Here is a 113,146-nt window from a genome sequence, read left to right as displayed (position 1 = left end):
GTCCTGGGTGCGGCAGGGCACGGACGCCTGGTTCATCCAACGGGAGCTGGTCAGCCCGGAACAATACGCCGAAACCTGGCTGCGGGACGCCTCCGAGTCCCGGGACCGGCAGCATTACCGGGACGCTTACGCCGCCTACCTCGCCGATTTCGGCTCCCGGGATGTGGCCGGCATTGGCTTCGGCATGGTCTGGCTGCGCCGCCCCGCAGACGGAAAACCTGCCGCCATCAGCCGCTTCGAGGAAATCACCTACCCCATCGAGCAGCCAATCGGCCCCCACCTGGGTGCCGCCGTCGAACGCAGCGACTGGCTCGCCGCCCACGACCTTGGCGGCACGCACCTGCTCGTGGCGGACGACGTCACCGAGGAGCGCCACCAGCGCCCAGGCGCAGAACATCCTGGCGTAATCCTGCTCCGGCAGGGTGCCGGGCTGCGGCGGACCAACCTGATGAGTACCGAGCTGGCCGGCTTTGTGTCCGCGTGCGACGGCGACCTCACCGCCGGGCAGATCGCCGGGGCTTTGGAGGCCCTCCTGGGCGGCGGCGAGGGCTTCGACGCCGGGACCTTCCAGGGTGCACTGCTCGCCGACGTGGCCAACCTGGTCCGGGACGGCTTCCTGGTCCCGGCTGGAAATCCGGCCCTGGAATAAGCCCCCTCAAGCCCTCATCGGAGCCCCGTCTTTTCCACAGGAATGCGCACGATTGCCCAAAATATGGTGAACTAGGCGGACATGGGCTCATCTGCCCCAGCAACCTTTTTCTGTAGGAGCACCGTGCCAAGCAAGGCCAAAACCGGCAAGAAACTCGTGATTGTGGAGTCTCCGGCCAAGAGCAAGACCATCGCCAAGTACCTCGGCGAGGGCTTCATCGTTGAGGCCTCCATCGGTCACATCCGCGACCTGCCGCAGCCCTCGGAGCTCCCCGCCGAGCTGAAGAAAACCTCCGTGGGCAAGTTCGCCGTCGACATCGATCACGACTTCAAGCCCTACTACGTGGTGTCTCCGGACAAAAAGAAAAAGGTGACCGAGCTCAAGGCCGCGCTCAAGGACGCCGACGAACTCTATCTCGCAACCGATGGGGACCGCGAAGGCGAAGCCATCGCGTGGCACCTGCTTGAGGTGCTCAAGCCCAAGGTCCCCGTATACCGGATGACGTTCGGCGAAATCACCAAGGAAGCCATCCAGCGCGCCATGGGCAACCTGCGCGATGTTGACCAGGACCTGGTGGACGCCCAGGAAACCCGCCGCGTGCTGGACCGGCTCTACGGCTACGAAATCTCCCCAGTGCTGTGGCGCAAGGTGGCCCGCGGACTCTCCGCCGGCCGGGTGCAGTCGGTAGTGACCCGCATGGTGGTGGACCGCGAACGCGAACGCATGGCCTTCAAGGCCGCGTCCTACTGGGACCTGACCGGACAGTTCGGCGCCGAATCGGGCTCCTTCAAGGCCAAGCTTGCCGCCGTGGACGGCGCCAAGGTGGCCACAGGCCGCGACTTCAACGATAACGGCGAGCTGACCTCACGGAACGTGGCCCACCTCAACGAGGAACTGGCCACGTCCTTGGCTGCCGGACTGCAGAATGCCGACTTCCGGGTCCGCTCGGTGGACACCAAGCCGTACACGCGCCGCCCGGCGGCGCCGTTCACTACCTCAACGCTCCAGCAGGAGGCCGGCCGCAAGCTGCGCTTCTCCTCCAAGAGCACCATGCAGATCGCCCAGCGGCTGTATGAAAACGGCTACATCACCTATATGCGTACGGACTCGTCGGCGTTGAGCGATGAGGCCATCACGGCAGCCCGCCGCCAGGCCTCTGAACTGTACGGCCCCGAATACATTCCGCAGTCACCTCGCGTGTACTCCAACAAGGCCGCCAACGCCCAGGAAGCCCACGAGGCCATCCGCCCCGCCGGTGACTCCTTCCGCACCCCCGCCCAGGTCGCCAAGCAGCTCTCCGGCGACGAATTCCGGCTGTACGAACTCATCTGGAAGCGCACGGTCGCCTCGCAGATGGGCGACGCCAAGGGCTCGACGGCCACCATCCGCCTGGGCGCAGTGTCCAGCGACGGGCGGGACGCCGAGTTCTCCGCCTCCGGCACTGTGATCACGTTCCCCGGCTTCCTCGCAGCGTACGAGGAAGGCAAGGACGAGACCCGCGGCGACGACGACTCCGACGAAGCGCGCCGCCTGCCCAACGTTGCCAAGGACGACTCGCTCACGGCTTCCGACATCCAGGCCGTGGGCCACGAGACCTCCCCGCCACCGCGCTACACGGAGGCCTCGCTGACAGCGGAGCTGGAGAAGAAGGGCATCGGCCGTCCGTCCACCTACGCCTCCACCATCTCAACCATCCAGGACCGCGGCTACGTCCGGAAGCAGGGCTCGGCCCTGGTGCCCAGCTGGATCGCTTTCTCCGTGATCCGGCTCCTGGAACAGCACTTCTCCGATTACGTGGACTATGAGTTCACCGCCGACATGGAAGGCGACCTGGACAAGATCGCCAACGGCCAGGAAGCCGGCGCCTCCTGGCTGCGGCACTTCTACTTCGGCGAGGATTCCGATCCGGGCCTGCTGAGCATCGTCAATAACCTGGGCGAAATCGATGCCCGCGAAATCAACTCCATCCCCATCACCGACGAGATCACCCTCCGGGTGGGCAAGTTCGGCCCTTACCTGGAAAGCTCTGCCGCCGTGGTGGACCCGAAAACGGGCGAGATCGTCGAGTCGGCGCGTGCCAACGTCCCCGAGGACCTGGCCCCGGACGAACTGACTGCTGCAAAGGCCATCGAACTGATGGAGACGGCGGCGCCCGAGGAACGCGTCCTCGGCGCGGATCCGCACACCGGACATACCGTGGTGGCCAAGAATGGCCGCTACGGTGCCTACGTCACAGAGATCATCCCGGAAATGACCGACGAGGAACTGGCCAACCAGCCGGTGGAGTACTACAAGAACGGCAAGCCCAAGCCGCCGAAAAAGCCGGTGAAGGCCAAGCCGCGCACGGGTTCGCTCTTTAAGTCCATGACCGTTGAATCCGTGACCCTGGAGGAAGCGCTCCAGCTCATGAGCCTGCCCCGGGCCCTGGGGGAGGACGCCGAAGGCAACCTCATCACGGTGCAGAACGGCCGGTTCGGCCCGTACCTGAAGAAGGGGACGGACTCACGCTCCATCGGCTCCGAAGAGGAGATCTTCACGATCACCCTGGAGCAGGCACTGGAGATCTACTCGCAGCCCAAGCAGCGCGGCGCCCGCGCCGCCGTGCCCCCGCTGGCCGAGTTCGGCCCCGACCCGGTGTCCGAGAAGAACATCGTGGTGAAGGAAGGCCGGTTTGGCCCCTACATCACGGACGGCATCACGAACATCACGGTGCCCCGTGCCACCTCCCTCGAGGAACTCACGCGGGAACAGGCGGTGGAACTGCTCGCCGAGAAGCGTGCCAAGGGACCGGTCAAGCGGACCACCACCCGCAAGGCGCCGGCCAAGAAAAAGGCCACGGCCAAGAAGTAACCACGTGGCCGGCGCGTTTGCGCCGGCCACAGTATCGTGATCGGCTAGGGGAATGACTGAACAGCCCGCGCACACGGACCTCCAGCCGCTCAACGACCTCGAGGAGAAGCTCGCCACCGGTGGCCAGCCGGATGCAGACCCTGTGGACGTCATCCTGTCGTTCCTCAACAGCGAGGTCTACATCATCAGCTCGGACACGGTGGAGGGCGTGGACTCCCAGGTGGAGCCCCTGGTTCTTGCCAATGCCGACGGCGACCCCGTCCTGGCGGTCTTCTCGCACCCCAGCAGGGTGGACCAGCAGTACCTGGAAGCCGCTCCCAACGTCCTGGGCACGCAGGGCGCCGCCATCATCGCCAACATCGGCGATGAGCTGGGCATGGTGATCAACCCGGGCGCGGCCTACGGTTTCGAGATCAACCCCGAGGGTGTTGCCAACATCAGGCGCGACTTCAAGCGCGCTGACGAGCAATAATGTCCCCATGCGTCTAGGCGTCCTCGATATCGGGTCCAACACTGTCCACCTGCTCCTGGTGGATGCCCACCCGGGCGCGCAGCCGGTCCCGTTCGCTTCCCATAAGCGGCCGCTGTCCCTGGTCCAATACCTTGAGCCGGACGGCAGCATCAGCGACCAGGGCCAGCAGGAGCTCACGGACTTCGTGCTGGAAGCCTGGGAATTCGCTGCCCGGCACAAGGCCGAGGACCTCCTGGCTTTCTGTACCTCCGCGATCCGGGAGGCCGCCAACGGCCCCGCCGTCCTGGCCAGGGTCAAGCACGAGACCACGGTGACCCTGCAGGAACTGAGCGGCAGCGAAGAGGCGTCCATGACGTTCTTCGCGGTCAGGCGCTGGCATGGGTGGGGCGCCGGGCCCATCCTGAACCTGGACATCGGCGGCGGTTCCTTCGAAATGGCGTTCGGCCAGGACGAACTTCCCGAGGTGGCGACATCCGTGCCGCTGGGTGCCAGCCGGCTCACCCGGGACTGGCTTCCCGAGGACCCGCCGACCGCGAAGAGCGTCAAGGATCTGCGGCGCTACATCCGGGCCACGCTCAAGCCTGCCGTCCGCGAATTTGACGGCCTGGGCCGGGCAAACGTGGTGGCCGGCACCTCCAAGACTTTCCGGTCCCTGGCCAGGATCGCGGGTGCTGCGCCCAGTGCCGAGGGTCCTTACGTCAAGAGGGAACTGCACGCCTCGGACCTGGGAATCTGGACGCAGCGGATCTCGGCGATGAGTTCGGAAGACCGCCTGCACCTTCCCGGAGTATCCGAGGCCAGGGCCCGCCAGGTCCTTGCGGGCGCTTTGGTGGCCGAGGCCGCCCTGGAGATGTTCAAGTTCAAGAAGCTCCGCATCTGCCCGTGGGCGCTGCGTGAAGGGCTGATCCTGCGGCGCCTTGACCAACTGGTCTTCGACGGACCCTTGGAGCCGGCACCCCACGTGGCAGGCTCCCGACCCGTGGAAGCAACTGTCTAGCCCTTTGACGAAGGGGTGCCAGTGAACCGGCCGTTAAATGCGGAAGCACCGGGGCCGGCTACAGGAAAATGGGGGAAAACCTGTTGCCGTGCCACCGGTGCCCTGGCAGGCATCCCCATGCCTGCCGCATCACTCGCACCCTCAATGAGGTAATAACTACGTTAGGACCCCAAGTTGTGTGCTGCCTGCGCTGAGGATGGGAGTTGCCTGTGAATGCCTGTGGACTGTAATGATGGAGGCATGAGCAACCGAATCGCATTCCTTGGCTGTGGATCCATGAACGAAGCCATACTTGGCGGCCTGCTGGAGGCAGGGAAGGACCCGGGGGATGTGGTGGCCACCGTCCGCCGCGCGGAGCGCGCCTCGGAACTCGCCCAGCGCTACCAAGGGATCACCGCCATTGCCGGTGAGGAAGAACCCGACAACAACAGGCAGGCCGCCAAGGGGTCTGCGGTGGTCATCCTCGGCGTCAAGCCGGTGGGCATCGCGGACCTGGCGAGGGAAATCAGCCCCGCGCTGTCACCGGAAACCGTGGTGGTGAGTGTGGCCGCGGCCGTGTCCATCGCCCAGCTGGAGGCCGCACTCCCCGCGGGGCAGCCGGTGATCCGGACCATGCCCAACACGCCCGCCAAGCTGGGCCGCGGCGTCGTGTCCGTCTCGCCCGGCACGCACTGCAGCCCCGAACAGCTCCAAATGGTCAAAGACCTCCTGCAGGGTGCCGGAACTGTCGTGGAAGTCCCCGAAGAGCAGGTGGACGCGCTCTCGGCCATCAGCGGCTCCGGTCCCGCCTACGCCTTCTACCTGGCCGAGGCCATGGCCTCCGCAGGCGAGGAACTGGGCCTGGACCGCGAGCTTTCCCTCCTGCTGGCCCGCGAAACCGTGGCCGGTGCCGGCCTCATGCTGGCCGAACCCGGCGCCGACCCTGCAGCCCTGCGCAAGGCCGTTACGAGCCCCAACGGCACCACTGAACGCGCCATCGCCACGTTTGACGAACAGGGCATCCCGGCCATCATCGCCGCCGGCGCACGCGCGGCAGCTGACCGGGCCGCCGAAATCACCAGGCAGCTTGGGTAGCGGCGGTTGGGCCGGTCGAAATCCGGTTTCGACAGGCCCAACCACCGTGGGACTTTAAGGCCGGGCGGCGAACCGCTCCAGCAGGTCCACGTGGCCGGAAACGATCAGCATGTCCCGCGAAGACACCTTGGTCTCGGGCCGGGCGTACGTGAAGTCTTCACCAGGGGACTTCACCCCCACAATGGTCACCCCGTACTTGGAGCGGACCTTTGACTCGTCCAAGGTGAAGCCCACGGTTTCGCGTGGCGGGTACATCTTCACGATGGCGAAGTCGTCGTCGAACTCGATGAAGTCCAGCATCCGGCCGGACACCAGGTGTGCGGCGCGGACGCCGGCGTCGGCCTCGGGGTAGATGACGTGGTTGGCGCCGATCCGGGTCAGGATCTTGCCATGTGACGGGGTGATCGCCTTGACCCAGAGATGCTCGATGCCCAGGTCGACGAGGTTGACCGTGATCAGCACCGAGGACTCGATGGAGGTTCCCACGCCCACGACGGCGGAGCTGAACTCCTGGGCGCCCAGTTGGCGGAGTGCATCAATGTTGGTGGCGTCGGCCTCCACCACGTGGGTCAGGAGGGGCGCCCATTTCTGCACCAGGTTCCGGTCCCGTTCGATGGCGAGCACTTCCCGGCCCTGCTTGACCAGCTGCTCCGCGGTGGATGATCCAAAGCGGCCCAGCCCGATCACCAGGACCGGAGCGTTGTGGGCGGGGCGCCGGGGGGCGTCTGTGGAACTAGCCAATGATCGGCCTCTCTTCGGGGTAGTGGTACAGCTGGCTGCGCTGGCGCAGGGCCAGTGCCGCGGCGAGGGTTACGGTGCCCACGCGGCCGGCGAACATGAGGGCCGTGAGGACGTAGACTCCCTCGGGCGGCACCTCGGCGCTGAGCCCGGTGCTCAGGCCAACGGTGGCGAAGGCCGAAATCGTCTCGAACAGCACCCGGTCCAGTGTTGCGCCGCTGAACTGCAGGAGCAGGAAGGCGGAGACGGAAACCAGGGTGGCGCCGGCAACGATCACGGAGATGGCCACCCGCATGGTGCCTTGCGGAATGGTCCGGCCGTACACCTTCACGTCGGCATCGCCGCGGGCCTCGGCAACGATGGCCAGGAACATCACGGCGATGGTGGTCACCTTGATGCCGCCCGCCGTCGACGCCGACCCGCCGCCGGCGAACATCAGCGCGTCGGTCAGCAGCTTGGTGGTGGATTCCATGTGGTTCTGGTCCACCAGGTTGAACCCGCCTGAACGCGTCATGACCGAGGCAAACAGGGAGTGGGTGATCTTATCACCGAGGCCCATCGGCCCGATGGTCCGGGCGTTGTCCCACTCCATCAGGGCCCACAGGAACGTGCCCGCGGCGAGCAGGATAAGTGAGACCTGGATGGTGAGCTTGGTGTGGAGGTTCCATTTCTTCCAGTTCAGCCCGTTCTGCTGCAGCACCATCACCACGGGAAAGCCCAGGCTGCCCAGGAAGACGCCCACCATCAGGGGGATGAGGATCCACAGGTCCGTTTCGTAGGGCACGATGCCGTCCGAATGGGGGGTGAAGCCGGCGTTGTTGAACGATGAAATGGCGTAGAAGATGCCGTGCCAGACAGACTGCCAGAACGGCTCGCCCAAAGTAAGGAAGCGCGGGATCAATGCCAGCGCCAGGATGCCTTCGATCACCACTGAAGTGGTGATGACGATCCGCAGCAGGGTGCCCACTTCGCCCAGGCGGCCTGCGTTGTTCATGGATTCCGCGGCGATGATCTTCCCGCGCACGCCCAGCCGCTTGCTCACCATGAGGGCGAGCAGCGAGGCGAGGGTCAAGGTGCCCAAGCCGCCTATGAAGATGCCCACCAGGATTACCAGCTGGCCGAAGAAGGACCAGTGGGCCGCCGTCGATACCACCGTGAGTCCCGTGACGCAGACCGCCGAGACCGCCGTAAACAACGCCTGGTGGATGGGGGTGGGGGTTCCGTCGGCGGCAGAGACCGGCAGGGTGAGCAGGAAAGTAAAAAGTGTGCAGACGGCGGCGAACGCAGTCAGTGCCAGCCGCGCGGGGGAAGTATTGGCAATGTCGTCAATGAAGTCGCGCAGCCGGGTGAAGATCCAGAGGCCCTCCCGGTCCTGCGCCGGGGGGTGCCAGGGGGCCGGCGTCCGGGGCCTCGACTGGCTTTGCGTCATGTGTGGCTTTTCCTCGGTTGAAACGGCTTCCTTCAGTAGTAAACCACTAAAGCCGGCGTCATGGCCGGGCCGGCGGCGGCGCAGGCTCGGGTAGCCTGTGATTGATGACATACTTGCCCGGACTCCGCCAGCCCGCGCCGCCAACGATGGTGGTGTGGAGTCCTGACATGACAGCCTACAACTTCGGCCCCGGCCACCCCATGGCACCGGAGCGCATGGACCTTACCGCGCGCCTCTCACGCAGCCTCGGGCTCTTCGACCTGGACCACGTTGACCTGGCAGCTCCGGAGGTGGCATCCGACGCAGAGCTGGAGTCCGTCCACTCGGCCGACTATGTGGCAGCAGTCCGCCGGGTCAGCGCGGACCCCACCCGCCCCGACGAATCACGAGGGCTGGGAACCGAGGATGATCCCGCGTTCGCCGGCATGCACGAGGCCGCAGCCCGCCTGGCCGGCGGCTCGCTGCTGGCAGCCCAGCGCCTGCTGGAAGGATCGGCCGTGCATGCTGTGAACTTCGGCGGCGGTATGCACCACGCGGCCCGGGAGCGCGCCAGCGGATTCTGCATCTACAACGACGCCGCCCTTGCCGTGCAAAAGCTGCTTGACGGCGGCGTGGAAAAGGTGGCCTACATCGACGTCGACGCCCACCACGGGGACGGTACCCAGAACATCTTCTGGGACGATCCGCGGGTCCTCACGATCTCGCTGCATGAGACGGGGCTGACCCTCTTCCCCGGGACCGGCTTCGCCAACGAAACCGGCGGTGCGGCGGCCGAGGGGACGGCCGTGAACGTCGCCCTGCCGGCCGGTACCTCAGACGCCGGCTGGCTCCGCGCCTTCTACGCCGTGGTGCCCCAGCTTGTGGGGGCCTTCGAACCGGGGGTGATCGTCAGCCAGCACGGATGCGATTCGCACCGCAACGACCCCCTCACGCACCTCAACCTCAGCGTGGACGGGCAGCGCGAGGCGGCCAGCGCCGTCGGTAATCTGGCCGAGCGCTATTGCGGCAGCCGCTGGATCGCCACCGGCGGCGGAGGCTACAACGTGCTGGACGTAGTGCCGCGGACCTGGAGCCACCTGGTGGCCATCGCTGCGGGACGTCCCGTGCCGCTGCGGACTCCCGTGCCGGGGGATTGGCGGCAATACGTGATGGAGAAGTTCGGCAGGGAGGCGCCCACCCTCATGGGGGACGACGTGGAGCTCTGGTGGCGGTCCTGGGAGGTGGGTTTCGACCCCAACGACGCCGTGGACCGCACCGTCATGGCCACCCGCAAGGCAGTGTTCCCGCTGCACGGGCTGGACCCCTGGTTCGACTAGTCCGGCCGAAACCGTGTGCCGCCGAAATAGTTGATGCCTTTAGACGTATATGTCGCTAGGGTGGGAGGCATGGTGACAGACGACGTATTTGCCGTCATAGCGGAATCCACCCGGCGGGACATCCTGGTGGCGCTTCGGGCAGGCGACAAAGCCGTGGGGGAACTGGTGGAGGAACTGGCGGCGAGCCAGCCCACCATTTCCAAGCACCTGAAAGTCCTCCGTGAAGCACAGCTGGTCAGCATGCGCGCGCAGGGACAGAAGCGCTACTACGCCCTGAACCGTGGCCCTTTGGAGGGCATCGCCAGCTGGCTGGAGACGTTCGACGTCGGCAGCGGCGGCAGCGCCGCAGCCTCGCCGGACGGGCCGGTCCGGGTGGCCGCCGACCAGCCGGTCCCGGCCCACCTGCAGGAAAGCATCGCCGCGGCGGCCGCCCCGCCGCCGCAGGCCCCCCGGGCCGCCGGGCCTTCGCAGCCGGCCCGGGAGGACACTCCTGCGCCCGTCCTGGTGAGGGAAGGCGCGGAGCTGAGCCCCGCCGTCGTCATTCCCGGCGGTACGGCCGCCCCGTTGAGCGACGACACCGTGCCGCAGCAAATCGGACGGACCGTTGGCCGCGCCGCCACCAAGGCAGCCGACCTGCTGGCCAACCTCCCAAACCTGCCGAAATTCGGGCGCAAAAAGTAGGACCTACCGGGGCAGCAGCCGCACGTGGTCCGGGGTGAGCTCGGAAATCCGGCTGACACCCAGCAGCGCCATGGTGCGGGCCATATCCTTCTCAAGGATCTGCAGGGTCCTGTCCACGCCCGCGCGTCCGCCTGCCATCAGCCCGTAGAGGTAGGCGCGGCCAATCAGCGTGAAGTCGGCGCCCAGTGCCAGCGCAGCCACGATGTCCGCGCCGCTCATGATGCCGGTGTCCAGCATGATGGCGGCGTCACTGTTGTCAGCGGTGAAGGCCTGCCTGACCTCCGGGAGCAGGTGGAACGGGATGGGGGCCCGGTCCAGCTGGCGGCCGCCGTGGTTGGACAGGACCACGCCGTCGGCGCCGTGGTCCACCACCTTGCGGGCGTCCTCGACGGTCTGGATGCCCTTGACCACCAGCTTGCCCTTCCAGGTTTCGCGCAGCCAGTCCAGGTCCCCGAACGTGAGGGTGGGATCAAACATGGAGTTGATCAGGTCGGCCACGGTGCCGGTGTAGCGGGACAGCGAGGCGAAGGTCAGGGGCTCGTGGGTGAGGAAGTTGAACCACCAGGCGGGCCGGTAGGAGGCGTCCAGCACGGTTTTGAGGGTCAGCGCCGGCGGGATGGTCATGCCGTTCCGGACGTCGCGGAGGCGGGCACCCGCCACGGCGGTGTCCACGGTGACCATGAGGGTGTCGTTGCCGGCTTTGGCGGCGCGCTCAATGAGTTCCAGCGAGCGGTCCCGGTCTGTCCACAGGTACAGCTGGAACCAGTTCCTGCCGTTCGGGGCGGCCTGGGCCACATCCTCGATGGAGGCGGTGCCCATGGTGGACAGGGTGTAGGGGATGCCTGCGGCTTCGGCGGCCTGCGATCCGGCGTACTCGCCCTCGGACTGCATCATCCGGGTGAAGCCGGTGGGGGCGATGCCGACGGGGAGCCGGGACGGCTTGCCCAGGATCTCAGTGCTGAGGTCGATGCTGGAGACGTTCCGCAGGATGCCGGGCCGGAACTCGATGTCCAGGAATGCCTGGCGGGCGCGGCGGAGGGTGATCTCCTCTTCCGCGGCCCCGTCCGTGTAGTCAAAGGGTGCCTTGGGGGTGCGGCGTTTGGCGATGTCGCGGAGCTCCCAGATGGTGCTGGCCCGCTGCAGCCGGGCAGCCCTGCTGAACTCCGGCTTCTTGAACTGCATCAGGGGCGCCAGGTCCGAGTACGTGGGGACGCGCCGCTTCAGGGCGGCAGGCAGGGCGGACGACGACGAAGCCCTGGCGGGTGCCGGCGCTGCAGGAATGTCCGTGGCATCCGGCGCCGGGGTGGCTTCCGGATTATTGGGCTGGATGGTGTGGGTCATGGCTCCTCCTATGGTCCAACCACACTCTAGGGCATGTGGTCCAACCACATCAAGTACCATTGGCCTATGCGCACCCACCAGTTGGTCCTGCACTGGATCGAGGACAGGCTCTCAGCCGGCGACCTGGCGGTCGGCGGCAGGCTCCCGGCGGAGCGCACCTTGGCCGAACAGCTCCAGGTCTCCCGGACTTCGGTACGTGAAGCCATCCGGATCCTCGAAGCCATGGGCGTAGTGCGGTCCGGTGTCGGTTCCGGTCCGGACGCCGGGACGGTCGTGATCTCTGATCCTGCCGCCGCCCTTGGCTCGGCCCTTCGGCTCCATGTGGCCACCCAGCACCTGCCGGTGGCAGACATCGTGGAAACCCGGGTCCTCCTGGAGTCATGGGCTGCCGCCCAGGCACGCCGGGATGCGCCGGAGCTGGAAGAGGCGGCCACGCTCCTGGCGGCGATGGATGCGCCCGGAGGCCTGTCCGTGGATGATTTCCTGGCCCTTGATGTCCGGTTCCATTTGGCCCTGGCCCACGCGGCCGGCAATGCGGTGGTCAGCGCCATGATGGGATCGCTGCGCGAATCCATCCAGGGGTACGCGGCCCGACTGACCGGAAACCTGCCGGACTGGAACGCCACAGCCTCGCGCCTGCGCACCGAGCACCATGCCATCCTCGCCGCGGTCAAGGAGGGCGATGGGAGCCGGGCAGCCCAGCTGGTGGCCGACCATATCGAGGGGTTCTACAAAGAGGCCGGGCTGGGCGCGGGATAATCCTGGGCGCAGCGTAATGAAAGGCTTAGCCGTGGACCGTGCTGCGGGGCGCCTTGGCGGGGCCCGTGCTGGCCCGGACTTCGAGCCGCGGCTGGTAGTGGCCGCCGGGGGTGCCGGTTGCCTCGTTGCGGATCAACGCCCGGAGCTGCTGCCAGGCCTGCTCTCCCAGTTCGGTGATGGGGACCGCGCCGGTGGTGAGGGCCGGCGTCGTATACCTGGCAAAGGGAATGTCATCGAAGCCCGTTACCGAGATGTCGCCGGGGACGTCCAGCCCACGTTCGTGGAGGCCGCTCATCAGGCCCATGGCCACCAGGTCGTTGAAGGCAAGGATTCCGGTGGCCCCGCTTGCCAGGACGGCATCCACTGCCCCATGGCCGGTGTCGAAGTCCGAGCCACCGTCCAGCATGGTCACCTCCACCTCGGGGTGGGCGGCCTTGAACGTTTCCAGGCCCTGGAGGCGCATCTCATTGGAGGCGCTGCGGGGCGGCCCCGCAAGGAAGGCCAGGCGGGTGTGGCCCAGCTCCACAAGGTGCCCCGCGATGTCCTGGACGCCCTGGCCGTAGTCCACCACCAGGCTGGGCACGTTCGGCGTGGAGGTAGTGCGGTTGATCAGCACCAGCGGGTGCAGCGAGGGTGCGATATCCTCCAGCTCCGCATCGGTCATGCGTGGAGCGCACAGGACCAGTCCGTCACAGCGCCTGCGCGCCTCGCCTGCGAGGATGGACTCCTCGCTGGACACTTCGAATGAATCCGCGATAAGCACGCGGTAACCGTCCTGGGCGGCTGCCCGGCTTAGGCCGCGGAGGATCGCCTGGAAGGTGGGGTTGGCCAGGTCCGGCACCACAATCCCTATGGTGTCCGTCTTGCCGAGGGCCAGGCTCCGGCCCACGGGATTGGGCTGGTATTTCAGTTCGGCGGCGGCTGCACGGACCCTGGCGGCAATGTCCGGGTCCACGGTGAAGTTGCCGTTCATGACACGCGAGACCGTGGCATGGGAAACCCCCGCCTTGGCTGCGACATCAGCGATGCCGATCCGGCCGCTTGCCGATTTCCTGGCCATGGGAACCCTTCGTTCGCGCCATCCGCCGGGGCTGCCGCGACCAGTTGGTGTCCGGGCGGCCGGCCGCGATGGCAACCTGCTTTGAATGACAGCATATACGGGGGCAGGAAAGCGATTTCTATGCTTTTCCCCGCCATGTTCCCCGCCCGGCGGCCGGGGATCCGAGCCGACTGGGAAGAAAGCGCTTTCAACCAGTACCGGAAATGGTTGACGGATGCCTCGCCGGGTTGGTACAACTTTTATAGAGAACTGAGAAAACGCTTTCTCGCCTGGCTTTCCAATCGGGGCAGCAGAGTGCCGCCGCTGATCCACAGGCGCCGTTCCTACGGCCGTAAATGAGCTTTCGAAAGGGACCCCATGGTCAACACAGCCGAGACGACGTCGGCCGCAGCTGCCGCGCAGGCCACTGCCAAGGACGGCGGGAAGACCCGCATCGCCCTGATCGGCACGGGCGGCCGTTCCGAGATGTACATCCGTGCCATCTACGGCAAGCACGCGGACACCGCCGAACTGGTGGCCTTCTCGGACGTGAACCCGGGTCGCGTGGAGTTCTACCAGAAGCTCATCCAGCAACTGGGCGCGCCGGGACCGGTGGCGTCCTTTGATCCCGCGGACCTGACAGCGTTCATCCAGGCCAACGGCATCGGCCGGATCATCGTCACCACGCCCGATTACACCCACGCCGACTACATCGTGGAGGGGCTCCGGGCCGGTGCAGACGTCGTCGTCGAAAAGCCCTTGACCATTGACGCCGAAAGCTGCCGCCGCATTGTCGAGGCCGTCCACGAGACCGGACGGAACGTGGTGGTCACCTTCAACTACCGCTACTCGCCGCGCAACAGCGCGCTCAAGGAAATCATCCAGAGCGGCGTGATCGGCAAGGTCACCTCGGTTGACTTCAGCTGGGTCCTGGATACCGTCCACGGCGCGGACTACTTCCGGCGGTGGCACCGGGATAAGAAGAACTCCGGTGGCCTGCTCATCCACAAGGCGTCCCACCACTTCGACCTCGTCAACTGGTGGATCGACGACGTCCCGGAGCGGGTCTTCGCCTCCGGCGGCCTGAAGTTCTATGGCGACAAGAACGCCGCCGAACGCGGGCTGGGCCCCCGTCCCGAGCGCGGAACGCCCGACGCCGATGCCCCCGCCGGCGCGAAGGACCCATTCACTCTGGACCTGAGGGAGGACGAGCGGCTCAAGGCGCTCTTCCTGGACAACGAACACTACGACGGCTACCGCCGCGACCAGGATGTCTTCACCGCGGGCATCACCATTGAGGACAACCTGGCGCTGGTGGTGGAGTACCAGGGCGGGCCGCGCCTGAGCTATTCGCTGAACGCGCACAGCCCGTGGGAGGGCTACCGGGTAGCGGTCAACGGCACCGAGGGCCGGGCCGAGCTTGAAGTGGTGGAACGGGCCGCCGTCCTGCACAGCGCCGACCGGAAAACCGTCGTGGACCCTTCCGCAACCCCGGTGGAGGAAGAGAACGCCGTCCGCCGCAACGGTGAGCGGCTGGTGGTCCAGCGCCACTGGGAGGCCGCGTACGAGGTGCCGATCGTCAATGGTGAAGGCGGCCACGGCGGCGGTGACGAACTCCTGCTCTCAGACCTCTTCAACGGCCCGGGCGAGGACCCGCTGGGCCGTCCCTCCGGATACCTGGACGGGCTGCGCTCGGTGTCCGTGGGTATTGCCGGCAACCGGTCGCTCGAAACCTCGCTCCCCATCCGCGTGGAGGACCTGGACCTCGGCGTCGACCTCCGCCGCGGCAAGTAAGGAACAACCATGAGCAGGATATTCGTTACCGGCGGCTCCGGCCGCCTGGGCCGCAGCGTCGTCGCGGGGCTTGCCCAGGCGGGCCACGAGGTGGTCTCCGTGGACCGTGACGCCGTGCCCGCCGGCCAGCTGCCGCCCGGCGTCGTGCAGGAAACCGCGGACCTCCTGGCGCCGGGGGAGGCGCTGCGCCTCCTCCGGGAGTCAAGGCCCGACGCCGTCATCCACCTTGCAGCGATCGCCGTCCCCTTCAGCGCGCCGGAGGACGTCATCTTTGGGACCAACACCAGGCTCGCCTTCGCCGTGATCAGCGCGGCCACCGAGCTGGGCGTCCCCAAAATCATCACCGCCAGCAGCCCCACCGTGCTCGGTTACGGCTCGCCCGCGGACTGGCTTCCGCCGTCGTTCCCGCTCGATGAGCGGACGCCGCCGAAGCCTTGGAACGCCTATGCGCTGTCCAAGCTCATCGCCGAACAGACAGTGCAGATGTTCGCCGCCGCCCAGGGGGAGCGGATCCGGTACGCGGCATTCCGCCCATGCTTCGTGATCTCACCGGAGGAATGGGAGGGGGCGCCCACCCAGCAGGGCCACACCCTGGCTGAACGCCTGGCCGATCCCGCCCTTTCGGCGCCGGCCCTGTTCAACTACGTGGACGCCCGGGATGTGGCGGACTTCCTTGACCTGCTGCTCCGGAAAATGACGGACATTCCCAACGGCGAAACCTTCTTCGTCGGAGCTGCGGACGCCCTGGCAACCGCGCCGCTGGCGGAGCTCATGCCCCGGTTCCTGCCCGGCAGCGAAGACATCAGCGCGGGCTTGACCGGGACCAGCCCCGCCTTCTCCATCGCCAAGGCAGAGGAACTCCTGGGCTGGCAGCCGCGGCGCAGCTGGCGCACCGAACTCACGTCCCGACCCACCCTCAACGACGAGGCTTCCGCGCTGGTTACTGCCGGCGGCGGGAGCAAGGAGACACCATGAAATTCGACGGCGTACTGTTCTTTCCCGTCACCCCGTTCACGGCCGAAGGCGCCGTTGACGTGGAACTGCTCAAGGAGCACGTCGCTTCCCGGCTGCCCTTCGGGCCCGGCGGCGTCTTTCCAGCCTGCGGCACCGGCGAATTCCACGCCCTCAGCATCGACGAGGTCCGCACCGTGGTGGCGGCCGCCGTCGAGGTTGTGGCCGGGAAGGTCCCGGTGGTGGCCGGGGCCGGTGGACCGCTGGGCCACGCCCTCGCCGCCGCCCGCGCCGCGGAGGAAGCCGGCGCCGACGCCCTGCTGGTGCTGCCGCCCTACCTGGTGACCGGCCCCACCGACGGCCTGGTGGCCTACATCGAGGCTGTCGCCGGTGCCAGCAGCCTGCCGGTCATTGTCTACCACCGCGGGAACGCCAAGTTCACCGCTGCGTCCATGGCGAAGCTGGCCGCGAACCCCAAGGTCATTGGCTTCAAGGACGGGCTGGGAGATGTTGGCCTGGCCCAGGAAATCGTGACTGCTGTCAAGGCAACGGGCCGGACGGACTTCGCGTTCTTCAACGGACTCCTCACGGCTGAACTGACCCAGGGCGCCTACCGCGGCCTGGGCATCCCGCTGTACTCCTCCGCGGCGTTCGCCATGGCCCCGGAAATTGCGAAGGCCTACTACGATGCCTATGAGTCCGGGGATGAGGACCGCCGCAACGCCCTGCTCGAAGGGTTCTATGCACCCCTGGTGCGCCTGCGCGACCAGACTCCGGGGTTCGGGGTGTCGCTGGTCAAGGCCGGGCTGCGGCTGGGTGGACTGCCGGTCGGGTCGGTACGCCCGCCGCTGGTGGATCCCACGGAGGACCAACTACTGGAGCTTAAGGCCATCCTCGCCAAGGGCTACGAGCTGGCCGGGCATTGATGAGCGCCCCGGCGGCCGCGGCCACGCGCAGCACCCCACGCATCACAGGCCTGTCCACCCGGCTCCTGACCGTCCCACTCCGCCGGCACTGGGGTGCGGAGGCGCCGGAGAACCACGTGATCGTCACGGAGCTTCACACGGACGACGGCGGTGCGGGGCACGGTTTCTCCTGGACGCCAACCATCGGACCGCAGGCGGTCAAGGCGCTGCTGGACTATGACATCGCGCCCTTTGTCAGCGGCCTGCCGGCGAACCCCGAAGCTGTCTGGGACACCCTGTGGAAACGACTGCATGAAGCGGGCGGCGGAGGGTTAACCACCATTGCGATGGCCGGGGTGGACCTTGCCCTGTGGGACCTGCAGGCACGCCGCGCGGGGACGTCCGTCACCGGCCTCCTGGGCCAGCGGCAGGAGTCAGCCGAGGTCTACGGCTCCGGCGTGAACCTGCACTACACCCTGGAGGAGCTGGTGGCGCAGACCGAACGCTGGGTTGCGGCCGGCCACCAGGCAGTGAAGATCAAGGTAGGCAAACCGAACCTCCGCGAGGACCGCGAACGCGTGGCAGCAGTGCGGTCAGTCCTGGGGCCGGACCGCAGGCTCATGATCGACGCCAACCAGCGCTGGGACCTGCCCACCACCCTGCGCGCTCTGGAGGTCCTGGCCGAATTCGGGCTGGACTGGCTGGAGGAACCCCTCCGCGCGGACGATCTGTGGGCCTACCGAAGGCTGCGCAAGCATTCACCGGTGCCCATCGCCCTCGGCGAAAATCTGCACACCATCTACCGGTTCCGCGACTTCATCGAGGCGGAGGCGGTGGACATCATCCAGCCCAACATCATCCGGGTTGGCGGCATTACCCCGTTCCGGCGGATCGTGGAGCTCGCCCGTACCCACAGCATCAAGGTCATGCCGCACCTGCTGCCGGAACTCTCCGGCCAGCTGGCGCTGACGCTGGCGGAGCCCACCCTGGTGGAGGACGTCGAGGAGGCGTCGTTCGAACAGCTGGGGATCCTGGACGCGCCGGCGCCCGTGCGGTTCAGTAACAGCCGGGTGACCCTCACGGACCAGCCCGGACTGGGGTTCCGCTTCCGGGACGCTTTGTAGCCAAGAATTCCAAAAGAACAGGTACCTCACGTGACAACAGCAACACTTTCCCTGTCCGAACTCACCGCTGCCGCCACGGCGGCAGCCAGGATCTCCGCGGCCGCATCTGATGCAGAGCGTGCGGGATGGCTTAACGCGGTGGCCGACGCGCTGGATGCCAACGCCGCCGAACTGGTGGAGATCGCCGATGCCGAGACCAGCCTGGGCGTCCCACGCCTGACGGGGGAGGTTGCGCGCACCACCGGCCAGCTGCGGCTGTTCGCGGGCGTCATCACCGAGGGCTCCTACCTCGAAGCGATCATCGACCACGCGGACCCCTCAGCCGCCCCGCCCAAGCCCGACCTGCGCCGCATCCTCCGGCCCATCGGCCCCGTCGCGGTGTTCTCGGCCTCGAATTTTCCCTTTGCCTTCTCCGTGGCCGGGGGCGACACCGCCTCGGCGCTCGCCGTCGGCTGTTCCGTGATCGTCAAGGCGCACTCGGGCCACCTCCGCCTTTCGGAACGGACCGCCGCCATCGTCGCGGAGGCCCTGCGCGGGGCGGGTGCACCGGAAGGCCTGTTCGCCCTGGTCAGCGGCCGCGAGGTGGGCACGGCACTGGTGCAGGATCCCGCCATCAAGGCCGTGGGCTTCACCGGGTCCATTCCCGGCGGCCGTGCCCTGTTCGACCTCGCCACCTCCCGTCCGGACCCCATCCCGTTCTATGGGGAGCTGGGCAGCCTGAACCCCGTGGTCATCACGGCGGCCGCGCTGCGGGAGCGCTCCGTGGAACTCGCCGCGGGGCTGGCAGGATCCTTCACCCTTGGTGCCGGCCAGTTCTGCACCAAGCCAGGCCTGGTGTTCATCCCCGCCGGAACGTCCTTCGCGGCAGGCGTGGCGGAGGCCAGCAAGGACAAGGCCGCCCATGCCATGCTGACCAGGCGCATTGCGGAGGCGTACCCGGACGGGCTGCGCAGCTTTGCCTCCGTGGACGGGGTGGACGTGGTGGGCGGCACCGTAGACCAGGACGCAGCCGCCAACGGTGCGGCCCCGGTGGTGTTCGCCACCACCGCCGCCAAGGTGCTGGACAATCCGGGACAATTGCTCGAAGAGTGCTTCGGCCCCACCACCATCCTCATCGAGTACGCGGACCAGGACGAGCTGTCCGCAGTGCTGGCCACGGTCCCGGGAAGCCTGACGGCCACGCTCCACGCCCAGCCCGGCGAGGACATTGCCGGCTTGGTGGAGCAGCTGTCCGGGCTCGCAGGACGTGTACTGTTCGACGGTTGGCCCACGGGTGTCGCCGTCAACTGGGCCCAGCAGCACGGCGGTCCGTACCCGGCCACCACGTCGCTCTTCACCTCGGTGGGCGCGACGGCGGTCCGCAGGTTCCAGCGCCCCGTGGCCTACCAGGACGCCCCGGAACCCGTCCTGCACCCGGCATTGCATGACGGCAACCCGCTGCACATCCCGCGCCGCGTGGACGGTGAGCTGGTGCTTACGTAACACGCTCTCTCACCGGATACGGGACGAGTACAAATCCTCCCGCAGACCGCCATGACTGAGCGCGCGTTGTAGGGGTGCGAGGCTCCTGGCGACGCGCAAATTTTCCTCCGACGCGCAGATTCCCGGACGCGCCCAAGTATGGGGTGCGTCAGGGTACGCGCGGGTCGACAGTGAATTTGCGCGTCGAGACCTTTGTTACAGCTGCAGCGTCACCGGCCGGTCCAGCCCGTTCACGGTGGCCACCGGCCAGCGGGGGTCCACGGTAAGGACCTGCAGTCCGGACGCCGTGAGCTGCACCGTATCCTCGATCTTGACGCCGGGACCCGACGGGTTCCAGGTGAACGCCTGGTTCAGGACCACCGTGTCCGTCGCGGCGGACGTCGCCCGGGGGTCCCGGCCCGCGTAACCGGCAGCGCCGCCCTGATGGTGCTGCTCCCATTGGTCCGCCCCGAAACCATGGCGGACGTAGGCGGCCTGGATACCGGCGAAGATCCTGTCCAGCCGTGCGCCGGGAACCGTGGCGCCGAAAATTTCTGCCTCAACTGCCGCGATGCGGGCCTCGGCGTCGCGCTCTTCCGGGGTGCCGTCGTCGAACCTGATCCAGCGGGTGATGTTGGCAATGAGGCCGTCGCGGCGGGCGCAGGCCACCGCCATGGCACGCCTGCCGAGAGGGGAATGCGTTGCCAGCGGGTGGCGGAAGGTGCTGCGGGAGCTGCCGTTGCAGAGGAGTACCAGGGGCTCCGCGCCGGCCGCCACCACGCGCCCGGCAAGCGCTGAAGCGAGTTCGAATTCCGTGGTGTCCGGCCGGGCGGCGGACAGGACGTCCGTCATGATGCCTGCCAGCTCCGCGCCCAGATGGGAGTAGCGGGCGCTCTCCGCGGGGAGGAGCTGCTGCCGGGCGGCGCGCAGTTGTACGGCAGCGTCCGCCTCCGCCAGCGGTGGAGCGGTGGAACTGCCGACGGCGGCCGCAGCCTGGTGCAGGTCCCCGTACCAGGGGACGGTGTGCAGGTTGACACCGGCTGGCAGCTCTTCGGCAGCAATCCGGGCAGCTTCGTTGTTGAACGTCACCAGATGGTCGCCATCGCGGTCCACCAGGAGGGCGGCGATGGGATCTCCGGCCAGGCTGATGTGCACCCGGCTGCCGTCCAGGTACCAGGAGAGGGCCGTGTTCGTGGTCAGGAGCAAGGAGTCGCGGCCCGCGGCATCCAGGATGTCCAGCACCCGGCGCCGCTTGATGGCGCGGTCTGCCGGCGCGCCTGGAGCCACACGCGGCTCCCGCCGGAGAGCGGCAGTGGTTGTTGTTTGGCTCATGACGGGTCTCCCTGCTGGTGGATCAATGTTTCGACGTCGGGCGTGGCCAGGATTCCGTCGGCCACAAAAACGGTGATGCTGCGCCGCACTGGGCTGCCTGGCCGGGCAATCACAGGTGAGTCCCAGGCCAGGGACTGCCCCACGCCGGGGTAGCCGTCCACCCGCACGAACCACGGGTCCGCAGCATCGTTGGGGGCGACGAACACCAAGGTGGCCGGGCCGCCGTCGAACGTTCCCGCCCAGGCGATCCAGCGCGTGACGCTGCCGTGCGTTGCCGGCTCGCCGCTTCCTGCCGGCGTCCAGACCGTGGCGCCTTCGCATGCGGGCAGGCGCCAGAAGAACCCGCCGTATCCGCCCCCGAACCGGCCGTTGGATCCCGGGCTGCCAAGGCTGACAGGCTTGTTTCCGGCGGGGGAGAGGGCGAAGTCCAGGGACAGGCGCCAGATGGCGGGCGCGACGCCGGACCACGCCCAGGTGCGTTCCTCCAGGAGGATGGGTGCGCCGTCCGGGCCGTTCCAGCTCAAGGTCTCCTGCAGCCGTCCGGGCCGGCCATCGCGCGCATCATGCTGCCCGGCGGTGGTGCCGGTGACCGTGATGCTGCCGTGGTCCGGGCGCCAGACGTATTGGCCGGCTTCGCGGGTGTAGGTGCGTCCGCCCCAGAAGTTCACGCCGTCCACATCCTGCAGGGCCACCCCGGCGCCCAGATGCCACACATGGTCCAGTGGCTGGTGGTCCGTGACCACGGTGCCGCCCAGGGTGCGGACCGGGTGCAGATAGGGGCGCGGGGACGAGACTGCACGGACATGGCTGCCGTCCTGGTACTCGGCTACGAGCCTGCCGTCCACGCTCAGCGTGTGGACTGGCGGAAGGTGGCGGGCCCAGGGGACGCCCAGTTCGGCGAAGGTAGCCTGCGCCTTGACGGCCCGCTGGATCAGGTCCGCTATGCCGCGAACCACGGGGTGGGCGTCGTCTCCCTCGCCTTCCCAGGCCAGGTGTTCGGCGCCTATCGGGGCCGGGTCCGGTGAAGTGCGGATGGCCTCCAGCACGGTGGTGAACGCACCGGTATCCTCCAACCCACACAGCAGCGGCACGCCGGTGGCGCGGGAGGCGAGCAGGTTCTCCAGCAGGTCGGTCCGGCCGTACGACTCCCGGCGCTCGCCGTCCGGGGTAGTGATGACCACCTCGTCTTTCGTGTAGGAAAGGGTAATGTCGCCCAGCGTTCCGTGCACGGTGACGGTGGGGTCCAGCTGATCCGGCGCGCAGAGCGTCAGGGCGCACAACAGCGTGGTTCCCGGCGCGGTGCGGACCCGGATGATGGAGGTGTCATCGCTTTCGGTGTCATTGGCCCGGTACAGGTCAGTTTCCACGGAGGCGACGTCGGCAGCAGTGTGCGCCCCGGCCAGATGCAGCCCGGTTGCAACGGCGTGGGCCAGCGCATTGGTTGCCACGCCATCCACCACGTCCGTGCCGTCCAGGTTGCGTTTTCCGGCCCAGCGCGACCGCTTGAAGTATGCCTTGGTCCGCAGCCACTGGCCGCTGGCGCTGATGCCCAAGACCGTACCGATGTTCCCTGCCTCCACCATCTCCCTGATGGCCGGCAAGGCGTGGGACCCCAGGCTCTGGAAGCCCACCTGGACCAGGCGGCCATTGCCGTTCGCGGCAGCAACGACCTGCTCGAACTGGGCCAGCGACGCCACCGGCGGCTTTTCGACGTAGACGTCCATTCCGGCTTCCAGCGCCGCGGCCGCCAGCGGGGCATGCGTCTGGATCGGGGTGGCAATAATGACGACGTCGGCGCCCGGCCGGGCGGCCAGCAGCGCGGCGAAATCGGGGAACACGGCGACCGACCCGGCGAGGGTGCCGGGGTGCGGCGGATTGGGATCGGCAACAGCTACCAGTTCCAGTGCGCCGTTTTTTTCAAGCCGGGCCAGGTTGGCGAGGTGATGTTCGCCGAAGCCATGTACGCCCACAAGTGCCACCCGCGGGACGGAGGCAGCAGCGCCCTGTTGGTGCGTCGGGTCCGCGGCGGTGGAATGCTGTGTGGTCATCGGGGTCCTTGGGGAGAGGTGGGAAGGGGTTGCGGGGCCAAGGCTTGCGTCAGGAAATGGAGGGCTTCGTCCTGCATGGCAGCAGTGAATACGTGGCCTCCGGGCCAAAAGCTGCCCGTGTACCTGCCGGTGCCGGCATGCATTGATTCCAGCAGTTGGTGTGCCCGGCGCATGCCGTCCTCGGGAAAGAGTTCATCGGCAAGGGCGTACTGCACCAGGAACCGGGCCGCCGCCGACCTGCCGCTAAGCTCCGGCCAGTCGCCCAGTTTCCACAGGCCGGGAGTCTGAAGCAGCCACGAGTGTGCGTCCAGGTAGGCGGGGAAGAGGGATTCGAAGGTGGTCATCATGCATGCCACCACGGAGGCCCGGATCCGGGGGCTCAGGGCAGCCAGGGTGAGCGAGCGGCCCCCTCCGCCGGAGAATCCGATGCAGCCCAGCCGGTCCTGGTCCACGCCGGGCCGGGCGGCCAGGACTTCCAGGGCGGCGAGGTCGTCATGTGCCACCATGCCTGCCAGGCTGGTGCCCAGCAGCCCTGCCGCTTTGGCAATCGTGTCCTCGTGGAAGCCCGCGGCCGCGTTGTATTCGTCCGCGGCGGAAGGAGCGACGCCGTCCTCCCGCCATTGCGCGTGCTGCGCCGCCGCTGCCGCTGCAGTGCGCCATGGAGCTGAGGAGAGGTCGAAGCGGCGGCTGCCCCAGGCGAAGGTGTCATGGGCCAGGACAACAAAGCCCCTTCGGGCGGTGTCAGTAGCCAGGGCGCGGCCGTCGTAGTGCCCGGCACGGGCGGATGCGGCTGACGGATGGTTATCGGGAAGCTCCACCAGCCGGTCCGCGCCGCCGAACTTGTTGCCGCCGTGGCAGTGCAGTGCCAGGACGCCCGGCAGGGGACCTGGGTGCCCGGCAGGCCGCACCAGCCAGCCAGTGGTGCGGGGCCCAAAGCCCAACTGCCAGCTGAGCTGGGAGGTGGTGGCGCCGTCGTGCGTGTGTTCCCACTGCACCGTCACATCCGGCGGTGCCACCGGACCCGGTACACCCAGGGCGTCCGATAGTTCCTGCGCCGCCGCTGCCGACGCCCGGTGCCCGGGTTTGCTGCGCACGTAGGCCGGCCAGTCCTCGTAGCCGGCGATGGCACTGGGCCTTGGTGTTGGGCTCATTGGGGCCGGCTCCTTCCTTGGAATGCGTATTCATGGACCGTGACGCCGGCTGTCTTACGGGAGGCATGACCACCAAGAAAACGGTTTCTCTCAACCTAACAAAGGGTTTTTGGCGCGTCAACAAGCGGTACCTCCTGGCCGCGTGGCGCCCTGGGGGTCCAGGCTGAACGCGCTTAGTGACAAGGGCTCCGTCGCCTCAAGTCTTTCAACGCCCCAGTATCTTGTTCTACAAGTTATAAGCTTGTATTATTAGTTGTGGAAAGCGCTTTCACGCTTCGCCTTCCTTAGTTCAGCCCCCATCCCCGACAGATCAACGATGATCGGAGTACACAGTGCCACGTTCACCCCGCCCCGCGGCGCCTGCACATCAGCCCTCAAGGGCTCCCGCACCAGGCGCGCCCCGCCGTCCCGGGAAGGGCCGGGTCCGATGGGCGATAGCGGTTGCTGCTGCGACGGCTGCCGTCCTGGCCCTCAGCGCCTGCGGCGGAGGAGCAGCACCGAAAAGCGCGGACGGCAAAGTGGAACTTCGCTTCACTTGGTGGGGAGGTGACAAACGGGCGCAGTTGACCCAGGCGGCCATCGCAGCGTTCGAGGCCGAAAATCCCAACATCACGGTCAAGCCGGAGTTCGGTGACTGGAGTGGCTACTGGGACAAACTCGCCACCCAGACGGCGGCCAACGATGCTCCCGACGTCATCCAGATGGACGAAAAGTACATTACCGAATACTCGAGCCGAGGCGCGCTCCTTGACCTCTCCAAGTACGGCATCGACACCTCAAAGCTTGACGAGGCGGCGCTGAATGCAGGCAGGAGCGATAAGGGATTGACCGGTATTTCCGCCGGCATCAACGCGGCCACCATCCTGGCCAACCCCGCGGTCTTCCAGGCAGCCGGCGTACCACTGCCGAACGACTCCACGTGGACCTGGGAGGATTTTGGGCGCATCGCGGCCGACATTACTGCCAAGTCCCCGAAAGGTACGTACGGTTCGGCCGCCTACGGAACCGACGAGGCCTCCCTGGGTGTGTGGCTTCGACAGAACGGAAAGTCGCTCTACACCTCTGAAGGCAAGCTGGGCTTCGAACCGGCCGACATCGCCGGCTGGTGGGCATTCCTGAAGCAGTTGAGCCAAAACAAGGCCGTACCGCCTGCTGCCGAAGTGGTGGAGGCTGATGCCGCGCCGCTGGACCAGAGCGGCCTGGCAACCGGAAAGAACGCGATGGCCTTCTGGTGGTCCAACCAGGCTCCGGCGCTGGAAAAGGCCTCCGGCGGCGACCTGAAGATCCTGCGCTTCCCCTCCAAAGCCGGTGCCGCCGATGAGGCGAAGCTTTGGTACAAGGCCTCGCAGTTCTGGTCCGCCTCCTCACGCACCAAACACCCGCAGGAAGCGGCAAAGTTCATCGATTTCCTCACCAACAATGTGAAGGCCGGCGAGGCACTCCTGGCGGACCGCGGCGTTTATCCTAACTCGGATGTCCGTGCAGCCATCGCGCCCAAGCTGACTCCGGCCGATACCAAGGTGGTCAAGTTCATCGACGAGATCAAGGATGAACTGGGAGAGGCTCCGGCCCCGCCGCCCAAGGGTGCAGGTGCCATCCAGGAGATCATCAAGCGGTACACCTCAGAGGTCCTCTTTGAACGCTTGTCCACGGACGAAGCCGGCAAGAAGGCCACTGACGAAATGAAAACAGCCATCCGCAGCTAGGCCACTGGGAACATATTCAAACCCGGTTCTGCCCCGGGGGACCAACGGTTCCTCCGGGGCAGAGCTGTCCAATGGCGGAGCTGTTGAGGAAGGTCCTGCTGACTGACGATGGTTCCCTACGGGACGCTGCTCTCCCTGGGCCGTAACCGCTGCCGACCCTCCGCCGGTCCGTGGGCGCGGGGTGCAGACACCCTTCCCAGCACGTGGCCAGCGGGGCTCTTCAAATGCTGGCCAGGATCCAGTCCGTGCTCACCCCGAAGCGGCAGGAAATCATTGACCTCCCGCTGCGGCACGTCGGCGGACGGCAGGCTGGCGGTTAGAAGTGCGCTCCCGGGGAGTGGTGGGGCGGTGGAGTGGTAGGTGTGGCCGGTGGGGGTGGTGGTTGCGACGATATGCCGCTGTCCCTGGATGGTTTGGGCCGTCCAGCCGGGGGTTTCCTTGGTGTGGTTGCAGGCTTCGCACAAACCCTGGCCATTATTCACGCTGGTGGGTCCACCGGTGTGCCAGGCGGTGATGTGGTCGTGGTGCCTGATCGGGGCGTCGCAGTACGGGGTGCGGCAGGTGTCGTCACGGACCTGAAGAAACCGTTTCAACCCGGCCGGGAAGAGCCGGGCTGTGGAGTCCATCGCCACGAGCTCGCCGCTGCCCGGAACGGTGTAAAGCCGCCGGACCCAGAGGTCGAGTTCTTCCATACCCGACGGCCCGGCCAGTGGGTTGGCCGCGGCTGGTCCGCCGGCGAGGGCGATGGCCCGAGCCGGTTCTGCCGGGATGGTGCCGTAGCCGGGGAGCCGTGCTGGTTCTGCGTCGGCCCGGAGGAGGGTGCGGTCGGTCATGACGAGCTGGATCTGGACCCCGGTGATGCCGCCGGGGGTGCCGGTGAGGCGTTCGATGAGGGTGTCGGCCATGACCTGGCCACGGGACCGGTCATCCCCGGCCGCCCGGGCGGTGTCCGCGTCCCGGACCAGGGCGGCGTAGGCGGCCACGCCCTGGGCGACCGGGAGCAGCGCGGTCAGGTAGGTCATGGTGTCCGGGGCCGGACGCAGGCTCACGGCCCGCTCGCTCACGGCCCGGGCGGCGCGTTTGGCGACGGAGGCCGGGTCCCGCCGGTACGCCGCGGCGCGGACGGCGGCGATGATCGCCTTGTCTCCCGCACCGCCCAGGGCGCCGGTATCGGCGGCGAGTTCCTCATCCACCCCGGCCCGGTCCCCGGGCGTGAGGCAGATGGTTTCCTTCACGATCAGGGTGGTCCGCCACTCATTGAGCAGCCCGGCCCGGAACGCGGCGAACGTGTGCGGCATCCCGGTTAACGCCTTGGCCAGGCCCAGCAGCCGGGAACCCCGGGCCGGGGACTCCCGCCTTGCCAAGGCGATCTGCGCCGCGACCCCGGCACCCTGCCCGGCGGCCGGGACCCCGGCGTCGGCCTGTTCCCGCCGCTGGGACAGATCAAAAGCCACAGCGGCCTCAGCCTGCCGGGCACCGGCAAAGCACTTCAACTCCTCCAGCCCGCGAATCTGGTCAACCAAGCCCGCACCATCAGCAGCCAGGGGAACACGGGCCAACAGGTTAAGCACATCAGCGATGGAAGGCACTTGAGGCTTGGCCTCCAGTGCTTTTGCTCCCACTTCAACCGCCTCCATAAGCAGAGTCTTCCAGCACCCTCTGACAATTCCGACGGCCTCTACGTCCTATGTGGAAAAGGCGGCTTCTCACCCCCTGCAGCTCCGCGCCGCAGTGCTACCGCGACCGCGGATAGGTGATTCATGTGCCCCCGGTACCATTCCCCACTATTCCCGCAGTCATCGAACATCCTGTGGCCGGCGGGCAGAGGCTGGGTCATGGCGACGGAAATGGACTTCGACTCCACAGTGGTGGCGGGCGCCCGGCAACTCGTATCTGCACTAGTGCAGGACCCTTTGAGCAAAGCGATACCCCGTGGCAGCGAGTTCAATAACTGTTGGTAGCGGCGTTGCTGGCCCTCCGCACGCACACAGGACTGCCAATAGCGTGAGGGTCAGTGATGAGATCCCCATTTTTCCGGCTATACGCCCCACCCCGGTCCCCAAGCAGGCCCACAGAATATGCCTTGGGACACGCGATTACTGCCATAGCTGATGGACGACGCTCGGTATGAAGCCCAAAATGCTGATCAATGCCAGAGTGGCAATGCAGTACCCAACGGCGAGAGCAGCGATTGCCAGCCCTTTTCCCCGCTCATCTTTGAGTTGGATCTGATTGAGGGCGACGTGCCCGGCGCCCACTGCAAAGACAGCAAGAACCGCGACTCCAAAAACCCAGAAACCTGATGCAGCTACGACAGCAAACACAATCGATGCAACAGCCAGTTTGTTCAGTCGATGCGTTGCCGTGTGAGTCGCGTATGCAGGTCTACTCATTTGGTCCCCCAACCTAGTTGTGAGAGTGAGTCTAGCTCTGGGCCGTCGTCCCCGGGGCTCCTGGGTCACCTCAGGAGGTTTTGACGCTTCCCGTATGGCAACCGCCTATCTAACCCTCGGCCACCACTACGACACCCCCGGCCGGAACCGTGCCGCCAAAAGACTCACCCGTCAGCAGGTCGGTGCCGGTGGCAGAAACCGAAGCAGCCGAGCGCGTGTGGTTGATGGCAAACAGGAAGCTCCGCCCGTCCTCGGAAACCCGGCGGACAAGCTCCACTCCAGGATCGGCGTCGGCAACAGGGGAAACCCCGGATTCGGCGAGCAGTTTGTCCAGGAGGGCATCAATGCCATCGGGATCGGGGAAGGTAGCCAGGTACCAGGCCGCCCCGAAACCCACGGGCCGCCGGGTGACGGCGGGAACGCCGTCCAGCGGATACCCGGTAAAGGCCTGTATCGCCTCCGCGCCGGCCAGATGCACATGCTCGCTCCACACCGACGAGACGGTCCCGTCGCTGAGTTTCAGCTGGGACCCGGCCAGCAGCGGGTGGAATTCCTCCACGCGCACGCCCAGGAGACCGCGGAACGCGCCCGGATAGCCTCCCAGCCGCACGTGGTCCTGCATGTCCACAATTCCGCTGAAGTAACTCACCAACACCGTGGCCCCGGCAGAGGCGGCCGCGGCGATGTTGGCGGCGGAGTCATCGGACACGGCGTACAGCGTGCACACGAGCACCAGGCCATACCCCTCCAGCGACGCGGACGGGTGCACCAGGTCCACGGTAATTCCGCGGAGGAACAGGGCGCGGTGGAACGCCCGCAACAGGTCCAAATACTTCACATCGATACTGGGCTTGGAATCAATCTCGCTGGCCCACCAGGACTCGTAGTCAAAGACGATGGCGGCCCGGGATTGAACCCGCGAACCACGCACAGGTTCCAGGCGTTTCAGCGCTGCGCCCAGTTCCACCACCTCGCGCCACACCCGCGTGTCCCGCCCTCCGTGCGGCACCATCGCGGAATGGAACTTTTCCGAGCCGGCAAAGCTCTGGCGCCACTGGAAGAACATCACGGCGTCCGCCCCGCGCGCCACGTGCGCCAGGGAATTCCGCAGCATCTCGCCGGGCATCTTGGGCTGGTTGCGCGGCTGCCAGTTCACGGCCGACGTCGAATGTTCCATCAGGATCCATGGGTCACCGCCCGCAATGCCGCGGGTAAGGTCCGCGCTGAACGCGAGTTCCACCTGCCGTTCGGGGTCGGCGGCCACCAGGTAGTGGTCGTTGGCGATGACATCCAGTTCCTTGGCCCAGTCGAAATAGTCCATGGACTTGGTGGCGCTTGAGGCCATCAGGTTGGTGGTGCAGGGGACGTCCGGCGTCACTTCGCGCAGTACCGCCACGAGCTGCCGGTAGTAGTCCACCAGGGACCAGGAGTTGAACCGCTGAAAGTCCAGTTGCTGCCCCGGGTTGAGCGTGGACGGGGCGACGGACGGCGGCAGGATTTCGTCAAAGGAACCGTAGTTCTGGGACCAGAACGCCGTGCCCCAGGAGGCGTTGAGCGCATCAACGGTCCCGTACCGGCGCTCCAGCCAGGCGCGGAAAGCGGTGGCGTCCTCATCCCCGTAGAACTCGGAGATGTGGCAGCCGAGTTCGTTGTCCACGTGCCACAGGGCCAGGGCCGGGTGGTCCTGGTATCGTTCGGCGATCACGCGGGTAATTCCGGTGGCATAGCGGCGGTACACGGCCGACGACGGCGTGTAGTGCCGCCGCGAGCCCGGCCCCAGCACGGTCCCGTCAGCCGTGACCGGCAGGATTTCCGGATGCTTGCGGACCAGCCAGGCCGGGGGAGCGGCGGTGGCGGTGGCCAGCGCCACCTTCACCCCGATGCCCGCGAGGTTGTCCATGACCTCGTCCAGCCAGCCAAAGTCGTACTGTCCCTCGGCCGGTTCCAGCAGGGCCCAGGAAAAGATGCCGACGCTGAGGAGATTCACCCCCGCTTCCTGCATCAGTTCCAGATCCTCCGCGCGCACGCTGCGGGGCCACTGTTCCGGGTTGTAGTCGCCGCCGAAGGCGAGGCCCTGCACCTTGCTCCAGACTGGGGACGGACCGCTGGGTTCCTGCATTCTTGGGGCTCCTCTTGTGTTCATCTGCCTGCTTCACTCCGGTGCGAAGGTCCACGTTCCAGTGTGGACCCGGAAATCCCTGGTGGCCCCGGCGGGGCCTGCTGCATCTTCCGGAAAAGACCTGGCGGCTGCACCGTCCGGCGTCGGGCCTTTGACCCCGTAAAGGCCCGACGGCAACCTGACTGTTGCCAGCACTCCCGGCGGAATGATGCACTCAACCTCCACCAATGGACCGTGCCGCCGCCAGCTGACGTCCGCCCAGCCGTTGCCCGTGGGCACGCGGCCGCGGGCGTGGTCCAGCCGGCACAACGGCGGCTCAATCAGGAGTTCGCCGGGCACCACGTTCTGTACGCCCAGCAGGTGTTCGAAGATCTCCTTGACTATCGATGCGGACCAGGCGTGCGACTGGCTGTAGTCGGTGCCGTCCACCAGGTCCCAGGCCTCCCAGGTGAAGGTGGCGCCGCGTTCCAGGAGCCGGGCCCAGCCGGGCTGGCCGCTGTTGGTGAGCAGGTCCAGAACCGCGTCGGTCATGCCTTGGCCAAGCAGGGCGCGGACCAGGCGGTGCACGGTCATGGGTCCCTGCCGCATCCCCATGACAGCGATCCGGACGGCATCCTCCTGGGCGTCGGCCGGGTCGGTGATGCCCAGGGACAGCGGGAAGGAGGTGGCGTGCTGGGACGCGTGGGGGCTGGGGGTTCCGTCCCCGTGGAGGCCGTCGATCATTACCCCGTCCACCCGCAGGCGTGACCGGATGGCCCTGGCCAGGGTCCGGGCCGACGCCGCATAGCGGGCTGCTGCATCCTCGTCACCAACGGTGCCGCAGAGCCGGGCCGTTGACATCAGCGCCGAGTACGCCTGGGCGTTGACGGTGGTTTTAGCCGCACACTCCATGTCGTACCCAAACCGGCCAGGCGCGGGCCAGTCAACGATGCCGTGCAGGTACGGGCCGGAGCCGCCGCCCAGCCTGGTGACCAGTCCCGCCGTCGGGCCCTCCTCGGGAATGTGCCGCAGCGCGTAGTCCGCCGTATCGCACAGGTGCGGCAGCAGCTCGCGGATGAGCGTGAGGTCTCCGGTGCGGCGGTGGTACTCCTCGGCCCACTCGGGGACCATCAGGGAGAAATCAGGAATGTCGCGCTTGCCGTCCCCGTTGGGGTAGACGGCGTTGTAGCGTCCCTTGTCCTCCCCGTCGGTCCAATAACGGAGCGCAGACCAGCTGAACTCCCGCAGCGCCTGCGCCGTGTAGGCGTGCTCGCCGAACAGGGCCATGGTGGCATAGGAGATGTTCGCGGCGTCGGCCAGGAACTGGCCTTTTTCCCGGGTCGGGGTGTCCACGAACTGCTCCTGCACCCCGTACAGCGCCGAATCCCGCAGCAGCCGGAAGACGGCGTCCAGGGTGGGATCCGAGCTGGAGAAGCTGCCCTGGCCGGGGTGGCGTCCGCGGACCACCACCGCACCGACCCTGGACACCTCAGCAGGATCAACGCCGGGTAGCTCCAGGTAACGGAAACCCAGGTGCACGGTGGCACGGAACTGCTGGGGCCCTGCCGCCTGGGTATAGGGGAAGGACATGTCCGTGTTTTGGCTGGCCGTCTTTCCGGCATCCACCCGCCCGTCCGGGCGGAGCACGTAGCCGGCCCGGAGCATCACGGTGCGCCCGGGGACGCCGTCCAGGAAATCGATCTCAGGCCGCCCGGGCAGGACCTGGCCGAAGTCTGCAACCAGGGTGCCATCGCCGGCCGTCAGGAATTCGCGCGGGGCAACGAACTCTTCAGCCAGGGAGGTGCGGCGCGGGTGGAGGCGGGGAAAGTCCGACGACGGGTGGCGGCCGCAAAGGATGGCGGCGGGCAGGTCTTCGGCAGGGCTAAGGGACGCCGCGGCCTCTCCGTCCAGGTGTTCAACGGGGTCGCCCTCGTCGTTCCGGTAGCCCGACTGGCGGTATGGCGCCTCCCCTGCCGACCAGCCGGGACCCGAACCGAACACCTCGCGGCGCCCGTCCGTGTACTGCACGCTGAGCCGGGCCAGGAGGCCCGGAACTCCTGCGGCCCTGCCCTGGCCCGGGCCGTACCAGTGCAGCAGGGCTGTCAACGGAACCGGCTCCCCCTGCGGTTGTGCGGCCAGCACGCCGGTGACGTCCTCAGCATCGTAGTAGCCTTCCCCGGGGTAGCCGAACGACGTCACGCTGAGGCTGTGGACCCCGGCGATGGAAACTTGTGCGTGGTGGTTGGCGGCCACGTACAGGCGCGCCCGGCTGACCTTGCCGGTGAGCTCAACCGCGGCGCGGAACAACGTCCATTCGTCGGGCTGGCGGAAGGCCGTGGTCCGGGTCCAGGCGGCCAGGATGCCGCTCCCGGCGTCCGTGCCGCCGTCGAACCTTTGATCCATCAGGGGCGAGCCCGCGGCGACAACCCGCAGCGACGCGTACTCAGCCTGGCTGCGCGGGCCCTGGTGCAGGGCCAGCCGCCCCACTGGCCCGGCCGGCTCCTGGACCGCCATCAGCTCGGCGCCATTCAGGGACACCGTGATCCGGTTTCCGTCGTCCGCCACGGCCAGCTCCAGCCAGCCCGCGTCCGGCGCGGGCGGGATGCTGGCATCCGCACTTGCCAGTACCGTGGTGGGCGGCGTGGCCGCCGCGGGAATCTCCCACGCAGGGGCCCGCCGCAGCACCACGCTGCCTGCCTGGTCCAGTTCGAGGAGCAGGCCGGTCCCAGGTCCGCCACTCCGGAGGATCATGCCCACCCGGCCCATCACGGGCCGCAGCCGGGCTTCCAGCCGGAAGCTGCGCACCGGCGGGCAGGGGAGGGGCAGGAACGGCGATCCCGCCACGCGGAGCGCGCCGTCCAGAATCCCGAGTGGTGCCCGACCGCCGGGAGTGCGGCGTATCCATTCTGCCTGCCAGGAGCTGTCATCCAGGCCTGTGCTGAACTCCCTGGCAGCCGACCATTCGCCGGCGGCTCCGGTGGCGTCGCGGACCCGGACGCGCCAGGCATAATCAGCATCGGTTTCCAGCCCGGGGCCGGTGTAGGGGATGTGCCGGTGCTTGTTGTCCGCAACCCAGCCGGAGCTCCAGGCGTGGGCTCCGGCGCCGTCTTCCAGCGTTATCTCATAGCCGGTCTGCCAGGCCTGTGCGGGGTCGTGGTTCCCGGCCTGGGCCAAGTCCCAGCCGAAGGTAGGGCGGCCGGAGGCCGTCAGGCACTCTTCGAGGCCGTCCGTCAGGAGGTGGACGGCCAGGAGTTGCCCGGAACTGGACCCGTCCGTGCCGGGTGGAATGGAGGCAGCCTGCCGGTCCTGCGTGGTTTCCTGGTTCATGGGGCTGCGTTCATGGGGCTTGAGGGAACCGTGAAGGCCACAGGAGCCGAGTGCGCCCAGGGAAGTCCGAGTTCGCTGAAGGTGGCGTGCTGCCGGCCGGCCTGTTCAATGGCCGCCTCGATACCCGGTACCACTGCATGGGCGGTGTCGCCTTCGCCTTCCCACCGGACGTGTTCCGCGGCGATCGGCGCGGGCGCCGGTGCGGTACGGATGGCTTCCAGGACCAGCATGAAGGCGCCGCTGTCCAGAAGAGGACTGATCAACGGCGTGCCGTTCCTGCGGTGGGCCAGGAGGTTTTCAGTGAGGTCGTCCCGGCCGAATGTCTCCTCCGTGGTGCCGGCTTCCGTCGAAACGGTGAGGCGGTCTTCGGTGTAATGGAACACCGCTGTTCCTGACGTTCCCTGGAGGGTCACGCAGGGCTCAACAGACGTGGCGGCGCAGAGCGTCAGGGCACAGGTGATGGGCAGGCCCGCGGTGGTGCGGATCCTGATGACCGATGTGTCGTCGGATTCGATGCCGTTGGCGCGGTATAGCTCGGTTTCCACGGAGGCGAGATCGGAGGTGGTGCGTGCCCCGGCGATCCGGAGGGCTGTTGCGACGGCGTGCGCCAGCGGGTTGGTTGCCACGCCGTCCACCACATCCACGCCGTCGAGGGTGCGTTTCCCGGCCCAGCGTGACCGCTTGTAATAGGCCTTGTCCCGGACCCAGCGGCCGGTCGCGGAGATGCCCTGGAGCGTGCCGATGGTGCCTGCCGCGAGGAGGTCCCCGATCGCTGCCAAGGCGTGCGAACCAAGGCTTTGGAACCCGATCTGCACGCTGCGTCCCGACGTCGATGCCGCCTCTGCCAGGCGGGTGAAGTCAGCCAGGGACGCTACGGGTGGCTTCTCCAGGTAGAGGTCTGCGTGGGTGGCCAGCGCTGCCAGGCCCAGCGGTGCATGGGTCTGGATGGGAGTGGCCACAATGATGGCATCCAGCTCCGCGGTATGGGCCAGGAGTTCGGGCAATCCCGGAAAGACCATGGACGACGCCGGCAGGGACCCCGGTGCCGGCGGGGTGGGATCTGCTGCGGCAACGAGTTCGACGGCGCCTGCCGTGGTGAGCCGTTCAAGGTTCAGCAGGTGCTGGGTACCGAAGCCGTGCACCCCAACCAGCGCCACGCGCGCGGGCGCATTTCCCTGTTGGGGCCGGCCGGTATTGCGATCCGCAGGTTCCCGGTTGAGTGTTGTCGGAAGTGCCGCGCCGGCAGGCGTTGCCATGGTTCTCCGTTCGGCCCAGCAGGGCAATCAGATTGGGGCGCCGCCTGCTGCGGCTGGCGCGGATGCAAAGGGTGGCCCGCCGGGACGGGCAGTGGGCAGGCAAAGGCCGGTGGTGCGTGGTGGGACACGCACCCCGGCGGGTGGTTATTTGATGCCGGTGGTGGCGATGCCTTTGACGAGGAATTTTTGGCCGACGAGGAAGGCGATGAAGACGGGCAGTAGGGAGACGATGGACATGGCGAACATGGATCCCCAGTCGGTGCTGGATTGGGCGTCGACGAAGCTGCGGAGTGCGACGGGGACGGTGAACACGTCGGGGGAGGTGAGGTAGATGAGCTGGCTGAAGAAATCGGACCAGGTCCAGATGAACGTGAAGATGGTGGTGGTGGCCAGGGCGGGGGTCATCAGGGGAAGGATGACTTGGAGGAAGATGCGGGGGTGGCCTGCGCCGTCGATCCTTGCCGCCTCATCCAGTTCGCGGGGAATGCCGCGGATGAACTGGACCATGAGGAATGTGAAGAACGCGTCCGTGGCGAGGAACTTCGGGACGATGAGGGGCGCGAAGGTGTTCACCCAGCCGATCTGGGAGAACAGGATGTACTGCGGGACGATCACGACGTGGATGGGGAGCATGATCATGACGAGCATGGCGCCGAACATCCACTTCTTGCCGCGGAAGTCCAGCCGGGCGAAGGCGTAGGCGGCCATCGAGCAGGAGACGAGGTTGCCGATCACGGCGCCCAGGACCACGAGGGCGGAGTTCAGCAGGTAGGTCCCGAAGGGTGAGGTTAGGGCGTTCCAGCCGGTGGCGTAGTTCTCGGTGTGGATTTCGGTGAGCCAGAGGCCGGGGGCGCGGAAGACGTCCGCGCTGGGCCGGAAGGAGGAGACGACCATCCATAGCAGCGGGTAGATCATGATGATCGCGGTGGCGATCAGGATCGCGTGTTTCAGGATGCTCTTGGTCCGGTGTCTGGGGCGGGGCGAGGTGCTGGCCGGAGGGTTGGGCTCCCGGCGGCCGTTGGCGGGGCCGGGGGTGGGCAGGGGGGCGTCGGTGGTGACGCGCGGGGCTGATTCAGTCGTCATAGAACACCCAGAATTTCGATGCGTAGAAGTTGACGGCGGTGAAGGCGCCGACGATGACCAGCAGGACCCAGGCCATCGCGGAGGCGTAGCCCATGTCGAACTGGCCGAAGCCGCGCTGGTAGAGGTACAGGGTGAAAAACATGGTCGAGTCGGACGGGCCGCCGGTGCCGCCGGAGACGATGAACGCCTGTGTGAAGGACTGGAACGCGCCGATGATTTGCAGCACGAGGTTGAAGAAGATGATCGGGCTCAGCAGGGGCAGGGTGATTTTTAGGAATCGGGTGGCCCGGCCGGCGCCGTCCACGGCTGCGGCTTCGTAGTACATGGCGGGTATCTGCCGCAGCCCGGCCAGGAAGATGATCATGGGGGATCCGAAGGTCCAGACGTGCAGCAGGATGATGCTGCCAAGGGCGGTGCTGGGGTCTGAGATCCAGCCCGGGCCGGTGATGCCGATCATGGCCAGGAGTTGGTTGACCAGGCCGGAGGTGCCGAACATCTGCTTCCAGAGGATCGCGACCGCCACCGAAGAGCCCAGGAGGGAAGGCAGGTAGAACACCGAGCGGTAGATCGGCAGGCCCTTGATGCCTTTGTCCAGGGCCAGGGCCACAGCCAGGGCCAGGCCGAGCTGCAGCGGGACACCGACTATCACGTATGTCAGGGTGACCCGCAGGGAATTCCAGAACCGGTCGTCCTGCATCATGCGGGTGAAATTGTCGGCGCCGATGAAGTTCGGGTCCTGGATCAGGTTGTAGTCCGTGAAGGAGAGGTAGAGGGAGATCAGCATCGGTCCGATGGTGATGGCGACCAGGCCCACGATCCAGGGGGCGAGGAACACCATCGCGGCCCGGTTGTCCCGGAAGGTCCGCTTGACCTTGGGCCCGCCCCGGGGCGATTTCTTGCCGAGGCTGCCCAGTTCGGTGAGGACGCTCATTTCTTGGCGCTCTTGATCATGTTGTCCGCTTCGGACTTGAATGCAGCGGCTGCATCCTGGGCGCTGGCGCGCCCGAACAGGACGTCGGTGGTGTGGCGGCCGAGGGCATCGGCGGCCTTGCTCGACCCGGTGGGCGGAACAGCGGGCGGTTCGCCGAGTTCCGGCTTGATCGCCGTGAGGAAGTCGAGGGCGGTCTTGTCGGTGGGGGTCAGCAACGGCTTGATGGAGTCCTGGATCTTCGGGGACGTCGAGAAACCGCGCTCTGTGGTGACGATCTTCGCAGCGTCGGGGCTGTTGACCAGGTAGTCGATGAACGTCGCGGCCTCGGCCGCATGCTTGGAGCGTGACGACGCGGACCAGTACATCGAGGGCTTGTAGTAGAGCCCGTCATCCTTGGGGTTGCCGTCCTGGCTCGGGACGCGCAGCAGCTTGATGTCGCTGCCTGTGGCCTTCGCAATGGCGCCGAGCTGATTGGTCCACCAGAAAGACATGCCGGTCTTGTTCGTCGCAGCGAGCGTCTGCTCGACGGGGGCGCCGATGTCCTCCTGTGCCACGCTCGCGGGGGCGCTGCGTTGGAATCCATCAGCTTCTTCTGGAAGGCCATGTAGGAGGCCACGCCGTCGACGGTGAACCCGGTCTGGCCATCCTGGGTGTACAGCTGCTCTCCCCGCTGGCGCAGCCAGATGTTGAGGCTCTGGTCCGTCAAGCCATACGAGGCTCCGTAGGTGCCGGTGGCTGCCGCGAGGGCCTGGGCCGTCTTCAGGTAGTCGTCCCACGTCCATTGAGTATCGTCAGGGATCGCGACGCCGGCCTTCTTGAAGAGGTTGACGTTAGCGAAGACGGCGAGGGCGTTTTGTCCCGTGCTGATGCCGTTCAGCTTGCCGTTGTACTGGCCCGCTTTGAGGGTGTTCTGGTCGAAGGCGGACAGGTCCAGCTGGTTCTGCTTGGAGAGGTCAAGGAGCGCGCCCCGCCCGCCGTACTCGGCGATGTACGCAAGATCCATCTGGATCACGTCGGGTGCATCGTTCGCGGCCGTCTGGGTAGCCAGCTTGTCCCAGTACCCCGACCACACCCCGGGCTCTCCCTGGATCTTGATGTTCGGATGGGCCTGCTGGAAGGCATCGATCACCTGCTGGGTCTGGTTATTGCGCACATCGTTGCCCCACCAGGAAACACGCAGGGTTACGGAGCCATCAGCGTTCTTCGCACCCCCACCGGTTCCACAGGCGGAAAGGGCTCCCACAGCGGCAGTTCCGGCAAATAGTGCCAGCGCCGATCGTCGGGTAAACGTTGTCATTGTCTCTCCTTTGAGGTCATGAGTTGCTGTACAGCGCATCCGATGTGGAATCGAGGGATGCATGTGTTCCATGCCACGTTCTTTCTCCCTACAAGGAAAGCGCATTCCAAAGGACTTGGCAAGGGCTTTCCCAAACCACTTAGAAGGTCGCCTGATCCGGGCTGCGCGGCCGGGGATCATTTTCATCCGCAGCTGGGCGCGAACATTAGGGGGAAGCGCTTTCCCCCTGTCGCCGCAAGGCGGCAGGACGTAGGTGATCGCTCTATGTAACGATTCAAAACTTCACTTGACCAGCAGGCAGTCTGGGTCTAGATTTTCGAGAAACCGATTACTGGGGTGATGCGGACGGGCGGAATTCCGCCCCTGCAACCATTGGGATCCGCCCCTGCAACCATGAAGAACAGAAGGGAGCCGTGCCATGCTGTCCGGAACCTTCAGTGCGCGTGCCTACGCATTTTTCGACACGCTTTTGTGGGTGGCAGGCCTGAACCTGCTGTGGATCGCTTTCACTCTGGTGGGGGCCGGTGTCCTTGGTGCCGGCCCGGCCACCGCCGCCGCGCAGATTGTGGTTCGAAGGAGGGTCGCAGGGGATGGTGCCCCCTTGCTTCGCGGGTTCACGTCCGCCTACTTCCGGAACTTCGCAAGGGCCAACCTCCTGTCGGTTCCGGTCATGGCCGTCACGGCGGCGCTTCTCCTGAACTGGAACTATTTTGCGGGAAGTGGCGGAATCTTTGCCCAGTCCACGGCGGCGGCAGTCCTTGTCGCGGCAATCTTCCTGGCGGGCGCAGTCTGCTACCTGTTCCCCATGTATGCCCGGTATGAGCTGCCGCTGCCGCAGTACCTGCTGATGTCATCCCGGTTCGCCGTGCGGCACCTGGCCGGAACGGTCATCCTGCTCTTTGTCTCCGCAGCAGTGGTTTATGCCAGCAGCTGGATACCGGGGCTGGTTCCGTTCTTCAGCATCGGAGCCTGGCTCTACCTCACGGGCTGGTTGTGTGACCGGTTCTTCACGGCCAATGACCAGTCCGTAGCGATAGCTGGTGGAACTGCCGCGGGCGGGGCCCTCCCGGGGGCGTCCACCGCCTGACAATCCGCCCGGCCGGCGAATGCCTCCGAGTATCCGTGCGCGGAGCACAAATGAAACGTATCAATCGCGGGTCCAGCGAACCCAAACCCCAATGAAGTGGAAAAGGAAGAAACATGATCCATCGGAAACTGACCCTGGCCGCCGCCGTCGTCACCGCCACTGCACTGTCCCTCACGGCGTGCAGCAGTGGGAACGCCCCGGCCGCGGACCTCACCTCGGTGTCCATCATGGCCCCGTTCCTGGAAGCCCAGCCGCCGGCGTCAGACGGTGCGGTCCAGAAGAAGCTGGAAGAGCTCACCGGCAAGCAGGTTAAGATCAACTGGGCACCCAACGCTTCCTACGAGGACAAGACCAACATCACGCTTGCAGGGTCCGATATCCCGCAGGTCATGGTGATCCAGACCAAGAGCCCCGGGTTCGTCAAGAATGCCCAGGCAGGTGCATTCTGGGACCTCACCGACAAACTCGACAAATACCCCAACCTCAAAACCACCTTCCCGGACATCCAGAAGAACTCGAGCGTCAACGGAAAGGTCTACGGCCTGTTCCGTGAACGCTCTCCCATGCGCACCGCCGTGATGTTCCGGCAGGACTGGCTGGGCAATCTGGGCCTGCAGGCGCCCAAGACCGTGGAGGACCTGTACAAGGTGGCAAAGGCCTTCACCGAACAGGACCCGGACGGCAACGGCATCAACGACACCTGGGGCATCACCATTCCCAAATGGGGTGCACTGGGAACCAACAGCCCCTACGACGTGATCGAGGAATGGTTCGGCGCCGGAAACCGGTGGACCGAGCGGGACGGGAAGCTGGTTCCCAGCTTCGAAACCGACGAGTTCCTCCAGGCAGACCGGTTCATCAAGAAGATGGTGGACGAAAAGCTCATCAACCCTGACTTCGCCACCTTTGACCCCACCAAATGGAACGAGCCGTTCTTCAACGGCAAGGGCGGCATGATTGTCGACGTCGATTCCCGCGTGAGCGTCCTGGTCAACCTCTTCAAGCAGGCAGACCCCAACAACTTCCAGAACAAAGTGGGCTTTGTCGGGAACCTGGTCGGCCCCGACGGGAAGCTGCACGCCCACCCCACCGACGGCTATTCAGGCTTCCTTGCAATCCCCAAGGCCAGCGTGAGGAGCGAGGCCGAACTGGACAAGGTCCTGGAGTTCCTGAACACCATGAACGGCAAGGACGTCGCTGTGCTGCTCAACAACGGCATCGAGAACGTGAACTTCACGGTGCAGGACGGCAAGGCGGCCACCGTCAAACCGGAAACCCCGGAAGGAAAGGCCGTCAGCACCGACATCAAGAGCTACGCCCAGCTGGGCATGAACGTTGCCGGAAACCAGTTCTACCCCGTCAAGCAGCCCAGCGACTATGAACAGCAGGTCTTCGACAAGCGCACGGACGTGATGGCTGAGGACCTCAAGAGCGCCGTCTACAACCCGGCGGCGCCCTACGTTTCCGCCACCTACGTGGCCAAGGGCGCCCAACTGGACAACATCGTGGCCGACGCCCGGATCAAGTATCTTGCCGGGCAGATCGATGAGCAGGGCCTGAAGGACGCCATCAAGCTCTGGGACACTAGCGGCGGCGACAAGGTCAAGGAAGAAATCAACAAGCTCTGGCAGGACAACAAGTAAATGGCAGCCCCTGTCATTGACACCCTCGCCGGGGAGCGGGCGGGCAAGACCCCGCCCGCTCCCCGGAAAGGGGGCAGGTTCTCCGTCCACTTCGCCCACTACAAGTGGCTCTACCTGCTGCTGGTGCCCGGCGTGGTGTACTTCGCGGTGTTCCGGTACGCCCCCATGTATGGCGTATCCATCGCGTTCAAGGATTACGTCCCGTTCCTGGGGGTGAACGGCAGCCCCTGGGTGGGAGTGCAGAACTTCACGGATTTCTTTGCCAACCCGGACTTCCCGCGGCTGTTGGGCAACACCCTGATTCTGGCTTTCCTTAACCTGGGCATCGCGTTCCCGCTGACCATCGTCCTGGCCTTGCTGCTCAATGAGGTACGCCTGTCCGTCCTCAAGCGCACGGTCCAGACCCTGGTGTACATCCCGCACTTCCTGTCCTGGACCATCGTGGCCTCGCTGAGCTTCCTGCTGTTCGCCCTGGACATCGGCCCGTTGTTCCAGTTCCTGAACAACACCATGGGCACGCGTATCGATTTCCTGAGTGACCCGGCCTGGTTCCGCCCCCTGATCGTGCTCCAGGAGATCTGGAAGAACACCGGCTGGGGCACCATCATCTTCCTGGCCGCCCTTTCCACCGTGGACCAGGACCAGTACGAGGCCGCGATCATCGACGGTGCCGGCCGGTTCCGCCGGGTCTGGCACATCACCCTGCCGGCGATCCGCTCCACGATCATCGTGATGCTGATCCTAGCCATCGGGCAGATGCTCAACACCGGCTTCGAACAGATCTACCTGATGACCAACGCCCTGAACCGCGAGGTGGCGGACGTCTTTGACACCTACGTCTACTTCGTGGGCATCACCCAGGGCGCGTATAGCTATTCCACTGCCGTGGGGCTCTTCAAATCCGTGGTGGGCATCGTGCTGATCTTCGGCACCAACTGGCTGGCCAAGCGTTTCAACCAGAGCGGACTGTTCTAATGAAGATCCACAACACCCGCGGCGGCCGGATCTTTGACGCCGCCAACTACCTCTTCCTGTCCCTGATCGGCATCATCACGCTGCTGCCGTTCGTCTACGTCTTCGCGGGCTCGTTCGCCACCGAAGCGGAGATCACCCGCCGGGCATTCTTCGTCTGGCCGGAACAGTTCACCCTGGGCTCCTACGAGTACATCTTCGCCACCCCGGCGTTCGTCCGGGCACTGGTCACCACCATCCTGGTCACCGCGGTGGGCACCCTGGTCCAGCTGGCCTTCACCGTGACCATGGCCTACCCATTGGCCAAGAAGAGCCTGCGGGGCAGGAACGTGATCCTGTCCCTGGTGGTTTTCGCCATGGTCTTCTCCGGCGGCATGATCCCCACCTTCCTGCTGGTCAAGGACCTGGGCTTGCTCAACTCCTATTGGGCCCTGATCCTGCCGGCGGCCATCAGTCCGTTCAGCCTGATCATTATCAAGAACTTCTTCCAGGAACTGCCGGCCGAACTTGAAGAGTCCGCCAAGATGGACGGCGCCACCGAGATCGGAATCCTGTGGCGGATCCTCCTGCCGCTGTCCAAACCGGTCCTGGCCACGTTCGCGCTGTTCTATGCGGTGGGCATCTGGAACGACTTCATGTCGCCCCTGCTGTACCTGAGCGACAACTCCAAATGGACCCTGCAGATGTACCTGCGGCAGGTCACGGCGGCCTCGGACCTGCTGGGCACTGGCAACGTTGATCCCAACTACATCCCGCCGGAACAGGGCATCAAGTTCGCCGTGATCGTGGTGGCCACGCTGCCCATCCTCATCTTCTACCCATTCCTGCAAAAGCACTTCGCCAAGGGCATGCTCATCGGATCCGTGAAAGGGTGACCCATGAAAATCCTGCTGGCCGGAGATTCCACCGTGGCCGACTGCCCCACCCAAGAGTTCCCCATGAGCGGTTGGGGAGCGCAGCTTCCCCCGCATACCTACCGGTGGGGATCGGTGCATAACTTCGCCAAAGGCGGGGCAAGCACGGAATCCTTCCGCGACGAGGGACGCTGGGCGGACCTGCTCGCCTTGGCGGGCCCAGGGGACGCCGTGCTCATCCAGTTCGGCCACAACGACCAGAAAAAGCTGCATCTTGCCGCCCGTACGGGCTACGCGGCGAACCTGCGCACCATGGTGGGGGAGGTGCATGGCGTGGGTGCGGCGCCGGTGCTCTGCACATCAGTGGAGCGCCGGCACTTTTTGGACGCGCCGTCGTCGGACGTTCTTGAGGAGAGCCTTGAGGACTATCCGGAGGTGGTCCGCGAACTGGGCCCGGAGCTTGGGGTTCCGGTGATTGACCTGAACGCCTGGACCCGGCGCCTCTATGGTCGGCTGGGACGGGAGGGGAGCCGGGAGCTCTTCTGCCACTTCGCGCCGGGGGAGCACGCGTCCTGGCCCGCGGGGCTGGCCGACGACACGCATTTCTCGCAGCAGGGTGCCGCACTGGTGGCGGCGGAGGTGGCGCGCCAGCTGGCGGGCATGGGCTACGGCGTGGCCGGCACCAAAGTGTTAAGTGCGACGGCGGGACGCGGCTAGGTGGGCACGACGGGCTTGGAGACGGGCATCCCCTACCGCAACCCGCTGGCAGGACCGGATGACGTGGCCGGTTGGGTGGCCGAAGGGCCGCTTGGCCTGGGCAGCCACAACGGTGCCCTGGAGCTGTCCGGCACGCTGGATGACGGCGAGTTCGGCGACCACGCGCACTGGACGTTCTGGTGCCCGGAAGAATTCCCGGACCGGATCCGCATCAGCTGGGAGTTCCTGCCGCTAGCGGAGCCCGGCCTGGCCATGCTGTTCTTCGCGGCCGCCGGCCAGGGCGGGCTGGACTTGTTCAGTCCCGCACTCGCGCCCCGGACGGGCTACTACCCCCAGTACCACTCGGGGACATCGACGCCCTGCACGTCTCCTACTTCCGGCACAAGTACCCATCGGAGCGTGCCTTCCGTACCTGCAACCTCCGCAAGAGCGCGGGCTTCGAGCTCGTGGCGCAGGGCGCGGACCCATTGCCGCCCACGGAGGACGCGGCCGGCTTCTACCGGCTGGAAGTGGTGAAGGACGGGCCGCTGGTGGAGTTTTCCATCAACGGCCTGCTGCTCTTTGAGTGGCGTGACCGGTCGGACGAAGTGCTTGGCGGCGGCCGTATCGGTTTCCGTCAAATGGCTCCGCTCCGGGCCGCTTACCGGAACCTGGTGGTGGAGGGGCTCTAGGCGACCGTCCGGTTGGCGGTTCCAGTGACATTGGCCTTGCCGGTGGGGCGGTGGGCTCCCACCTTCCGTGTGGGGCAAGATGGAGGGGTTCAGGAACTGCCTACTGGAGGGAGGCGGGTATGGAGCCCGTAGTGGTCGACGGCGGCAAAGGCACAGTGGAGCTGCGTGCTGACGGGGTCATCCACCTCATCTGGGAGCCCAAGGTCCGCATTGAAGTCGAGGATGCGCAGGCGGCGATGGCCGCGGTGAACCGGATAGCGGGGGACGCAAACTACCCGATGCTCGTGGACATGGCCACCACCGAGAATGTGAGCATCCAGGCCCGCTCAGTATTCTCCATCCCGTGCGCGGCCAACAGGATCGCCCTGCTGGGGGCAAGTCCGGTGGACCGGATCATCGCGAATTTCTTCCTGGGCGTTCACGTGCCGCCCTGCCCCACCCGCTTCTTCACGTCGCGGAGCGAGTCCCTGAAATGGCTGCAGCCTGCAGCGAATTAGCCAGCGGGGGCTGTACTCTGCCGGACCACGAGTTCCGGCGTGAACACCACGGAACGGTGGACTGGATTCTGGGACTCCACCTCTTCGGACAGCAGTTCGATGGCCGTCCTGCCCAGCAGCTGGGTGGGCTGGCGGATGGAGGACAGGGGAACCACGGCAGAGGCCGCAAAGTCGATGTCGTCATAGCCGATCAGCGCCACGTCCCCGGGAATGCGGAACGTATGCGTCATGGTGAGCGACTGCATGACGCCCAGGGCCAGGAGGTCGTTGGCGCAGAAGATCCCGTCCGGCAGCTCCGCCCGGCCCCGCGCCACCAGCATGTCTCCCACGCTGCGGCCGGCCAGGACGGTCTGCCCCTCCGCGTCCAGGACTTCCAGCGTGGCGTCCGGTTCCTCCTTGACGGCCCGGCGGGCCCCCTGCAGGCGGTCGGCCACCTGGCGGATGGAGGTGGAGCCGCCAACAAAGGCGAGCCGACGGCGGCCCGTGTCCAGGAGGTGCCTGGCGGCCAGGTATCCGCCGGCGTCATCGTCCACGGCAACTGAGCTGAACTTGGACTCGTCGGCCAGCCGGTCCACCAGCACCGTGGGGACGCCGCGCTCGCGGAGGAGATCCAGCCTGTCCGTCACATCGCCCACGGGCGAAATCAGCAGCCCCTGCACACGCTGCTCCTGGAAGAGGTCGATGTAGTTCGCTTCCCGGCCTGCGTCGTGGCCGCTGTCACCCAGCAGGACGGCACTGCCCTGCAGCGCTGCGGCGTCTTCCGCAGCGCGGACAACGGAGGTAAAGAACGGGTTGCCTACGTCCAGGACGATAAGTCCGATGGTGCGGCTGTGCCCCACGCGAAGCTGGCGCGCGGCGTCATTGCGGACAAACCCAAGTTCGTCGATGGCGGACAGGACCCGCTCCCTGGTCCTGTCCGACACCCGGTCGGGATAGTTGAGGACATTGGACACGGTGCCAACGGCCACGCCCGCGTGGGTGGCCACGTCCTTGATACTGGCTGTGCGGTTCATCGGTTCTCCGTGCTGACATGCCCCCGCCGGGAAGATCCCTGCGGCAAATCATGATTTCTGCCATTGCTTGACACCTGCTCAAATCCAAGAGTACTTTGAATCGTACCAATGAAACGATTCAAAAATTTATTGGCGTTTTGAAAGGGGCACCGATGAGGGTGTGTTTCCGTTCTTCGGTCCAGCCGCAGCTGATCGATGAATACCGGCGCCGGCACGCCGCGGTGTGGCCGGAGATGCTGCACGCACTCAAGGAAGCGGGCTGGCACAACTACTCCCTGTTCCTCGGAGAGGACGGGCTCCTGGTGGGATACGTGGAGTGCGACGACTTTGATGCGGCCCGTGCCCGCATGGCGCTGACGGACGTCAACGCCCGTTGGCAGGCAGAGATGGCAACCCTCTTCGAGGATTCCGGCCAGGCGCCCGACGAGGGGTTCCAGGTGCTGGCGGAAGTCTTCAACCTGGACAGCCAACTCGCGGCCCCACCCTCCGCAGGCTGACCGGCCCGAGGCCGGGATCCGGCCACCCAAGACAACAGGCACGCTCCAGCAGCGGGGCATCAACCAAATGCAGCAGACGGACGCTCACCACCGGAGAGAATCAACATGAATGACGTAGCAACGGCGCTGGGCAGGCTCGGGGAGCTTGCCATCGAGGTCCCCTCGTGGGCGTATGGAAATTCAGGCACGCGGTTCAAGGTGTTCGGTACGCCCGGCACGCCGCGCACGGTCCAGGAAAAGCTGGCCGATGCCGCCAAGGTCCACGAACTGACCGGCCTGGCCCCCACCGTGGCCCTCCACATCCCCTGGGACAAGGTGGACGATTACGCCGCTTTGAAGGAGTACGCGGCGGGACTGGGCGTAGGCCTGGGAACCATCAACTCCAACACGTTCCAGGATGACGAGTACAAATTCGGTTCACTGACCTCCTCCAACGAGTCGGTCCGCCGCCGGGCCATCGACCACCACCTGGACTGCATCCAGATCATGCACGCCACGGGTTCGAAGGACTTGAAGGTCTGGCTGGCGGACGGCACCAACTACCCGGGCCAGGACGATATCCGCGGCCGGCAGGACCGGCTGGCCGAGTCCCTGCAGGAGATCTATGCGGCCCTGGGGGAGGAGCAGCGGCTGGTGCTGGAGTACAAGTTCTTTGAGCCGGCTTTCTACCACACTGATGTCCCGGACTGGGGCACCTCCTACGCGCAGACCCTGGCCCTGGGGGAGAAGGCGTTTGTCTGCCTGGACACCGGGCATCATGCCCCCGGCACCAACATCGAGTTCATCGTGATGCAGCTGCTCCGCCTGGGCAAGCTGGGATCCTTCGACTTCAACTCGCGCTTCTATGCCGACGACGACCTGATCGTGGGTGCCGCCGATCCGTTCCAGCTCTTCCGGATCATGCACGAGGTGATCCGCGGCGGCGGGTTCGGCAAGGATTCCGGTGTGGCCCTCATGCTGGACCAGTGCCACAACCTGGAGGAAAAAATCCCGGGCCAGATCCGCTCGGTCCTCAACGTCCAGGAGATGACGTTGCGGGCGCTGCTGGTGGATACCGCAGCGCTGGGTGAAGCGCAGCGTGCGGGTGATGTCCTGGCCGCGAACGGCATTTTCAACGACGCCTTCTACACCGACGTCCGGCCCATCCTGGCCGAATGGCGCGAATCCCGCGGGCTGCCCGCGGACCCGATGGCTGCCTACAAGGCCAGCGGCTACCAGAAACAGATCAACGAGGACCGCGCACGCGGCCAGCAAGCCGGATGGGGCGCCTGAAACGTGATGACGAACAAGACTGTTCAAGAGCTGATTTCCCGCTCCAACCGCCTCGGCGCGGACAAGCGGAACACCAACTTCGCCGGCGGCAACACCTCGGCCAAGGGCACCGCAACGGACCCCGTCACGGGTGAGGACGTCCAGCTGCTGTGGGTGAAGGGGTCCGGTGGCGACCTGGGCACGCTGAAGGAGCAGAACCTTGCGGTGCTGCGCCTGGACCGGCTGACCGCGCTGAAGAAGGTCTACCCCGGCGTCGAGCACGAGGATGAGATGGTGGCTGCGTTCGATTACTGCCTGCACGGCAAGGGCGGCGCAGCGCCTTCGATCGATACGGCGATGCATGGTTTGGTGGAGGCCGCGCACGTTGACCACCTGCACCCGGACTCCGGCATCGCCATCGCGACGGCGGTGGACGGTGAAGCGCTCACCACCAAGATTTTCGGTGACAAGGTGGTGTGGGTGCCGTGGCGCCGTCCGGGGTTCCAGCTGGGCCTGGACATCGCCGCGATCAAGGACGCCAACCCGCAGGCCATCGGCACCATCCTGGGCGGCCACGGCATCACCGCCTGGGGAGCCACCAGCGAAGAAGCCGAAGCCCACTCCCTGTGGATCATCGACCAGGCCGAAAAGTACATCGCGGAGAACGGCAAGGCGGACCCCTTCGGCCCCAAGCTGCCCGGGTACGCAGCCCTTCCCGAGGCCGAGCGCCGCGCCAAAGCCGCCGCCCTGGCACCGGTGATCCGCGGCCTGGCCTCCACGGACAAGCCGCAGCTGGGGCACTTCAGCGATGACGCCGTCGTCCTGGACTTCCTCGAAGCCGCCGAACACCCGCGCCTGGGCGCCCTGGGCACCTCCTGCCCGGACCACTTCCTGCGCACCAAGGTCAAGCCACTGATCCTGGACCTGCCCGCGGACGCCAGTGTGGAGGACTCGATCGCCCGGCTGCACGAGCTGCATGCGGACTATCGGGAGGACTACCAGGCCTACTACGACCGCCACGCAGATGCTGGCAGCCCTGCCCTGCGCGGCGCGGACCCTGCGATCGTGCTGGTCCCCGGCGTGGGCATGTTCTCCTTCGGGGCGAACAAGCAGACCGCCCGGGTTGCCGGCGAGTTCTACATCAACGCCATCAACGTCATGCGCGGCGCCGAGGCCATCTCCACCTACGCACCCATCGAGGAATCCGAGAAGTTCCGGATCGAGTACTGGGCACTGGAGGAAGCCAAGCTGGCCCGCATGCCCAAGCCCAAGTCGCACGCCACCCGCATCGCGCTGGTGACCGGCGCGGCATCCGGCATCGGCAAGGCCATCGCCACGCGGTTGGCGTCCGACGGCGCGTGCGTCGTCATTGCCGACCTGAACCTTGAAAATGCACAGAAGGTCGCCGAGGAACTGGGCGGTGCCGACGTCGCCATCGGTGTCCAGGCGGACGTTACCGACGAAGCACAGGTCGCCGCCGCGATCGACGCCGCCGTCCTGGCGTTCGGCGGCGTGGACCTGGTGGTCAACAACGCCGGCCTGTCCATTTCCAAGCCACTGCTGGAAACCACCGAAAAGGACTGGGACCTGCAGCACAACGTCATGGCCAAGGGCTCGTTCCTGGTGGCCAAGGCAGCCGCGAAGGTCATGATCGCCCAGGGCATGGGCGGGGACATCATCTACATCTCCTCCAAGAACTCCGTGTTCGCCGGCCCCAACAACATCGCTTACTCCGCCACAAAGGCAGACCAGGCCCACCAGGTGCGGCTCCTCGCGGCTGAACTGGGCGAGCACGGCATCCGCGTCAACGGCATCAACCCCGACGGCGTGGTCCGCGGCTCCGGGATCTTCGCCGGCGGCTGGGGCGCCAAACGCGCCGCGGTCTACGGCGTGGACGAGGAGAAACTGGGCGAATACTACGCCCAGCGCACCCTTCTCAAGCGCGAGGTCCTGCCCGAGCACGTGGCCAACGCCGCCGCCGTGCTCACCAGCAACGAACTGTCCCACACCACCGGCCTGCACATCCCCGTGGACGCCGGGGTGGCGGCGGCCTTCCTCCGGTGAGCACGTCTTCGAACGGTGTCGACGGCGGCGTGTTCGCCGCCGTCGACATCGGCGCCTCCTCCGGCCGCGTGATCCTTGGCCGCGCCAGCGGGAGCGGAGTATCGCTGCAGACCGTCCACCGCTTTCCCAACGGCGTGGTGGAGCACGACGGCGGCCTCCGCTGGGACTTCGACGCCCTGTTCACGGAAGTCCTTGCCGGCCTTCGGGCCGCGGCCACCGTGGCCTCGACGCAGGGCGAAGCGATTGCCAGTATTGGCATCGACACCTGGGCAGTGGACTACGGACTGGTCAACAAGGCCGGCGAGCTCGTGGCCCAGCCCTTCAGCTACCGGGACGACCGCAGCCGGGCCGCCGTCGCGCCCGTGCATGCCAAGCTGGACCCGAGCCGGCTGTACCAGACCTCAGGCCTGCAGTTCCTGCAGTTCAACACCATCTACCAGCTGGCCACCGAACGCGGCCTGGACGGGCTGCAGGCACTCCTCATCCCGGACCTGATCGCCTTCCGGCTCACCGGCGTGCGGCGGACCGAGGCCACCAACGCCTCCACCACCGGGCTGTTCGACGCCGTGGCAGGGGAGTGGGCCACCGAATTCTTCACGGCGCTGGGCTTGCGGAAGGACCTGTTCCCGCCGCTGATCCAGCCCGGTGAAACTGTCGGCACCCTGCTGCCGGAGATCGCCGCTCAGGTGGGGCTCCTGCAGGACACGAAAGTTGTGGCCGTCGGCTCCCACGACACCGCGTCCGCCGTCGCCGCAGTCCCCGCGCAGGGCGAAAACTTTGCCTACATCTCCTCAGGCACGTGGTCGCTGGTGGGGCTGGAACTGAAACATCCGGTCCTGACCGAGGCCAGCCGGGAAGCGAACTTCACCAATGAACGCGGCGTGGACGGCACCACCCGCTACCTGCGGAATGTGGGCGGACTGTGGCTGCTGAGCGAATGCCAGCGCACCTGGGCATCGGAAGGGTTCAAACCCGACCTCACGGCCCTGCTGGCCGCGGCCGCCGCTTTGCCCGCCGGCGGCCCCCGGATCAACGCCGACGATCCGTACTTCATCGCCCCGGACAACATGCCGGAGCGCATCCGTGCGGCAGTCCGGCGCACCGGCGATGTCCTGTCCAGCGATCCGGCAGCCATCACCCGCTGCATCATGGACAGCCTTGCGGCCGGCTACGCCAGGACCATCACTGCTGCGGAACGCCTCGCCGGCCGTTCCGTGGACGTGGTGCACGTGGTGGGCGGCGGCTCCCAGAACGCCCTGCTTTGCCAGCTCACGGCCAACGCCACCGGACGTCCCGTCGTCGCCGGGCCGGTCGAAGCCACCGCCCTGGGCAACGTGCTGGTCCAGGCCCGGGCCGCCGGGGCCGTTGCCGGCGGACTGGCCGAGCTCCGCCGGATCGTCGCCACCGGGACCAGCCTGGACCGGTACCAACCACTTGTCGCTGCGCGCCAGGGATGCGTGAATTAGGAATGCCCCTTTTCGACCTCCCCCTCGCCCAGCTGCGCAGCTATACCTCCGGGGTCACGCCACCGGGGGACCTCCAGGCGTTTTGGGATGCCACGGTGGGGGAAGCGCGGGCGTATCCACTGGACGCCACTTTCGAACCGGTGGAGAACTACCTGACCGTGATCGACACCTTCGACGCCACGTTCTCCGGCTTTGGCGGCGCGCCCATCAAAGGTTGGCTGCACCTGCCGGCCAACCGGGAGGCAGGCGCCCGGCTGCCGGTGGTAGTGACCTACATTGGCTATTCCGGCGGCCGTGGCCTGGCCAACCAGGACACGCGCTGGGCGCAGGCCGGGTACGCGCACTTCATTATGGACACCCGCGGCCAGGGGTACGGCGGCCTGGTGGGTGACACGGCTGATCCGCATCCGTCCGCGGGCGACGTGGCGCATGCTGGCCTGATGACGAGGGGCATCTCGAGCCGGGAGGATTACTACTACCGCCGTGTCTACGTGGACGCCTTCCGCGCGGTGGAGGCCGCCCAGGCCCACCCCGCCGTCGATCCTGCCAAAGTGGTGCTGGCCGGTGTCAGCCAGGGCGGCGGCCTGGTGGTGGCCACGGCGGGGCTCACCGCGGGACGGCTCGACGGCGTCATCGCCGCGCTGCCCGACGTCCCCTTCCTCCAGGACTTCCCCCGCGCCATCGACATAACCCCGCGCGGCCCGTACCCGGAGATAGCCCAGTTCCTCGCCCGGCACCGGGACCGGTACGACGCCGCCATGGAGGTCCTCAACTATTTCGACGGCGTCAATTTGGCCGCCTGGGCCTCCGTTCCGGCGCTGTACTCCGCTGCCCAGATGGACGACATCTGCCCGCCGTCGACGGTTTTCGCCAGCTTCAACGCCTATGGATCAGCGGCAGCATCGGGCGGCAATCCCGGTAAGGAGATGGAGGTGTACCGGTTCAACAACCACGAAGGCGGCCAGGAACACCACTGGATCCGGCAGCTGCAGTTCCTGCGCAAGCTGCTGGGGTAGGCGGCGCGGGAATGTGACGGACACGGATTTTGCGGCGGCGGGCGGCCGGGCTTATGGTCTTTCCCATGACTAACCGTTGGTATGCGTATTTTTCGTTGGCTCTGGAGGAGCCCGCGTCTAACTGACACGCATCCAACTTCCTTCAGAGCCAACAGGGCAGAGATCATTCTCTGCCCTTCGCCGTTTCTCCGGCGGGTTCTGAAATCCGGGCCCGCTTCCCATCTGGAACAGGACCCCGAACATGAGCACCGCAACAGCAGCAGCCCCGGCCAGCGACACCAAGTCCACCTCGAACCTGCGCGTCAGCGAATTCACCCCGCTGCCCACCCCGTCGGCACTCCTCACCAAACTGCCACTGGACGCCCGGGCCGCTGCCGTCGTCGAACGCGGCCGCGATGAGGTGCGCGCCATCATGGACGGTGTGGACGACCGCCTGCTGGTCATCGTAGGCCCCTGCTCCATCCACGACCCCAAGGCCGGCCTCGAGTACGCGCGGCGGCTGGTCAGCCAGGCCGAGAAGCACAAGGAAGACCTGCTGATTGTCATGCGGACCTACTTCGAGAAGCCGCGTACCACGGTGGGCTGGAAGGGCCTGATCAACGATCCCCGGCTGGACGGCAGCCACGACATGGTCACCGGCCTCCGCACGGCCCGGCAGTTCCTTCAGCAGGTCACCGCGCTGGGCCTGCCCACCGCCACTGAATTCCTGGAACCGATCAGCCCCCAGTACATGGCTGACCTGATCTCGTGGGGCGCCATCGGTGCGCGTACCACGGAGAGCCAGATCCACCGGCAGCTGGCGTCCGGGCTTTCCATGCCCATCGGGTTCAAGAACGGGACCGACGGCGGCCTGCAGGTTGCCATCGATGCCTGCGGTGCCGCCGCGGCGGCGCAGGCGTTCCTGGGGATCGACGGCGAGGGCCGGGCAGCGCTGGTGGCAACGGCAGGAAACCCCGACACCCACGTCATCCTCCGCGGCGGCCGGAAGGGGCCCAACTACTCCGCGGCCGACGTGGAACGGGCCTCCACCGAATTGGCAGGCAAGGGGCTCAATCCCCGCCTGATCGTTGACGCCAGCCACGCCAACAGCGGCAAGAGCCACCACCGGCAGGCGGAGGTCGCGCTGGAGATCGGTGCCCAGCTTGAAGAGGGGGGAGTGGCAGCCCGGGCCGTTGCCGGCGTCATGCTGGAAAGCTTCCTGGTGGGCGGAGCCCAGAACCTGGACGTTGCAGAGCACGCGGCGGGGCGCTCCACGCTGGTCTACGGCCAGAGCGTGACGGACGCCTGCATGGACTGGGATGTCTCGGCTTCGGTCCTGGAGCAGCTGGCAGCGTCGGCGCGGAAGCGGCGGCAGCAGAATTAGGGGGCGAAATAGGGGAGGCCACTACTTTCACATCTGCCACATGAACATCTAGAGTATCTTCTTAGGTGGTTGGTGGATGGCTCAGCATCGGAACACCGCATTGGCACGTACCTGGGGTCACTGTTGTCCATCCGTCAGCAAAGGAAAATAGGGAAATGTCGGCAGAACAGAACTTCTCCAACGCGAAGTTCCTGACCGTGGCTGAAGTGGCCGAGGTCATGCGCGTCTCCAAAATGACTGTTTACCGCCTGGTCCACTCCGGCGAAATGCCCGCGGTGCGCTTCGGCCGCTCCTACCGGGTCCCCGAAAACGCCGTCGAACAGTACCTTAAGGGCGCTGTTGTGGACGGCCACAGCGAGACCGCCTGAGGCGGCCTGTCCTGAGCCGCTCCCGATAAGCGGTACCCTGTTAAGGAACGTTTTACGTCATTGTAAGAATCTGTCAGTTGTTCAGTTCGTAGCTTTGTCCACGGACATTTCCCATCAGGCAGGTACTGCATCTAGTTTGTAAGGAACTTTCGTGGGTTCAGTTATCAAGAAGCGTCGCAAGCGTATGGCCAAGAAGAAGCACCGCAAGCTGCTTCGCAAGACTCGTCACCAGCGCCGCAACAAGAAGTAGCAATACTTCGAACAGCGTGAAGATGCCCGTCGCCCTCCAAGGCGGCGGGCATTTTTTTGGCTACGCCCGGGGGCCGCGGATGCGGGCGAAGCCTTTCCAGAGGCCGTAGATGGCGCCGCCGAAGGTTGCTGCCTTGAGGCCAAGGGTGGCGGCGCGGCGGCCGGCGCGGAAATCGTAGACCGGCCAGTTCCGGTCGCGGGCGTGGCGGCGGAGCTTCGCGTCCGGGTTGATGGCAACCGGGTGGCCTACCAGCGAAAGCAGCGGAACGTCGTTGTAGGAATCGCTGTACGCCCAGCAGCGCTTGAGGTCCAGGTCCTCCTGGTCCGCGATGGCCTGCACGGCTACCGCCTTGGCCGAACCGTGGAGGATGTCTCCCACCAGGCGTCCGGTGTACATACCGTCCGACACTTCCCCCACCGTGCCCAAGGCCCCCGTCAGCCCCAGCCGGGTGGAGATCACCGTGGCCACTTCGATGGGCGTGGCCGTTACGAGCCAGACGCGGCGGCCCACCCGGAGGTGCTGTTCAGCCAACGCCTTGGCACCTGGCCAGATCCGCGACGCGATCATCTCGTCGTAGACCTCTTCGCCCAGCGCCTTGATGTCGTCAACCGTGATGCCGGCAGCGAGTGTCAGGGCCGAATCGCGGACCGCATGGACGTCGTCGATGTTTTCCCCGCGCGCCACGAACTTGAACTGCTTCCACGCGAACCCGGCAGCCTCAGTGAGCGTAAACGCCCCCCGCTGGTGCATCTTGCGGGCCACATGGAAGAGGCTGGCACCGCGCATCAAGGTATTGTCCACGTCGAAAAACGCCGCCTCACCGGGCTGCGGGGCAGCAACCGGCCGTGTAACGACGGCAACGTATTTCTCCTCGGGCATGGACTTGAGTCTAGTCAATCCACATGGCCGGCGCGGTCGGCGTCAACTGCACGGCGCGAACGGCGATACCGTTAAGCCATGGCTACCCCCCGCGTCGTCCTGGTCACCAAAGCTGAGTGCCACCTCTGCGAAGAGGCGCGCGACGCCGTCGGCCGGGTCACTTCCGCGTTGGGCCTTGAATGGCGCGAAGAGCTGGTGGACAACCAGCCCGAACTGCGCGAGCGCTACGCAGAAGAGATTCCCGTGGTCCTGGTGGACGGGGTGCAGCGCGACTTTTGGAAAATCGACGAAGCCCGGCTGGAACGCGTCCTGCGGCGCGCCATGGCCAAGTAGGGGGATGCGAATGACGTCCTTGGATTCAACCCCCCAGCCTGTGCCGGACGTGCCGGATGTCGCGGGCTCACCGGCCAAGCAGATTCCTCCCGCCGCCGTGGCCCGGTTGACGCTATACCTGCGTGCCCTGAATACGCTGCTGGCCGAGGGGGTTGAGCGTGTTTCGTCGGAATCGCTCGCGGAAGCCTCCGGCGTCAGTTCCTCCACGCTGCGCAAGGACCTGTCCCATGTGGGGTCCTACGGGACCAGGGGAGTGGGCTATGAGGTGCAGTACCTGAGCCGCCACATCGCTGCGGCCCTGGGGCTGACCCATGACTGGAAAGTGGCCATCGTCGGAGCCGGAAACCTGGGCAAAGCACTGGCGCGCTACGGCGGCTTCGAATCGCGGGGCTTCGACGTGGTGGCCATTTTCGACGCGGACCAGATGGTGGTGGGCAACGAGGTGGGATGGCTGCGGGTCAGCGACGTGGCAGACCTCGAGACCGTCCTCCACCGCACCGGGGCCAACATGGTGGTGCTGGCACTTCCCGCCGCGGTGGCCCAGGGCATCTGCGACCGGGTGGTGGCGGCCGGTGTGCACAGCGTGCTCAGCTTCGCTCCCGTCATGCTGCAGGTCCCTGAAGGAGTGAACCTCCGCAAAGTGGACATGGCCACCGAGCTCCAGATCCTGGCCTATCACGCCCAACGGGCGCAGGCGCCGGGACAGCCGGCCTGAGCCCAGGTTTAAAAGCGGTGGCCCGGGATGCTGGACATCCCGGGCCACCGCTGCGTTCTGCCGTAGGCGTTACCGCCCGTAAGGGTTGCCGAAGCCGCCGGAATAGGGGTTGGCGAACGGCTGCTGTTTCCGGAAGTACGGGGCAGCGGCCGGGAGGTAGAGCAGGACAATGGCGGCGATGCCCAGGACCGTCCCGAGCGTTCCGAAGGTGGGGACCCCGAACAGGCCCAAAACGGAGAGCGCTGCAAACACGGTTCCGAGGATGCGTGCCCAGTTTTTGCCCTTGCGGACAAAGAATGCCACCAGCAGGTAGAGCGCGACGCCGATGATCGCGAAGACCACCAGCGTGCCGGCGATGACGCTCTTGATGTCGTCATACGTAACGGCCGCTCCGCTGGCTTTCACCTGCTGCTCAAAAGCCTGACGGAACTGTGGGTCATCGAGCTGGGTGAGGCCGGCGAGCACGGAAACGACAAAGATCACCGCGGACGCGATCAGCAGCCAGAACGAGATGTTCACCAGTTGCGGGATGCCGTTGCTTCCCGCCGGCTGGGGCTGCTCCGAGGGGTATTGGCCGTACGGGGACTGGCCATAGGGCGACTGCCCGTACTGGGGAGCATTCTGGCCATATGGGGAACCGTACTGCGGCGCATTCTGGCCGTACTGCGGTGCTGCCGGGGGCTGCGAGCCGTATTGGGGCTGGTTCTGGCCGTACTGCGGTGCGTTCTGGCCGTACTGGGGCGCGTTTTGGCCGTAGCGCGGCTGCTCGGGTCCGGGCTGCTGGCTGCCGGACTGGTCATTGCCGGAATAGGGGTCTTGGGGCGCGGGAGGCGGGACGGGAGGAGTACTCATGGGCGTTCCTTCTGCAGGTCGGGATCCAGGTGGGCTGCCGGGATTCGGTCCTCAGCCTTCCCCCCAGCATGGCTTAGCTCCACCGTACCCCCGGCGGCGGAGATGTGGGTGATGCGGGCGGTATTCACGCACAGAACTGTGACCTGGAACGGCGCCTTTAAACAGCGCACCCCGGCGCCGGGCCGGGAAAGGCCTGGTGCCGGGGTGCGCCGGATGGGGAAGTTATGCTGCGGGGGCGATGAAGGCAAGTTCCAGGTTGATGGCAACCTTGTCGCTGACCAGGACGCCGCCGGCTTCGAGGACGGCGTTCCAGGTCAGGCCGAAGTCCTTGCGGCTGATGGTGGTCTCGGCGGTCAGGCCGGCGCGGGTGTTGCCGAACGGATCGACGGCCACGCCGTGGAGCTCGGTCTCGAGGGCCACGGGGCGGGTGACACCCTTGATGGTGAGGTCGCCCTGGAGCTCGTAGGCGTCGCCCTTGGGGACGATCGCGTTGGAAACGAAGGAGATCTCCGGAAACTTCTCGACGTCGAAGAAGTCTTCGCCGCGGACGTGGCCGTCGCGGTTGGCGTCGCCGGAGTCGAAGCTGGCGGTCTTGATGGTGGCGTTGACCTTGGAGTCGGCCACGTTCTCGGCGAGGCTCAGGGTGGCCTCGGCTTCCTTGAACTGGCCGCGGACCTTGCTGATGCCGGCGTGCCGGACGGTGAAGCCGATCTCGCTGTGGGAGTTGTCCAGGGTCCAGGTGCCGGTGGTGACGTCTGCGGGAAGTGCCATGATGTTGCTCCTTGGTGTGAATGCCTGCTGTGGTCCTGCGGTTGAATCTTCATCGGTTGAAGCCTCAACTATCTTGCTGCATCCAGTATAAACATGCGTTTGCATGTTTTGTTCCCGCTTTCGGAACATTTCTTCAGAAACTTAAGTTCTACTCTTTGTAGAAAGCGCGTCCCGGAGATTTCGGATCGCACGCCATCTTTGAGAAACTGGTAAACATGCCCCAAGCCACTGTCCATCTGCTCCGCCACGGCGAGGTCCACAATCCCGACGGCGTTCTCTATGGACGGCTCCCGGAATTCCACCTCTCCGAGCTGGGGCAGGAGATGGCCCGGACCCTGGCCGAGCACTTCCGGCAGCGCGCCGAGCGCGGCGCCCGGATTACCTACCTGGCCGCCTCACCGCTTGACCGTGCGCAGGAAACCGCGCGGCCGACGTCGGAAGCGCTGCGCCTGCAGATCCACACCGACCAGCGCATCATAGAAGCGGAAAACTACTTTGAGGGCATGAAGGTCACCAAGGCTGAACTCCGCCGGCCAAAGCACTGGCCTCGCCTGGTCAACCCGTTGCGCCCGTCGTGGGGCGAACCGTACAAGGAGCAGGCGGCAAGAGTGGCGGCTGCGGTGCAGGACGCACGGCTGCGCGCCATCGAACTGGCCGGCGGCGACTTTGGTGCCGCTGGCCCCGAGGCCATCCTCGTCAGCCACCAGCTTCCAATCTGGGCGGCACGGCTGAGTGCGGAGGGCCGGCCGCTGTGGCACGACCCGCGCAAGCGCGAGTGCACCCTGACATCCCTTACGTCCCTGGTTTTCGACGACGACGGCTCGCTTTTGCGGGTCGAGTACAGCGAGCCTGCGGCGTCCCTTCTTCCCGGTGCCGCCAGCACCCCTGGAGCCTAGCAGTGAGCAACAACAACCTTCCCTCGCGCCGGAGCCTGCTCTCGGCAGGCGGCATGGCCCTGACCGCGCTGACCCTTGGCCTGTCCGGCTGCGCCCAGGAGGATGCCCTGGCCAAGCAGGCCAAGGCCGGTGACAACAAGAACTATGTTGCCGGCGACGGCTCCGTAACCGAGTTCGCCGCCGGGGACCGCAAGGAAGCCGTGCAGATCCAGGGAGCGCTTTTCAGCGGCGCCGCCGTGACCCCCGCAGACTTCCAGGGCAAGGTCAGCGTCCTGAACTTCTGGTTCGCCGCCTGCGCGCCGTGCCGCGTGGAGGCGCCGCTCCTGGAGGAGCTGCACCAGGAGTTCAAGGACCAGGGCGTGCAGTTCTTCGGCGTCAACCTCCGGGACGAGAAGCCCACGGCCGAAGCGTTCGAGAAGACCTTCAACCTGACCTACCCCAGCTTTGACGACAAGGACGGCAGCGTCCTGCTCTCCGTGTCGGGCCTGGTCCCGCCCGGCGCCGTACCCACCACGCTGGTGCTGGACAAGCAGGGCCGCGTGGCCTCCCGCGTCCTCGGGGAAATCGAGAAGGGCACCCTGAAAGCCCTCATCACCGCCGCCGTGGCGGAATAGGGACGGGCCGGGACCGTGAACAGCCCCTTCGCCGAAGCCATCCTCAGCGGCTCCCTCCTGCTCGCCATTCCGGTGGCCCTGCTGGCAGGACTGGTGTCCTTCCTTTCGCCGTGCGTCCTTCCCCTGGTTCCCGGATACCTGGGCTACGTGACCGGCCTGAGCGGCGTGGACCTGCAGAAGCAGAAACGCGGGCGGATGCTTGCGGGCATTGGATTGTTCGTCCTGGGCTTCTCCGTGATCTTCGTCCTGCTGGGCGGTGCATTCGGCCAGCTGGGCACGCTGATTACGGGCAGCCAAAATGCCTGGATCACCCAGCTCCTGGGCGTCCTGGTCATCATCATGGGGATCGTCTTCATGGGCGGTTTCAGCTGGCTGCAGCGTGACGCGAAGATCCACGCCAAGCCGCCCGCCGGGCTCTGGGGAGCGCCACTGCTGGGCCTGACCTTCGGCCTGGGCTGGGCCCCGTGCATCGGCCCCACCTACTCCGCCGTGCAGCTGCTCAGCCTCTCCGGCGGATCCTCTGCGGCCAAGGGTGCTTTCCTGGCCTTTGTCTACAGCCTGGGACTTGGCATCCCGTTCCTGCTGATCGCCCTGGCCCTGCGCCGGGGGATGGGCGTCATGGCGTTCTTCCGGAAGCACCGCGTGGCCATCCAGCGGACCGGCGGCGGGATTCTGGTGGTGCTCGGGATTTTGATGGCCACCGGGGTGTGGGGTGCCTGGGTGACCGGGCTGCAGTACTGGTTCCAAACCGACGTGAAGTTGCCGATCTGATGAGCGAGCGTGTGAACGTAAAGAAGAAGCAATCCGCCCCTGTAGCAGAGGCGAAAGCCCAGGCCGCCCTTCCGGCCCTGGGACCCAAGGGCATGCTGCGGTGGGCCTGGACCCAGCTGACCAGCATGCGCACCGCACTGTTCCTGCTGCTGCTCCTGGCCGTCGCCGCGGTCCCGGGATCACTGTTCCCGCAACGCCCGGCAAACCCGGCGGTGGTAACCCAGTACATCAAGGACCACCCTGACTACGGCAAGCTGCTGGACTCCCTGCAGCTCTACGACGTCTACTCCTCGGCCTGGTTCTCGGCGATCTACCTGCTGCTGTTCATCTCCCTGATCGGCTGTGTGGTACCCCGCGCCATCGCCCACTACAAGGCCATGCGCTCCCAGCCGCCGCGGACCCCGCAGCGCCTCTCCCGGCTGCCCGAATACGGCACCCTGGTGATCCCCTCCGGCGCGGCCATCCCGTCGTCGGACGCCATCAACGGCGCGGCCCGGGTGCTGCGGAAACGCGGCTACCGGGTGGAGGTCAGGGATGCGGACGGCGCCCTTCCGTCCCTGGGTGCCGAACGCGGCTTCATGAAGGAAGTGGGCAACCTGGTCTTCCACACCTCGCTCATCGGCGTGCTGGTGTCCGTGGCAGCCGGCGGCCTGTTCGGGTACAGCGGCCAGCGCATCCTGGTCGAAGGCGACACGTTCGTGAACACCCTGGTGGGCTACGACCAGTTCAACCCGGGCACCAACTTCCAGCCCAGCCAGCTCCAGCCCTACTCGCTGCAGCTGGACAAGTTCAACATCACGTTCGACCGTGAATCCAAGGGCAAGTTCGGCCAGCCCATCGACTTTGCCGCCACGGTAACCACCAAGGAAAACCCGGACGCTCCGCCCAAGCAGGAGACGCTGAAGGTCAACGACCCCGTGAGCCTGGGAGGCACCAGCATCTACCTCACCGGCAACGGTTACGCCCCGGTGGTGACCATCCGGGACGGAGCGGGCAACGTGGCCATGCAGGGCCCGGTGGTCGCAAAGCTGCAGGGCGAGAACTACTACTCCTCCGTGGTGATCAAGGTCCCTGACGCCCAGCCGGACCAGCTGGGCTTCGTGGGCTTCTTCCTCCCCACCGCGTTCGTCACGGACAAGAATGTCTCCTTCAGCGCCGACCCCGAGCTGTTCAACCCGCAGCTGACCCTGAACTCGTACTACGGCGACCTGGGCCTGAACAAGGGTGCCCCGCAGAACGTCTTCGAACTGGATGTCAAGAACCTGACCCCGCTTAACGCCCGGAACCTGGCTGCCGGCGGCATTACGCTGGCACCGGGCTCCACCTACACGCTGCCCGACGGCAAGGGCAGCATCAGCTTCGACGGCGTCAAGCGGTACATCGGCGTGGACATCCACCACAATCCCGGGCAGCTGTCCGCCCTTGTCTTCGCGCTGCTGGCCGTGGCAGGCCTGATCCTCTCGCTCTACGTCAACCGCCGGCGCGTCTGGGTACGCACCGGCACCGCCGTCGACGGCCGCACCATGGTGGAATACGGGCTCCTGGCCCGCGGTGAGGACCACCGCCTGGCCGGCGAGGCAGCAGCGCTGCGGAAACTCTTCAGCGCAGAGTGGCAATTGCCTGACGAGGCGGCCCCTGGGGATACCGCTTCCGCAGGCGCCGCCCCGTCCCAGCAAACTCCCAGCCGGGCAGGCGATAATATCGCAGGCTCCGTCAGCACCCCAGCAGGCCCCACCGGGCCCAAAAAGGACCAGTAATGCCATTTGGAATCAACGAAACCATGGGCCAGTACAGCGAACTCTTCATGCTGCTGGCGGCGGGCACCTATACGGTGGCCTTCATCGCCTTCGCCTGGGACCTGGCCAAGAGCAGCAAGGCCCTGCGCGCCGTGGACCTCAAGGCAGCCCAGGCCGGGACCGCCGCCAGGGTTCCCGTGGGAGCCGGCGTTGCCACGGGATCTGCCGGGGGCCGCCTGAGCGGGCCGGCCGACCGTGCCGAGCGCCCGTCGTCGTCCACTGCCAAGGCCGGCGGCGCAGGAACGGATGGCATCGTGACGGCGGGCGGCGACATGAAGTATGCCGCGGAACGCCGCGTTCCGGCGCGGGTCGCCGTGGCCCTGACCACCCTCGCAGTCCTGATCCATGCCGCCGGCGTGGTCACCAGGGCGCTGGGAGCCGGGCGCGTGCCATGGGGCAACATGTACGAATTCCTCACCACCGGCGCCTTCCTGGTGGCGGCCGTATTCCTGCTCTCGCTCATCCGCCGCGACCTGCGCTTCCTGGGCACCTTCGTGGTGGGCCTGGTGATCATCATGATGGTGGCCGCCTCGGTGGCTTTCTGGACCCCCGTCGGCCACCTCGTTCCCGCCCTGCAGAGCTACTGGCTGGTCATCCACGTTTCCATCGCCGTGCTCTCCTCCGCGCTTTTCACCCTGACGTTCGCGATGTCGGCACTGCAGCTGGTCCAGTCCCACCGGCAGAAGACCGTTGCCGCCGGCGGGACCGACAAACTTGGTTTCATGCGCCTGGTGCCCTCCGCACTGAGCCTTGAGAACCTGTCCTACCGGATCAACGCCATCGCCTTCATTGGCTGGACCTTCACCCTCATGTTCGGAGCCATCTGGGCCGAAAAGGCCTGGGGCCGGTTCTGGGGCTGGGACACCAAAGAGGTGTGGACGTTCGTGATCTGGGTTGTCTACGCCGGATACCTTCACGCGCGTGCCACGCGCGGCTGGACCGGTACCCGCGCCGCCTGGCTCTCGATCGTGGGCTACTTCTGCGTGGTCTTCAACTTCACCATTGTGAACACCTTGTTCAACGGGCTCCACTCCTACTCCGGCCTCTAGGAGGGCCTTCCCGGCCGGCAGCGACCGGGAAACCACGCACAACGCGGCACCGGCCCGCCAAATAACCATTCGATGTAGCAACAGGGCTGTCCCCGGGTCCCTCGGAATGCTACGTTGGTGACGTTCACTGTGATGAAGCTTGCATGTGGACGGCCAGCCTTCCGAGGTAACAATGAGCTACGCACTCGCCGTAGACGTCGGGACCAGTTTCACGGCAGCCGCCGTGGTTCGCTTTCACCAAGGTCCTTCCGCTGTGCCCGAGTGCCTGCCCCTGGGCGCGCGTGGAGCTTCCATCCCCTCCGTGGTCTACTTCCCGGAGGAAGGCACCGTCCTGGTGGGCGAGGCTGCGGAACGCCGCGGACTGGACTCGCCGGAACGCGTTGCCCGTGAGTTCAAACGCCGCATCGGCGATGACGTCCCCATCATCCTTGGCACCCTGTCACTGCAGCCGGAGGACGTCTTCGCCACCGTCGCCCGTTGGGTTGCAGACCGGGCCGCAGAACGCGAGGGCGGTCCGGCGTCGGCCGTCTACCTGACCCACCCGGCCGCCTGGGGCAGCCACCGGCTGTCCGCGATCCGCGAGGCCCTCACCGCCCACGGCGTGCAGAACGTGACCCTCCTCCCCGAACCCGAGGCCGCAGCACTGCACTACGCATCCCAGGTGCGCGTGGAGGAAGGCAGCACCATTGCCGTGTACGACCTCGGCGGGGGCACCTTCGACACCGCCGTCCTCAGGAAGGCCGGCACCAGCCGCTTCGAACTGCTGGGCCGCCCCGAGGGCATTGAAGACCTCGGCGGCGCCGATTTCGACGCTGCGGTATTCAGCTACGTCGCCGCCCATACCGGCAATGCCCTGGCGGACCTTGATGCCACCGATCCCGCGGTCCTCGGCGCCCTGGCCCGGCTCCGGCGCGAATGCGTGGAAGCCAAGGAAGCCCTGTCTGCGGACAGCGAGGCAAGCATTCCGGTGCTCCTGCCGGGCGTGCAGCAGCAGGTCCGCCTGGTCCGTTCAGAGTTTGAGGCCCTGATCGAAGAGCCCGTGCGGGAAACGGTGGACGCGCTGGAACACTCCCTGGCCCAGCTCCACCTTGCGCCGGCGGACCTGTCGACGGTGCTGCTGATCGGCGGTTCGTCGCGGATCCCGCTGGTGGCCCAGGTGGTCTCAGAGGAGCTGGACCGGCCCATTGCAGTGGACGCGGACCCCAAGTCCTCCATCTGCCTGGGGGCGGCCGTGGCGGCGCTACTGGCCCATACCGCAGCAGCCCTGGAAGCGGCGGCACCGGCGGGAACTGAAGCCAAGGAAACCCTTGCGGCAGGGACTGATGCGCGCAGCGAAGGGGCGCCGGCCGTCGTCGTACCCCCGGCCGTGCCACCCGCCCCGACCGGACCGGCGATGCCCAGCTGGTCCCGCAAATATGCGACGGCGGGAGCCGGGCCTGGGCAGGGCGCCGGCCGGCGTGAGTGGCACGGTGGAAGGGGAGCCCATGCACCGAAACCCACCGTCCGCATCACTGCCGTCGCCGCGGCGGCTGCGCTCCTGACGGTCCTCACGGCAACTGCCGCGCAAAGTCCCGACGGCTTTGGAAGCCTGACCGCCATGTTTGTGCCGCAGGCCGGCGCGAGCACGGAGGGCGGCTCCACCGGCCAGGCAGCTCCGGGTGGAGGGGCAACACCAACGGTGGATGCGCCCCAGCCACTGGCAGGCATCGAAGCGAGTGTCCGGAAGCCAATCGGGCAGGTACCCGGACTTGACGTATCCGCCTCACCCACCACGCGGCAGGCGTCCGGCGGAGAAGCGGCCGTGGGCGGAGCAAACCCGGGCGGCCCGGCAGCCGCCGGCGGGAATCCTCCTCCCGGAGCCGACGCGGGTGCAACAGGGACGGGTATCATTCCTGATTCAGCCACCGTGGGTCCGGCAATGCCGCCGGGCACCGCCGAGGCCGCCCCAACAGGTCCCGCGCCCGTTGACACGGCGTCGCCGGACCCTGCGACGCCCACACCCACGGACACCACCCAGCCAACAACGACGGACCCGGGCACGCCGTCGCCCAGCGGCACCGGCGATCCGTCGGGTTCCGGCACCCCTACCCCTGATCCCGGCACGTCGTCCCCCGGCACCGGGGAACCAACGCCGACCGTAGTGCCCACCACCATGGCGGCCCCGGACCCGACAGGTGATCCCGTCGTTTCCCCTACGGCTGACCTGACGCCCACCCCGGCCGTTGCACCGTCACCCACTCCGGAGGACGCCACCGCCAGTCCCATTGAAACTGCCGTCGCAACGGCCTCGACCACCTCACCGGGGGCCTGACATGGATGGAAACCTGCAGCGGGCAGAGCGGCCCGTACCCCTGCACACCGCACCGGACCACCAGGGGCACCCACCCCATGTGGCGGAGCTGATGGCCAAACAGCTGAAAGGCGCGAACGCTGCCCTGCGGGAGCTGCTGCTGGCGCTTTCGGTTGGCTTCGCCCTGCCCGGCCCGCTGCCCGCGGACCTCCAGCACAAGTTCATGAGCGGCACCGTGGAGGACCTCGATTCCCTGGTGGACCGCGCCGAAGCCGCCGGACTGCTGACGCCGGACGGCACAGTGGTAGGGACCGCCCAGCACGCGCTGCTGAGCGCCGCGCCCACCGCCAAAGTCCACGCGCTCCAGCGCGAGCTGGTGACTGTTTTCGCGTCCGCAGGCCAACCACTTGGCAACCTGGCCCGCGAGTTGGCCAGGGGCGGCCTGGCGGATCCCCGAGTGGCTGCGGAACTGGAGCAGGCGGCGGACGCCCTGCTGGAAACCGACCCCCGTCTTGCATCGCAACTCTATGAGGAAGCACTCCTGGCCGGCTCTGATCCGCTTGCCTTGGCAGCCCGGCGCGCCCAAGCCGCCGCTGGTGACGGGGAACTGGACGCAGCGGCCCGCATCATCGATGCCCTCCTGGTCAGCCCGGCTCCGCCGGACGTGCGCCGCGGCGCCGACGTCGCTGCTGCCGTGTGGGCTCAGCGCGGCATGCTGGCCCGGGGCGCGGACGTGTACAGCTGGCTGGGCCCGGGACGGGTGGGACCCTCCGCGCCACTCGCTGCCGTCGCCATGATCGGCGCCGGCGACCGGGCAGCGGCGGAGGCCTTCTTCCAGCCTGAAGCTCCCGCGGCCTCGCCAACGCTCCTCGCGGCCGCCCTCGTGCAGACCGGCCAGGGAATCCTCGCATCCTTGGGAGACAAACCGCACCAGGGCATCCCCATCCTGATCCATGCCTCGGACATGCTGAACTCTGCAGGCACGGCCCTTCCGCTGCCCGAAACGCCCGCCGCGCTGGCGGCCCTGCTGGCCCTGCACAGCGGGGAACCACACCTGGCCGAAACCGTCTGCCGGGCAGCCGCGGCAGCCGGGCAGGGCGGCCATACTGCCCAGCCCCGGCTCCTGCTGCTCCAGGCCTGGGCAGCCATGATGCAGGACAAACTGGAGGACGCCCGGCTGGCGGCCACGGAAGCGGCCAAAGCAAACCATTGGCCGCTGGTCCCGCGCGATGAGTTCATGAGCGCCGCCCTGGAAGTGGGGCTTGCCCGCAGGAACGGCGACGTTCCCGAGCTGATCAAGGCATGGGAACGGGCGCGCGAAGCCATGCTCCACACATCAGTGGACCTGTACAACCTCCTGCCGTGGGGGGAACTGCTGATCGCCGCGGCCAGGCTGCGCGAGACGCGCCGTGTGGCACAGTACCTGGAGGACGCCTGGAAGCTGCTGGGACGCCTGGGCGGCCCCGCTCTGTGGGCCGTTCCCCTGCACTGGTCCGCCGTGCAGGCTGCGCTGCTGAGCGAAAGCCCGGCCGATCTCGCCCCGCATGCAACCGCCTTGGCACGGGCGTCTGCCCACAGCCAGCTCGCCGCAGTCCTCGCGACGGCAGGCAAGGCCTGGGTCTCCGTGCTGGCCGGCCGCTTCCGGACCGCGGAGGTGGAGGGTGCGGCAAGGCTGCTCGGGGCGGTGGGAATGCCATGGGAGGGTGCCCGGCTCGCCGGCCACGCCGCAGCCCGTGCCGAGGAGCGGCGCGACATGATGCGCCTGCTCTCGTGCGCCCGGGATCTTCATCCGCAGGGGAGCCCCGCCGGCGGAGCGTCGGGGGCAGCGGAAGTGCAGGCAGGCAACGGTGCCGACAAGGGGGCCAAAGGGGCCCAGCCGGACGCATCCGGTTTGAGCGAACGTGAAAAGGAAGTGGCCAGGCTGGTCCTCGAGGGCAAGACCTACCGGGAGATCGGCGAGGCGATCTACATCTCGCCCAGGACGGCGGAGCACCACATCGCCAGGATCCGGCGCCGCCTGGGAGCGGAGAACCGGTCCGACCTGCTGGCCCGCCTGCGCCTGTCCCTCGGCGTGGAACATCCCCAGCAGCTGAATCCGCAGCAGGAATAACCCTAATACCCCTAGGCGCGGAGGTGTTGGTGCCCCGGAACGGCATTCACGGGTAGGGGGGATGCGCCCGATGCCCTGTCCCCGGCGGCGAATCTAGGTTTGAACCACTTGGATACGTTCGCCGGATGATCCACAACTCAATGAAGATGTGAGGACCACGCATATGCCAACACTCGCAAATGACCTCGTCCAGTTCCTCATGCAACTTTTTGGGAACCGGGAAGCGATCCAGGAGTTCCTGGACGACCCTGAAAAGGCGCTCCAGGAACACGGGCTGGCCAACGTGTGCTCGGCCGACGTTGACGCCGCGATGCCAGTCGTCCTCGACTACGCGCCCATCACCCTCAATGCCTTGTCCTTCGTCCGGGGAAACGCCGGCAGCATGTGGCCCGGGTCCGCTGTTTCCGCCACACACGCCGGAAACGCCCCGGCCATCCACGCCGGCGGGATGGCTGCAGGTTACGGCGGCGCCACTTACGACCAGGCTGACCATGCCCACGCGGTACAGCAGCTCCAAAACGTGGTGAACCACTTCTCCTACACCACCCAGACCACCATGCTGGACGACCGGGATACCATCACGGACCAGTCAGTCAGCCAGAACATCTGGGCGCATGGGGACGTGGAGCAATGGTTCGACAACCATGCCGCGGTGGCTTCCGGCGACCGTGCCGTCGCCGCCGGTGACGACGCCGCCGTCCGGGACTCCCACAACGTCCGGGATTCCTACACCACCGACCATTCGACCGATAACTCCACGGACAACTCTGTCCATGCCGGCGGCGACGTCAGCATCGGCACCGGGGAGACGGACATCTCCGGCTCCTTCAACACGGACCTCGGCCTGGACGTGGACGATTCCTTCAACGACAGTTCGGAGAATTCCTACCACCCGGACTATTCGGACCATTCCGTCGATACCGACATGGACCTCGACGCCAGGGACTCGTTCAACGACAATTCCACGAACAGTTCCGTGGATGTGGACGATTCCTTCAACCAGGACAGTTCCACCACCACAGGAGCGGAAGTCCACGTGGACGACGTCTTCCAGGACAACCCGGCCACGAGCCTCGCGGAGGACAGCCTGGGGGGCGCCGACAACCAACTCGATTTCACTGAGGACAGCTCCACGCACACTGATGTGGACCCGGACAACCATGCGGCCATCGATGATGCAGTGGTTGACGACTCCACCGCGCTGTAACACGCTAGTTCCGTAAGGCGAACCGCCGCGCGGGCGGGCACTGGGCAGGGGGACACGCTGTGGCAGAGGCAGGACCGGCAAGGCCACCGGGGCCCATGACAGCCGGACAGCTGGTGAAGCTCCTGGAACAGGGGCTCCAGCTGGTGGGCGACGGGGACCGCGCTGACCTCCGCCGACGGCTGGAGCAGGCAATGGCCCGGCTGCAGGACCCCAGCATCAGGGTCATTGTGGTGGGGGAGTTCAAACAGGGCAAGAGCAAGCTCATCAACGCCCTGGTCAACGCTCCGGTCTGCCCGGTGGACGACGACATCGCCACTTCCCTGCCCACCATCGTCCGCTACGGCGAACCGGCTTCGGCCGCCGTCCTGATCCCCGCGACGGACACCCCTGCCGGGGACGCGCACGGCCTGCCCGCAGAGGACGGCGTGGAGCGCCGTCCCGTCGAACTTTCCGACCTGCCGGCCCTTGTCTCCGAGCAGGGCAACCCGGGAAACAGCCGCAACCTCACGGCAGCCGAAGTCTGCCTGCCCCGCCGCATCCTGACCGGCGGCCTCACCATCATCGACTCCCCGGGCGTTGGCGGCATGGGCTCGGCCCACACCCTGACCACCCTCACCGCCCTGCCCACCGCGGACGCCATGCTGCTGGTCTCGGACGCATCCCAGGAGTACACGGAACCGGAGCTGCGGTTCCTTCGCCAGGCCATGCGGATTACCCCCAGCGTGGCCGCGGTCCTGTCCAAGACAGACCTCTACCCGGACTGGCGGCGCGTCGAAGAGCTGGACAGGGCCCACCTGGAGCAGGTGGCACCTGACATCCCGCTGTTCCCGTTGTCGGCCGACCTCCGCCTGGAGGCCTCACGGCTGCAGGACGCCGAGCTCAACAGTGAATCCGGTTTCCCGGACCTGGTGGCCCACCTGCGCAATGAGATCGTGGGAAAGGCCCAGCGCATCCAGCGCCGCTCCGTCAGCCAGGACCTGCTCTCCGTCACCGAGAACCTCCGCCTGTCCCTGCAGTCCGAGCTTGAGGCGCTGGAGAACCCCCGCGGCACCCCGCAGATGCTCGCCGCCCTGGAACAGGCCAAGGCGGAGGCGGACGAACTGCGGAAGCGCTCGGCAAGGTGGCAGCTGACGCTCAGCGATGGCATCAACGACCTCATCGCCGACATGGAATACGACCTCCGCGACCGCCTGCGCCGGATCCAGAGGGAAGCCGAGACGGCCATCGACCAGGGCGACCCAGGGCCGGTCTGGACGCAATTCTCCCAATGGCTGGAGGAATGCGTTGCCGCAGCGGTTTCGGACACGTTCGTCTGGACCAGCGAGCGGTCGCAATGGCTGGCGGCACAGGTGGCCGAACACTTTGCCGCCGACGAGGTGGCCCTGCCCGTCCTGCATGTTGCGGAGTCCGGAGACGCGCTGGACCCGGTGGACCAGATGCCGGCGCTGGACCCTGGCCGCGTGAACCCCATCCAGAAGGTCCTCATCGGTATGCGCGGGTCCTACGGAGGCGTCCTGATGTTTGGGCTGCTGACCGGCATTTTCGGGATGGCCCTGATCAATCCGCTCTCGGTGGGCGCCGGGCTGCTGCTGGGACGCAAGGCCTACCGGGAGGACAAGGAAACGCGGCTGAAGCGGCGGCAGGGGGAGGCCAAGGCGCTGGTCAGGCGGCAGCTGGACGATGTGACGTTCCAGGTGGGAAAGCAGTTGAAGGACAGGCTGCGCCTGGTGCAGCGCACCATCCGGGACCACTTCACCGAGATCGCCGACGAATACCACCGGTCCCTGTCGGATTCGGTGGCAGCAGCCCAGAAGGCAGCCAATTCCTACGCCCAGGAAAGGGAGGGCCGCATTCAGGACATCAAGGCTGAACTCAAAAAGGTGGATGCCCTGCACCGCGCCGCGGAAGCGGTGTCTGCCGAAGTTTCCGCTGCCGGTGCCCGTTCTGCGGCGGGGGTCGGATGACGGCGTCCACCACGGCCGGAGCCGCAGGGCTGATCCGCGAGGCACTCGAGGTGTATGCGGATGACCCGCCCGCCATCCAGGCGCTGCAGGGCCATGCGCAGCGGTTGGCCGAGCCGTTGAGGATTGCCATTGCGGGAATGGTGAAGGCAGGAAAATCCACCCTGCTGAACGCCATCATCGGCGAGGAAATCGCGCCAACCGACACCGGCGAATGTACCCGGATTGTCACCTGGTACCGGTATGGCCACACACCGCGCATCACCTTGCACCCTGTTGTGGGCGAGCCCCGTAACCTTCCCCTGAAGCGCGCAGACGGCCGCCTGGTCTTCGTCCTCGACGGTGCGCGGGCGGACGAGGTGGAGCGCCTCGACGTCGAATGGCCCTCGCCGGCACTGCAGGCCATGACCCTGATCGACACCCCCGGGATCGCCTCCCTCTCCCAGGAGGTGTCCGCACGGTCGGTCAGGTTCCTCACTCCGGAGGATTCGGCGTCGGAAGCTGATGCCGTGGTCTACCTCCTGCGGCACCTGCACGCATCCGACATCCGGTTCCTGGAGTCCTTCCGCGACACAGCCGCCGGCCGCTCTGGCACCGTTAATGCGATTGCAGTTTTGTCGCGGGCGGACGAAGTGGGAGCCGGACGAATCGACTCGCTGCTGTCCGCCGGTGCCATCGCGGAACGGTACAGCCGGGACCCCAACCTCCGCAAGCTCGCGCTCGGCGTCGTCCCCGTAGCGGGGCTCCTGGCCCAAAGCGCCCGCACCCTGCGCCAGGCGGACTTCGAGGCCCTCCGGCTCCTTGCCACCGTTGATCGAACTGCCCGCGAGAGGATGATGCTTTCGGCCGACAGGTTCCGCCGCTCGGCGGAACCGCGGGAACTGACGGAAGAGGCCCGTGCGTCACTGCTGGAACGCTACGGACTCTTTGGCATCCGGCTGGCTGTGGTCCTGGTCCGCAACGGGTTTGGCGACCCGACCCCGCTGGCCCACGAACTGGCCAGGCGCAGCGGGCTGGACCCGTTGCTGGAGCTGCTGGACCGTCAGTTCCTGGCGAGGGCAGAGGCACTGAAGGCCAGGACGGCGCTGGCAGCGGTGGAAAGCCTGCTGGCCGGCCGGCCCCGGGAGGGGACCGAACGCCTGGCGGAGTCCCTGGAGCGGCTGCAGGCCAACGCGCACGAATTCCGCGAGCTGCGGTTGCTGGCCGCGCTGCGGACGTCGGGAGTGGAATTGGCCCCGGAGCTTGCGGCGGAAGCCGAACGGCTTATCGGGGGCCTGGGCGCCGAAGCATCCCAGCGGCTGGGCGTGGCGTCCGGCACGGGTCCGGAGGCGCTTGCCGCCGAGGCGCGCGGCGTGCTGGCCCGCTGGCGCAGGGTGTCCGAAAATCCCTTGACTGCGCGGTCGGCCGTGGAAGCCTGCAGGGTGGTGATCCGCAGCTGCGAGGGCGTCCTGGCGGATTGCACCGGCAGCGAAACCGGCACGGCCCGGCAGCCGCAGTCAGCCTAGGGGCCCGCGCTCAGGCCCGGCCGCGCCCGCCCTTGAGCCAGGTTCCGGCAGGGGGGAGGAACAGGAGCACCAGCCCTGCCAGGGCCAGGACCACTCCGGCGCCCCACAGCATCACGACGTAGCTGCCGGCGGCACCGGCGGGGACCAGGAAGGCGGACGCCAGAAAAAGGACAAGGAGATGGCTGGCCAGCAGCGGAATCAAAGTCCAGCGGGCCCATGTCCTGCGGCCCAGCACCGCTGCCAGGACACCAGCCTCAAGCACCGTCACCAGGAGCAGGGCAACGATGCTGCCCCAGAACACTATGTCCGCCGCGGTTCCAACCGAATCGGCGTCGCGGCCTGCGGCCATGTCCGCCACCACCCCGCGAAGCCGCCGCAGGTTCGAGTCCCGGGCTGCCAAGGACCCCAGCAGGACGGCCAGCCCGGCGGCGAAGCTGAAGAGCCAGAGCGAGCGGGCGGCACGGACGGTCCGCGGCACCGCGGGGCTGGCCGGGATGGGCGGTGGGGCGGAGTGGGACAGGCCGGGCCTTGGTGGGGGAGCGGACAGGCGCCGTTCTTCGCCGCCGGCTGGGGACGCCATCAGTGCTATTTCAGTCCGTCGGCATCGTGTTCGTCGGTGCCGTGCTGTTGCTTCCCGCCGTCCTCCTTGGCCTTTGATTCGAGGTCGTCGCGGAGTTTCCTGAGGCGTTCGGCCTCAGCCTGGCTGCGGCGGCGTGCCTCAAGGTTGCGGAGGAATTCCGGGTCATCATCCGGAGCGGTGGGGTGCGGGTAGCTGGGCCGCGGCTGCGCAGAGCCCCGTGGCCGGCCGATCAGCAGCCACAGGAGAGCACCAAGGACGGGCAGGACAATTTGGACGATGATCCACGCGGGTTTCGAAATCCCGCGGGTCAGGCGGCCTTCAGTGCGGATCACGTCCACCAGGCCATACACAAAGATGACGAGGACTGCGACGGCCAAAGCCACACGGAAGAGCATGCCATCAAGTCTATCGTCAGGACGCGCAGGGGCCGCGGGCCGGGGCGGCTAAACTTGAATAGTGGCCTTTTTGAAATATTCCCTGATCCGCCTGGCGATCTTCCTGCCCCTGTTCGTCCTGTTCATGCTCCTGCAGGTCGGGGCGCTGATGGCCGTCATCTGCGCCGCGCTCATTGCCTTCGCCATCAGCTACCTCTTCTTCCAGAAGCAGCGCGACGCCGCCTCCGCAGCCCTGCAGCACCGGTTCTCGGGGAAGGCCAAGCCGCTGCGCTCCGCCGGAGAGGTCCAGGACGCCAACGCCGAGGACGCCCTGCTGGACGCCAACCCGGACATCACCATCAACAACGCCAAGGGCAGCAGCAAGAAGAACTAGAACCCGTGGCTGAGGATCAATCCCAGTGAGAACAGCACGCTGTAGCCGAGGTTGATCAGGCCGGTCTGCTTCAGCACCGGGATCAGGCTCTTGCGCTTGCGGCCGTTAATCATCAGCCACGCCGGCATCAGGCAGGCCGGAATGAGCAGCAGCACAATCAGGATCCACGGCCGGCCCGGTGCCAGGATGACCACCAGCAGGATCGCGACGGCGAGCATCAGGACGTAGCTTTCGCGCGCGTGCTTGTCGCCAAGGCGCACGGCCAGGGTCTTTTTGCCTGCCTGCATGTCCGTGGGAATGTCCCGTACGTTGTTGGCCATCAGCAGTGCAGTGGCGATCAGCCCGGTACCGATGGCCCCGATGACCGCGGAAAGGCTGATGTGCCCGGCCTGGGTGTAGGTGGTGCCCAGGGTGGCCACCAGGCCGAAGAAGACGAACACGAACAGGTCGCCGAGTCCCATGTAGCCGTAAGGGTTCTTGCCGCCCGTGTAGCCCCACGCCGCCATGACGCAGCCCAGGCCCACCAGGATCAGCCACCAGGCCTGGGTGAGGACTACCAGGACCAGGCCGAACACCATGGCCAGCGCGAACGTTCCGAACGCCGCCCACTTGACGTGTTCCGGCTTGGCGGCGCCGGAGCCCACCAGCCGCAGGGGGCCTACCCGGTCGTCATCGGTACCGCGGATGCCGTCCGAGTAGTCGTTGGCGAAGTTCACGCCCACCTGCAGCAGGAGCGCCACCAGCGCAGCAAGGATGGCGTTGGGCAGGAGGAACGAGCCCATCTCATAGGCTGCGGCAGTGCCGATCAGCACCGGCGCGATCGCTGCCGGCAGCGTCCGGAGTCGGGCGCCTTGGATCCATTGGGCGGCTGTTGCCACGGTTAGTACCTCGTGTTGTTTCGGTAAGACGGCTGGATGGAACGTGCGCACCCGCCGCGGTGGTGCAGGTCCACTCTACTTTCCTCCGTGCTGCGTGCTGAGTTCGGCGGTCATGGCGAGCCGGTCCGGCTTTCCGTTCGGCAACATCCGCAGCGCCGGCGCGGTGCGGACCGTTTTGGGCGCCAGCACCCCCAGCTCCTGCTGCCAGCGCTGTTTAAGGGCGACGGCGGGATCCCCTGCTTCCTGCCCGGGTCCGGCTTCAGCGGCGGCTCCCCCGTCGGGTGCCAGCGCCACGTAGGCCGCCACCGCCTGGCCCCATTCGGCGGAGGGGACCCCTGCCACGAAAGCCGCCGCGACGGCGTCGTCCTGTTCCAGCCGCTCCTGCACGTGACCGGCGGAAACCTTGACGCCGCCGGTGATGATGACGTCGTCGGCCCGGCCCAGCACGGTGAGGCGGCCGTCGTCGTCGATCGAGCCAAGGTCGCTGGTGCGATACCAGCGCACGCCGTCCTCTTCGAAGAACGTCCCGGTCTCTTCATCAGGGGCTTCGATGTACCCTGCGGCCACGGTGTCCCCGCCCAGCAGGATGCGGCCGTCTTCCGCCACCCGGACGGAGACGCCTTCCAAGGGGTAGCCGTCGTACACGCAGCCGCCGGACGTTTCCGCGGATCCGTACGTGGTGACCACCCGGACTCCGGCATCGCGGGCGGCGGCCAGCAGGGCCGGGGACGCAGGCGCGCCACCCAGCAGGACCGCGTTGAAGCGCCGCAGCACGGCGAGCGTCTCAGGGGAGGGCTGGTCCAGGAGGCGCTGGAGCTGCGTGGGGACCAGGGACGTGAACCGGATCTTGTCCGTCAGTTCCAGCGCGGCCGCGGTGAAGGCCTCCGGGGTGAAGCCGCCGGACATGTCCATGACCCAGGGCCGGGTGCCGGCAAAGAGGGACCGCACCAGCACCTGGATGCCAGCAACGAACTGGACGGGCAGGGCCAGCAGCCACTGGCCCTCGCCCTTGAGCCGCAGCGCGGTGGCCATCGAGGAGGCCGCCAGGCACTCCACGGTCAGCAGGGTTGCCTTGGGTGCCCCGGTGGACCCGGACGTGCGGACCACGGCCACGGCGTCGTCACAGCCGGGGGTCTCGACGTGCCCAACGATGAGGCCGCCGTCCGGGTCCACGGACAGTTCGACGGCGGGGCCCTCGCCATGGAGCGCGGCCGCTAGGGCCTTCAGGGCCGGTTCGATGTTGAGCGGACCGCCGTGGCCCGTCCTGGGTGAGGCTTCGCTGTTCATTGCCGTCCTGCCTTAGAAGTAGTGCGGGAAGCGTGACCAGTCGGGGTCGCGTTTTTGCAGGAAGGCCTCCTTGCCCTCCACGGCTTCGTCCGTCATGTAGGCCAGCCGGGTGGCTTCGCCGGCGAACACCTGCTGGCCCGCCAGTCCGTCGTCGGCCAGGTTGAACGCGAACTTCAGCATGCGGATGGCCTGCGGGGACTGCCGTGCGATGTCCGCGGCGTACTCCAGTGCCACCTCCTCCAGGCGTTCGTGGTCAACGGCCTCATTGACCGCGCCCATGCGGACCATGTCTTCCGCGGAATATTCGCGGGCCAGGAAGAAAATCTCGCGGGCCGTCTTCTGGCCCACCTGCCGGGCCAGGAGCGCTGAGCCGTAGCCGGCGTCAAAGCTTCCCACCGTGGCGTCGGTCTGTTTGAACTTGCCGTGCTGCCGGGACGCGATGGTCAGGTCCGACACGACATGCAGTGAGTGGCCACCGCCGGCCGCCCAGCCGTTGACGACGGCGATGACCACCTTGGGCATGGTGCGCATCAGCCGCTGGACCTCAAGGATGTGGAGCCTGCCGGCACGGGCGGGGTCGATGGTTTCCTGGGTCTCGCCGTCGGCGTACCGGTAGCCGTCCCGGCCCCGGATCCGCTGGTCGCCGCCGGAGCAGAAGGAGTGGCCGCCGTCCTTGGGGGAGGGGCCGTTGCCGGTGAGGAGCACGGTGGCCACGTCGGGGGTCATCCGGGCGTGGTCCATGGCTCGGTAGAGCTCGTCAACGGTCCCCGGCCGGAACGCGTTGCGGACCTCGGGCCGGTTGAATGCTATCCGGACCGTTGGCAGGTCACGTACCCAGCCGCCGGCGGAATCCCGCTCCACCTGCCGGTGGTAGGTCATGTCCTGGAAGTCCTCGAAGCCGGAGACCACCCGCCAGCGCGTGGGATCGAAGACGTCGGACACCGGGGCGGGGATCTGGTTGCTCACCGTCCAAGTCTAGTAATCGTGCTTAGCTGATGCAGAACTCGTTGCCCTCAGGGTCCGCCATGGTGTGCCAGGAGTGAGGGCCCTGCCGCGCCGACCAGAGGAAGGAGGCGCCGCGGGCCTCGAGTTCGCGCCGTACGTCGTCCTTGTCCCTGCCGTCCAGCCGGACGTCCCAGTGCACCCGGTTCTTCACCGTTTTTCCCTCGGGTGCGGTCTGGAACAGGATGCGCCGCTGCGGATCCTTGGCCTCAATCTCTTCCGGTGGCCGGATGGCGGCGCCGTCCTTCCACACCAGGTTCCCGCGGTGCGTCATAGTCTGGTTTTCGGTGGCGTAGCCCTGCTCGATCATTGTGCGGATGAAGGCTGCGTCCTGCGGTTCCACCGCCCACTGCAGGGTTTCGGCCCACCAGTCGGCCAGTTCGTGCGGGCTGGCGGAATCGACGACGATCTGGATGTTCAGTCCCATCCGTCCACGGTACGGGCGGCCGGCTCGTTGGGGAAGGTCCCGTGCGGGTGCTCAGGCCTGGACGTTCTGCATCTGGTTGATCAGCTCCGGCGGGATGGCGTACACCAGGACCACGGCCAGCAGGTTCTTGGCGGCATGGACGAAGTAGGAGAACATCACGTTCTTCCCGGTCCACATGTAGACGAACACCAGCGTGGCGCCCATCGCCAGGTAGGGGAGCAGCGCAGTCAGGGTCACCGCCTCCTGGCCCACGATATGGAGGGCCGCGAAAAGCGCCACGGAAAGCGCACAGCAGATCCAGATGTTCACGCGGCGGGACATCTTCCCAATGAGGAGGTGGCGGAAAATGTACTCCTCGACGAACGGGCCCACCACCACCAGCAGTGGAACCATGAGCCATGCCGGGACCTGCTGCATCAGTGCCTGCAGCCCTGCCTGGTTGGCCGAGGTTTCAACCTGCCCGTTGGCTGCCACCACCACGGCGGTGAGGATCATCATGGCGATGACGGCTGCCGGCACCATCAGCAGCGTGAACCATGGCCGGGTTGCCAGGACCTTGAGGTCCCTGACCACCACTCTGCGGGCCGCCAGGAGCGCCAGTATTCCCACCGAGGCATAAAACAGCAGGTTCACGGCGTAGGACGCCGCTGCCGGGGATGGGGCGATCTGCCGAAGCAAGGGCGCGAGCACGTTGCCGGCCACCGCGAAGAAGCCGGCGATGGCAACGTAGAGGCACAGCGTGGCCAGGTCCAGCGGGGAAAATCGGTACAGCTGCGGCTGCGGGGAGGGCGGTAAGCGGTGGGCTGTGGCCATGCCTCCAAGCCTATCGCCGGGGGCGGCCGTGTAGTGCGCGTCACGTACCACCCCACACCGTCTTGTAAGATGGTCAGGCCGCGTGAAGCTTCGGCAGTTCGGCCGATTCACCCTCACATCTGCTGGTCCGCAGGCCTAAAGGCCGAATTTTGTGAGCTTGATCATACGAAGACCGGATGCGGCCAACCCCCAACCCACAAGGAACAGTTGTGCCTCAAAGTACCCCCACAGAACTAAAGAACAGCGCGGCGCCATCCTCCGCCGTCGACCCCTCCCTCAGCGCCGAGGGATACAAAAAGACGCTTGGCCGACGCCACGTCACCATGATCGCCATGGGCGGCGCAATCGGCGTCGGCCTCTTCATGGGCGCCGGCGGACGCCTCGCCTCCACCGGCCCCGCCCTGATCTTCTCCTACGCCATCGCCGGCGTCATCGCCTACCTGCTCATGCGGGCCCTGGGCGAGCTCATCATGTACCGCCAGACCTCCGGCTCGTTCGTCAGCTACGCCGGCGAGATGTTCGGCAAGAAGGGCGCCTTCCTCTCCGGGTGGATGTACTTCATCAACTGGGCCATGACCGGCATCGCCGAGCTCATCGCGATCGGCCTGTACTTCCAGTTCTTCTTCCCCAACGTCCCCGTTGAACTGTCCGCCATCGCAGCGCTGGTGCTGCTGGTGGCCGTGAACCTGTTCAGCGTGAAGGCTTTCGGTGAATTCGAATTCTGGGCTTCCGTCCTGAAGGTCGCCGCCATCGTCATCTTCCTGGCCGTGGGCACCTTCATGGTGGTCACCAACGCCAAGGTGGGCGGGGGCCACGCATCAGTGAACAACCTCTTCGCGGCCGACGGCGGCATGTTCCCCAAGGGCGCCCTGGTGATGATCCTGGTCCTGAACGCCGTGATCTTTGCCTACAACGCCATCGAGCTGGTGGGCATCACCGCGGGCGAGATGCAGAACCCGGAACGCGAAGTTCCCAAGGCGATCCGCGCCGTCGTCCTCCGCATTGTCGTGTTCTACGTCGGCTCCGTGACCTTGCTTGCCATGCTGCTTCCCTCGGACCAGTACCATGCCGGCACCTCCCCGTTCGTCACCGTCTTCGGCCAGATGGGCTTGGGCTGGATGGGCGATGTCATGAACATGATCGTCATCACCGCTGCACTGTCCTCGTGCAACTCAGGCCTGTACTCGATCGGCCGGATCTTCCGGACCATGGCCAACAACGGCCACGCCCCGCAGTGGCTGACCCGCATGTCCACCCGCCACGTGCCCTACGCGGCGATCCTGGCCATCGGCGGCGTCTACCTGGTGGGCATCCTCCTCAACATCTGGCTGGGCGGTTCCCACGCATTCGACCTCGCCCTGAACACCGCCTCCATCGGCGTGATCTTCACCTGGGGTTCCATTTTCGCCAGCCAGATCGCGCTGCGGAAGAAAAAGGGCAACGTCTCCAGCCTGCCCATGCCGGGCTCGCCCTGGACCAGCTGGGCCGGACTCGTCGCCCTGCTCGTCATCACCGTGCTCATCGGCTTCGACACCATGACCAGCAAGGACGGCGAGGTCTTCTACCTGGGCCTCTGGACGCTGGCCACCATTCCGTTCTTCGCCGTGGTCCTTTGGCTGGGCTGGCAGAAGGTCAAGGACAACCAGCCCAAGAGCGAGCTCTTCAGCTAGGTTTTTCCGGACTGCGTTCGACGGCGGGCCGACCCCTTGGAGGGGCGGCGCGCCGTCGGCGTTTCCACAGGGTGCCGGGATGGGTCCAGCCTGCTGGCTGCCTCAGTCCTTCAGGTACTTGGCGAAGTGGTCCTCGATGCGCCGCCAGGCCTCGGGGGCGGATGCCGGGTCCGGCCCCACGCCCATGACCCGCATCAGCGGGCGGAGGAGTACCGGTCCGATTTCTTCGTCATTGAGGAAAGCGTGGCCTGCGCCGGGAAACTCCTTCACGCTGTGCTCGATGCCCCACTGGTCCAGGGCTGATTCGAGGCGCGCCGCGGCCCCCTTCAGGGACCTGTCCGCTCCGCCGTAGTTGGCCACGATGGGGCAGGAGCCACGCAGTGCCTCCACCAGGTCCTGCTGTTCCTTGCCCGGGAGCCGGCCGTAGTTGACGGAGGCGGCATCGAACCCGTCGCGCGCGGTGAGCAGGGCAAAGCCGCCGCCCATGCAGAATCCGATTACCCCGGTCCTGCCATTGCCCAGCTCGGACTGCGCCAGCCAGGTCCGGGCTGTGGCGATGTCGGTGAAAGGCCTGCCGGCGCGGGCCGCCATGGCCCGCATGGTTCCCACCAGGCACCGCCGCGGGCCGCCGTCACTGTACAGGTCCAAGGCCAGGGTAAGGTATCCGGCCTTTGCCAGCCGGTCCGCGTGCCGCCGGGTCTGGCCATCCAGGCCGAACGCTTCATGGATCATCACGACGCCGGGAAAAGGACCCTGTCCAGCAGGTACGGCGAGGTAGCCGTTCAGGGAGGGCGAGCCGCCGGCAGCGGCGCTCTCCGCACTCAGGTCTACGTTCGTCATGGGCCAAGGCTAACCGGCCGGTCCGGGGATGTCTCGCCGGTTGCGCCCGGGAATTGCTACGGCGGGTGGCCGGGGTGGTGCCGGGCGGTCCGCCGGGGCAGACTGGGGCCTGTGAGCGAACCGTGGGTGCTGCATGTGGACCTGGACCAGTTCATCGCGGCCGTCGAGGTGCTGCGCCGCCCCGAGCTGGCGGGCCGGCCGGTTATCGTAGGCGGCCGTGGCGATCCTGCCGAGCGTGCTGTGGTGTCCACAGCGTCCTACGAAGCACGTGCCTACGGCGTGGGATCGGGCATGCCGCTGCGGATCGCGGCGCGAAAAGTGCCGGACGCGGTGATCCTGCCCGTGGACCATGACGCCTATCTTGAAGCGTCCGGGAAGGTCATGGCGGTGCTCCGTTCACAGCCGGGAACCACGGTCCAGGTGCTTGGCTGGGACGAGGCGTTCGTAGGCCTTGAAACGTCTGATCCGGAGGCCTTCGCCCGCCAACTCCAGCAGGCTGTCCTGGCTGAAACCCGGCTGCACTGCAGCGTCGGCATCGGCGACACCCTGGTCCGTGCCAAGGTTGCCACCACATTCGGTAAACCCGCCGGTGTTTTCCGGCTCACGGAGGACAACTGGCTTGAGGTCATGGGGGAGCGGCCCACGATTGAGCTGTGGGGTGTGGGAAAGGCGGTATCCCGCCGCCTCGCCACCTTGGGCATCAAGACCGTTTCTGGACTGGCAGCGGCCAACACCGCTGACCTGGTTTCCGAATTCGGTCCAAAAATGGGGCCCTGGTATGCACAGCTTGGCCGGGGCGACGGTTCCCGGACCGTCGATGACACCCCTTGGGTGGCCCGGGGGCACAGCCGTGAAACCACCTTCCAGCGGGACCTCACGGAGCCACGGCAGCTCGACGACGCCGTCCGCGAGCTGGCCGCGCACGTCATGGAGGATGTCGCTGCCGAGGGGCGACCCGTGGTGGGGCTGACGTTGAAGGTGCGCTACGCCCCGTTCACCACCAAGACGTATGGCCGGAAAATCCCGGAGACCACCGATGCCACAGAGGTGTTGGCCAAGGCCCTTGAGCTGGCGGCGAAGATCGAGCCGGGGCGTCCTGTCCGGCTCCTCGGGCTGCGGGCAGAGATGACGATGCCGGACGACTCGCGGCAGGGGCACACACCCACCCGCAGCGGCTGGTAACCCCATCCATTGCTCCGTACCTGTCGTTTTCAGTGCCTCAAAACGACAGGTACCCGGCAGTCGATGGTTCGGTGACAGCGAAACGGCGGCAGATCCAGTGGATCCGCCGCCGTTTTGGGCTGTGGCAGCACGCCGTTCACTGCGGCTGCCCCAGCAAGGACTAGTCGCGCTTGAATTCGTCCTTCACGCTCTCGCCCACCTTTTTGGCGTCTGCCTTGACCTGGTCGGCCTGGCCTTCTGCCTTCAGGCGGTCGTTGTCGGTCGCGTTGCCTGCAGCTTCCTTGGCCTTGCCGCCAAGGTCCTCTGCCGCGTTACTGATCTTGTCTCCGAGGCCCATGGTTCCGGCCTCCTTTCGTTTCCGTCGATCAACCGTGCCCCTTCACGATAAGCAAAGCCTGCTTACTATTTCAAGCCCTCCCGCGCGGTGTTCCTTGTCGGGGGCCGGGGCTAGGCTCGGGGATATGGACAAAGTGCGTGGCAAGCGCCCGGCAGCAGTTGCGGCACCCAGGCTCTCCCCCGTGGAGTTGCCGGGCCTCGAGGACTCGCCGGTAGTCGCTATCCAGCATGCCGGCAGGCATGACAACGTGCGGTTCAGCCGTATCGACGGGGATGGGTTGGAGCTTGGCGGAACGGTCTTTTCCGAATGCCTTTTTGAGGGTGCTTCCTTCAACGAGGCACAGCTTCGGGGTGCCTCGTTCCGCGACAGCATCCTGGGGGAGTTGTATGCACCCGTGTTCCGCGGTGCCCGCAGCACCTGGCGCGAGGTTGAGTTCCGCAATCCGCGCCTGGGCTCCGCCGAACTCTATGAGAGTGGCTGGCAGTCCGTCCGGATCGACGGCGGCAAGGTGGACTTCCTCAACCTCCGCGGGGCCAAGCTCACCGACGTGCTGATCAGCGGCTGCATCATCAACGAGTTGGACCTGGGGGCTGCCACGGCTACAAGGGTGAAGCTGGAGGACTGCACCATTGGATCGCTGGACCTGGCCGGAGCCACATTGAAGGATTTCGACCTCAGGGGCACGGAATTCCGTAAGATCAGCGGCCTGGGCAGCCTGTCCGGGCTGGTCATCGACGAGTACCAGTTGGGCCTTCTGGCGCCCCTGATCGCGGCGCACCTGGGGGTGACCGTCCTGTAACCGGATGCGCAGCATGACCCTGCCGTGTACCATTTACAGAACGAACGGTCGGTAAGTGGAGCATTCTGCGGTGCCGGCCGCCGATGACAGTGCTGTTTATCGCGTGAAGGGTGTTTCCATGGCTGCAACCGCAAGTCCGCAGGCTTTCCTTGTTGGCGGCGTCCGAACGCCCGTGGGCAGGTACGGAGGGGCGTTGTCCGCCGTGCGGCCGGATGACCTCGCTGCCCTCGTGGTCCGCGAAGCCGTGGCACGCGCCGGCCTGGACCCGGAAAGCATTGACGAAGTCATCCTTGGCAACGCCAACGGCGCCGGCGAGGAGAACCGCAACGTGGCCCGGATGGCCACCCTGCTGGCCGGACTGCCCCTGCATATTCCGGGAATCACGGTGAACCGGCTCTGCGCTTCCGGCCTCAGTGCCATCATCCAGGCCAGCCACATGATCAAGGCCGGCGCAGCTGACATTGTGATCGCCGGCGGGGTGGAGTCCATGAGCCGCGCCCCCTGGGTCCAGGAAAAGCCCACCAGCGCTTTCGCCAAGCCGGGCCAGATCTTCGACACCTCCATCGGCTGGCGTTTCACCAATCCCCACTTCCAGCACGGCGGCCTGTCCCGGGACGGCAAGATGACCTACTCCATGCCGGAAACGGCGGAGGAAGTAGCCCGGGTGGACGGCATCTCCCGTGCGGACGCTGACGCATTCGCCGTCCGTTCCCACCAGCTCGCTCTGGACGCCATCGAGGGGGGCCGGTTCAAGGACGAAATCGTGCCCGTCACAGTCAAGACCCGCAAGTCGGAAACCGTGGTGGACACCGACGAGGGCCCGCGCGCCGGTACCAGCATGGACGTTCTCGCGAAGCTTAAGCCCGTGGCGCACGGCGGTTCCGTGGTGACGGCCGGGAACTCCTCGTCCCTGAACGACGGCGCCTCCGCCATCATCATCGCCTCGGAAGCAGCCATTGAGCGGCTTGGCCTCATTCCGCGCGCCCGCATCGTCGACGGCGCCTCTGCCGGCTGTGAGCCCGAAATCATGGGGATCGGCCCCGTGCCCGCCACCCAAAAGGTGCTCAAGCGAAGCGGCCTGAGCGTCGGCGACCTGTCCGCCGTCGAGCTTAATGAAGCTTTTGCCACGCAGTCCCTGGCCTGCATCCGCCGGCTTGGGCTGGAACCGGAGATCGTGAACCGGGACGGCGGCGCGATCGCCCTGGGGCACCCCCTCGGCTCCAGCGGGTCGCGGATTGCCATCACCCTGCTGGGGCGGATGGAACGCGAGGACGCGAAGTTCGGGCTGGCCACCATGTGCGTCGGCGTGGGACAGGGCACTGCGATGCTGCTGGAGAAAATCTGATGGCGGCACCGGTGGACCTCGCGGCCGGGAACTTCTCCGCGCTCCTCGTTGAGGAGCGCGAGGACCGGGTGGTGGTGCTGCTCAACAGGCCCCAGGTCAAGAACGCGATCGACCAGCAGATGGTGGACGAACTCCACACCGTCTGCGCAGCCCTGGAACAAAACCCCAAGGTGCTGATCATCGCCGGCGTGGACGGGGTCTTCGCCTCCGGTGCCGATATTGCCCAGCTGCGCGAACGCCGGCGGGACGACGCCCTGCAGGGCATCAACTCCACCATCTTCGTCCGGATCGCCAAGTTGCCCATGCCGGTCATCGCCGCACTGGACGGCTACTGCCTGGGCGGCGGCGCGGAACTTGCCTACGCCGCAGACTTCCGCATCGGCACCCCCAACGTCCGCATCGGCAATCCGGAAACGGGGCTGGGGATCCTGGCCGCCGCCGGCGCCAGCTGGCGGCTCCGGGAACTCGTGGGCGAGCCACTGGCCAAGCAGATCCTGCTGGCGGGGCTGGTCCTTGGCGCCGACGAAGCCAAGGCCGCCAACCTCATCACGGAAATCCACGACCCCGCCGATCTCCTGGACGCGGCGCACAGCCTGGCCAACAGGATCGGGCGGCAGGATCCGCTGGCCGTCCGCATCACCAAATCCGTGTTCCACGCACCCGCAGAAGCGCATCCGCTCATCGACCAGCTGGCCCAGGGCATCCTCTTCGAGTCCCAGGCCAAATTCGACCGGATGCAGGCGTTCCTGGACCGCAATGCAGCGAAGAAGGCAGCCGCCTCCGCCAACCCCGCCGACGGAAAGTAGACCATGAGTAATTCATCAGTAGCCCCCGGCCTTCCCCCCTTCGTCGGCGTCCTGGGTGGCGGCCGCATGGGCGCGGGCATCGCGCACGCCTTCCTGATCAAGGGCGCCAACGTGCTGGTGGTGGAGCGCGACGACGTTTCCGCCGAGGCCGCGCAGGAACGCGTGCAGTCCGCAGCGTTGAAGAGCATCGAACGGGGTGCAGTGGATGCCAACTTCGAAGAGCTTGTGACCCGGCTGACGGTCAGCACCGACTATGACGCTTTCAAAGACCGCCAGCTGGTGGTCGAAGCCGTCCCCGAAGACTGGGACCTCAAAGTCACGGCATTGAGGGGAATTGAGGAACGGCTGGGGCAGGACAGCTACATCGCGTCGAACACCTCTTCGCTGTCCGTCAACGGATTGGCCCGTGAACTGAAGCGGCCTGCGAACTTCCTTGGCCTGCATTTCTTCAACCCGGTACCGGCATCCACGCTTATCGAGGTGGTGCTGGGCGAACGTACGTCTCCCGAACTTGCTGCCACGGCCAAAACCTGGGTTGAGGCACTGGGCAAGACCGCCGTCGTCGTCAACGATGCTCCGGGGTTTGCCTCCTCCCGCCTTGGCGTGGCCATTGCGTTGGAAGCGATGCGGATGGTGGAGGAGGGCGTGGCATCGGCGGAAGACATCGATGCCGCCATGGTGCTGGGCTACAAACACCCCACCGGGCCGCTGAAAACCACTGACATTGTGGGCCTGGACGTCCGCCTGGGCATCGCCGAATACCTGCACTCGACGCTGGGGGAGCGGTTCGCGCCGCCGCAGATCCTGCGCGACAAGGTGGCGCGCGGTGAACTCGGCCGCAAAACCGGCAAGGGGTTCTTTGACTGGCCCAGCTAGGTGTATTGACCTGAGAGGTTGATGACGCGGCTGGCTGGTGTCTGACCTTTGAGTGCAGTGTGGGCTCGATGGTGATTGTAAGCATGGAGCCAGTCGGGGAAAGCAGCAACTCGCTCGGCTTCTGAGCGGTAGGGGCGGATGTAGGCCCATTCCTCAAGCATGGTGCGGTTGAACCGTTCGACTTTGCCGTTGGTTTGTGGTCTGTAGGGGCGGGTGCGTTTGTGTTTGATATTCGGACCCAGCGCTTCGGCGAAAGCATGGGACCGGTAGCAGTTCCCGTTGTCAGTCAGAACACGTTGGACGGTAACTCCGTGTTCTTTGAACCAGGCGTTTGCCCGCACCCAGAAGCCTGCTGCCGTTTCCTTGGGTTCGTCAGTGAGGATCTCGGTGTAAGCCAGTCGTGAGTGGTCATCCACGGCATTGTGGAGGTAGTGGTAGCCGGGCCGGCGGTTGGCCTTGATGCCGGTCTTGTTCTTCCAGCCAGCGGTCCTGCCCACGACTCGATGTCCGCCGCCATCGGGGATCCGGCCCAGCTTCTTGATGTCCACGTGGACCAAATCCCCCGGCCTGTCGTGTTCATAACGGCGGATCACTCGTCCTGTGCCGCGATCGAGCCAGGTTAGTTTCGCCAGCCGGTAGCGGGACAGTACCCGGTGGACGGTCGAGGGGTGCAGACCCAGCAGATAGCCGATCCTGGCAGGGCCCCACCGGCGGTTCACACGCACGGCGATGATCCTCCGTTCGGTACGCGTAGCAGTCCTGCGGGGCGAGGAATGTGGCCGACTCGAACGGTCCACCATTCCTTCGGGTCCCTCCTCGCGGTAGCGCTTCGCCCAACGTTCAGCAGTCGGGACCGAAACCTGAAACCGCTCCGCGGCACGGCGCAGGCTCCAGCACTGATCAACAACACACTGCGCGAGCTGTAACCGGCCACGAGGAGTGAGGAAAGCATTAGGGTGGGACACGAAGACCTCCGTGTGTGGAAAAAGGACTCTAGACAAGCCCCACTCCACCCGGAGGTCTTCTTCATGTCACCAAACCACGCCGGGCGTCACTAACGTCTGTGGTCAATACAGCTAGGCTGGCCGCCGGCCGGAGCAAGGCCTAGTCAAAAAAGCCCACGATGTAGCCGATGAAGTACAGCAGGAACAGCAGCACGCCCGCTCCGATGGCCGCCAGCCAGAAGATCTGCTGACCCCGGCCGGAGCCCGGCTGGTGGGGCTCCTGCGTGCCCGCCACGGAACCTTCGCCCGGCGGGGTTTCTCCCGGCGGCACTCCACCGCCGGGCTCCAGGCCGGTGATCTTGTCGTCTTCCGGGTCCGGATTGGTTCCTGACACGTTAACTCCCTTGCTCGCGGTCTGGGTTTTCCCAGCGTAACCGGCCCCGGTGATTGGTCCTAGGCTGGTGCAGTGACTTTCCTTGAACCCCTTACCCTGACCGGCCGGCATGTAATCCTGGAGCCGCTGGCGATGGAACACCACGACGGACTGCTGGAAGCGGCCAAGGACGGCGAGCTTTGGAAGCTCTGGTACACCTCGGTTCCGGAACCGGAGGCCATGGCCGCGGAAATCCGGCGCAGGCTCGCCCTGCAGGAGCTGGGATCCATGCTGCCCTTCACAACCCGGCTCATTGATCCGGGCACGGGCGGGCCGGGCCGCATTATCGGCATGACCACCTATATGAACATCGACCCGGCCACGCCCCGGGTGGAGATCGGCTCCACCTGGAACGCGGCGTCCGTGCAGGGGACAGGGACCAATCCCGACTCAAAGCTGCTGCTGCTCCGGCATGCCTTCGAAGTGCTGGGCTGCCCGGCCGTGGAGTTCCGCACGCACTGGCTCAACCACCAGTCGCGGGACGCGATCGCACGGCTGGGCGCCAAGCAGGACGGCGTGCTCCGAAGCCATTCACGGACCAGCGACGGCAACCTGCGCAACACCGTGGTGTTCTCCATCCTGGAGCATGAATGGCCGGCGGTCCGCACCGGGCTTGAGCACCGGCTGGCCCGCCGGGGTTAGTGGGTGGCTAGGGGCGGGCGAGCTGCGTGAGCTTGACGGACGACAAGAGTGCTGCAGCGTATGCCGCATGCCCTTCCTTGGTTGGATGGAAGCTTCGGGGGTCGAATTGCGGAACCCCGCTGGCGTCCACGGACGAGGCCAGGAAAATCCAGGGGACTGCAGTGTTCACCTCATGGCCAGCAAATCCGGCGGTGACGTCGACGTACTTCGAATTGGCGCCGTACAGGATATTGGCTGTTGCAACGGACGCGGCGATGGTGGTGTTCAGCAACGCCGTTCCGCGGTTGACGAGAGCCTGATTGTCAACGGGGATAATCGGAACCCCCGCGGGGTTGAACAGGCGGGGGTAGCCGAGCACCACAATCCGCGCGCGTGGCGCCTGTTTGTGGATTGCAGAGAGCACTTTGACCAGATCTGCGCCAACGGAGGGCATGGTGGCTGCCGCAGCGTCAACGGCCTGTCCGCACGTAGCCGTTATTGAGGTGGCGCAGACGAAGAGGACGGTGTTGACGCCCACATCGTTGGCGCCGGCAGTCATGCTGACCAGCTCAGTGTCTTTGGACAAGTCCCCTGATGTGGTCAACTGGGTGAGTTGGTCTGCCACGCTGGTCACGCCGTCCCAGGTGGGCCGCGTCAGCAGGGATCCGTGGCACGCCGCATTGGCCACACGATTGACCAAGTCAGCTCCATCGACAATGTCGACGTAACCACCAGCGGTTTGAGTGCAGGGCGGGGTGGGAACAAATAGTCCGCTGGTATCGGCCCCCGTGCCCGCCGTATACGAATCACCAAGGGCAACGTAGTCAACGTCGCGCTGCGGCGTGGCTGCCTGGGCCGGAATGGCCGCAAGGCCCAGCGCTATGGCCATGCTGGCGAGGCCGGATGCAAAAGCCTTATATCGCCGTCGTGCTGCTGACCTCTTCATCTGATTCCCCTTTGAACGTGGATCTTCTGGCGTAGCTGCGTAGTTGACAGGGTATTGCCCCAGCCACGGGCCGTCATGGGGGCTTTCTACCCTTCCTGCAGAGGACTTTTGGGGGCGTCATCCAGGCGTGTGTGGTTAGCTGTGCTGGTGGGCGAACAGGGCAGGCCGGTGGGCTGGGATGGCGCCGTCAACGCGTGGCGGATATCCGGTGGAATCTACCGGATGGGGCGGCGGGAGTGGCTGACCGAAAAAGGCTGGAAACAGGCGTTCGACGACGGCGTCCGCACCGTGGTGGATCTCCGGAACCCCTCGGAGGGGCGGCGCCGGGACTCGGATCCCGTGGTTCCGGCCAGTGCCTGGGCGGCCTTCGACGTGGTCCAGGCGCCCACAGAGGAGTCGGGCGATCCGCGGTTCGCATCCGTCACCGGACCCTACCTGAACGATCCAGCCCACTATCCCGAGAATGCCAGGCTCTTCCCGGAGAAACTGGTGGGCGTCTTCCGGGCGCTGGCCCTTGCTGCACACAGGGGAGACGTCGTGCTGCACTGCGCCGCCGGGCGCGACCGCAGCGGACTGGTGGCGGCCATGATCCAGGACCTGGCGGGTGACTCCGATGAGGAAATCGCCGATGGTTACCGGCGGGCCGCCCGCGGCATCAACGGGCGCTACCGCACGCATGGGCCGCCACACAGCCGGGAGCGATACCTGACAGAGGGGGAACTTAAGCCCCTGCTGGAGCAGCGCGGGCTGGCCGTGGTGGAATTCGTCCGCAATTTGGACACCCGCGGCTACCTCCTGGCCCATGGACTGCTGGAAGCGGAGCTTGATTCTGTTTCCGACCTCGCGTTCCGGAAGATAACCTTGTGACTTAAGTTACTGAAGTGGCTGCTGATATTTGTTTGAGGCAGTTGAAGTCACAGAGCGCCTCGACGCGGGCGTGGATGAGCGGAACGGCGAGCCCCATGAAGAAGATCTTTGCCGCAGGAACCATGGCCGGCGTGATGCTGTCATTCGGGTTGGCTGCCGGACCCGCAATGGCCCAGCCCGTGCAGGCCACCCCGGATATTCCCGTGGACACCACGGGGCCCTCCAGCGCCGGTCTGGCTGAGGCGCTTCGCCGTGATCTCGGCATCAGCATGGCCCAATTCAATGCTGCCGGCGAGCTCGGCCGCCGGGCCGCTGAGGCAGCGCCCGGCTTACGGACCCTGCCTGGCTTCGTGGGCATCAGCCTGGACGCCGGCACGATCAAGGTGCAGGGTGTCGGGCCGGAGCTTCGGGCCAAAGTGGATGAACTGAACCGCTCAGGCCACCCGGACTTTGTGCTGGTTCCACCCATGGCCACGCCCGCGCCAACACCGGCTGCCCCGTCCGCCGCCGCCCTGCAGGACACGCCGCAGGCATCTCCGCCGGCACCCGTGCTCGTCGCGGGCGACATCGACCAGCTGTACAGGGCCTACCTCCGCGACGTCGGACCCCAGGGCCTCCAGGCAATCGCCTACACCGGCGGCCATTTCGTCATCCGCACAGGGTCCGTCAATACTCCTGAGTCCGGAACCCAGACAAACCAGCCGGAGGCCACCCCGGCCACCAGCGGGCCAACCGGCACCGGCAAGATGACGCCGGCGCAGTTTGTTGCCCTGTACACCAACGTAAAACTGGAGAAGGGCGCCGCGGTCAAAACCGAGGGGGATCTCCTGGGCGGACAGGGGTACTACGCCGACAACACCGCGATCTGCTCGGCCGGTTTCAGCGCGTTCAGCCCGGCGGGGCTGCCCTTGGTCCTGACTGCCGGCCACTGCACTGCTGACGGACTGGCACGGCAGGCGGCCGTGGAGCCCCCCTCGTGGGCGCCCGCCAGCGGCCCCGGTGCCGCCACGCCCCAACCGCTGCCTCCGCTGGCACCCTTGGGCACCTTTGGGTTCAGCCAGTTCGGCGGCCCCGGCAACTCGGCCGCAGCGGCGGACGGATCCGTGGCCGGAACTGATATCGCCGTCATCCAAAACATCGCACCGTCGGTGACCCCCCTGCCGGCAACCACCACCTGGGCGTCTCCGGCGGCACCGGACCCAGTCAAAATCATCGGAACCATGGCGCCCTTCCAAGGCCAGGACGTCTGCAGGTCCGGCCGCACGTCGGGCTGGAAATGCGGCACGGTCGATGCCGTGGGCATCTGGATGATGCCGGGCGAAAAGAGTCTTCCGCCCAACTACGACAACGATCTCCGGCCGGTCCGCGCCTTTGATTCATCGACGGTCAAGTCGGCCGGAGGGGACTCCGGCGGCCCGTGGATCAGCGGCAACTTTGCCGTTGGGACCCACACCGGTGCCGAGAGCGAGAACGGCGTCCAGACCCGGGCCATCGCAGCTACCCTGCAGGACGCCCTTGCGGTGCTGCCCGGCTACCAACTGGAATTGTTCCTCAACAAGCCTGCCGTCACGGCACCCGCTTCCGGGATGGCCTACCAGCCTGGCCAACAGATCAGCGGCCAGGTTCCGGCGGCTCCAGCATCTGCGGTCGCGGCAGGATCCTCGGTCCGTATCACGTTCCAGGGAAAGGATCCGTTTGAGGTGCCCGTGGACGCCGGGACGTGGACCTTCACAGCTCCGCAGGATGCGGGCACGCTGCGGTTCACCGCGGAAACGGTCAACGGGTACAGCAGGTCCGGTGCGAACAGCTTCGAATTCGCGTCCGCTTCGCCGCCGGTTCCTCCGGCCAGCCCGGCACCGACCGCGCCGCCAGCAACACCGGCCCCGTCATCACCCGCGCCAGCTACGCCCGCTCCGCCCGCTTCCACCGCGACCGTGCCTGCTCCGGCTGTCCCTGCCCCCGCAGATCCGTCACCCATGCCGCCCGCTGAAACTCCCGCCGTCGTACCTCCGCCGGCAGCCGGCCCGGCCACCAGCGCACCTCCCGCCGGACTTGCCAACACGGGCGGAAGCGGGGATGCCGGCAGCGGCGGACTGGCCTATACCGGACCATCCGGATTGGTGCCAGCGGTGGCTGGTGCGGGCGCTGCGCTGGTCATCGGGATCCTGCTGACGGTCATTGTCCGCCGCAGGAAGAGGCCGTCGGACTAGGGCCCGTGAGGGCAGCCGCCGCTGCTACTTGTGGCGCTTCTCAGCAGGTTGGTGATGCGCAGCGTGCACAGCCGCTGGCCGGCCTCGTTGGTGATCAGCACCTCGTGGGTGGTGAGTGTGCCGCCCAGGTGGATCGGCGTGGCGGTGATGGTCACCTGGCCCTCACGCGCAGAGCGGTGGTGGGTGGCGGAGACATCCACCCCCACGGCTGTCTTGCCCATGGTGCTGGCATGGATCACCGCGGCCCAGGACCCCACTGCCTCGCCCACCGCCAGGGAAGCGCCGCCGTGCAGCAGTCCGAACGACTGCCTGTTCCCCGCCACGGGCATGGTGGCCACCACGCGCTCCACGGACTCTTCCAGGATCTTCACGCCCATCTTCTCGTCCAGCTCCCCAAGGGTGATCTTCCAGAGTTCGTGCTCCGAGGGCTGGCTTCCGGCATCATCTTTCGGGGCAGGGGCGTTCATGGTTCTCCTTTGGGGCGGCCAATTCAGTGCTGGCCTTCTAGTCTGCAGCACGGCACGTCATGTATGGTGAATATATTACCGAACGGACGGTCAGTAATGACCGGCCGGTTTGCCTGCCCCCTTGTTGGAAGGACCGTCAACGATGACCACCACAGCCACAGCTCCCCAGGCCACGGTCGACACCGTGGAGACAGTGCCCAGTTTTGTCATGGACGCCTGGTGGACGCCCGACGCCGGCTCCTCGGCTTCCGCGGTCCCCGTCCGGGACGCGAGCACGGGGGAGATCCTGGCCAAGGTGAGCACGGAGGGGCTGGACCTCGGCGCCGTCGTGGAGTACGGCCGCACCACCGGCCAGGCCGGACTGGGCCAGTTGACATTCCACCAGCGCGCCCTGAAGCTCAAGGAGCTGGCGCAGTACCTCAACGCGCGCCGCGAGCACTTCTACGCTTTCTCCTACCAGACCGGTGCCACCAAGATCGACTCGATGGTGGACATCGACGGCGGCATCGGCGTCCTGTTTACCTTCGGCTCCAAGGGCCGGCGCGAACTGCCCAACGCCCAGGTGGTGGTGGACGGCCCCATGGAAGTCCTCTCCAAGGACGGGTCATTCGCCGGCGAACACATCTACACCCGCATCCCCGGCGTCGCCGTACAGATCAACGCCTTCAACTTCCCGGTCTGGGGCATGCTCGAAAAGTTCGCCCCCGCCTTCCTCGCAGGTGTCCCCACCATCGTCAAGCCGGCCACCCCAACGGGATATGTTGCCGCAGCCGTGGTCAAGGCCATCGTGGAATCCAACATCCTGCCCAAGGGCTCCCTGCAGCTCATCTCCGGGTCGGTCCGCGGCCTGCTGGACGTGCTGGATTACCGCGACCTGGTGGCCTTCACCGGTTCCGCCTCCACGGCCAAGTCCCTGAAGGCCCACCGGAACGTTGTGGAGGGCGGCGTCCGGTTCACCTCGGAGACCGACTCCCTGAACGCCGCCATCCTTGGCCCGGACGCTGTGGAGGGGACCCCGGAATTCGATGCCTTCGTCAAGTCCGTGGTCACCGAGATGACGGTCAAGGCAGGCCAAAAATGCACCGCCATCCGCCGGGCCATCGTTCCGCAGGAACTGGTGCCGGCCGTGTCCGCGGCCATCGGCAAGCGCATCGCCGAGCGCGTGGTCCTGGGTGACCCCCGCGGCGAAGGCGTCACCATGGGCGCCCTCGCGTCCGTGGAACAGCTGCAGGATGTCCGTGCCGCCGTGCAGTCAATGCTCGACGCCGGCGGTGAGCTTGCGTATGGAACGCTCGATTCGCCGTCGGTCACCTCCGCCGATGGAACAACCGGGGTAGTGGACGGTGGGGCCTTCATGGCACCAGTGGTCCTGAACTGGGACAACCCGGAAGCCGAGGCAATCCACTCGCTCGAGGCTTTCGGGCCGGTGTCCTCCGTGATCGGCTACAAGGACCTGGCCGACGCCGTCCGCCTCGCCGCCCGCGGCGGCGGTTCCCTGGTGGCCTCGGTGTGCACCAACGATCCTGAGGCGGCCCGCCAACTGGTCACCGGGATCGCAGCCCACCACGGCCGCGTCCTGATGCTCAACCGCGAGGACGCCCGCTCCTCCACGGGGCACGGCTCACCCGTTCCCCACCTGGTCCACGGCGGGCCGGGACGCGCCGGCGGCGGCGAGGAACTGGGCGGCATCCGGTCCGTGCTGCACCACATGCAGCGGACCGCCATCCAGGGCTCCCCGAACATGCTCACCGCCGTCACCGGCGTGTGGCACACCGGGGCTGACCGCAACTTCACCGTGGAGACCGAAGGAACCCACCCGTTCCGGAAGCACCTGTCCACCCTGCGGATCGGCGACGCCGTCCGCTCGGACCTCCGGCAGGTCACCCTGGAGGACATCACGGCGTTCGCCAACTCCACCGGAGACACCTTCTACGCCCACACGAACGAAGAGGCCGCGGCAGCCAACCCGATCTTCCCGGGCATCGTGGCGCACGGCTACCTGCTGCTGAGCTGGGCCGCCGGACTCTTCGTGGAGCCTGCGCCGGGCCCCGTCCTGGCCAACTACGGCCTGGAGAACGCACGCTTCACCAAGCCGGTTGCCGCCGGCGATTCCATCCGCGTGACCCTCACCGCCAAGAAGATCACGCCGCGCGAAACCGACGAATACGGTGAAGTGGCCTGGGACGCCGTGCTCACCAACCAGGATGACGAGATCGTGGCCACCTACGACGTCCTCACCCTCGTCGAAAAGTAGCCACACGTTCCATCACTTACTGTCGGTTCTTCCCACACGCCCCATCACTTCTTTGAAGAAAGTGATGGGACGTTTGGGTTTGGTGGGCGGGAGGTGATGGGGCAATTGGATGCGGTTCTTTTTGGGGCCGCCGGGCGTATGATTCTGCCCGTAGGAGGTGGCCCCAATGACCCTGAAAATGAACGCAGCCACAACCATCCTTCCTGTCGATGATGCAGCCCGTGCCCGCAGTTTCTATACCGAAAAGCTGGGGATCCCGCACCGCGGAATGACGGACGATGGCAGCGAATTGCTCGGCACCGACGGCGGGCCGCTGTTGCAGCTGATGCCGGTCTCCGACGGCAGGCATTCGGACCACACGGCGCTGAGTTTTGAGGTGGCGGACATCGAGGCTGCGGTCCGTGACATGGAGGCGCGGGGCGTCATGTTCCAGGACTACGACCTGCCCACGCTGAAGACGGAAAACCACATTTGCACCACGGCATCCGAGAAGTGCGCATGGTTCATGGACACCGAGCACAATATCCTCTGCGTCCACCAGAACCTGGGCAGCGGGCCGGAGTACCAGGTCTAGGCATTCTGCACGCTGACAAACGAAAACAGCAGGGGCGCCCCGGTCGGATCGGGGTGCCCCTGCTGTTGCAGTGGTTGCCGCGGCGTTAGCTTTCGGCGCCGCCGTGCAGGCCGTCGTCGCTGCTGTCATCCTCGCGGCCGGTGCCGTGGCCGTCTTCGCTGCGGTCGGAGAGGTCCATGTTGCCGCGGGCCTCGTCCATGGTGGGGCCGCCCGGCGGGACGCTGTAGGTGTCGGGGCGGATTCCGTGCGACTGCTCCTCGATCAGGGCCTGCTCTTCGCTGAAGCGGATTGCGTTGGCCTCGTCGCCGGCGTCGCCGGGGATGTCTTCGCGGAGCTTTGACGGATCCGGGATGATGAATCCTCCGTCGGGCTCTTCTTTATGGGTGCTCATCTTCCCTACCTCCCTGGAATCACTGGTTTCCTACCACCGTAGCCGGGGAGCCGCCAAATACCAAGCACGCTTAGTACTTTGCTGCGTCCCGGGGCTGCGTGGCCTATAAGTCTGCGTGCAGGCCGTCGAATGCCATGGAGATGACGTCGTCGGCCAGGCGCTGCGGGGAGAGGGGCCCGCCCGGCTTGTACCATTCCACGATCGAGTTGATCATGCCGAACAGGAGCCTCGTGACGGTGCGGGGATCGATGTCCTGGCGGAGCGAACCCTCGTCGCGGGCGGCCGAAATCAGCACGGCCACCTTGTGGTCGAAGGTCCGGCGGCGTTCCAGTGCGTCCCGCTCGATTTCGGTGTTGCCGCGCAGCCGCAGCAGCAGCGTAACGAAGGGCAGGCGGTCCACCAGCACCGCCACCGTTTGGCGGAGGACAAACTCCAGCCGGGCATCCGCGGCCCCTGAGGCGGCCTCCGGCTGCTCAAGGATGGACTCAAGGCCGCCGAGCGCGTGGTCAAGGGCAAGCTTGAGCAGGTCGCCCTTGGACGGCACGTGGTGGTAGATCGCGGACTTGGAGATGCCCAGGTTGTCCGCCAGGATCCCCATGGACGTGGCGTCGTAACCATGGCGGTTGAAAACGTCGACGGCGATGCGCAGCACGGACTGCTGGTCGTATCCGGGGCGGCCGCGCTTGGCGGCGCCGCCGACGGCGGGGCTGGTGGTCTGGCTGGTGCTGGGCATAGTGGCTAGTTTCTCACGAACGGTCGGTCGGTCCGGGAGCCCGGGCCGGCCGGGAGGGACCCCGGCCGGCCACGCCCCGCAGCATGTCTCACTACGCCTTGGGCCGCATGTCGTAGATACGGCGGAGCTTGCCGTTGGACCGCTCCAGCGAGCCGGGTTCCACCACGTTCACGGTGCACGAAGAACCCACGTGGATCTTGATCTGCTCCTTCAAGGTGCGCGCCGCCGTCGTGCTCTGCTCAACGGTGACCGCGTCCCGGCGCTCGATCCGGACCGTCAGCTGGTCCATGCGCTGGCCTTCCGGGCGGGTCAGTTCGAGCTGGAAATGCGGGCTCAACTCGGGGATGCGGAGGGCGATTTCCTCGATCTGGGACGGGAACAGGTTCACGCCGCGCAGGATGATCATGTCGTCGCTGCGGCCGGTGATGCGGCCCATCCTGCGGTGCGCCGGACGCGCCGATCCGGGCAGCAGGCGGGTGAGGTCCTTGGTCCGGTAGCGGATGATGGGCAGCGCTTCCTTGGTGAGCGACGTGAAGACCAGCTCGCCGTGCTCGCCGTCGCGCAGGACGTTTTCCTTGCCCGGCGCCGGGTTGAAGGCATCGATGATTTCGGGGCGGAAGTGGTCCTCCCAGATGTGGCTGCCGTCCTGGGTTTCAACGGCCTCGCCCGCCACGCCCGGGCCCATGACCTCGGACAGGCCGTAGATGTCGCACGCCTTGATGTTCATCATCACTTCGAGTTCGTGGCGCATCTCCTGGGTCCACGGCTCGGCGCCGAGGACGGCGAACTTCAGCGAGGTGGAGGCGGGGTCGATGCCCATGTGTGCCATGGCGTCGGCGATGGTGAGCAGGTACGTGGGCGTGGCAAGGATGGCGTCCGGTTTGAAGTCCTGGATCAGCTGGATCTGGCGCTCGGTCTGGCCGCCGGACATGGGGATGACGGTGCAGCCCAGGGCTTCGGCCCCCGCGTGCGCGCCGAGGCCGCCGGTGAAGAGGCCGTAGCCGTAGGCGTTGTGGACCTTCATGCCGGGGCGGATGCCGGAGGCACGGAAGCTGCGGGCAACGAGTTTGGCCCAGTCGGCCAGGTCCTGCTTGGTGTAGCCGACGACGGTGGGCCGGCCGGTGGTGCCGGAACTGGCATGGATCCGGGCTACTTGGTTCTGCGGCACCGCGAACATGCCGAACGGGTATTCCTCCCGCAGGTCGTCCTTGGTGGTGAAGGGGAAGTTGCCAAGGTCCTCGAGTTCGCGCAGGTCGCTGGGGTGGATCCCGGCTTCGTCGAACTTGCGCTTGTACAGCGGCACGCGCTCATAGGCGTAGGCCACGGTGTGCTGGAGGCGGGTGAGCTGGAGGGCCTCGAGCTCATCGCGGGAGATGGTCTCCTCGCGGTCCAGGCCAGGATCGATGCCGGCAGCGGCGGGGGTTTCGGGGGCATGCAGGGTCATGATTTTCCTACTTCTTGGGGATGGTGCGGCTGCGTCCGCGGAACTCGGCGATGAGCTCGCCCGGGCTGCTGGAACTGGGCTGGCCTTCGGGAGTCGGCGCACCGGCGTCGGCGGCGAAGATTTGGATGTCGTAAAGTCCGCTGCGGCCGGCGCTGGAGCGGCGGTCCGCGACGGCGGTGAGCACCTGGCCGCGGAAAGCGGGCTTGAGGAAATTAATGTCGACGCCGGAGGCAACGGTGATGGTGTTTTCCTCGCCGGGTGCAGGGTGGATGGGGTTGCACGCCAAGGCGAAGGCAGTGTCGCCGAAGGCGAAGATCATTCCGCCGTGGGCCATGCCGAAGCCGTTGAGCATTTCCTGCCGGAGCGTCATCCGGATGGTGGCGTGGCCGTCGCTGAGGGCGAGGACCTCGATTCCCATCCACTCGGAGGCGTAGTCGTTTTCCAGGATGGGGTGGGTAGCCCCGGAAAGTGTAGTTTCAGCCATGCGTCATTGCCTCCAGCTTTATTTACCGAATGTTCATTAGGTAATCCCATGAGGGGGTCCGGTGTCAAGGGGAGGCGCCCCGCGGGCGGGCCTTCCCGCCCTGTTGCCCGGCCCGTCTTCCGCACCAAACCGGGGACACGCCGTCGTCCGCGGCGCGCCGCACGGTGCCTAGGAAAGCAACTGGGCTGGAAAGCACGACGGCGGCACGCACCTTCCGCTGCAGACTTCCGCGAGATGGCACCTCACGGCAGTTTCCGGGCGTGGACACCACCATCAAGTGCCATCTCGCGGGCTGGAAGTGCAAGGATTGGAGGGACCGGCACCAAGAGCAAAGGGCGGACCATGGCCACAGGCATCTATGTCAGCGCAACCACCCCCGGGTCGGGCAAGTCCCTCGTGGCCCTGGGCCTGGCGGACACCCTGCACCGGCATGCGGACAGGATCGGCTTCTTCAAGCCGGTAGTCCACGGGCCCTTGGCTGCCGATGACCCCATGGTGGCGTTGATGAAGGCCCGGTTTGCCCTGGAGGACGAGCGTTGCCGCGGAGGCCTGACCCACGAAGAGGTCCGCACCCTGCTCGCAGAAGGAAACCGGGCGGAAATCGATGCCCGGTGCGTGGAGATTTTCGCGGACATCGCCCGGCACTGCGATGTGGTGATCGTGGAGGGGACGGACCTGGTAGGGCAGGATTCCGCCGTCGAATTCGACCTCAACGCGCGGCTGGCCAACAACCTCGCCACGCCCGTGGTGGCGGTGGTGGGCGCCAAGGGGCGGACCGTCGCCGAGACCGCTGCCGCCGTCGAAGTTGCCCGCAAGGAACTCGCCGCCGAACGGTGCGCACTGCTTGCCATCATGGTCAACCGGGCCGCCGCCGGAGACCTGGACGCCATCGCGGCAGCCCTGAAGCCCGGAGCTTCCGGCCGCCCCGTTTACATCCTGCCGGAGCTTGAGGAAATCGCCCGCCCCACCACCGGTGAGGTGGCCGCGGCGCTGGGCGTCCGCCAAATTGCTGGAACGCCGGACATGGAACGCGACGTCAGGGACATCAAGGTTGCCGCGATGAACGTGGGCAACTTCCTGAACGTCCTGGACGAGGGCGCCCTGGTGATCGTGCCCGGGGACCGGGCGGACGTGATGGTGGCCTGCCTGGCCTCGTCCTTCTCGCCCGAATTTCCCGTGGCCTCGGCGCTCATCCTCACCGGCGGCCTGGCCCCGGACGCCAACATCTACCCGCTCCTGGCGCAGGCACCGTTCCCTGTTTTTGCCGCGGACGAGGACACGTACCAGACCGCCCGACGGGTGTCGGAGGTGCGCAGCGAAATCTGGTCCGGGCACCGGCGCAAGGTAGCCTCCGCGCTGGGCCTCTGGTCCCGCCGCGTGGACGAAGCAGAGCTGGTGGAGCGGCTGCACCTTCCCAGGGCGGAACGGATGACCCCGCTGCGGTTCCTGCACGACCTAATCGAGCGGGCCCGGGCGCAGCGCCGCCATGTGGTACTGCCCGAGGGGACCGACGTGAGGATCCTGCGGGCCGCCGAGATCCTGCACCGGCGGGACGTCTGCGACCTGACGCTCCTGGGCCCGGAGTCCGACGTCCGGGAGCTGGCAGCCGCCAACGGCATCGACCTGTCCGGCATCACGGTCATCGACCCCGCCACTTCAGACCTTCGGCCGAAGTTCGCCGAGAAGTACGCGGAACTGCGGGCGCACAAGGGCGTGGACCTGCCCAAGGCGCTGGAGATCATGCAGGACGTCAGCTACTTCGGCACCATGATGGTACAGCTGGGCGTGGTGGACGGGATGGTGTCCGGTGCGGCCCACACCACGGCGCACACCATCCGGCCGGCCCTGGAGTTCGTGAAGACGCGTCCGGGGGTGAAGATTGTGTCCTCGGTTTTCCTGATGCTGATGCCGGACCGCGTGCTGGTCTACGGCGACTGCGCAGTCAATCCGGACCCCAACGTGGAGCAGCTGGCGGATATCGCCCTGGCGTCGGCCGAGACCGCGGCCCAGTTCGGGGTGGAGCCGCGGGTGGCCATGCTCTCGTACTCGACCGGCGGCTCGGGCGCGGGTGAAGCCGTGGACGAGGTGCGGCAGGCCACCGAACTGGTGCGCCAGCGCCGCCCGGACCTCGCAGTGGAAGGCCCCATCCAGTACGACGCCGCCGTGGACGCCTCGATCGCCGCGTCCAAGATGCCCGGCTCCTCCGTGGCCGGCCAGGCGACGGTGTTCATCTTCCCGGACCTGAATACCGGCAACAACACCTACAAGGCGGTCCAGCAGAGCTCCGGGGCGGTGGCGGTGGGCCCGGTCCTGCAGGGGCTGCGGAAACCGGTCAACGACCTCTCCCGGGGCTGCACGGTGGAGGACATCGTGAACACGGTGGCCATCACGGCCATCCAGGCGCAAGCCCGCGATGCCGGGCAGGAACGGGCGCAGGTCCCTGCAGAGGCGCCGGCCTCCTAGAACACCACGCACAACGGACGACGACGGCACTTCCGCGGGTGCCGTCGTCGTCCTTTTGCTTGGGGCCGGGAAATCCTAGGCGGCTGCCTTGACCTGCAGCGGCTGGATCTTGCCGATGACGAACAGGTAGTTGGCGGCCCCGATGAGGGAAATTGCGCCGATCACGGCCAGCGGCGCCACGAAGGATCCGGTCTGGTCCACCAGCACACCGATCAGGATGGGCGTGAAGATGCCGGCCAGGTTGGAGGCGAAGTTCTGCAGCCCGCCGATGGAACCGACGTGGCGTGAACTCGGTGCGACATCGGCCGGAAGCGACCAGATGCCGGTGGCGGCCACCGTGAGGCTGGAGTAGGCGATGGACAGCAGGCCCAGGGCCATCCAGGCCTCCGGAACCAGGGCGGCAAACATGATGACGGAGCCGCCGGCGAGGCCACCGGCGATGGCCGTCTTACGGACCTTGCTGACGGGAGATCCTGCCCGCACGGCACGGTCCGCCAGGTAGCCGCCAAGCCAGCCGAACAGGACGGCGCAGATGCCGGGGATCGCGCCGAAGAAGCCGAGCTTGAGGAGGTCGAAGCCGCGTTCCTTGACCAGGTAGCTGGGGAAGAACGTGATGAAGAAATAGATGGCACTGTTCAGGCAGAAGAAGCCGAACATCATGCTGAGGATGGTCCGGTACTTGAAGAGCGAACGCCAGGGGAGCTTGGCCGCGGTTTCGTCGTCGCTTGCCGCTCCGCGGGCACCGCCCTCCTGGATGTAGCTGACTTCGGCGGCATTGGCGCCGGTGTGCTCCTCCGGGTTGCGGTAGTACTTCCACCACACGGCGGCCCAGATAATTCCAAGGACGCCGATGATGATGAACACCGCGTGCCAGGATGTGAAGGCGACGATCAGGGTGACGATCGGCAGCGCGATCACTGCTCCCACCCGCGAACCGGAGTCCCAAATGCTGGTGGCGAAGGCGCGTTCGCGGACCGGGAACCAGGTAGCCACCACCTTGGCCGCAGTGCTGGGGGCCGGGCTTTCGCCGACGCCCAGGAGGAAGCGGGCCGCAAAAAGCGACCAGAAGCTGGAAGCTGCGGCCGTGACCATGGTGAAGACGGACCACCAGAGGGCGGCCAGGGAAAATGAGCGGCGCGGGCCCACCTTGTCCACGTACCAGCCGGCGGCGAGCTGGAAGAAGTCGTAGGCCCAGAAGAACGCTGCAAAAATCAAGCCTTGCTGGGTGGCACTGAGTTCAAAATCCTTGCCCATGAAGGGGAGGGCGACGCTGAGGCTGGAGCGGTCAAGGTAGTTGATGCTCAGGCCAATGAAGGCAAGCCAGATAATCACCCAGCGTTTGCGGGTCATGAGGCGGGGTTGCCGGGATGAGGTGGTGATGGAGGTTTTACTTCCGAGCGTAGTCATGCGGTCTCCTTCGACATATACATGGCTTCGGGTGCGGTGCGCACGGCGGGAGGGGGAGACGCGGAAGATATCTGCGCCAAAATCATATAGGAATCGGGTTAATCATATAGAAAGTGTGACCCGGATCAAGTCCCCGCCGAAAAATGCTTCGATGATGACTGCGGTGCCCCGTGGCTTATGATTCCCCCAAGCGGCTTCCCGCCGTCCAGTACCAGCAACCCAGTGCAAGAGGTAACCGCGTGCCCCCACGTCAATCGTCCGAAACTTCCCGCGGCAAGGCGGCCGTGCCTGATGTCTATTCGGCGATGCGTGCCTCCATCCTGGAAGGGGAGATCGCTCCCGGCACCCGGATTAACATCGATGCCGTAGCCCGCGGCCTGGGTGTGTCCCAGACGCCCGTCCGTGAGGTGCTGCAGCGGCTTGAAGGTGACAACCTTGTGGTCTACAACCCCGGCCGCGGCTACAGCACCACCCCGTTGCTTGACCTGCCGGAGCTGCGCTCGCTCTTTGAATTCAGGCTCCTAGTGGAACCGTGGGCAGCCCGGGCCGCGGCCGTGGACCGCCTTGCCAATCCTGCCGGCTCGCTGGAGAGGGAGTTGCGCAGTTTCCGGGCGACCATGAAGCGGACCAGCGACCTGCGGCAGGACCTGGTGGCCCATGACACCCGCTTCCATGACACCATCCTTGCCGCCTCCGGCAACCCCGTGGTCCGGCATGCTTTTGCGCAGACCCACTGCCACCTGCACACCTTCCGGCTGTACCCGGCGGACGTGGACGGCGCCATCACCGTGGCTGAGCATACGGCTGTGCGGGAAGCCATCGAGGCCTGCGATCCGGAGCGGGCTGAGGCGGCCATGACCACCCATATCCGCAACTCCTTTGACCGCTTCGCCCAGGCGTTCGAGGGTGAGCTGCCACCGCTGGAGGACGGCGGCCCGCCGCGCAGGCGCATCATCACATCCTAGGAATTTGGCGAACAGCCCCGGTCCGCAAGGGCCGGGGTTTTGCGTTTCCGTGCCCGGGCCTCCGCTGCGGGGGTTGACCTGAATTGCAATTCCTATATGATTTTATAAATTCGTATAGGAATCGAATCTTTCCCTTCTCCAGTTCTGCTCCGAAAGTTGAGATCCATGCCTTCCATCACGTCCATCAACACCCAGGACGTCCGCTTCCCCACGTCCCTTGAGCTTGACGGTTCAGACGCGGTCAACGTAGACCCCGATTACTCCGCTGCCTACGTGGTCATCCGCACCGACGTGGGCGATGAGGGCCACGGCTTCATCTTCAGCTGCGGCCGCGGCAATGACATCCTGACGTCCGCGATTGACGCCTACGCCCGCCTGCTGGTGGGCCGCGACATCGATGAGCTCATCGGCGACCTCGGCGCGGCCTCCAGGCTCCTGGTCCATGACTCCCAGCTGCGCTGGCTCGGACCCGAGAAGGGCGTCACCCAGATGGCCTGCGGCGCCCTGGTCAGCGCCCTCTGGGACATCCGTGCGCGCCGCGAAAACAAGCCGCTCTGGCTCCTCCTCGCCGAAATGACACCCGAGGAACTGGTCAGCGTGGTGGACTTCACCCACATCCGCGACGCCCTCAGCCCCGAAGAAGCACTGGAAATCCTCCGCGCCGGCCAGGAAGGCAAGGACCAGCGCATCGCCGAACTCAAGGCCGATGGGTTCCCCGCCTACACCACCTCCCCGGGCTGGCTGGGCTACAGCGACGAGAAACTGGTCCGGCTGAGCAAGGAGGCCGCGGCCGACGGCTTCTCGATGATCAAGCTCAAAGTGGGCGGGGACATCGACGACGACCGCCGGCGGATGGCCCTGGCCCGCGACGCCGTGGGCGGCCTGCCCATCGCCATCGACGCCAACCAGCGGTGGGAGGTCTCCGAGGCGGTTGAATGGGTCAACCAGCTCTCGGAATTCAACCCCTACTGGATCGAGGAACCCACCAGCACGGACGACATCCTGGGCCACGCAGAAATCCGCAGGGGTGTGGCGCCGGTCCGGGTGGCCACCGGTGAAGCCGTGGCAAGCCGGATCGTGTTCAAGCAGCTGCTCCAGGCGGGCGCCATCGACGTGCTCCAGCTCGACTCCACCCGCGTGGCCGGTGTCAACGAGAACATCGCCATCCTGCTGCTGGCGGCCAAATTCGGGGTGCCCGTCTGCCCGCACGCCGGCGGCGTGGGCCTGTGCGAACTGGTCCAGCATTTCTCCTTCTTCGACTACGCAGTGGTGGGCCGGAGCCTGGAAAACCGCATGATCGAATTCGTGGACCATTTGCACGAGCACTTCGCCGAACCCGTCCGGATCATCAACGGCCGCTACGCTGCGCCTGGGCTCCCGGGCACGGGCGCGGAGATATTCAGCGCCTCCCGCTCGCGTTGGGAATTCCCCAACGGCGCCGGGTGGCAGGAAGTGGGCAACCGCGCCGCGGTTACCGGCCCTGCCCCTGCCCCTGCCGGAGCCGGCAGATGACCGCCGGAGCAAGTGCCGCCGTCGGCCTCGCCCCGGACCGCACCGCCGGGTTCACGACGCCCGGTGGCCTGGACACGGCCGTGGAAGCCGCGGCAGCTGCCTTTGACCAGGGCCGCCGCGTGGATCCGGCCACCCGTGCCGGCTGGCTCGAAGCGATCGCCGCCGGCTTGGAGCAGGACGCCGTCGGACTGGTGGAAACGGCCGTCCGTGAAACCCACCTTGGTACCGCCCGGCTGGAGGGGGAACTGAAGCGGACCGTCTTCCAGCTGCGGCTGTTCGCAGCGGAAATCCGCCGGGGCGAGCACTTTGACGCCACCATCGATCACCAGGACCCGGCCTGGGGCATGGGCCCGCGGCCGGACCTCCGGCGGTACAACGTGCCCCTCGGCGTCGTGGGCGTTTTCGGCGCGTCAAACTTCCCTTTCGCGTTCAGCGTGATGGGAGGGGACAGTGCCTCGGCCCTCGCCGCCGGCTGCTCCGTGGTGCACAAAGCACACGACGCACACCGCGAACTCGCCGCCCGCACCGCCCGCGTAGTGGCCGATGCCCTGGATACTGCCGGGGCGCCGTCGGGCCTGTTCTCCCTGGTGACCGGCCGGCAGGCGGGCGAAGGGCTGGTGGACCACCCCTTGGTCAAGGCCATCGGCTTTACCGGCTCCACCGCGGGCGGCCGTGCCCTGCTCGACAGGATTGCCGCCCGTCCCGAGCCTATCCCGTTCTTCGGTGAACTGGGTGGCATCAACGCCGTCTTCGTGGCACCCAACGCATGGGCGGCCCGGCGCGCGGAGATCCTCACGGGGTACGCCGGTTCCTTCACCCTGGGCATGGGACAGTTCTGCACCAAGCCGGGACTCCTGTTCGTGCCCGCCGGGGACGCGGCGGAGATCCGGGACCAGCTGGGGGAGGCCCTGGCCGGTTTCGCGCCTGCCAGGCTCCTGAGCGACCGCCTGCACGCCGGCTATGCGGATGCCGTGGCCACGCTCCACGACAGCGCCGGCGTGGATGTCCTGGTGGCGGGCGACTTTGCGGAGGAACCGGCCCCCACGGTCCTGCACACCACTGCAGAGGAAGTCCGGAAGAATCCGCACCTGCTCCGGCAGGAAATGTTCGGCCCCGCCAGCCTGGTGGTGGAGTACCGCGACCAGGCCGACCTGCCCGGGCTGGCGGACCTGCTGGAAGGGCAGCTGACTACGACCCTCCAGGCCGAGGAGGACGACGACGTCTCCGAACTCGCTGCCCGGCTCGCAGACATCAGCGGGCGCGTCCTGTGGAACGGGTGGCCCACGGGCGTCACGGTCAGTTACGCCCAGCACCACGGCGGCCCGTACCCGGCCACCACCTCAAACACCACGTCCGTGGGCACGGCCGCCATCCGCCGTTTCCTCCGCCCGGTGGCTTACCAGTCGTTTCCTGCGTCCCGGCTGCCCGAACCCCTGCAGGACAGCAACCCCTGGCGGGTCCCGCAAAGGGTCGACGGCGCATGGCAGCATCCGGCCGGACGCGCCTCCGTTGGCGCAGCCGGGACGGAGGGACCGCAGTGAGCCCGGTGTCCGGGGCAGCACGCTCCGTCCTTCCCGACGACGCCGACGACGCACTGCTCATCGGCCGGGTCTGGGATGGGGAAACGGCGGGGCCGCGCGTGGTGGCCGTCAGCGGGAACACCGTCTACGACCTGCACCGCCTGGCCCCCACCGTTGCCGGGCTGTTGGAACTGCCGGACCCCGCCGCTGCCGTCCGCTCTGCCCTGCCGGATCCCACCCTCGCCGAACCGCGCTGGGCGACCGCCGACGTCGTCAATGCCTCCCTGGCGGGTGACCACCCCCGGACCCGCCTGCTGGCACCCATCGACCTCCAGGTCATCAAAGCCTGCGGCGTGACGTTCGTGGACAGCATGGTCGAGCGCGTCATCGAGGAGCGCTGCGCGGGCGACGCCGGGCGGGCTGCTGAGGTGCGGGAGCTGGTGGGCCGCGCGCTGGGCGGCAGCCTGGCCGACCTCCGGCCCGGCTCGGCGGAAGCCGCCGAAGCCAAGCGGGTCCTGGTCGCCGAAGGGCTCTGGTCGCAGTACCTGGAGGTAGGGATCGGCCCGGACCCCGAGGTCTTCACCAAGGCGCCCGTCCTGTCATCGGTCGGCCTCGGCGATGGAATCGGCATCCCGGCCTTCTCGTCCTGGAACAACCCCGAACCGGAGCTGGTGCTCATTGCCACCGCCAGCGGGCGCGTGGTGGGGGCAACGCTGGGCAACGACGTGAACCTGCGCGATGTGGAAGGCAGGAGCGCCCTGCTGCTGGGCAAGGCCAAGGACAACAACGCGTCCAGCGCGCTGGGGCCGTTCATCAGGTTGTTCGACGGGACCTTCACGCTGGAGACGCTCCGCGATGAGGAGATCCTGCTCCGCGTGGACGGTTCGGACGGGTACCTGCTGGAGGGCCGGAACAGCGTTGCCCGCATCAGCAGGCCCTTCGAGGAACTCGTGGCCGCCACCCACGGGAAGCACCACCAGTATCCGGACGGCTTCGCGCTGTTCACGGGGACCCTCTTTGCGCCCACGCAGGACCGGGACGTGCCGGGACAGGGCTTCACCCACAAGCACGGCGATGTCGTCACCATCCGCAGCCGCCACCTGGGCGCCTTGGTCAACACAGTGGGTCCATGCGAGGAACTGCCGGAATGGACCTTCGGCCTCCGCCGGCTCTTCGAGTACCTGGCGAGGCAGGGACAGGGCGCCTGGGCCTAGTTTTTACAGATAAAGGACGACGACGGCACTTTCGCAAGTGCCGTCGTCGTCCTTTTGCTTGGGGGAGCCTAGCTGTTGTCCGGCTTGGCTATGCTCTCCGGATCCTCCTCCTTGGCAGGCTCGTCGGAGAGACCCTGCGGCGTGAGGTCCAGGTCTTCGGGGTTCTCCGGTGCTTCCGGCGCCTCACCGGTTTCCGCAGCCTTAAGGTTGCCGGTATCGTCCAGCGCCGGGTTGGCGCCCTCAACGACGGTAGGGTCCTTGGAGCCGGACCCGGAGCCGGAGCCGGATTGAAGCGGCGCCGTGCTGCTGGATCCGGTGTTGGTGGGATCGTTCTCTTCGCCCGAAGTGGGTTCGTTCGTCATTCGGAAAGTCCTCTCGACGTGGGCCAGCCTTGTCCGCCGACCATAGGCACAGCCCGCCTGTCGGCGCAAGGAACGGCGCGGGAGCGCGGCCACATATAGTGGGGTTGAACTGCAGACGCCAGGCTGAGGAGGCCCCGCATGCTCGTGCTCGTCATCAACTCCGGTTCGTCGTCGTTGAAGTACCAGGTCCGTGACGTGGCGGCCGGGACAGTACTCACAGAGGGACTGATCGAGAAGATCGGCATGGGCAACGGCGGCGGCGGGGACGGTGAGGTCGAAGGCCCGCGGGACCACGCCGAGGCCCTGGAACAGGTTGACGCGGCGATCCACCGGGAGCTGGGGGACCGGGAACTGGGCGCCGTGGGGCACCGGGTGGTCCACGGCGGCGAGCGGTTCGCCGAGCCCGTGCTGGTGGACAACGAAATCACCCGTGCGATCGAACGCCTCAACCCGCTGGCGCCGCTGCACAACCCCGCCAATGTCCTGGGCATCCGTGCGATCACCAGGAAATGGCCCAAGATGCCGCAGGTGGCCGTCTTCGACACCGCCTTCCACCGCACCCTGCCCGAGCATGCCTGGCGCTACGCCGTCCCGGACGAGCTGTACACCAACCACGGCATCCGCCGGTACGGCTTCCACGGCACCTCGCACGAGTATGTTGCGCGCCGGGCCGCGGCGCTGCTGGACGTCCCCATCGAGGAGTTCGACGGCGTCATCGCCCACCTGGGCAACGGCGCGTCCGCCACCGCCATCCGGGGCGGCCTCTCCGTGGACACCTCCATGGGTTTCACTCCGCTCGAAGGCCTGGTGATGGGCACCCGCTCCGGCGACCTGGATCCGTCCATCCTGGTGTTCCTGGGCCGTGCCGGGTGGACGCCGGAGGACATCGACACCATGCTGAACCGTGAATCCGGGCTGAAAGGCCTGGCCGGCAACAACGACATGCGCTCCGTGGTGGAGGCCGCCGAGTCCGGCGACGAGAAGGCCAGCATGGCGCTCGCGGTGGCGTCCTACCGGCTGGCCAAGTACATCGGCGGCTACCACGTGGCCGTCGGCGGGGCCAAGGCGCTGGTGTTCACCGCCGGAATCGGCGAGAACTCCCGGCAGTTCCGGGCGCATGTGGCGGACCGGCTCGGCGCCCTGGGCATCGAGCTCGACGGCGGCCTGAACGCTGAGCGGTCAAAGGAACCGCGCGTCATATCCACGCCGGGCTCGGCGATCCCCGTCCTGGTGGTTCCCACCGACGAGGAGCGCGCCATCGCGGAGGCGACCGCCGCCGTCGTCGGGTCAGCTGCCTCCTGATCCCGCCTGATCCTCAGTAGGTGTCGTAGTCGCAGGGTCTGACCGCGGGGTCTGCCGGAGTCCTGGCGGCCAAATCCTGGAGCCGTCCAATGAGCTCCCTGGTCTCCGCATCCTGTTCCAGGACCCCGTAGACCGGTGCCAAGGCCGCACGGAAAGCGGCGAGCTCCTGCTCTGTTGCCATGGCCACCTTGCCGCCACCCTCGCAGTACTTCCGGGCTTCCGCTGAAAGCGGTGCGAGAAGGGCGGAGGCCCATTCCCTGGTGGAATCGGCAGCCTCCTGGAGAATCCGCTGTTCGTCCCCGGTGAGGGCGGCCCTGGCCTTGTTATTGATCACCAAGGTGCTGATCTTCGAATGAACCACAAGGTTTCCGGTGGCGATGGCACGGCCCGTTGCGTTCCGTGCCGTCGGCAAATCCTGGGCGTAGGCCATGGACGATTCGGCGCCCCCCACCGTTCCCCTCTCCACGCCGTCACCGAACTCCTGGTCGGCCAGGTCCACGGGTATGGCACCCAGGGCCGCGAGGATGGCGAAGGTGGTGTCGGACAGGGGCGCCCTGACCACCATGCCCTTGACATCCGCGAGGGTGAGGATGGGTGTGGTGAAGGAGAACAGCATCCTTGGGCCGTCCGGAAAGAGCGCCAGGCCTGTGACCCCGGCACTCTCGAGGCTGGCCAGCATCCCGCGGGCATGCTCCGGTTTCACTACTTCCTTGATCATTGCGCTTGATGTCACCAGGAAGGGCGCGGAGAGTGCCCGGAAGTCCAGGACGCCCTCCGTGTCCCACGTCCGGGCCGGCACTACGGCCATCTCCAGGTCTCCGCCCATCACCCGTCGGGCAACCACCTGGTCCCAGCCTTTGCCCGAGTCCCCTCCCGCCCGGTACACCGGGTCAACCACCAAGGTCCGGTGGGAACGGGCCTGCACCTGCCGGGCAAATTCTTCGATCTGGCCGCGGGTGGGCCCGATTGCATCGTCCTGGGTGCCGATGCGGAGCACTTTGGGGCTGGGAGCTGTTGTGGTTGCTGCCCGGGTGGGGTCCTCCGTGGAGTCCTCGTACGTGCAGGAAGTGGCGCCCAGCAGAATGCCGATGACGACGAGGGCTGCCCAGGGCTGTGCGGACTTCACTCTTGCCCCTACTTTCCAAGGGAACGGTAGATGCGACAACACGGGCGCCAGCGAGCCGTACGCGAACGGTACTCCCGGAGGTTCGCCGGGGCAAGAGCCCTCCAGCCACGCGGGGTGGGAGCCGTCGTCGTTCTTTGCGGGGCGGTGGCGTAACCTCGATCCATGCCTGAGATCCGCCTGCCCATCACCACCGAACGGCTGGTCCTGCGCCGGTTCAACGGCGGTGACCTGGACGCCTTCCACGCCTACCACTCGCTGCCGGATACCGCGCGCTTCCTGCCCGGGCCGGCCAAGACCTATACGCAGTCCATGGAGCGGGTGGGCAGGTACGCCAACTTTGTCTTCGAGAAGGAGGGCGACTGGGTGGCCCTGGCTATCGAAGCCGCCGAAAGACCGGGCCTGCTGGGTGAAGTGGTCCTGAAATGGCTCCCCGGCGAGGGCCAGGCCGAAGTTGGATGGACCCTGGCGCCGGCGGCCCGCGGCAAGGGCTACGGCACGGAGGCCGCCGACGCCGTGCTCAGCCTTGGCTTCGAGGAACTTGGCCTGCACCGGATCGAGGCACGGCTGGATGAACTCAACCATGCCTCGGCCGCACTCTGCAGCCGGCTGGGCATGCGGCTGGAGGCACGGCACATCGACAAATGGCGGTACAAGGGACAGTGGGCTACCGAGCTGGTTTACGCCATCCTGGCCGCTGAATGGCGCATCGGCTCCGCCCGGTAGCCGCTACGCCCGGCCTTTGAGGATCAGGTTCCAGTAAATCCGGGGAAAGAGATCCCGGTCCACCACCCAGGACAGCCTGCTCTCGTTCCAGGTAGGTACCCGGGGGATGGTGGGTTTGGGCCGGTACGTGTCATCGAACTCGGCGAACACCACGGTGTCCCGTGACACGGTGAATGGACAGACCGAGTAGCCGTCATACTTGGCGCGCAGAGGCTTTCCTTTCCTGGCGGCCACCAGGTTTTTGGCCACCACCTTGGTCTGCTTGCGCAGCGCACCGCCGGACTTAGAGTTTGTGGTGCCCGCGGCGTCGCCCAGGGACCACACGTTGGGGTAGCGGAGATGCCGCAGCGTCTGCCGGTCCAATTCCACGAAGCCGCCCGCGTCACCGGGAGCCGGCAGGTCCGTGGCCTTGAGCCAGTTCGGGGCCGATTGCGGCGGGACGGCGTTGATGAAGTCGTACGCCAGGTCCTCCGTGGTGTGGGCGGCGTGGTCCCGGATGGTAGCCCTGCGCCCGGAAGGGCTGACCGCCACCAGTTCGCTGTTGGTCCGCAGTTCGATCCCGTACTCAGCGATCTTGCGGTCCAGTTCCCGGTCCACCTCCGGCACCCCGAACACTGTGGGGTAGGGCTGCACCATCACCACCCGGATCTTGTCCAGGACCCCCTGTTCCCGCCAGTAGTCGCAGGCCAGGTACATGGGTTTCTGGGCGGCGCCGCCGCACTTGATGGGGCCTGCCGGCATGGTGAACACAGCGGTCCCGGAGGTCATGGCGCTCAGCAGCGTCCAGGCTTTGGGAGCTAGTTCAAACTCATAGTGGGAGGCGCCGTTCGGCGAATGGACGGCCTCGGCGAGCCCTGGCACAGCGTCCCAGTCGTACTGCAGCCCCGGGCATACCACCAGCTGCCCGTAAGCCACCCGGGCCCCCGATTCCAGCGTGACGGTATTGCCCACCGCATCCACGCCGGCGGCGGCATCCCGGATCCAGGTGACGCCGTTGGGTATGACGGATTGCTGTGGCCGGATGGCCTCTCCGGCCTGCGCCCGGCCGCCCGCGATGTGCGAGAAAAGCGGCTGGTAGAGGTGGTGGTCCCGGGGTTCGATCACTGCGACGTCCTTGACGCCGTAGCGCTGCAGCCGGGCGGCCAGGGAGATGCCGGCGTTGCCGCCACCAATGACCACAACCTCGTGCTGGGCAGCCACGGTATTACTTCTTCTCGGTCAGTGCGGATGCCTTGTGCGCCGCCCGGGCGCCGGTCTTGTCCGATTCCACCACATACTGCGGCTCATCCTCGCTGGCGCGGTGGGTGTTGCCGTCGAGCTCGAAGTCGCTGGTTTTCTTCTCGACGATCCTGCCGTGCGTCTTGCCCTGTGAAGTGTTCCACTCCACCTGCGTTCCCTTGCTCAATGACATGCCTGCTCCTCTGTATCCGTGCCGGAAAACAAGTGCCCCCCAATGGTAAGCATGGTGAGCTTATTGGCGCATTGACAGCGGCGCGGCAGCGGTCCAAGCTGGCGCTGTGCCTACCTGCCGGCCGAGCCGCGTCGGCAGCAGGTGCTGTTCCAGGAGAATCCGATGCCAGTAGTAGAAGAATCCGTTGAGTGATGGGCCGGCGCTTCGACTGGACTGTCGAGGTGGTGGAGTTCGACCCGCCAAGGCGGATGGTGTCCCGCTCCGTTGAAGGGAAGCTGAACTTCACGGTGACGTTCACCCTTGAACCGGCCGGTGGCGGGACCCGGGTCACCCAGCGGATCGATGCCGTTTCCGGCCTGGGCGGCATCTTTGGCAAGATCGCCGATCCCCTGGTAGAGCGCGCCCAGGGGCGCACCGTCCGCGCCTACCTTGAAACACTCGCTGAGTGGCTGGCGGAGCACCTGCAGCCCTGAAGCGCTGCCTGCTGCGGCGCGGCAAAGGAAGCGTACGACGGCGGGACCCGCCCGCCGTCGTACCTTCAGTCCTGTTTCAGGCCGGCGCCGGGGAGGAGCTCGGTGGCGCCCAGGGCGTCGGCGATGAATGCGTAGTCCCAGGCCCGTTCCCGCCACTGCACGTACCGGCCGGAGGCGCCCCCGTGTCCACCGTCCATCTCGATCTTCATGACGATGGGCGCGGTCCCCGTCGTCTTGTTCCGCAGTTCCTGCACCCACTTGGCCGGTTCAACATAGAGGACCCGGGTGTCGTTGAAGGACGTCACGGCGGCGATCCTGGGGTAGGACACCGCCCGCACATTCTCGTACGGCGAATAGGACTTCATGTAGGCGTAGGCCTGGGGATCGGTGATCGGGTTGCCCCACTCTTCCCACTCCAGCGCGGAGAGCGGCAGGTCCGGGTCCAGGATGCTGGTGAGCGGGTCCACGAACGGCACCTGCGCCACAATGGCGGCGTACTTTTCGGGTGCCATGTTGGCAATGGCGCCCATCAGCAGCCCGCCCGCGGAGCCTCCAAGCGCTGCGATCCGGGCCGGGTCCACCCATCCGGAGCCTGCCAGCCAGTCAGTGGCGTCCACGAAGTCGGTGAAGGTGTTCTTCTTGGTGAGCTTCTTGCCGTCCTCGTACCAGTGCCGGCCCAGCTCGCCGCCGCCGCGGATGTGGGCGATCACGAACACGATGCCGCGGTCCAGCAGCGACAACCGTGCGATGCCGAAGCCCGGGTCCATGCTCATTTCATAGGAGCCGTACCCGTAGACCAGGCCGGCCGCCGTCGAATCCCGCTTCACGCCCTTGTGCCGCAGGACGGACAGCGGGATGCGCGTGCCGTCGCCGGCGGTGGCCCATTCCCTGGTGGCCACGTAGTCGCTGCCGTCGTAGCCGCCCAGGACCGGGCTTTCCTTGCGCAGCAGCAGCTCGCCGGCCGGCTGCTCCGGGGTGGGCAGGACGAAATCGTAGATGCGCGACGGCGT

Annotated in this window: 102 protein-coding genes and 2 pseudogenes (2 of these 104 only partly in view); 61 read left to right on the top strand and 43 right to left on the bottom strand. The window is 66.7% G+C overall.

Annotation, left to right across the window (positions count from 1 at the left end):
- The 5 genes from NIBR502770_RS14735 to proC form a co-directional block, all read left to right on the top strand.
- Positions 1-649 carry the end of a methyltransferase gene (locus NIBR502770_RS14735; protein WP_141182430.1) on the top strand. 1,001 nt of this gene lie to the left of the window's left edge, so only the last 649 of its 1,650 coding nucleotides appear in the window; its start codon lies beyond the left edge, outside the window; the stop codon is at positions 647-649.
- Positions 650-772: 123 nt separating this feature from the next.
- Positions 773-3,499: a type I DNA topoisomerase gene (gene topA / locus NIBR502770_RS14730; RefSeq protein WP_141182429.1), complete on the top strand. Its 2,727-nt coding sequence runs from the start codon at positions 773-775 to the stop codon at positions 3,497-3,499.
- Between the two features lie 52 nt (positions 3,500-3,551).
- Positions 3,552-3,971: an SseB family protein gene (locus NIBR502770_RS14725; protein WP_141159392.1), complete on the top strand. Its 420-nt coding sequence runs from the start codon at positions 3,552-3,554 to the stop codon at positions 3,969-3,971.
- A 7-nt stretch (positions 3,972-3,978) separates the two neighbouring features.
- Positions 3,979-4,968 carry a Ppx/GppA phosphatase family protein gene (locus NIBR502770_RS14720; protein ID WP_141182428.1) on the top strand — a complete coding sequence of 330 codons (990 nt, stop codon included), beginning with the start codon at positions 3,979-3,981 and terminating at the stop codon, positions 4,966-4,968.
- Between the two features lie 240 nt (positions 4,969-5,208).
- Positions 5,209-6,042, top strand: a complete 834-nt coding sequence (gene proC, locus NIBR502770_RS14715; RefSeq protein ID WP_141159394.1) for a pyrroline-5-carboxylate reductase — start codon at positions 5,209-5,211, stop codon at positions 6,040-6,042.
- A gap of 54 nt (positions 6,043-6,096) precedes the next feature.
- On the opposite strand, the gene NIBR502770_RS14710 is transcribed toward proC, so the two are convergent.
- Positions 6,097-6,783, bottom strand: coding sequence for a TrkA family potassium uptake protein (locus NIBR502770_RS14710; protein ID WP_026265713.1), 687 nt, complete (start codon positions 6,781-6,783; stop codon positions 6,097-6,099).
- Positions 6,776-8,209: a TrkH family potassium uptake protein gene (locus tag NIBR502770_RS14705; RefSeq protein ID WP_141159395.1), complete on the bottom strand. Its 1,434-nt coding sequence runs from the start codon at positions 8,207-8,209 to the stop codon at positions 6,776-6,778. Before NIBR502770_RS14705 ends, NIBR502770_RS14710 begins: the two co-directional genes overlap by 8 nt.
- Before the next feature lie 104 nt (positions 8,210-8,313).
- On the opposite strand from NIBR502770_RS14705, the gene NIBR502770_RS14700 reads away from it, so the two are divergent.
- Positions 8,314-9,525 carry an acetoin utilization protein AcuC gene (locus NIBR502770_RS14700; protein ID WP_141182427.1) on the top strand — a complete coding sequence of 404 codons (1,212 nt, stop codon included), beginning with the start codon at positions 8,314-8,316 and terminating at the stop codon, positions 9,523-9,525.
- A gap of 69 nt (positions 9,526-9,594) precedes the next feature.
- On the top strand, positions 9,595-10,206 hold the full coding sequence (locus tag NIBR502770_RS14695) for a helix-turn-helix transcriptional regulator (RefSeq protein ID WP_141182426.1): 612 nt from the start codon (positions 9,595-9,597) through the stop codon (positions 10,204-10,206).
- A gap of 3 nt (positions 10,207-10,209) precedes the next feature.
- Here NIBR502770_RS14695 and NIBR502770_RS14690 read toward each other — a convergent pair whose 3' ends face one another.
- On the bottom strand, positions 10,210-11,547 hold the full coding sequence (locus NIBR502770_RS14690; protein WP_305775686.1) for an alpha-hydroxy acid oxidase: 1,338 nt from the start codon (positions 11,545-11,547) through the stop codon (positions 10,210-10,212).
- 66 nt (positions 11,548-11,613) lie between these two features.
- On the opposite strand from NIBR502770_RS14690, the gene NIBR502770_RS14685 reads away from it, so the two are divergent.
- Positions 11,614-12,306 carry a FadR/GntR family transcriptional regulator gene (locus NIBR502770_RS14685; protein ID WP_141182425.1) on the top strand — a complete coding sequence of 231 codons (693 nt, stop codon included), beginning with the start codon at positions 11,614-11,616 and terminating at the stop codon, positions 12,304-12,306.
- 25 nt (positions 12,307-12,331) lie between these two features.
- Here NIBR502770_RS14685 and NIBR502770_RS14680 read toward each other — a convergent pair whose 3' ends face one another.
- Positions 12,332-13,366 carry a LacI family DNA-binding transcriptional regulator gene (locus tag NIBR502770_RS14680; RefSeq protein WP_141182424.1) on the bottom strand — a complete coding sequence of 345 codons (1,035 nt, stop codon included), beginning with the start codon at positions 13,364-13,366 and terminating at the stop codon, positions 12,332-12,334.
- A gap of 357 nt (positions 13,367-13,723) precedes the next feature.
- Here NIBR502770_RS14680 and NIBR502770_RS14675 point away from each other — a divergent pair, with 357 nt between their 5' ends.
- Genes NIBR502770_RS14675 through NIBR502770_RS14655 form a run of 5 tightly spaced genes read left to right on the top strand, consistent with a single transcriptional unit; the run spans position 13,724 to position 19,601 of the window.
- Positions 13,724-15,139 carry a Gfo/Idh/MocA family protein gene (locus NIBR502770_RS14675; RefSeq protein WP_141182423.1) on the top strand — a complete coding sequence of 472 codons (1,416 nt, stop codon included), beginning with the start codon at positions 13,724-13,726 and terminating at the stop codon, positions 15,137-15,139.
- A gap of 9 nt (positions 15,140-15,148) precedes the next feature.
- Positions 15,149-16,114 carry an NAD(P)-dependent oxidoreductase gene (locus NIBR502770_RS14670; protein WP_141182422.1) on the top strand — a complete coding sequence of 322 codons (966 nt, stop codon included), beginning with the start codon at positions 15,149-15,151 and terminating at the stop codon, positions 16,112-16,114.
- Positions 16,111-17,016, top strand: coding sequence for a 5-dehydro-4-deoxyglucarate dehydratase (locus tag NIBR502770_RS14665; protein WP_141182421.1), 906 nt, complete (start codon positions 16,111-16,113; stop codon positions 17,014-17,016). The genes NIBR502770_RS14670 and NIBR502770_RS14665 overlap by 4 nt, the downstream gene beginning before the upstream one ends.
- Positions 17,016-18,119, top strand: a complete 1,104-nt coding sequence (locus NIBR502770_RS14660) for a mandelate racemase/muconate lactonizing enzyme family protein (protein ID WP_141182420.1) — start codon at positions 17,016-17,018, stop codon at positions 18,117-18,119. Before NIBR502770_RS14665 ends, NIBR502770_RS14660 begins: the two co-directional genes overlap by 1 nt.
- 30 nt (positions 18,120-18,149) lie before the next feature.
- Complete coding sequence (locus NIBR502770_RS14655; RefSeq protein ID WP_141182419.1) at positions 18,150-19,601, top strand: aldehyde dehydrogenase (NADP(+)); 1,452 nt, start codon at positions 18,150-18,152, stop codon at positions 19,599-19,601.
- 195 nt (positions 19,602-19,796) lie between these two features.
- Here NIBR502770_RS14655 and NIBR502770_RS14650 read toward each other — a convergent pair whose 3' ends face one another.
- Genes NIBR502770_RS14650 through NIBR502770_RS14640 form a run of 3 tightly spaced genes read right to left on the bottom strand, consistent with a single transcriptional unit; the run spans position 19,797 to position 24,111 of the window.
- Positions 19,797-20,912, bottom strand: coding sequence for a Xaa-Pro peptidase family protein (locus NIBR502770_RS14650; RefSeq protein ID WP_141182418.1), 1,116 nt, complete (start codon positions 20,910-20,912; stop codon positions 19,797-19,799).
- Positions 20,909-22,960: a DUF6807 family protein gene (locus NIBR502770_RS14645; protein WP_141182417.1), complete on the bottom strand. Its 2,052-nt coding sequence runs from the start codon at positions 22,958-22,960 to the stop codon at positions 20,909-20,911. Before NIBR502770_RS14645 ends, NIBR502770_RS14650 begins: the two co-directional genes overlap by 4 nt.
- Positions 22,957-24,111: an acetylxylan esterase gene (locus tag NIBR502770_RS14640; protein ID WP_141182416.1), complete on the bottom strand. Its 1,155-nt coding sequence runs from the start codon at positions 24,109-24,111 to the stop codon at positions 22,957-22,959. The genes NIBR502770_RS14645 and NIBR502770_RS14640 overlap by 4 nt, the downstream gene beginning before the upstream one ends.
- A gap of 332 nt (positions 24,112-24,443) precedes the next feature.
- On the opposite strand from NIBR502770_RS14640, the gene NIBR502770_RS14635 reads away from it, so the two are divergent.
- A complete protein-coding gene (locus tag NIBR502770_RS14635; protein ID WP_141182415.1) occupies positions 24,444-25,817 on the top strand; it encodes an ABC transporter substrate-binding protein in 1,374 nt (457 codons plus the stop codon).
- Positions 25,818-25,933: 116 nt separating this feature from the next.
- On the opposite strand, the gene NIBR502770_RS14630 is transcribed toward NIBR502770_RS14635, so the two are convergent.
- The 9 genes and pseudogenes from NIBR502770_RS14630 to NIBR502770_RS21565 form a co-directional block, all read right to left on the bottom strand.
- Positions 25,934-27,454, bottom strand: a complete 1,521-nt coding sequence (locus NIBR502770_RS14630; RefSeq protein ID WP_141182414.1) for an HNH endonuclease signature motif containing protein — start codon at positions 27,452-27,454, stop codon at positions 25,934-25,936.
- A 459-nt stretch (positions 27,455-27,913) separates the two neighbouring features.
- The gene (locus tag NIBR502770_RS14625; protein ID WP_141182413.1) at positions 27,914-28,210 is read right to left on the bottom strand and encodes a DUF4190 domain-containing protein; all 297 of its coding nucleotides are present in this window, start codon (positions 28,208-28,210) and stop codon (positions 27,914-27,916) included.
- Between the two features lie 109 nt (positions 28,211-28,319).
- Positions 28,320-30,329: a beta-galactosidase gene (locus NIBR502770_RS14620; RefSeq protein WP_141182412.1), complete on the bottom strand. Its 2,010-nt coding sequence runs from the start codon at positions 30,327-30,329 to the stop codon at positions 28,320-28,322.
- 33 nt (positions 30,330-30,362) lie between these two features.
- Positions 30,363-33,635: a family 78 glycoside hydrolase catalytic domain gene (locus tag NIBR502770_RS14615; protein ID WP_141182411.1), complete on the bottom strand. Its 3,273-nt coding sequence runs from the start codon at positions 33,633-33,635 to the stop codon at positions 30,363-30,365.
- The gene (locus NIBR502770_RS14610; protein ID WP_246857293.1) at positions 33,632-34,792 is read right to left on the bottom strand and encodes a Gfo/Idh/MocA family protein; all 1,161 of its coding nucleotides are present in this window, start codon (positions 34,790-34,792) and stop codon (positions 33,632-33,634) included. Before NIBR502770_RS14610 ends, NIBR502770_RS14615 begins: the two co-directional genes overlap by 4 nt.
- A gap of 243 nt (positions 34,793-35,035) precedes the next feature.
- On the bottom strand, positions 35,036-35,974 hold the full coding sequence (locus NIBR502770_RS14605) for a carbohydrate ABC transporter permease (RefSeq protein WP_141182409.1): 939 nt from the start codon (positions 35,972-35,974) through the stop codon (positions 35,036-35,038).
- Complete coding sequence (locus NIBR502770_RS14600) at positions 35,964-36,905, bottom strand: carbohydrate ABC transporter permease (RefSeq protein ID WP_141159415.1); 942 nt, start codon at positions 36,903-36,905, stop codon at positions 35,964-35,966. Before NIBR502770_RS14600 ends, NIBR502770_RS14605 begins: the two co-directional genes overlap by 11 nt.
- Complete coding sequence (locus tag NIBR502770_RS21570; RefSeq protein ID WP_246857505.1) at positions 36,902-37,459, bottom strand: hypothetical protein; 558 nt, start codon at positions 37,457-37,459, stop codon at positions 36,902-36,904. The genes NIBR502770_RS14600 and NIBR502770_RS21570 overlap by 4 nt, the downstream gene beginning before the upstream one ends.
- An 83-nt stretch (positions 37,460-37,542) precedes the next feature.
- Positions 37,543-38,202: pseudogene (locus tag NIBR502770_RS21565) on the bottom strand (ABC transporter substrate-binding protein); the annotation flags it as partial.
- Positions 38,203-38,620: 418 nt separating this feature from the next.
- On the opposite strand from NIBR502770_RS21565, the gene NIBR502770_RS14590 reads away from it, so the two are divergent.
- The 7 genes and pseudogenes from NIBR502770_RS14590 (at position 38,621) to NIBR502770_RS14560 (ending at position 44,643) form a co-directional block, all read left to right on the top strand.
- The gene (locus NIBR502770_RS14590; RefSeq protein ID WP_141182408.1) at positions 38,621-39,289 is read left to right on the top strand and encodes a YesL family protein; all 669 of its coding nucleotides are present in this window, start codon (positions 38,621-38,623) and stop codon (positions 39,287-39,289) included.
- 113 nt (positions 39,290-39,402) lie between these two features.
- Positions 39,403-40,932 (top strand): extracellular solute-binding protein, encoded by a 1,530-nt coding sequence (locus NIBR502770_RS14585; RefSeq protein ID WP_141182407.1) that lies wholly within the window; start codon positions 39,403-39,405, stop codon positions 40,930-40,932.
- The gene (locus NIBR502770_RS14580) at positions 40,933-41,907 is read left to right on the top strand and encodes a sugar ABC transporter permease (RefSeq protein WP_141182406.1); all 975 of its coding nucleotides are present in this window, start codon (positions 40,933-40,935) and stop codon (positions 41,905-41,907) included.
- The gene (locus NIBR502770_RS14575) at positions 41,907-42,779 is read left to right on the top strand and encodes a carbohydrate ABC transporter permease (RefSeq protein WP_141182405.1); all 873 of its coding nucleotides are present in this window, start codon (positions 41,907-41,909) and stop codon (positions 42,777-42,779) included. The genes NIBR502770_RS14580 and NIBR502770_RS14575 overlap by 1 nt, the downstream gene beginning before the upstream one ends.
- Positions 42,780-42,782: 3 nt before the next feature.
- On the top strand, positions 42,783-43,475 hold the full coding sequence (locus tag NIBR502770_RS14570) for a rhamnogalacturonan acetylesterase (protein WP_141182404.1): 693 nt from the start codon (positions 42,783-42,785) through the stop codon (positions 43,473-43,475).
- Positions 43,476-44,146, top strand: a pseudogene (locus NIBR502770_RS14565) (DUF1961 family protein). It begins immediately after the preceding gene.
- Positions 44,147-44,265: 119 nt separating this feature from the next.
- The gene (locus NIBR502770_RS14560; RefSeq protein WP_141159423.1) at positions 44,266-44,643 is read left to right on the top strand and encodes an STAS/SEC14 domain-containing protein; all 378 of its coding nucleotides are present in this window, start codon (positions 44,266-44,268) and stop codon (positions 44,641-44,643) included.
- On the opposite strand, the gene NIBR502770_RS14555 is transcribed toward NIBR502770_RS14560, so the two are convergent.
- A complete protein-coding gene (locus NIBR502770_RS14555) occupies positions 44,640-45,656 on the bottom strand; it encodes a LacI family DNA-binding transcriptional regulator (RefSeq protein WP_141182403.1) in 1,017 nt (338 codons plus the stop codon). The two genes, NIBR502770_RS14560 and NIBR502770_RS14555, sit on opposite strands and share 4 nt — an antisense overlap.
- A gap of 152 nt (positions 45,657-45,808) precedes the next feature.
- On the opposite strand from NIBR502770_RS14555, the gene NIBR502770_RS14550 reads away from it, so the two are divergent.
- From NIBR502770_RS14550 to NIBR502770_RS14515, 8 genes are all read left to right on the top strand, one after another.
- Complete coding sequence (locus tag NIBR502770_RS14550) at positions 45,809-46,153, top strand: L-rhamnose mutarotase (protein WP_141159425.1); 345 nt, start codon at positions 45,809-45,811, stop codon at positions 46,151-46,153.
- Positions 46,154-46,258: 105 nt separating this feature from the next.
- Positions 46,259-47,425: an L-rhamnose isomerase gene (rhaI, locus tag NIBR502770_RS14545; RefSeq protein WP_141182402.1), complete on the top strand. Its 1,167-nt coding sequence runs from the start codon at positions 46,259-46,261 to the stop codon at positions 47,423-47,425.
- 6 nt (positions 47,426-47,431) lie between these two features.
- On the top strand, positions 47,432-49,468 hold the full coding sequence (locus tag NIBR502770_RS14540) for a bifunctional aldolase/short-chain dehydrogenase (protein WP_141182401.1): 2,037 nt from the start codon (positions 47,432-47,434) through the stop codon (positions 49,466-49,468).
- Positions 49,465-50,934, top strand: a complete 1,470-nt coding sequence (locus NIBR502770_RS14535; protein WP_141182400.1) for a rhamnulokinase family protein — start codon at positions 49,465-49,467, stop codon at positions 50,932-50,934. The genes NIBR502770_RS14540 and NIBR502770_RS14535 overlap by 4 nt, the downstream gene beginning before the upstream one ends.
- A gap of 2 nt (positions 50,935-50,936) precedes the next feature.
- A complete protein-coding gene (locus NIBR502770_RS14530; protein ID WP_141182399.1) occupies positions 50,937-51,950 on the top strand; it encodes an acetylxylan esterase in 1,014 nt (337 codons plus the stop codon).
- A gap of 241 nt (positions 51,951-52,191) precedes the next feature.
- A complete protein-coding gene (locus NIBR502770_RS14525) occupies positions 52,192-53,313 on the top strand; it encodes a 3-deoxy-7-phosphoheptulonate synthase (RefSeq protein WP_141182398.1) in 1,122 nt (373 codons plus the stop codon).
- 155 nt (positions 53,314-53,468) lie between these two features.
- A complete protein-coding gene (locus NIBR502770_RS14520) occupies positions 53,469-53,681 on the top strand; it encodes a helix-turn-helix domain-containing protein (protein WP_018761777.1) in 213 nt (70 codons plus the stop codon).
- Positions 53,682-53,832: 151 nt separating this feature from the next.
- Positions 53,833-53,931 carry a 30S ribosomal protein bS22 gene (locus tag NIBR502770_RS14515; protein ID WP_003792170.1) on the top strand — a complete coding sequence of 33 codons (99 nt, stop codon included), beginning with the start codon at positions 53,833-53,835 and terminating at the stop codon, positions 53,929-53,931.
- A 60-nt stretch (positions 53,932-53,991) separates the two neighbouring features.
- Here the strand turns inward: NIBR502770_RS14515 and NIBR502770_RS14510 are convergent, their stop codons facing one another.
- Positions 53,992-54,810 carry an HAD family phosphatase gene (locus tag NIBR502770_RS14510; protein ID WP_141159431.1) on the bottom strand — a complete coding sequence of 273 codons (819 nt, stop codon included), beginning with the start codon at positions 54,808-54,810 and terminating at the stop codon, positions 53,992-53,994.
- 78 nt (positions 54,811-54,888) lie between these two features.
- Here NIBR502770_RS14510 and NIBR502770_RS14505 point away from each other — a divergent pair, with 78 nt between their 5' ends.
- Both NIBR502770_RS14505 and NIBR502770_RS14500 read left to right on the top strand, forming a co-directional pair.
- Positions 54,889-55,143, top strand: coding sequence for a glutaredoxin family protein (locus NIBR502770_RS14505; RefSeq protein ID WP_141159432.1), 255 nt, complete (start codon positions 54,889-54,891; stop codon positions 55,141-55,143).
- A gap of 10 nt (positions 55,144-55,153) precedes the next feature.
- Positions 55,154-55,858 (top strand): redox-sensing transcriptional repressor Rex, encoded by a 705-nt coding sequence (locus NIBR502770_RS14500; protein ID WP_141182397.1) that lies wholly within the window; start codon positions 55,154-55,156, stop codon positions 55,856-55,858.
- 69 nt (positions 55,859-55,927) lie between these two features.
- Here the strand turns inward: NIBR502770_RS14500 and NIBR502770_RS14495 are convergent, their stop codons facing one another.
- Both NIBR502770_RS14495 and NIBR502770_RS14490 read right to left on the bottom strand, forming a co-directional pair.
- The gene (locus NIBR502770_RS14495; protein ID WP_141159434.1) at positions 55,928-56,710 is read right to left on the bottom strand and encodes a hypothetical protein; all 783 of its coding nucleotides are present in this window, start codon (positions 56,708-56,710) and stop codon (positions 55,928-55,930) included.
- A 222-nt stretch (positions 56,711-56,932) separates the two neighbouring features.
- On the bottom strand, positions 56,933-57,481 hold the full coding sequence (locus tag NIBR502770_RS14490) for a YceI family protein (RefSeq protein ID WP_141159435.1): 549 nt from the start codon (positions 57,479-57,481) through the stop codon (positions 56,933-56,935).
- Positions 57,482-57,696: 215 nt separating this feature from the next.
- Here NIBR502770_RS14490 and NIBR502770_RS14485 point away from each other — a divergent pair, with 215 nt between their 5' ends.
- The 10 genes from NIBR502770_RS14485 (at position 57,697) to NIBR502770_RS14440 (ending at position 71,680) form a co-directional block, all read left to right on the top strand.
- Positions 57,697-58,377 (top strand): histidine phosphatase family protein, encoded by a 681-nt coding sequence (locus tag NIBR502770_RS14485; protein WP_141159436.1) that lies wholly within the window; start codon positions 57,697-57,699, stop codon positions 58,375-58,377.
- A gap of 53 nt (positions 58,378-58,430) precedes the next feature.
- Complete coding sequence (locus tag NIBR502770_RS14480) at positions 58,431-58,991, top strand: TlpA disulfide reductase family protein (protein WP_210411397.1); 561 nt, start codon at positions 58,431-58,433, stop codon at positions 58,989-58,991.
- A gap of 15 nt (positions 58,992-59,006) precedes the next feature.
- On the top strand, positions 59,007-59,762 hold the full coding sequence (locus NIBR502770_RS14475) for a cytochrome c biogenesis CcdA family protein (RefSeq protein WP_141182396.1): 756 nt from the start codon (positions 59,007-59,009) through the stop codon (positions 59,760-59,762).
- Positions 59,762-61,519 carry a cytochrome c biogenesis protein ResB gene (locus NIBR502770_RS14470; protein WP_141182395.1) on the top strand — a complete coding sequence of 586 codons (1,758 nt, stop codon included), beginning with the start codon at positions 59,762-59,764 and terminating at the stop codon, positions 61,517-61,519. The genes NIBR502770_RS14475 and NIBR502770_RS14470 overlap by 1 nt, the downstream gene beginning before the upstream one ends.
- Entirely contained in the window at positions 61,519-62,607 is a 1,089-nt protein-coding gene (gene ccsB, locus NIBR502770_RS14465; protein ID WP_141182394.1) for a c-type cytochrome biogenesis protein CcsB, read from the top strand. Before NIBR502770_RS14470 ends, ccsB begins: the two co-directional genes overlap by 1 nt.
- A gap of 172 nt (positions 62,608-62,779) precedes the next feature.
- Complete coding sequence (locus NIBR502770_RS14460; RefSeq protein WP_141182393.1) at positions 62,780-64,918, top strand: Hsp70 family protein; 2,139 nt, start codon at positions 62,780-62,782, stop codon at positions 64,916-64,918.
- A 1-nt stretch (position 64,919) separates the two neighbouring features.
- Positions 64,920-67,007: a LuxR C-terminal-related transcriptional regulator gene (locus tag NIBR502770_RS14455; protein WP_141182392.1), complete on the top strand. Its 2,088-nt coding sequence runs from the start codon at positions 64,920-64,922 to the stop codon at positions 67,005-67,007.
- A 163-nt stretch (positions 67,008-67,170) separates the two neighbouring features.
- Positions 67,171-68,214, top strand: coding sequence for an IniB N-terminal domain-containing protein (locus NIBR502770_RS14450; RefSeq protein WP_141182391.1), 1,044 nt, complete (start codon positions 67,171-67,173; stop codon positions 68,212-68,214).
- Between the two features lie 95 nt (positions 68,215-68,309).
- A complete protein-coding gene (locus NIBR502770_RS14445; protein ID WP_141182390.1) occupies positions 68,310-70,178 on the top strand; it encodes a dynamin family protein in 1,869 nt (622 codons plus the stop codon).
- Complete coding sequence (locus NIBR502770_RS14440; RefSeq protein ID WP_141182389.1) at positions 70,175-71,680, top strand: dynamin family protein; 1,506 nt, start codon at positions 70,175-70,177, stop codon at positions 71,678-71,680. The genes NIBR502770_RS14445 and NIBR502770_RS14440 overlap by 4 nt, the downstream gene beginning before the upstream one ends.
- Before the next feature lie 10 nt (positions 71,681-71,690).
- Here the strand turns inward: NIBR502770_RS14440 and NIBR502770_RS14435 are convergent, their stop codons facing one another.
- Together NIBR502770_RS14435 and NIBR502770_RS14430 are read right to left on the bottom strand one after the other, a co-directional pair.
- On the bottom strand, positions 71,691-72,260 hold the full coding sequence (locus NIBR502770_RS14435) for a hypothetical protein (RefSeq protein WP_246857292.1): 570 nt from the start codon (positions 72,258-72,260) through the stop codon (positions 71,691-71,693).
- 5 nt (positions 72,261-72,265) lie between these two features.
- Positions 72,266-72,655: a PLD nuclease N-terminal domain-containing protein gene (locus tag NIBR502770_RS14430; protein WP_141182388.1), complete on the bottom strand. Its 390-nt coding sequence runs from the start codon at positions 72,653-72,655 to the stop codon at positions 72,266-72,268.
- Positions 72,656-72,716: 61 nt separating this feature from the next.
- Between NIBR502770_RS14430 and NIBR502770_RS14425 the strand changes: the two genes are divergently transcribed.
- A complete protein-coding gene (locus NIBR502770_RS14425; RefSeq protein ID WP_210411367.1) occupies positions 72,717-73,028 on the top strand; it encodes a DUF4229 domain-containing protein in 312 nt (103 codons plus the stop codon).
- Here NIBR502770_RS14425 and NIBR502770_RS14420 read toward each other — a convergent pair.
- The 5 genes from NIBR502770_RS14420 to NIBR502770_RS14400 all read right to left on the bottom strand — a co-directional run bounded on the left by NIBR502770_RS14420 (position 73,025) and on the right by NIBR502770_RS14400 (position 77,435).
- Positions 73,025-73,906 (bottom strand): 1,4-dihydroxy-2-naphthoate polyprenyltransferase, encoded by an 882-nt coding sequence (locus NIBR502770_RS14420; RefSeq protein ID WP_141182387.1) that lies wholly within the window; start codon positions 73,904-73,906, stop codon positions 73,025-73,027. The genes NIBR502770_RS14425 and NIBR502770_RS14420 overlap by 4 nt on opposite strands.
- 75 nt (positions 73,907-73,981) lie before the next feature.
- Entirely contained in the window at positions 73,982-75,193 is a 1,212-nt protein-coding gene (locus NIBR502770_RS14415) for an AMP-binding protein (protein WP_141182386.1), read from the bottom strand.
- 12 nt (positions 75,194-75,205) lie between these two features.
- A complete protein-coding gene (locus NIBR502770_RS14410; protein ID WP_141182385.1) occupies positions 75,206-76,159 on the bottom strand; it encodes a 1,4-dihydroxy-2-naphthoyl-CoA synthase in 954 nt (317 codons plus the stop codon).
- A 22-nt stretch (positions 76,160-76,181) separates the two neighbouring features.
- Positions 76,182-76,622 (bottom strand): VOC family protein, encoded by a 441-nt coding sequence (locus NIBR502770_RS14405; protein ID WP_141182384.1) that lies wholly within the window; start codon positions 76,620-76,622, stop codon positions 76,182-76,184.
- Positions 76,623-76,673: 51 nt separating this feature from the next.
- Positions 76,674-77,435, bottom strand: a complete 762-nt coding sequence (locus NIBR502770_RS14400) for a CPBP family intramembrane glutamic endopeptidase (protein WP_141182383.1) — start codon at positions 77,433-77,435, stop codon at positions 76,674-76,676.
- 209 nt (positions 77,436-77,644) lie between these two features.
- On the opposite strand from NIBR502770_RS14400, the gene NIBR502770_RS14395 reads away from it, so the two are divergent.
- Positions 77,645-79,105 carry an amino acid permease gene (locus NIBR502770_RS14395; protein ID WP_141159452.1) on the top strand — a complete coding sequence of 487 codons (1,461 nt, stop codon included), beginning with the start codon at positions 77,645-77,647 and terminating at the stop codon, positions 79,103-79,105.
- Between the two features lie 102 nt (positions 79,106-79,207).
- On the opposite strand, the gene NIBR502770_RS14390 is transcribed toward NIBR502770_RS14395, so the two are convergent.
- A complete protein-coding gene (locus tag NIBR502770_RS14390) occupies positions 79,208-79,945 on the bottom strand; it encodes a dienelactone hydrolase family protein (protein ID WP_141182382.1) in 738 nt (245 codons plus the stop codon).
- Between the two features lie 126 nt (positions 79,946-80,071).
- Between NIBR502770_RS14390 and NIBR502770_RS14385 the strand changes: the two genes are divergently transcribed.
- Positions 80,072-81,127, top strand: a complete 1,056-nt coding sequence (locus tag NIBR502770_RS14385) for a DNA polymerase IV (protein ID WP_141183450.1) — start codon at positions 80,072-80,074, stop codon at positions 81,125-81,127.
- 160 nt (positions 81,128-81,287) lie between these two features.
- On the opposite strand, the gene NIBR502770_RS14380 is transcribed toward NIBR502770_RS14385, so the two are convergent.
- A complete protein-coding gene (locus tag NIBR502770_RS14380; RefSeq protein ID WP_043452369.1) occupies positions 81,288-81,464 on the bottom strand; it encodes a CsbD family protein in 177 nt (58 codons plus the stop codon).
- A gap of 124 nt (positions 81,465-81,588) precedes the next feature.
- Between NIBR502770_RS14380 and NIBR502770_RS14375 the strand changes: the two genes are divergently transcribed.
- The 4 genes from NIBR502770_RS14375 to NIBR502770_RS14360 all read left to right on the top strand — a co-directional run bounded on the left by NIBR502770_RS14375 (position 81,589) and on the right by NIBR502770_RS14360 (position 85,290).
- A complete protein-coding gene (locus tag NIBR502770_RS14375) occupies positions 81,589-82,263 on the top strand; it encodes a pentapeptide repeat-containing protein (RefSeq protein ID WP_141182381.1) in 675 nt (224 codons plus the stop codon).
- A gap of 118 nt (positions 82,264-82,381) precedes the next feature.
- Positions 82,382-83,608, top strand: a complete 1,227-nt coding sequence (locus tag NIBR502770_RS14370; RefSeq protein ID WP_141182380.1) for an acetyl-CoA C-acyltransferase — start codon at positions 82,382-82,384, stop codon at positions 83,606-83,608.
- Positions 83,608-84,414 carry an enoyl-CoA hydratase/isomerase family protein gene (locus tag NIBR502770_RS14365; protein ID WP_141159456.1) on the top strand — a complete coding sequence of 269 codons (807 nt, stop codon included), beginning with the start codon at positions 83,608-83,610 and terminating at the stop codon, positions 84,412-84,414. The genes NIBR502770_RS14370 and NIBR502770_RS14365 overlap by 1 nt, the downstream gene beginning before the upstream one ends.
- Positions 84,415-84,417: 3 nt before the next feature.
- Positions 84,418-85,290 carry a 3-hydroxyacyl-CoA dehydrogenase family protein gene (locus tag NIBR502770_RS14360; RefSeq protein ID WP_141182379.1) on the top strand — a complete coding sequence of 291 codons (873 nt, stop codon included), beginning with the start codon at positions 84,418-84,420 and terminating at the stop codon, positions 85,288-85,290.
- Here NIBR502770_RS14360 and NIBR502770_RS14355 read toward each other — a convergent pair.
- Positions 85,287-86,255 (bottom strand): IS481 family transposase, encoded by a 969-nt coding sequence (locus NIBR502770_RS14355; RefSeq protein ID WP_141182378.1) that lies wholly within the window; start codon positions 86,253-86,255, stop codon positions 85,287-85,289. The genes NIBR502770_RS14360 and NIBR502770_RS14355 overlap by 4 nt on opposite strands.
- Before the next feature lie 139 nt (positions 86,256-86,394).
- On the bottom strand, positions 86,395-86,628 hold the full coding sequence (locus tag NIBR502770_RS14350; protein ID WP_141182377.1) for a DUF6480 family protein: 234 nt from the start codon (positions 86,626-86,628) through the stop codon (positions 86,395-86,397).
- Positions 86,629-86,700: 72 nt separating this feature from the next.
- On the opposite strand from NIBR502770_RS14350, the gene NIBR502770_RS14345 reads away from it, so the two are divergent.
- Positions 86,701-87,309, top strand: a complete 609-nt coding sequence (locus tag NIBR502770_RS14345) for a GNAT family N-acetyltransferase (RefSeq protein WP_141182376.1) — start codon at positions 86,701-86,703, stop codon at positions 87,307-87,309.
- A gap of 7 nt (positions 87,310-87,316) precedes the next feature.
- Here NIBR502770_RS14345 and NIBR502770_RS14340 read toward each other — a convergent pair whose 3' ends face one another.
- The gene (locus NIBR502770_RS14340; protein ID WP_246857291.1) at positions 87,317-88,234 is read right to left on the bottom strand and encodes an SGNH/GDSL hydrolase family protein; all 918 of its coding nucleotides are present in this window, start codon (positions 88,232-88,234) and stop codon (positions 87,317-87,319) included.
- A 147-nt stretch (positions 88,235-88,381) separates the two neighbouring features.
- Here NIBR502770_RS14340 and NIBR502770_RS14335 point away from each other — a divergent pair, with 147 nt between their 5' ends.
- Entirely contained in the window at positions 88,382-89,101 is a 720-nt protein-coding gene (locus tag NIBR502770_RS14335; RefSeq protein WP_256371916.1) for a tyrosine-protein phosphatase, read from the top strand.
- A gap of 95 nt (positions 89,102-89,196) precedes the next feature.
- Positions 89,197-91,311 carry a S1 family peptidase gene (locus NIBR502770_RS14330; RefSeq protein WP_246857290.1) on the top strand — a complete coding sequence of 705 codons (2,115 nt, stop codon included), beginning with the start codon at positions 89,197-89,199 and terminating at the stop codon, positions 91,309-91,311.
- On the opposite strand, the gene NIBR502770_RS14325 is transcribed toward NIBR502770_RS14330, so the two are convergent.
- On the bottom strand, positions 91,308-91,778 hold the full coding sequence (locus NIBR502770_RS14325) for a PaaI family thioesterase (protein WP_141182373.1): 471 nt from the start codon (positions 91,776-91,778) through the stop codon (positions 91,308-91,310). The genes NIBR502770_RS14330 and NIBR502770_RS14325 overlap by 4 nt on opposite strands.
- A gap of 142 nt (positions 91,779-91,920) precedes the next feature.
- On the opposite strand from NIBR502770_RS14325, the gene paaZ reads away from it, so the two are divergent.
- Positions 91,921-94,032 (top strand): phenylacetic acid degradation bifunctional protein PaaZ, encoded by a 2,112-nt coding sequence (gene paaZ / locus NIBR502770_RS14320; protein ID WP_141182372.1) that lies wholly within the window; start codon positions 91,921-91,923, stop codon positions 94,030-94,032.
- Positions 94,033-94,198: 166 nt separating this feature from the next.
- A complete protein-coding gene (locus NIBR502770_RS14315; RefSeq protein WP_141182371.1) occupies positions 94,199-94,606 on the top strand; it encodes a VOC family protein in 408 nt (135 codons plus the stop codon).
- An 85-nt stretch (positions 94,607-94,691) separates the two neighbouring features.
- On the opposite strand, the gene NIBR502770_RS14310 is transcribed toward NIBR502770_RS14315, so the two are convergent.
- From NIBR502770_RS14310 to NIBR502770_RS14295, 4 genes are all read right to left on the bottom strand, one after another.
- Positions 94,692-94,997, bottom strand: coding sequence for a hypothetical protein (locus tag NIBR502770_RS14310; RefSeq protein WP_141159465.1), 306 nt, complete (start codon positions 94,995-94,997; stop codon positions 94,692-94,694).
- Between the two features lie 103 nt (positions 94,998-95,100).
- Complete coding sequence (locus NIBR502770_RS14305; RefSeq protein WP_141182370.1) at positions 95,101-95,730, bottom strand: TetR/AcrR family transcriptional regulator; 630 nt, start codon at positions 95,728-95,730, stop codon at positions 95,101-95,103.
- Between the two features lie 91 nt (positions 95,731-95,821).
- Entirely contained in the window at positions 95,822-97,174 is a 1,353-nt protein-coding gene (paaK, locus tag NIBR502770_RS14300; RefSeq protein WP_141182369.1) for a phenylacetate--CoA ligase PaaK, read from the bottom strand.
- A gap of 7 nt (positions 97,175-97,181) precedes the next feature.
- A complete protein-coding gene (locus tag NIBR502770_RS14295; protein ID WP_141182368.1) occupies positions 97,182-97,658 on the bottom strand; it encodes a hotdog fold thioesterase in 477 nt (158 codons plus the stop codon).
- Between the two features lie 342 nt (positions 97,659-98,000).
- On the opposite strand from NIBR502770_RS14295, the gene pta reads away from it, so the two are divergent.
- Positions 98,001-100,121: a phosphate acetyltransferase gene (pta, locus tag NIBR502770_RS14290; RefSeq protein ID WP_141182367.1), complete on the top strand. Its 2,121-nt coding sequence runs from the start codon at positions 98,001-98,003 to the stop codon at positions 100,119-100,121.
- Between the two features lie 75 nt (positions 100,122-100,196).
- On the opposite strand, the gene NIBR502770_RS14285 is transcribed toward pta, so the two are convergent.
- Positions 100,197-101,528: an MFS transporter gene (locus NIBR502770_RS14285; protein ID WP_141182366.1), complete on the bottom strand. Its 1,332-nt coding sequence runs from the start codon at positions 101,526-101,528 to the stop codon at positions 100,197-100,199.
- Between the two features lie 284 nt (positions 101,529-101,812).
- Here NIBR502770_RS14285 and NIBR502770_RS14280 point away from each other — a divergent pair, with 284 nt between their 5' ends.
- The 4 genes from NIBR502770_RS14280 to NIBR502770_RS14265 all read left to right on the top strand — a co-directional run bounded on the left by NIBR502770_RS14280 (position 101,813) and on the right by NIBR502770_RS14265 (position 106,739).
- Entirely contained in the window at positions 101,813-102,493 is a 681-nt protein-coding gene (locus NIBR502770_RS14280) for a GntR family transcriptional regulator (RefSeq protein WP_256371915.1), read from the top strand.
- Positions 102,494-102,658: 165 nt separating this feature from the next.
- Positions 102,659-104,005 carry an enolase C-terminal domain-like protein gene (locus NIBR502770_RS14275; protein ID WP_141182365.1) on the top strand — a complete coding sequence of 449 codons (1,347 nt, stop codon included), beginning with the start codon at positions 102,659-102,661 and terminating at the stop codon, positions 104,003-104,005.
- A complete protein-coding gene (locus NIBR502770_RS14270; protein WP_141182364.1) occupies positions 104,002-105,546 on the top strand; it encodes an aldehyde dehydrogenase (NADP(+)) in 1,545 nt (514 codons plus the stop codon). Before NIBR502770_RS14275 ends, NIBR502770_RS14270 begins: the two co-directional genes overlap by 4 nt.
- Complete coding sequence (locus NIBR502770_RS14265; protein WP_141183447.1) at positions 105,543-106,739, top strand: fumarylacetoacetate hydrolase family protein; 1,197 nt, start codon at positions 105,543-105,545, stop codon at positions 106,737-106,739. The genes NIBR502770_RS14270 and NIBR502770_RS14265 overlap by 4 nt, the downstream gene beginning before the upstream one ends.
- 68 nt (positions 106,740-106,807) lie before the next feature.
- On the opposite strand, the gene NIBR502770_RS14260 is transcribed toward NIBR502770_RS14265, so the two are convergent.
- The gene (locus NIBR502770_RS14260; RefSeq protein WP_141182363.1) at positions 106,808-107,101 is read right to left on the bottom strand and encodes a hypothetical protein; all 294 of its coding nucleotides are present in this window, start codon (positions 107,099-107,101) and stop codon (positions 106,808-106,810) included.
- A 138-nt stretch (positions 107,102-107,239) separates the two neighbouring features.
- Here NIBR502770_RS14260 and NIBR502770_RS14255 point away from each other — a divergent pair, with 138 nt between their 5' ends.
- Positions 107,240-108,403 (top strand): acetate kinase, encoded by a 1,164-nt coding sequence (locus NIBR502770_RS14255; RefSeq protein ID WP_141159474.1) that lies wholly within the window; start codon positions 107,240-107,242, stop codon positions 108,401-108,403.
- A gap of 13 nt (positions 108,404-108,416) precedes the next feature.
- Here NIBR502770_RS14255 and NIBR502770_RS14250 read toward each other — a convergent pair whose 3' ends face one another.
- A complete protein-coding gene (locus NIBR502770_RS14250; protein ID WP_168223179.1) occupies positions 108,417-109,529 on the bottom strand; it encodes a TRAP transporter substrate-binding protein in 1,113 nt (370 codons plus the stop codon).
- A gap of 162 nt (positions 109,530-109,691) precedes the next feature.
- On the opposite strand from NIBR502770_RS14250, the gene NIBR502770_RS14245 reads away from it, so the two are divergent.
- Positions 109,692-110,252, top strand: a complete 561-nt coding sequence (locus NIBR502770_RS14245; RefSeq protein ID WP_141183446.1) for a GNAT family N-acetyltransferase — start codon at positions 109,692-109,694, stop codon at positions 110,250-110,252.
- Positions 110,253-110,255: 3 nt separating this feature from the next.
- Here the strand turns inward: NIBR502770_RS14245 and NIBR502770_RS14240 are convergent, their stop codons facing one another.
- Complete coding sequence (locus NIBR502770_RS14240) at positions 110,256-111,452, bottom strand: NAD(P)/FAD-dependent oxidoreductase (protein ID WP_141182361.1); 1,197 nt, start codon at positions 111,450-111,452, stop codon at positions 110,256-110,258.
- A 4-nt stretch (positions 111,453-111,456) separates the two neighbouring features.
- Positions 111,457-111,663, bottom strand: a complete 207-nt coding sequence (locus NIBR502770_RS14235) for a DUF2945 domain-containing protein (RefSeq protein ID WP_141182360.1) — start codon at positions 111,661-111,663, stop codon at positions 111,457-111,459.
- A 191-nt stretch (positions 111,664-111,854) separates the two neighbouring features.
- Here NIBR502770_RS14235 and NIBR502770_RS14230 point away from each other — a divergent pair, with 191 nt between their 5' ends.
- A complete protein-coding gene (locus NIBR502770_RS14230; protein ID WP_141182359.1) occupies positions 111,855-112,136 on the top strand; it encodes an SRPBCC family protein in 282 nt (93 codons plus the stop codon).
- A gap of 65 nt (positions 112,137-112,201) precedes the next feature.
- Here the strand turns inward: NIBR502770_RS14230 and NIBR502770_RS14225 are convergent, their stop codons facing one another.
- On the bottom strand, positions 112,202-113,146 hold the 3' portion of the coding sequence (locus NIBR502770_RS14225; protein WP_141182358.1) for a S9 family peptidase. The gene runs 1,278 nt beyond the window's last position; 945 of the gene's 2,223 nt are visible here — the last part of the coding sequence; its start codon lies off the right edge, out of view; it ends in the stop codon at positions 112,202-112,204.

This window comes from Pseudarthrobacter sp. NIBRBAC000502770 (assembly GCF_006517815.1).
Classification (GTDB): domain Bacteria; phylum Actinomycetota; class Actinomycetes; order Actinomycetales; family Micrococcaceae; genus Arthrobacter; species Arthrobacter niigatensis.
Note: the sequence above shows the minus strand (reverse complement) of the source record. Positions and strands in the feature narration are given on the sequence as shown.

What these genes read in the sequence shown, in the direction of transcription:
- NIBR502770_RS14725 (WP_141159392.1), top strand. Translation starts at nt 3,552, where the DNA reads ATGACTGAACAGCCCGCGCACACGGACCTCCAGCCGCTCAACGACCTC.
- NIBR502770_RS14720 (WP_141182428.1), top strand. Translation starts at nt 3,979, where the DNA reads ATGCGTCTAGGCGTCCTCGATATCGGGTCCAACACTGTCCACCTGCTC.
- proC (WP_141159394.1), top strand. Translation starts at nt 5,209, where the DNA reads ATGAGCAACCGAATCGCATTCCTTGGCTGTGGATCCATGAACGAAGCC.
- NIBR502770_RS14705 (WP_141159395.1), bottom strand. Translation starts at nt 8,209, where the DNA reads ATGACGCAAAGCCAGTCGAGGCCCCGGACGCCGGCCCCCTGGCACCCC.
- NIBR502770_RS14700 (WP_141182427.1), top strand. Translation starts at nt 8,314, where the DNA reads ATGACATACTTGCCCGGACTCCGCCAGCCCGCGCCGCCAACGATGGTG.
- NIBR502770_RS14695 (WP_141182426.1), top strand. Translation starts at nt 9,595, where the DNA reads ATGGTGACAGACGACGTATTTGCCGTCATAGCGGAATCCACCCGGCGG.
- NIBR502770_RS14690 (WP_305775686.1), bottom strand. Translation starts at nt 11,547, where the DNA reads ATGACCCACACCATCCAGCCCAATAATCCGGAAGCCACCCCGGCGCCG.
- NIBR502770_RS14685 (WP_141182425.1), top strand. Translation starts at nt 11,614, where the DNA reads ATGCGCACCCACCAGTTGGTCCTGCACTGGATCGAGGACAGGCTCTCA.
- NIBR502770_RS14680 (WP_141182424.1), bottom strand. Translation starts at nt 13,366, where the DNA reads ATGGCCAGGAAATCGGCAAGCGGCCGGATCGGCATCGCTGATGTCGCA.
- NIBR502770_RS14675 (WP_141182423.1), top strand. Translation starts at nt 13,724, where the DNA reads ATGGTCAACACAGCCGAGACGACGTCGGCCGCAGCTGCCGCGCAGGCC.
- NIBR502770_RS14670 (WP_141182422.1), top strand. Translation starts at nt 15,149, where the DNA reads ATGAGCAGGATATTCGTTACCGGCGGCTCCGGCCGCCTGGGCCGCAGC.
- NIBR502770_RS14665 (WP_141182421.1), top strand. Translation starts at nt 16,111, where the DNA reads ATGAAATTCGACGGCGTACTGTTCTTTCCCGTCACCCCGTTCACGGCC.
- NIBR502770_RS14660 (WP_141182420.1), top strand. Translation starts at nt 17,016, where the DNA reads ATGAGCGCCCCGGCGGCCGCGGCCACGCGCAGCACCCCACGCATCACA.
- NIBR502770_RS14650 (WP_141182418.1), bottom strand. Translation starts at nt 20,912, where the DNA reads ATGAGCCAAACAACAACCACTGCCGCTCTCCGGCGGGAGCCGCGTGTG.
- NIBR502770_RS14645 (WP_141182417.1), bottom strand. Translation starts at nt 22,960, where the DNA reads ATGACCACACAGCATTCCACCGCCGCGGACCCGACGCACCAACAGGGC.
- NIBR502770_RS14640 (WP_141182416.1), bottom strand. Translation starts at nt 24,111, where the DNA reads ATGAGCCCAACACCAAGGCCCAGTGCCATCGCCGGCTACGAGGACTGG.
- NIBR502770_RS14630 (WP_141182414.1), bottom strand. Translation starts at nt 27,454, where the DNA reads ATGGAGGCGGTTGAAGTGGGAGCAAAAGCACTGGAGGCCAAGCCTCAA.
- NIBR502770_RS14625 (WP_141182413.1), bottom strand. Translation starts at nt 28,210, where the DNA reads ATGAGTAGACCTGCATACGCGACTCACACGGCAACGCATCGACTGAAC.
- NIBR502770_RS14620 (WP_141182412.1), bottom strand. Translation starts at nt 30,329, where the DNA reads ATGCAGGAACCCAGCGGTCCGTCCCCAGTCTGGAGCAAGGTGCAGGGC.
- NIBR502770_RS14615 (WP_141182411.1), bottom strand. Translation starts at nt 33,635, where the DNA reads ATGAACCAGGAAACCACGCAGGACCGGCAGGCTGCCTCCATTCCACCC.
- NIBR502770_RS14605 (WP_141182409.1), bottom strand. Translation starts at nt 35,974, where the DNA reads ATGACGACTGAATCAGCCCCGCGCGTCACCACCGACGCCCCCCTGCCC.
- NIBR502770_RS14600 (WP_141159415.1), bottom strand. Translation starts at nt 36,905, where the DNA reads ATGAGCGTCCTCACCGAACTGGGCAGCCTCGGCAAGAAATCGCCCCGG.
- NIBR502770_RS14590 (WP_141182408.1), top strand. Translation starts at nt 38,621, where the DNA reads ATGCTGTCCGGAACCTTCAGTGCGCGTGCCTACGCATTTTTCGACACG.
- NIBR502770_RS14585 (WP_141182407.1), top strand. Translation starts at nt 39,403, where the DNA reads ATGATCCATCGGAAACTGACCCTGGCCGCCGCCGTCGTCACCGCCACT.
- NIBR502770_RS14580 (WP_141182406.1), top strand. Translation starts at nt 40,933, where the DNA reads ATGGCAGCCCCTGTCATTGACACCCTCGCCGGGGAGCGGGCGGGCAAG.
- NIBR502770_RS14575 (WP_141182405.1), top strand. Translation starts at nt 41,907, where the DNA reads ATGAAGATCCACAACACCCGCGGCGGCCGGATCTTTGACGCCGCCAAC.
- NIBR502770_RS14570 (WP_141182404.1), top strand. Translation starts at nt 42,783, where the DNA reads ATGAAAATCCTGCTGGCCGGAGATTCCACCGTGGCCGACTGCCCCACC.
- NIBR502770_RS14560 (WP_141159423.1), top strand. Translation starts at nt 44,266, where the DNA reads ATGGAGCCCGTAGTGGTCGACGGCGGCAAAGGCACAGTGGAGCTGCGT.
- NIBR502770_RS14555 (WP_141182403.1), bottom strand. Translation starts at nt 45,656, where the DNA reads ATGAACCGCACAGCCAGTATCAAGGACGTGGCCACCCACGCGGGCGTG.
- NIBR502770_RS14550 (WP_141159425.1), top strand. Translation starts at nt 45,809, where the DNA reads ATGAGGGTGTGTTTCCGTTCTTCGGTCCAGCCGCAGCTGATCGATGAA.
- rhaI (WP_141182402.1), top strand. Translation starts at nt 46,259, where the DNA reads ATGAATGACGTAGCAACGGCGCTGGGCAGGCTCGGGGAGCTTGCCATC.
- NIBR502770_RS14540 (WP_141182401.1), top strand. Translation starts at nt 47,432, where the DNA reads ATGACGAACAAGACTGTTCAAGAGCTGATTTCCCGCTCCAACCGCCTC.
- NIBR502770_RS14530 (WP_141182399.1), top strand. Translation starts at nt 50,937, where the DNA reads ATGCCCCTTTTCGACCTCCCCCTCGCCCAGCTGCGCAGCTATACCTCC.
- NIBR502770_RS14525 (WP_141182398.1), top strand. Translation starts at nt 52,192, where the DNA reads ATGAGCACCGCAACAGCAGCAGCCCCGGCCAGCGACACCAAGTCCACC.
- NIBR502770_RS14520 (WP_018761777.1), top strand. Translation starts at nt 53,469, where the DNA reads ATGTCGGCAGAACAGAACTTCTCCAACGCGAAGTTCCTGACCGTGGCT.
- NIBR502770_RS14510 (WP_141159431.1), bottom strand. Translation starts at nt 54,810, where the DNA reads ATGCCCGAGGAGAAATACGTTGCCGTCGTTACACGGCCGGTTGCTGCC.
- NIBR502770_RS14505 (WP_141159432.1), top strand. Translation starts at nt 54,889, where the DNA reads ATGGCTACCCCCCGCGTCGTCCTGGTCACCAAAGCTGAGTGCCACCTC.
- NIBR502770_RS14500 (WP_141182397.1), top strand. Translation starts at nt 55,154, where the DNA reads ATGACGTCCTTGGATTCAACCCCCCAGCCTGTGCCGGACGTGCCGGAT.
- NIBR502770_RS14495 (WP_141159434.1), bottom strand. Translation starts at nt 56,710, where the DNA reads ATGAGTACTCCTCCCGTCCCGCCTCCCGCGCCCCAAGACCCCTATTCC.
- NIBR502770_RS14490 (WP_141159435.1), bottom strand. Translation starts at nt 57,481, where the DNA reads ATGGCACTTCCCGCAGACGTCACCACCGGCACCTGGACCCTGGACAAC.
- NIBR502770_RS14485 (WP_141159436.1), top strand. Translation starts at nt 57,697, where the DNA reads ATGCCCCAAGCCACTGTCCATCTGCTCCGCCACGGCGAGGTCCACAAT.
- NIBR502770_RS14480 (WP_210411397.1), top strand. Translation starts at nt 58,431, where the DNA reads ATGGCCCTGACCGCGCTGACCCTTGGCCTGTCCGGCTGCGCCCAGGAG.
- NIBR502770_RS14470 (WP_141182395.1), top strand. Translation starts at nt 59,762, where the DNA reads ATGAGCGAGCGTGTGAACGTAAAGAAGAAGCAATCCGCCCCTGTAGCA.
- ccsB (WP_141182394.1), top strand. Translation starts at nt 61,519, where the DNA reads ATGCCATTTGGAATCAACGAAACCATGGGCCAGTACAGCGAACTCTTC.
- NIBR502770_RS14460 (WP_141182393.1), top strand. Translation starts at nt 62,780, where the DNA reads ATGAGCTACGCACTCGCCGTAGACGTCGGGACCAGTTTCACGGCAGCC.
- NIBR502770_RS14455 (WP_141182392.1), top strand. Translation starts at nt 64,920, where the DNA reads ATGGATGGAAACCTGCAGCGGGCAGAGCGGCCCGTACCCCTGCACACC.
- NIBR502770_RS14450 (WP_141182391.1), top strand. Translation starts at nt 67,171, where the DNA reads ATGCCAACACTCGCAAATGACCTCGTCCAGTTCCTCATGCAACTTTTT.
- NIBR502770_RS14445 (WP_141182390.1), top strand. Translation starts at nt 68,310, where the DNA reads ATGACAGCCGGACAGCTGGTGAAGCTCCTGGAACAGGGGCTCCAGCTG.
- NIBR502770_RS14440 (WP_141182389.1), top strand. Translation starts at nt 70,175, where the DNA reads ATGACGGCGTCCACCACGGCCGGAGCCGCAGGGCTGATCCGCGAGGCA.
- NIBR502770_RS14435 (WP_246857292.1), bottom strand. Translation starts at nt 72,260, where the DNA reads ATGGCGTCCCCAGCCGGCGGCGAAGAACGGCGCCTGTCCGCTCCCCCA.
- NIBR502770_RS14430 (WP_141182388.1), bottom strand. Translation starts at nt 72,655, where the DNA reads ATGCTCTTCCGTGTGGCTTTGGCCGTCGCAGTCCTCGTCATCTTTGTG.
- NIBR502770_RS14415 (WP_141182386.1), bottom strand. Translation starts at nt 75,193, where the DNA reads ATGAACAGCGAAGCCTCACCCAGGACGGGCCACGGCGGTCCGCTCAAC.
- NIBR502770_RS14405 (WP_141182384.1), bottom strand. Translation starts at nt 76,622, where the DNA reads ATGGGACTGAACATCCAGATCGTCGTCGATTCCGCCAGCCCGCACGAA.
- NIBR502770_RS14400 (WP_141182383.1), bottom strand. Translation starts at nt 77,435, where the DNA reads ATGGCCACAGCCCACCGCTTACCGCCCTCCCCGCAGCCGCAGCTGTAC.
- NIBR502770_RS14390 (WP_141182382.1), bottom strand. Translation starts at nt 79,945, where the DNA reads ATGACGAACGTAGACCTGAGTGCGGAGAGCGCCGCTGCCGGCGGCTCG.
- NIBR502770_RS14380 (WP_043452369.1), bottom strand. Translation starts at nt 81,464, where the DNA reads ATGGGCCTCGGAGACAAGATCAGTAACGCGGCAGAGGACCTTGGCGGC.
- NIBR502770_RS14375 (WP_141182381.1), top strand. Translation starts at nt 81,589, where the DNA reads ATGGACAAAGTGCGTGGCAAGCGCCCGGCAGCAGTTGCGGCACCCAGG.
- NIBR502770_RS14370 (WP_141182380.1), top strand. Translation starts at nt 82,382, where the DNA reads ATGGCTGCAACCGCAAGTCCGCAGGCTTTCCTTGTTGGCGGCGTCCGA.
- NIBR502770_RS14365 (WP_141159456.1), top strand. Translation starts at nt 83,608, where the DNA reads ATGGCGGCACCGGTGGACCTCGCGGCCGGGAACTTCTCCGCGCTCCTC.
- NIBR502770_RS14360 (WP_141182379.1), top strand. Translation starts at nt 84,418, where the DNA reads ATGAGTAATTCATCAGTAGCCCCCGGCCTTCCCCCCTTCGTCGGCGTC.
- NIBR502770_RS14340 (WP_246857291.1), bottom strand. Translation starts at nt 88,234, where the DNA reads ATGAAGAGGTCAGCAGCACGACGGCGATATAAGGCTTTTGCATCCGGC.
- NIBR502770_RS14330 (WP_246857290.1), top strand. Translation starts at nt 89,197, where the DNA reads ATGAAGAAGATCTTTGCCGCAGGAACCATGGCCGGCGTGATGCTGTCA.
- NIBR502770_RS14325 (WP_141182373.1), bottom strand. Translation starts at nt 91,778, where the DNA reads ATGAACGCCCCTGCCCCGAAAGATGATGCCGGAAGCCAGCCCTCGGAG.
- paaZ (WP_141182372.1), top strand. Translation starts at nt 91,921, where the DNA reads ATGACCACCACAGCCACAGCTCCCCAGGCCACGGTCGACACCGTGGAG.
- NIBR502770_RS14315 (WP_141182371.1), top strand. Translation starts at nt 94,199, where the DNA reads ATGACCCTGAAAATGAACGCAGCCACAACCATCCTTCCTGTCGATGAT.
- NIBR502770_RS14310 (WP_141159465.1), bottom strand. Translation starts at nt 94,997, where the DNA reads ATGAGCACCCATAAAGAAGAGCCCGACGGAGGATTCATCATCCCGGAT.
- NIBR502770_RS14305 (WP_141182370.1), bottom strand. Translation starts at nt 95,730, where the DNA reads ATGCCCAGCACCAGCCAGACCACCAGCCCCGCCGTCGGCGGCGCCGCC.
- paaK (WP_141182369.1), bottom strand. Translation starts at nt 97,174, where the DNA reads ATGACCCTGCATGCCCCCGAAACCCCCGCCGCTGCCGGCATCGATCCT.
- NIBR502770_RS14295 (WP_141182368.1), bottom strand. Translation starts at nt 97,658, where the DNA reads ATGGCTGAAACTACACTTTCCGGGGCTACCCACCCCATCCTGGAAAAC.
- pta (WP_141182367.1), top strand. Translation starts at nt 98,001, where the DNA reads ATGGCCACAGGCATCTATGTCAGCGCAACCACCCCCGGGTCGGGCAAG.
- NIBR502770_RS14285 (WP_141182366.1), bottom strand. Translation starts at nt 101,528, where the DNA reads ATGACTACGCTCGGAAGTAAAACCTCCATCACCACCTCATCCCGGCAA.
- NIBR502770_RS14275 (WP_141182365.1), top strand. Translation starts at nt 102,659, where the DNA reads ATGCCTTCCATCACGTCCATCAACACCCAGGACGTCCGCTTCCCCACG.
- NIBR502770_RS14270 (WP_141182364.1), top strand. Translation starts at nt 104,002, where the DNA reads ATGACCGCCGGAGCAAGTGCCGCCGTCGGCCTCGCCCCGGACCGCACC.
- NIBR502770_RS14260 (WP_141182363.1), bottom strand. Translation starts at nt 107,101, where the DNA reads ATGACGAACGAACCCACTTCGGGCGAAGAGAACGATCCCACCAACACC.
- NIBR502770_RS14255 (WP_141159474.1), top strand. Translation starts at nt 107,240, where the DNA reads ATGCTCGTGCTCGTCATCAACTCCGGTTCGTCGTCGTTGAAGTACCAG.
- NIBR502770_RS14245 (WP_141183446.1), top strand. Translation starts at nt 109,692, where the DNA reads ATGCCTGAGATCCGCCTGCCCATCACCACCGAACGGCTGGTCCTGCGC.
- NIBR502770_RS14235 (WP_141182360.1), bottom strand. Translation starts at nt 111,663, where the DNA reads ATGTCATTGAGCAAGGGAACGCAGGTGGAGTGGAACACTTCACAGGGC.
- NIBR502770_RS14230 (WP_141182359.1), top strand. Translation starts at nt 111,855, where the DNA reads ATGGGCCGGCGCTTCGACTGGACTGTCGAGGTGGTGGAGTTCGACCCG.